Here is a 99,708-nt window from a genome sequence, read left to right on the forward strand (position 1 = left end):
TCGCGAGGGCCGATGCGCCGGATCACCTGTGTTCGACTGCCCATGCTGCCGAGTCTTCCACGTCGCGGGCTGCCCGGCGCGCGCGGCATCCGACACCCCAAATTCGCGACCCTCGAAGAATGTTCAGGAAAGTTCCAGCCGATGCGCAGAGAATCATCACATGAGCGACGGACCACGAATTCTCATCGTCGACGACGAGCCCAACATCCGCGACCTTCTCACAACGAGCCTTCGCTTCGCCGGTTTCGCCGTGCGTGCAGTCAGCAATGGCGCGCAGACCATCTCCGCGGTGCTCGAAGAGGAACCCGATCTCATCATCCTCGACGTCATGCTGCCGGATATGAACGGCTTCGGCGTGACCAAGCGCCTGCGCTCGGCCGGCTACACCGCGCCGATCCTCTTCCTCACCGCCAAAGACGACACCGAAGACAAGATCACCGGCTTGACGGTCGGGGGCGACGACTATGTCACCAAGCCCTTCAGCCTCGACGAGATCGTCGCGCGCATCAAGGCGATCCTGCGCCGCACGATGCACGCCGAGGAAGACGCGGTCATCCGCACGGGCGAGCTCACGATGGACCAGGACACCCACGAGGTGCTCGTCGGCGACGTGCCGGTCGAGCTCTCCCCGACCGAGTTCAAGCTGCTGCGCTACCTCATGCTGAACCCCAACCGGGTGCTGTCGAAGGCGCAGATCCTCGACCACGTGTGGGAGTACGACTTCAACGGCGACGCCGGCATCGTGGAGAGCTACATCTCCTACCTCCGCCGCAAGCTCGATCAGCACTCCGCCGAGCCGCTGATCCAGACCAAGCGCGGATTCGGCTACATGCTGAAGTCCTCCAAGGCCTGACTCAGGAAGGCCCACCTAGACTCGGCCCGCCATGAATCAGATCTCCGAGCGGTGGAACCGCATCTCGCTGCGCACCAAGATCACGGGCGTCACCGTGCTCATGCTCACGCTCGGCCTTCTGGTCTCCGGAATCGGCACCGCGGCCATGCTGCGTTCCTACGTCGAAGCGCAGATGACGACCAAGCTCGAGACGATCGCGTCGGGTGAACTGAAGAAGTACTTCACCGATGAGAAAGACCTCGACAAGCGGGAGTTCATGCCGTCTGACGATGTCTTCATCGCGATCTACGATGCGACGACCGGCGAGAAGCAGAATACCAACTGGATCGATGGTGGGCCCGAGACGCATCCCATCGTCCCCGAGAACCTCACGCAAGATCAGGTCAACGAGCTCAACGGCTCGAACTACCAGGTCTTCCCACTGAAAGACGCCAACGGCTCGCCGAGCTTCAGAGGGGTCGCGGCGCTCATGCTCGCCGACGAGCACGGTGCATACTCTCCCATCATCATCGCCGTCTCCTCGAAGGACACCGAGCAGCTCCTCGCCGTCTACCTGACGATCTTCCTCGGCTTCGGGTTCGGTGTCGTGCTCGTCGGCGCGCTCCTGACTCGCATGCTCGTGACGACGACCTTCATGCCGCTCCGCGAAGTCGAGCGCACCGCTGCCGCGATCGCCGACGGCGACTTCAGCCAGCGCCTCGGCGGGGCGACGCCGAACACCGAGGTCGGGCGGCTGAACCGTTCGCTCAACACGATGCTCAACCGCATCGACCGGGCGTTCCGCGACCGCGCACGCACGATCGACCAAATGCGCCGGTTCGTCGGCGACGCCTCGCACGAGCTCCGCACTCCTCTCGTCTCGGTGCGCGGCTATGCCGAGCTCTACCGTATGGGCGCCCTGCAGAGCGCCGAAGAAGTCGGTCAGGCGATGGAGCGCATCGAGAAGGAGGCCATCCGCATGGGCGGCCTGGTCGAAGACCTGCTCGCCCTCGCCCGTCTCGATGAGGCCAAGCCGCTCGAACTCGCCGAGGTCGACCTCGTACCGCTCGCCCGCGACGCCGCCCTCGACACGATGGCCGCGCACCCCGCTCGCACGATCACGGTGATCGCGCCCGAAGATGTCAGCCGGGCGGATGCCGCGGGCGAACCCGCCCCCGACCTCGAGGTCGAGCTCGAACCCGCCGCCGACCGCGCCAGCACGCTCACCGGCCCGATCTCGTTCGCGGGTGCGACGCTCGCACGGTTGCGCGGCCGTCGTCCTCGCGGCGAGGCTGCGACGACGACCGGTAGCCGACGGGCGGCCGGGAAGGCCGGAGGCGGAGCATCCGTGCCCTCGAAGCGCGCCGGCCGCGCGTCGGCCGCTGCCGCGTCGGCTGCAGCCGCGTCGGCCGCAGCCGCTTCGGCCGCAGCCGCTGGCGCGCTGCCCGCACCGGCGACGGCGGACGCTCCTTCGGCTCAGGGCCGTCAGAAGCCTGTGCGGCGCACGGTCGTGCTCGCGGAGGAGAACAAGATCCGCCAGGTGATCACGAACCTGATGGGCAACGCGATCCGGTTCACCGCCTCCGACAGTCCCATCGAGATCCGCATCTCCGTCGATGAGTCCGCCGAGCGCGCGATGATCGAGGTCGTCGATCACGGTGAGGGCATCCCCCCGCAGATCCGCGAGAAGATCTTCCAGCGCTTCTGGCGCGCCGACACGTCTCGCACGCGCGAGACGGGTGGGTCCGGCCTCGGACTCGCGATCGTGTCCTCGATCGTCGCAGCGCACAACGGCACTGTCGACGTCGTCGAGACGCTGGGCGGCGGAGCGACCTTCCGGGTGTCGCTGCCACTGGCCGGCTCAGCGGCGGCGCAGTCGGTCGACGTCGACTGAGGCGCCCGCGAGTGCTTCAACGCAACCGACTCGTCCTCAACATGCGGCGGTCGACGGATGCCGCGCACCGATGCGTGCCCACGCGATTCCCTCGGTCGGTGCGCGCGTAGCGTGGCGACACACCGAACGAAGGGAACACCATGACCACGTACCAGGTCGACTCCGAGCAGGTCGCCGCCGCAACCCAGACGATGCGCGGCACGATCGGGCGCATCCAGTCCGAAGTGGCGTCGCTTCTCGGTCAGCTCACGGGCTTGCAGTCCTCGTGGTCGGGTCAGGCGTCGTCCGCCTTCCAGGGGGCTGTAGCCGACTGGCGCGCCACGCAGACACAGGTCGAAGAGAGTCTCGCCGGTCTCAACACCGCCCTCGGCACCGCAGCGATGCAGTACTCCGATGCCGAGCAGTCGAATGCCCGACTGTTCCTGCGCTGACGCCTGCTCAGCCCGCTGCGACGCGCTCGACCACGATGGCAACGATCTCCTCGGCCGCTGCCCGCGCCGCTTCGTAGTACGCGGCCGGTTGCGCGTAGTCGATATCGGGCGACGGCGTCGGATACACCATCACCTGCACCCAGTTCCCCACGACCGAGGCGTCGATTCGACACTCGATCTCAGCATCGGCGCACCGTTCGATCACTGCACCGTCGGGCACCCCGGCAACGTCGAGCGCCACCCCGCCCTCGGCGCGCCAAGCCGCAGCGAATCTGTCGAATGCCCAAGATCCGCTCGGGAGGATGCCGATCTGCCCCAGGGATGCGTCGCTGTCTGACAACGCGAGCGAACACCGCGCCGCGCCGATCTCAGTCGTCGCGTACCAGTATTGACCGATGCGCGGACCGTCCCATTGCGGCCCAACGCGCAGGCCGGGCACGTCCGTGACGGCAACGATCACGTCCGTCGGTGCGAGGGCGTCGCAATCCGCCGGCACGATGGCACTCGCGGCGTCGGGCACCCACCGCTCGTGCGGGGTCATCAATGCGACTCGCGCGATCATCGGGTCGATGAGCGCGCGGAACCCGGCAACGAGATCCTCGTTCGTCGTGTCCTCTGCGACCTCGATCCCGTCGACGGTGAGCTCGATCCAGGTCTGGCCGATGACGCCGAAGAGCTCGCAGTAACCGCGATCGAAGTCATCAGCCGCGCCGATGCAACGCGGCCCCTGCACATGCTCGCCGTACGTCGGATCTGCAATCTGATAGCCGTCGACGTAGGCGATCGCCCCATCGAGCCCCTCGGGCAGGATGCTCAGACGCACCGCCTTGCCGGTCGAGCCGGACCCGACGAAAGGGTCGATCGCGAGTCCGTTTTCCCAAAGGCAGGTCAGCGCACCGAGCTGCTCCCGCGCGGCGTCGTCGGGCGTGAGCCGCACCGCAGGGTCGACTTCCGCGAGCGCCGGATCGCTCGATCCGAGGAACGCCCGCAATGCCGCGGGATCCACGATGTCTTTGCATGTCGCGTCGATGCGCGGCGTCGGCCCTTCGGCGACCGCGGGTTCGGGGGTCGCAGTGGGTGTCGTCGTCGGTATGGCAGACGGCGCAGGCAACGGGGCGACGCATCCGGAGAACGCGACCGTCACGAGCGCAGCGGCGAAGATGAGCGGCACGCGATGGCGGAGCATGAGCTCACGCTATCGATGCGGACTCTTCGACGACTCACACTGCGGATAACGATTCAGCACGGTCACGCTGAGCAATCGGGATACGACGAAGGGCGCCTCCCTGAGGAGACGCCCTTCATCGTGCGCAGAGCGCGGAGGACTAGAAGTCCATGCCGCCCGTGGGGTCGCCGGCCGGAGCCGGGTTCTTCTCGGGCTTGTCGGCGACGACGGCCTCCGTGGTGAGGAAGAGGCCGGCGATCGACGCAGCGTTGAGCAGCGCCGAACGGGTGACCTTCACCGGGTCGTTGATGCCGGCAGCCAGCATGTCGACGTACTCGCCGGTCGCGGCGTTCAGACCGTGGCCGATCGGGAGGTTGCGCACGCGGTCGACCACGACGCCCGGCTCGAGGCCGGCGTTGAGGGCGATCTGCTTGAGCGGCGCGTCGATGGCCACGCGCACGATGTTCGCGCCGGTCGCCTCGTCACCCGTCAGTTCGAGCTTCTCGAACGCGGTCTTGCCTGCCTGGATGAGAGCGACGCCACCACCAGCGACGATGCCCTCTTCGACGGCGGCCTTCGCGTTGCGAACTGCGTCTTCGATGCGGTGCTTGCGCTCCTTGAGCTCGACCTCGGTCGCCGCACCCGCCTTGATGACGGCGACGCCGCCGGCGAGCTTGGCGAGGCGCTCCTGCAGCTTCTCGCGGTCGTAGTCGGAGTCGGTGTTGTCGATCTCCTTGCGGATCTGCGAGACACGGCCTGCGATGGCCTCCTCGTCGCCGCCACCCTCGACGATGGTCGTCTCATCTTTGGTGATGATGACCTTGCGGGCGGTGCCGAGCAGGTCGAGGGTGACGTTCTCGAGCTTGAGGCCGACCTCTTCCGAGATGACCTGGCCGCCGGTGAGCGTCGCGATGTCCTGCAGCTGCGCCTTGCGGCGGTCGCCGAAGCCGGGAGCCTTGACGGCGACCGACTTGAAGATGCCGCGGATCTTGTTGACGATCAGCGTGGCCAGGGCCTCGCCGTCGACGTCTTCAGCGATGATCAGGAGCTGCTTGCCGGTCTGGATGACCTTGTCGACGATCGGCAGCAGGTCTTTGATGTTCGAGACCTTGCCGTTGACGATCAGGATGTAGGGGTCTTCGAAGACCGCTTCCTGACGGTCGGGATCGGTGACGAAGTACGCCGACAGGTAGCCCTTGTCGAAGCGCATGCCCTCGGTCAGCTCGAGCTCGGTGCCGAAGGTGTTCGACTCCTCGACGGTGACGACACCCTCTTTGCCGACCTTGTCGATCGCCTCGGCGATGAGAGCACCGATCTGCTCGTCGCCGGCCGAGATCGAAGCCGTTGCGGCGATCTCTTCCTTCGTCTCGACGTCTTTCGCGTTCGCGAGGAGCTCGGTCTCGACGGCCGCGACGGCCTTCTCGATGCCGCGCTTCAGCAAGATGGGGTCGGCGCCTGCTGCGACGTTGCGAAGGCCCTCGCGCACGAGCGCCTGGGCGAGCACGACCGAGGTCGTGGTGCCGTCACCGGCGACGTCGTCGGTCTTCTTGGCGACCTCCTTGACGAGCTCGGCACCGATCTTCTCGTACGGGTCGTCGAGCTCGATCTCCTTGGCGATCGACACGCCGTCGTTCGTGATCGTGGGCGCGCCCCACTTCTTCTCGAGCACGACGTTACGGCCGCGCGGGCCGAGGGTCACCTTCACCGCGTCGGCAAGCGTGTTGAGGCCACGCTCGAGGCCGCGACGGGCCTCCTCGTTGAAAGCAATGATCTTTGCCATGTGTTTCTCTCGTCCTTTCCCGGACGTCTTCAAAGATTCGTTGGGTTAGCACTCAAAACGAGTGAGTGCTAAGACGATTCTGGCACTCGACCGTCGGGAGTGCAAGCGAGCGCGAGGCTGTCCGCTCAGGGCGTGAAGCTCGCCGAACCCTCGTTCGGCACGAGCTCCACCCATGTGTTGCCGGGGGCGAGGCGCAACGGCGAGCCGTCATCGGCGGTGAGGGTGATCGGCGACGCCGCGGCATCCTTCGACCAGGTGCCATGCGCTGTGCGGCCCCCAACCGAGACCCAGGCCTCGCCCGAGCCGATCAGGATCGTCTTCGGAATGTCCTCGTACGTGTCGTCGTCGATTCCGACGCGCAGCGTCACGACGTTCGTCGCCCGCACGCGCTCCCCCGACGCCTCGAGATCGGCCGAACCCTCCTGCGAACGCAACCACACGGATGCCCCGCCATCCCACTCCCATGCCGGGAAGCGCGCATCGGAGAACACGAGGTCGATCCGCGACGTCGGGGCCGCAGCGAGGGCCGGCGCAGCCAACGGATCCGCCGCGCCGTACACGAACTGCATGGGCGGCGGCGTGAGAGACGCGTTTCGTGCAACCGCCTCGCCGGCACGGAGGATCACGTCGTGCGGCCCCGGCCGCTCGTCGGCCCGGGAGAAGAGACCGGTGTCGTCGTAGTCGAAGACGATGTTGAGGAGCGGCGTCGCCATCATCATCTCGACGAACTGCTCCTGCCCGCCCGAATACGAGATGATGCCGCCGAACGGCGTCGCGATGTCGGGATCCATCGGACGAATCGAGCGCACGGGGCCGACCTCGTCGGGGACATCCGAATGCCAGACCGCGAGGTACCTGGTGATGCCGCCCTCGACGAGCTCCTCGAAGACGATGTCGGTTCGATTCAGCGCGACTTGCGGCCGAGCCTCTTCGTGGTTGTCGATCTTCACTGCGAGCGAGGGGTGGGCGAGCCCCGCAGCATCCGCCGCCGTGCCTCGAAGCGGCGCGAACGCCACGGCCACCGCAGACGAATCACCCGCGGGACGCGCCGTCACTCCGCCGGGCTGCGGGCCGGAGCCGGACGCCGATGACTGGCACCCGACGAGCATGACCACCGCCGAGGCGAGCACGGCGAACGCCGCTGCCCGCCGAAGCGGTGCCGGCCGGGCCCGCGCTGCCATGCGCTCAGCGTAGTCGGGCGGGCATCGGAGTCGGCCTGCGGCACGCCACGGACCCACTGCGACATACCGGGCGGATCAGGTGGAACCGGCTCAAGCGAGGCGGACCGCCTCGGCCTGAGGGCCCTTCGAACCCGTGCCGACCTCGAACACGACCTGCTGGCCCTCTTCGAGCACCTTGTAGCCGGACATGTCGATCGCGGAGTAGTGGACGAAGACGTCTTGGCCCCCCTCATCGACGGTGATGAATCCATAGCCCTTTTCAGCGTTGAACCACTTGACGGTTCCGTTCGCCATGCGTTGCTCCCATGTTGCCGTGTGTCGATCAGCACGTGCCTGTCGCCTGTACCGGGCCCCTCGTTCGTGCTGACGGGGCACCGGGACGGCGCCGGGCGTTCACACGGGATAGAGCGACCGAGTCCAGATACTCACGTCGAGACGTGCGGGCACAAGAGGAGGGACCGGGCGAGAGGTCTCGGAATGGCAACGATTGGATCGCCAGTCAGCCCGCCGTGGCCTCCGCGTAGTCGGATCCGAGCACCACGACGAGTTGGTTGCCCGTGGCCACGAACTGGTCCGACATCCGCACATCTGCTTCGGGCAAGAACTGCGCGACGCCTCGAGCAGCACCCTCGAGCTCGGGGGTCGCGTAGTAGACGACGGTCTCGGTCAGCGTGTCGTCGCTCGCGTTCGCGGTGGAACCCACCGGCACACCGTTGGCGACGAGGGCCTCTTGCGCCTGTGCCGCGAGCCCCGACGTGGCCGTGCCGTTCAGCACGAGCACCGGGATGTCGGGAGCGACCACCGGCTCGGCGGTGACGACGGGTTCCGGGCTCGGCGACGCGGCCGCTGGATTGCCGAAGTTCAGCCGATCGTTGAAGAGCATGACGCCGGCGATGCCCACACCCACCAGCACGACGGTCGCGAGCGTCGCCCAGCCGAAGGTGATCCAGCCGGCGCCCCGGCGCGCGGGTGCCCGATGGGCGCCGACGCGGTCGATGCCATGCGGGATCGAGTCGAAACGATCGCGGGGGAACTTCTGCGCCATGGGTCCAGTCAGGTGTCAGGGCCGCGCTCAGTCGAGCGGTCGGCCGATCGAGAGGGAACGCCGCGTTCGCGCCGCCACCCGGGCCGCACGCAACCGCTGCAGTCGCTTGACGAGCATGGGGTCGTGCCGGAGGGCGGCGGGCGAATCGATGAGTTCGCCGAGTATCCGATAGTAGCGGGCGGCGGAGATCGCGAACTCATCGCGGATCGCCTCCGCCTTCGCGCCCGGCTGCTGCCACGCGCGTGACTCGAACGCGAGCACGCGCACAGCGCGCTCGTCGAGTGCCGACTCGGCGGGACGTTGCGGTATGCGCTCGGCGCTCATACGACCTCCCGTCGAGGCGAGCCGGATGCGCCGCCTGCACAAATCCTAGACACTGTCGGCCGTGCACGAGCCGTGTGGCGGCGGCGTGTGTCCGGTCCGCACCCGGTCGATCCCGCGACCGACCCGCCGCTCGGAACATCGACGCTCGCCAGTGCGTTGCACCCGGTGTCGGAACCTGCCGCAAGACCTGCGAGCATGGTGGAGCACCGACGCGAGGACTGAGAGGACCGCTCATGGCGTACAACGTGGACAAGACCGACGAGGAGTGGCGCGCCGAACTCGGCGACGAGCAGTACTCCGTGCTCCGCGAGGCCGCGACCGAGCGTCCGTGGACGGGTGAACTCCTCGACGAGGAGCGTGGCGGCGTGTACGCGTGCGCCGCCTGCGGCGCCGAGCTCTTCCAGAGCGGCACGAAGTTCGACTCCGGCTGCGGCTGGCCGAGCTTCTACGAATCGGTGCGCCCCGAAGCCGTCGAACTCATCGAGGACTCCTCGCTCGGCATGGTGCGCACCGAAGTGCGTTGCGCGAACTGCGGTTCCCACCTCGGGCACGTCTTCCCCGACGGGTTCGGCACGCCCACCGGCGACCGCTACTGCATGAATTCGCTCTCCCTCGACTTCACTGCCGAGGCCTGAGTGGCGGCATCCGTTCGCGAGGCGATGCTCGCGCGGCGGTCGGCGCCCAAGGTGACGGATGCCGCGCCCGACGACGACCAGATCATCACGTTGCTCGAGGCTGCAGGCCGGGTCGCCGATCACGCCGCGCTCCGGCCGTGGCGGGTCGTCGCCCTGCGCGGTTCGGCGCGGGATCGGCTGGGACGCGCGCTCGCGTCGGCCGCTGGCGCCGAGGGTGCCGCAGCCGACAGGCTCGCCGCGAAGCCACTCCGTGCACCGCTCCTGCTGGCGATGGTCGTCGTCACGACTCCGGGGCACCCCAAGGTGCCCGAGTGGGAACAGGAGGCGTCGGCCGCGGGTGTCGGCCATCTGCTCAGCCTGCTGCTCGATGAAGAGGGGTGGGGCGTGATGTGGCGCACCGGCCCGCACACGCGGCATCCGCTCGTCGCGGAGATGCTCGGCCTCGCGACCACCGAGCGCCTGCTCGGGTGGCTGTACGTCGGCGGCGTGCCTGTGCGCGACCGCGGCGAGCCCCGCACCGACCGCATCGGCGCTGCTCGACTGACGTCGCTCGACTGACTTCGACCGACTGGCTCAGGCGTCGTCGAGGATCCCGAGGTCCAGCGCGCGCAGCACCGCCCGGGTGCGGTCGCGCACCCCGAGCTTCAGGAACACGCTCGAGAGGTGATTCTTGACCGTGCCGGAAGCCAAGTGGAGGGCGGACGCGATCTCCGCGTTGGAATAGCCTGCAGCGGCCAACCGCAGGACATCGGTCTCGCGCGTCGTCAGGGACTCGGGCTGCTCGAAGCCTTCCACTCCCGCGGGCCGGGCGGTGACGGCACGGAAGAGCCGGTCGGTCAGTCCCGGCTGGAGGAGTGTGCCGCCCGCCGCGAGTATGCGGATGGCACTCACCAGCTGGTCGAGGGTGACGTCCTTGAGGAGGTATCCCTTGGCTCCGGCTCGCAGAGCACGGAGCACGAGTTCATCGTCGTCGAACGTGGTGAGCACGAGTACCGGGACCGTCGAACCGCGTGCCGCAAGTGCCTCGAGCGTGGCGATGCCGTCTCTGCGCGGCATCCGCAGGTCGAGGAGCAGCACGTCGGGGTCGCTCGTCGCGAGCAGTTCGAGCGCGGCGTCGCCGTCGTCGCCCTCGCCCACCACCTCGATCTCGTCGCTCAGCGCGAGCAGGCTGCGAATGCCCTGGCGAACCAGGGTCTGGTCGTCGACCAACACTACGCGCGTCATGGTGCTGGCACCCGCGCCGTCACGCTGAAACCATGGCCGGGAGCGGACTCGAGCAGCAGCTCGCCGCCGAGCGCCTCGATCCGCTCCGCCATCCCGGTGAGGCCGTTGCCCCGCTCGAGATGGCGCACACCGACACCATTGTCACGTGCACGCACCTCCAGGCCGTCCTCGTCGCAGACGACCGTCACCTCGAGTCTCGTCGCGTGCGCGTGGCGCACCGTGTTGGTCACGATCTCCTGCACGGACCGCACGATGGCGATCGTCCGCGCCTCGTCGATCGGGGTGCGTTCGATCACCGTGAGGTCGACGTCGAGTCCCGGAATCCGTTCCAGCACGGCACGCAGCGTGGGCTCCAGTCGGGCGCGGGCATCGCGAAGCTCGCCGACCGTCGAGCGAACGTCTGCGAGCAGATCCTTCGCGATGCCGCGCGCCCTGGTGACGTGCTCCCGTCCTTCGCCGGTCGTGCGGTGCGAGGCGACCTCGAGTTCGAGGGCGAGGGCGGTCAGCTGGTGGCCGATGACGTCGTGCAGGTCACGGGCGATTCGAAGCCGCTCGGCGTCCCGGCTCGAGGTGGCGAGCAACGCCGTCGCCGCGCGGAGGTCGGCGTGGGCCGCCGCGAGCTCTGCTCGTGCCTCCGCTTCACGCCGGGCGCCGGCGATGACGAGTGCGGCGAACACCTGGAACGACAGATACGCCAACGTGGAGAACACGACCTCCGCCACGACCCAACCGGCGCTCGCGCCGCCGACGGCGATCACGATGCTCTGCACCACGATGAGCGCCGCGACCGTGCGCGGACCGAGCCCGAATGATGCGACGGCGGTGGCGATGACGCAGAGCAGCGCCGACCATCCGACCCCGGGCGCCACGAGCCACACGGTCGACCCGGTGACGAACAGCAGCCCGACGGTGACGGCGAACGGCCATGGCGGGCGGATCCGGAGGAAGCCGGCGTCGTAGATGAACACCGCGACGTACACGAGGTAGGCCGACCACCAGATCACCGCCGCCGCCGGATCCTCGCCGACGCCCGGCCCGACCACGAGCGCGGAGATGCCCACCACGAGGGTGGCGGCGAGCCCCGCCACGGCGCTCAGGAGCTCCTCCGCCTTGATCGCCATACCCGAATGCTACGAGAGACCGACCGGCGCCGGGACCTGCCAATGGTCATGGGTCGAACAGGTGCCGACCGGCACATCCGTGGATGAACCGCTCTCCGTAGCGTCGTCGATGATGAGAGGAGCCCATCATGACCGTGCTCGAGATGCACGAGGTACGCAAGGAATACGACGGGACCCGCGCCCTGGACGGGCTGGACCTGGTGGTCGAGCGTGGCGAGATCGTCGCGGTGCTCGGCCCCAACGGAGCGGGCAAGACGACGGTGTTCGAGGTGCTGCTCGGACTCGTCCGGCCGACGTCGGGAGCGGTCGAGGTGTTCGGTGAGCAGCCCGGGCGGCAGGTCCGCCGTCGAGTCGGCGCGATGCTGCAGTCCGCAGGGTTGCCGGAACAGATGACGGTCCGAGAGCTCGTCCGGCTGATCGGTCGCAGCTATCCCCAGTCCCTCGACGTCGACGACGTGCTGGCGCGCACGACACTGACGAAACGGGCAGGACGGACCGTGACGACGCTGTCAGGTGGCGAGCGCCAACGCCTCCTCCTCGCTTTCGCTCTCGTGGGCGCGCCGGAACTGCTGCTGCTCGACGAGCCCACAGCGGCCATGGATGTCGCATCCCGGCGCGGATTCTGGGATCAAGCACGCGCCAGCGTGCAGCGCGGCGCCACCGTGCTCTTCGCAACACACGACCTCGCCGAGGCATCCGCTGTCGCCGATCGCGTGCTGGTGATCTCACAGGGACGCCTGGTTGCAGATGCCACGGCCGACGAGCTGACCCACTACGGCGACGAGGACCTCGAGGAGGTCTTCCTCGCACTCACCGCGGAGCGATCCTCCGCCCTCCAGGAAGAAGACGACTGATGAGCACCCGCGACACCTCCACACCCCCATCTCGCCCGGCGTCCGCCCGGGCAGCCGAGCCGCGGCGGAACGGCGGCGTCACCGGACTGGTCCTCCTCACCGCCGCCACCGAGCTGCGCACGCGCCTGAGGACGCCGGATTTCGCCATCGGCGTGATCGCCGTTCCAGTGCTGCTGTACGCGATGTTCGGACTGCCCAACGCCTCGACGACCCTGCCGGGCGGCACGAGTGTCGGCCTCGCGATGGCAGTCTCCATCGGCGCGTACGGCGTGGTGTCGCTGGCAATCTTCACGTTCGGTGAAGACGTCGCGAAGGAGCGCGGTCGTGGCTGGTTCCGCACGCTCGGTGCCACGCCGTTCCCCACGTGGGTCTATCTCGCCGGCAAGGTTGCGAATGCACTGGTGCTGGGCACGATGATCTTCATCGGCATTGCGCTTCTCGCGGCCACCGTGGGCGGGGTGGAGCTGCCGGCCGCGTCATGGCTCCAGCTCGCAGGCACCATGCTCGCCGGCGTACTGGCGTTCAGCACCCTGGGGTTCGCGATCGCCTTCCTGGCGCGACCGAGGACGGCGGCCGTGATCGCCAACCTGGTGTTCCTGCCGTTGGCCTTCGCATCGGGCTTCTTCGTGCCGCTCGGCGAGCTCCCGCAGGTGCTGCGCGAGGTGGCCCAATTCCTGCCGACGTTCCACTTCGGCCAGCTCGCCTACGGCGTGGTCATGCCCGGAGCGGACATCGAGTTCTGGTCGGGGGCCGAAGCCCAGCCGGCGTGGCTCCACTTGACATGGGTGATCGGCTCAGCCGTCGTCCTCGGAAGCGCGGCCCTCCTCGCTGCCCGGCGAGAGGCCGTCACCCGGCGCGGTTGATGGGAGCTCCGAGGGCGGGTCTGCGAGCGCCGCCGCATGCTTGCGACGGCCCCACCGGATCGATGCGACCACCACGGCGACGAGCGCGAGCACCGTGCCGCCGATCGTCGCGAGATCGACGGCACGGTCGGCCGTCGGCAGCAGCAGGTCGAGGACGAGGGCGGCCGTGAGCTGCCCCGCAACTCCGCACAGGGCAAGCAGCAGCACACCGATGACTCGCACGAGCGCCGCCTGCCCGGCGATGAAGATGCACCCGAGCGCGCCGCCCGCATAGAGCCACGGCTCGGTCGGCAGCGCCGTCGGCCAGCCCGCGGATGCCGCGTGCACGAGCATCACGACGACGAGGGCCACGGTGCCCACCGCGAAGTTGGACACGGTCGCGGAGAGCGCGCTGCCGGCGACCACCTTGACCCGGCCGTTCACTGCCTGCTGCCAGGCCGAGCCGAGGCCCGCGACGAACGGCAGCACCATCAGGAGCACCGGCACATCGTTCGCGACCTGGGCGGACACCGCCCATCCGATCGCGGCGAGCGCGAGGAGCGCGCCGGCCACCCGGGTCGCGCTGAGCGGCCGGCGACCGCCGGGCCCGAGGCCCACGAAGTCGAACACAATGCCGCCGATGGTCTGCCCGGCGACGATGGCGATCGTGAACAGCGCCACTCCGATGACGCCGGCAGAAAGACCCTGCGTGGTCACGAACCAGGCTCCCGCGAGGCCGCCGAGCACCATCCACCAGGCGAGCCTGCGCTCGCGGAGTGCGCCGACGACGCGCGCGATGCCGGCCCGGCCGGGGCGCCACAGGCTGAGCACGGCGAGCAGGATGACGAGGCCGCTGCCGAAGGAGATCGCGGCCGCCGTGAATGGATCGTCGAGCGCGGCGGCGAGCTGGCCGTTCACTCGCGACTGCAGTGCCGTCAGGCCCCCGAAGACGAGTGCGAGCACGAGCGCGAGCCACATCGGAAGACGGGAGCGCTCGGCGTGGGCATGGGCGTGCGTGCGGCTCGTCTCCGCGGCCGCGTCAACGGCGTTCGTGGCTGAATTCTGCATCAAGTGCCGACTGTGAGACTCGAACTCACAACCCCCGCTTTACAAGAGCGGTGCGCTACCAATTGCGCCAAGCCGGCGAGAGGAAAGACCTCCCCGACATCTTATCGATCGTCCCACCGCTCGAATGCACGAAGGCCCGGCGCGGGGCCGGGCCTTCGTGGCGATCGTCAGGACGCCGGTGCGGGCGTCGGGGTCGGCGTCGAGGTCGACTCGGAGAAGGTCTCACCGGTCGCCTGCAGCACGAACGACTGGAACTCTGCCGGGTCGGTGAGCGAACCGGCGTACTGCTTGCCGTTCACGAGCACCGTCGGGGTACCGGTGATCGACTCGAGGTCGGAGTTCGGCACCGGTTCGGAGAGCGCGCGCGTCGTGGCATCCTGCACCCATGCCTTGAACTGGGTGTCGTCGATGCACTTCTCGATCGTCGAGAGCGAGCTGACGCCGGCCTCTTTCGCGAGGGCCTTGATCTCGTCGTTGTCGAGGCCGGTCGACGTCTCTTCGGGCTGGTTCTCGAAGAGCAACGCGTTGAAGTCGAAGAACGACTCGGGCGAGGCATCCGCGACGCAAGCGGCAGCGTTTGCGGCTCGCAACGAGTACTGGGTGCCGGCCGACTTGTTGGTCAGCAGTGCGATCGGGTGCACCTCGAGCGTCGCGGCCCCCGACTCGACCATCGTTCTGATCGACTCGGAGTTCGTCGACTCGAACTGGCCGCAGAACGGGCACAGGTAGTCGATGTATATGACGATGTTGGCCACGGTGCCGCTGTCGTCGGGCACGGTCGGGGTCGGAGTGCCGTCCGCAGCCAGTGCCGGCGACTCGGTCGCCGTGATGACGCCGTCGACACCCGTGAGCAGAATGCCGTCGCTCGCCATGTTGGCGGGGCCGGGGCCCGCCGGCTTGACGCTCTGGAAGATCAGCGTGCCGATGACCGCCGCGATCGCGACGACCGCGACGATGACGCCGCCCTGAAGGAGCACCTTGTTGCGGCGCTCGCGCTTCTTCTGCTCCTCGCGGAGAACTCGCGCCGTCTCACGTGCCGCTTCGCGCTGCTCGTTACGGGTGGGACGTGGCTGATTCGATCCGCCGTTGCTCATCGATGGTCACTCCGGTCGCTGTGTGGGCGCGCGCGTGTGCATGCGGACGCAAAGACGATAGTAGGGAGGATGGCTGGGAATCACCCAAACGGATGCCGCGAGCGCGCCGAGTTCCGACTGGATGCCCCGGCCGGAACGGGTGCTTCGCGGCCATCCGCGCATGCGATACTGAGTGGGCGTCAGCGTCGACGCAGTCCATCACTACGGATCGTCCGGCACGTACCTGCCGGTGAAGGAGAAACAGAATCATGGCGTCAGTCACGTTCGACAAGGCCACCCGCATCTACCCCGGAGGCAACCGGCCGGCCGTCGATCAGCTCGACCTCGAGGTGGCAGACGGCGAGTTCCTCGTCCTCGTCGGCCCCTCTGGTTGCGGCAAGTCAACCTCGCTCCGCATGCTCGCCGGCCTCGAAGAGGTCAACGAGGGCAACATCTTCATCGGCGACCGCAACGTCACCGACGTGCCGCCGAAAGACCGTGACATCGCGATGGTCTTCCAGAACTACGCGCTCTACCCGCACATGACCGTCGCCGAGAACATGGGCTTCGCGCTCAAGATCGCGGGCATCGGCAAGGAAGAGCGCGCCGCACGCGTGCTCGAGGCAGCCAAGCTCCTCGACCTCGAGCCGTACCTGGCCCGCAAGCCGAAGGCACTTTCGGGCGGCCAGCGTCAGCGCGTCGCCATGGGCCGCGCGATCGTGCGTCAGCCGCAGGTGTTCCTCATGGATGAGCCGCTGTCGAACCTCGACGCGAAGCTCCGTGTGCAGACCCGTACGCAGATCGCCTCGCTCCAGCGCCGTCTCGGCGTCACCACGGTCTACGTCACCCACGACCAGACCGAGGCGCTCACCATGGGCGACCGCATCGCCGTGCTGAAAGACGGCGTCCTGCAGCAGGTCGGTACCCCGCGCGACCTGTACGAGGCCCCGAAGAACGTGTTCGTCGCCGGCTTCATCGGCTCGCCCGCGATGAACCTGTTCCACGCCGACCTCGTCGACGACGGCATCAAGTTCGGCACCGCAACGGTGCCGGTCGACCGCGAAACGCTCGCCCAGTCGAGTGGCAAGGTCGCCACCATCGGCGTACGCCCCGAAGACATCGTCGTGTCGCCCACTCAGGGTGATGGCCTCGCAGTCGAGGTCGACCTCGTCGAAGAGCTCGGCGCCGACGGCTACCTCTACGGCCACTCCACAGTCGAGGGCAAGCGCACCGACATCGTCGCTCGCGTCGACGGCCGGCTGCACCCGTCAGCCGGCGACAAGGTGTACCTCACCGCCACGCCGAACCACGTGCACCTCTTCGACGCAGAGTCCGGCGACCGCCTCGGCGGCAAGGTCGTGCTGGCCTGACCCACGCAATCACCGGCGATGCCGGCCGGGCTTCGGCCCGGCCGGCATCGTTGTTCTCCCGCCTGTTCTGCGCCCACCTCAACCGCGGCTACGCTGAACCACAATGAGCGGCTCACTCTCCATCACCTCGGCCACGGCCGACCCTGCACTGCTCGACCTGCCCTGGGACCTCCCCCTCGAGGCGTGGCCGAACGACACCATCGCGGCGCTGCCCAAGGGAATCTCGCGCCACCTCGTGCGGTTCGCGCACCTCGGCGCGCACGTCGTGGCGATCAAGGAGACGACGGCCGAGATGGCCAAGGGCGAATACGAGATGCTGCGCACGCTGCAGCGCCTCGACATCCCGTGCGTCGAGCCCGTCGCGTTCATCACCAACCGCACCGACGCCGAAGGCGATTCACTCAAGCCGGTGCTCGTCACGCGGCACTTGCGCTTCTCGCTCCCCTATCGAGCGCTCTTCTCGCAGACGCTCCGGCCCGACACCGCGACGCGGCTCGTCGACGCCCTCGCCGTGCTGTTGGTGCGCCTGCACATCGTCGGGTTCTTCTGGGGTGACGTCTCACTCTCGAACACGCTGTTCCGCCGCGACGCTGGTGCATTCGCGGCGTACCTCGTCGACGCCGAGACCGGCAAGCTCTACGAGGGCGGGCTCTCGAACGGCCAACGCGAGAACGACCTCGAGATCGCTCGGGTCAACATCGCGGGCGAACTGCTCGACCTCGAGGCGGGCGGTAAGGTGGCCGACGAACTCGATCCCGTGAACATCTCGAATGGCATCGTGGAGGCCTACCGCAGCCTCTGGATCGAGCTCACCGGATCCGAGTCGTTCTCGAGCGCCGAGCGGTGGCGCATCAATGAGCGCGTGACCCGGCTGAACGAGCTCGGCTTCGACATCGAAGAACTCGCGATCAAGACTGACGAGACGGGCACGACCGTGCGCATCCAGCCGAAGGTCGTCGACGCCGGCCACCACCAGCGGCGCCTGCTGCGACTCACAGGTGTCGACGCCGGCGAGAACCAGGCACGACGACTGCTCAACGACCTCGACTCGTACCGGGCCGCCTACGGCAAGACCGAGCTCGACGAGGAGATGGTCGCGCACGAGTGGCTCATGCGTGTGTTCGAACCGGTCGTGCGGGCGATTCCGCTCGACCTGCGCGGCAAGCTCGAACCGGCCGAGGTGTTCCACCAGTTGCTCGACCACCGCTGGTACCTCGCCCAGCAGGCCGGGCACGACATCCCGCTCGCTGAAGCGGTGACCTCCTACATCAACACCGTGTTGCGGCATCGGCGCGACGAAGCGACCGTGATCGGCCCGCCGACGGGCGCGTTCACCATGCCGATCGAGACGATCCCCTCGACCGACACCGCGGCCTTCGCCGCCCTCGATCCCGACGATGACGGCGACTGGCGAACCAACGTCTGACCCACACGGGAACCCGCTGTCGAGTAGCGAGCGTATGCAGGTCCGCTGGTCGCTACTCGACCGACGGACCCGCTATTCGGCGCGGAGCTTGGAGATCTCGTAGAGGGTGACGGATGCCGCGATTCCGGCGTTCAGCGACTCGGTCGCGTCACTGATCGGGATCGAGACGATCGCGTCGCACGTCTCGGCGACGAGCCGCGAGAGCCCCTTGCCCTCGCTACCCACGACGATCACGATCGGCCGATCGGCCCACGAGAGGCCCGGCAGCGAGACATCCCCGCCGCCGTCGAGACCGAGCACGAAGACCCCGCGCTCCTTCAGCGCCTTGAGCGTCTGCGTGAGATTCGGCGCCATGGCAACGGGCACACGTGCCGCCGCCCCGGCCGAAGTCTTCCACGCCGCAGAGTTCACGCCGACCGAACGACGCTGCGGCACGATGACGCCCTGGCCGCCGAACGCCCCCGTGGAGCGGAGGATCGCGCCGAGGTTGCGAGGGTCGGTGATGCCGTCGAGCGCGACGAACAACGGGGTCTCGTCGCGCGCCAGCACCTCGTCGAGCAGCTCGATCGGATGCGCGTACTCGTAGGCGGGCACCTTCAGGGCGAGCCCCTGGTGCACGCCGCCCTCGCCGGCAAGCCGGTCGAGTTCGGGCTTCATGACCTCGAGAATGGGGATGCCGCGGTTCGTTGCGACCTTCATCGCCTCGCGCACCCGGTCATCCATCTCGATGCGCGCGCCGACATACAGCGTCGTCGCCGGAATGCGGGCCCGAAGCGCCTCGACAACCGAGTTGCGACCGGTCACGATCTCAGACTCGTCACCGGACTTCGACCGGCGAGCGGCACCCGACGCGCCGCGCGGCGCGCCCGAACGCTGCTCCTGCCCGGCGACCCGCTTGCCGCCGGACGAGCGATAACGCTCCTCTGCCGCCTTGCGCTTGCCCGCGGGATGCCAGGCGCGATCCTCTGCCTTGGGCGTGGGCCCTTTGCCCTCGAGCGCCTGACGCCCTTGGCCTCCGGAGCCGACCTGCTTGCTCTTCCCCTTGCGCACGGCTCCGGCGCGCGACTTGCCGCTGCTGCCCTTCATGATCCCAAGCTCCAATGCGTTCCGGTCTGGCTGTCTTCGGTGGTGATGCCCGCGGCCGAGAGTTCGGCGCGGATGCGGTCTGCGGCAGCGTAGTCCTTCGACTCGCGCGCAGCCTGGCGGTCTTCGATGAGACGGGTGACGAGGGCGTCGAGCGCGGATGCCGCGGGGCCGGTGTCGGCCGGCGCCCATTGCCGATCGCGCGGGTCGATGCCGAGTACTTCGACCATGGCCACGACCTCGCCGTGGGCGATGGCGGCATCGCGGAGCTCGTCGGCGTCGAGCGCCTGATTGCCGGCTCGTACGGTGTCGTGCAGTACCGCGAGTGCTTGCGGCACCCCGAAGTCGTCGTCCATCGCCGCGGCGAACGCGTCTGGGATGACGGGGCTGCCGACTGCGGCGTACCGAGTGCCCGCGAGGCGTCGTTCGACCCGCGAGAGGAAGACGCGGATGCGGTCGACGACCGCCTCGGCCTCAGTGAGGGAACCGGGCACGTAGTCGAGTGTCGACCGGTAGTGCGCGGCTCCGAGCAGGTAGCGTACGGCGAGCGGCGAGGCGAGCTCGAACAACTCCGCCGCGTAGACGGAGTTGCCGAGCGATTTGGACATCTTCTGCCCGCCGATGTTCACGAGTCCGTTGTGCACCCAATATCGGGCGTACTCGTCGCCGGCCGCGGTCGACTGTGCAAGTTCGTTCTCGTGATGCGGGAAACGCAGGTCGAGGCCGCCGCCGTGAATGTCGAACTCGGCGCCGAGGTACCGGCTCGCCATGGCCGAGCACTCGATGTGCCAGCCGGGGCGACCATCGCCCCACGGCGAGGCCCAGCTCGCTGAATCGGGTTCGGTGTCCTTGCGACCCTTCCAGAGCGCGAAATCGCGCGGGTCGCGCTTGCCGCGAGGATCCGCGTCGACCGCGGCCTCCATGTTGTCGCGCGCCTGACGCGTGAGCTCGCCGTAGGCGGGCCAGCTCACGGTGTCGAAGTACACGTCGCCCGAGGCATCCGGGGCCGCATACGCATGGCCGCGCTCGATGAGCCGCGCGATGAGCTCCTGCATCTGCGACACGCTCGCGGTCGCCCGCGGTTCGTACGTGGGCGCCAAGATGCCGAGCGAGGTATACGCCGCCGTGAACTCGAGTTCGACGCGGTAGGCAAGCGCCCACCACTGCTCACCGGTCGACGAGTCGACGGCCGCGTTCAAGATCTTGTCGTCGATGTCGGTGACGTTGCGCACGAAGGTGACGTCGTTGCCGCGGTATGCGAACCAGCGACGCTGGATGTCGTAGACCAGTGCACTGCGCAGATGCCCGATGTGCGGGCTCGACTGCACCGTCGGTCCGCAGACGTACATGCCGACGTGACCCTCGCTGAGGGGCACGAAATCACGTAGGGCCTGGGCCTTCGAGTCGTAAAGTTGCACGGTCACTCCGTAAGCCTACCGGCCGGGCGTGTCCGGGACCTGCGCGACTGCGGCTCAGGCGACCGGCAACAGCAGGGCCGTCGCAATCGCCGCGACGCCCTCACCGCGGCCAGTGAATCCCAGCGCATCGCTCGTCGTCGCCGACACGCTCACGGGTGCGTCGAGGATGCCTGACAGAAACGCCTCGGCCTCAGCGCGGCGCGGCGCGAGTTTCGGCCGATTGCCGACGATCTGCACCGTGACGTTGCCCACGCGCCAGCCCGCGGCTTCGACGAGCCGGCGCGTCTCGGCCAGGAACACCTCACCGTGCGCCGCCTCGAATCGTGCGTCGGCCGTGCCGAACACCTGTCCGACGTCGCCGAGTCCCGCAGCGGCGAGGAGGGCATCGCAGATCGCGTGCGCCGCGGCATCGCCGTCGGAGTGGCCCGACAGACCGCGCTCGCCCGGCCATTCGAGGCCGGCGAGCCACAGCGGCACGCCGGCCTCGTCGGCGAACGCGTGCACGTCGGTGCCGGCGCCGATGCGCGGCGCTGCACGGCCGACCGCGGCCGCAGCCCGCCGCTCGTTCACGAGCTGCTCTGCGCGGTGGAGGTCGGCCGGCACGGTGATCTTGAATGCACGCACGTCGCCGGGCACCACTTCGACGGTGAGCCCAGCGGATGCCACGAGCGCCGCGTCATCCGTGAAGTCTCCGTGAACCGTGGCGTAGGCGTGGTCGAGCGATGCTCGCGGGAATCCCTGCGGCGTCTGCACCGCGCGCAGCGTCGACCGGTCGACGGTCTCGAGTACGTGTCCGTCTTCGGAGATCCGTTTTACGGTGTCGACCACGTCGAGTGCGGGCACGATGCCGCGCCGCCTGGCTCGAACGGCGCCGGCGACCTCGTCGAAGAGCAGGGCGGGCGCGAGCGCCCGCGCCGCATCGTGCACGAGCACGGTCTCGACCGAGGGCGGGAGCACCGCGAGGCCGCTTGCGACGGAATGCTGGCGAGTCGATCCGCCCGCCACGACGACGAGCTGAACGGATGCCTCGGCAGCGGCCGGCCCGAACGTCGCTTGGATGACATCGACCCGATCGGCGGGTACGACGAGCACGAGGTGCGGCGGTTCGCGCATGCCGAGCACGGCATCGACAGCGACCGAGAGGATCGTGCCGTCGCCGAGCGGCACGAACGCCTTCGGCTCGGTGTGGCCGAGCCGTGTGCCGCTGCCCGCGGCGACGACGATGACGGCGGTCGCTGAACTCACGATTCGAGCGTAGCCGCGTCTGCCATCGGGTGCGGCCTCGATACGGCGCTGGCACGCCTACTCGACCCAACGATGGGGCGCGTCACCCGCTGGTCGAGTAGCGACGAAGGAGCGTATCGAGACTCGTCGCGAGGTCTCGATACGGCGCTGGCGCGCCTACTCGACCAACGTGGGGTGCGCCGGCGCGCCTACTCGACCAGCGGGGACGCGAAACGGCGGGCGCTCTCGCGCCCGCCGTTCGTGAGGACTCGACTCGCTAGGAGGCGAGCACCTCGTCGAGCACGGTCGAAGCCGCCTCTTCATCGGTCTTCTCGGCGAGCGCGAGCTCGGAGATGAGAATCTGGCGCGCTTTCGCGAGCATGCGCTTCTCACCGGCCGAGAGGCCGCGATCCTGATCGCGGCGCCAGAGGTCGCGTACGACCTCGGAAACCTTGATCACGTCGCCTGAAGCGAGCTTCTCGAGGTTCGCCTTGTAGCGACGCGACCAGTTGGTCGGCTCCTCGGTGAATGGGGCGCGCAGTACCTCGAAGACCTTGTCGAGGCCCTCTTTGCCGATGACGTCGCGAACGCCGACCAGGTCGACGTTCTCAGCGGGCACCTCGATGACGAGGTCGCCCTGCGTGACGTTCAGCTTGAGGTAGAGCTTCTCTTCACCCTTGATGATGCGTTTCTTGACCTCGGTGATCGTTGCGGCACCGTGGTGGGGGTAAACGACGGTTTCGCCAACCTCAAAAAGCATGAATAGATGTCCTTTCGGCAACTAACAGGATATCACATTCAGGATCATGCTAAGGTTCCGCCTCCCTACTGGAGTGGCATCTTCCGTACGATATGCTCGGTTCCGATCCCTTTGCGCCCGGGCCACAGCTCGCGCGCTCGCTTGTACTTGGAGGTTCTGTGAAGGCGCGTCTCGCGGCATCCGCTGCTTTGGCCCTCGGCATCGCGCTCGGCGCGAGCGGATGCTCGATGCTCACGTACCAGGCGACGACCGAGCACTACAACGCGAGCGACGGCGTCTCAGCCGACGTCGGCGATCTCGACCTCCGCAACATCCTCATCGTCTCCGACGACGGGGTCGACGGAAACCTCGTGATGGCTATCGTGAACAACGGCACCGATGACGTCGAACTCGGCGTGCAGTTCGGCGGCGGCGACACCCAGACCATCGAGGTCGAAGCCGGCAGCACGGTCGAGTTCGGCACCGACGACATCGAAGGCATCGACGTCATCGAGCCGCTGCTGCTCGAGGGCATCGACTCCATCCCCGGCAGCCTCCTGCCCATGTTCTTCCAGTACGGCTCCGTCGAGGGCGTGGAGAAGCTCGTGCCCGTGCTCGACGGCCGTTTGCCCGAGTACGCGCACCTCGTACCCTGACTTCACGGAGAAGGGGTGGCGGATGCAAGGCATCCGCCACCCCTTCTCCGTACCGTTCCGCGTGCTCAGGCCTCGAAACGGTAGCCGAGCCCTCGCACGGTCACGAGTTGCACCGGCTCCGACGGCTGCAATTCGATCTTCGAGCGGATGCGCTTGATGTGCACGTCGAGCGTCTTCGTGTCGCCGAAATAGTCGGAGCCCCAGACCCGGTCGATGAGCTGGCCCCGCGTCAGCACGCGACCGGGGTTGCGCATCAGCAGTTCGAGCAGCTCGAATTCCTTCAGCGGCATGGGCACGGGCTCCCCATCGACCTCGACGGTGTGCCGATCCACGTCCATGCGCACCCGGCTGCCCTCGAGCACCGCCTCGTCGAAATCCTCGATCTCGATGCGGCGACGCAGCACCGCCCGGATGCGGGCGAGCAGCTCGCGCGTCGAGTACGGCTTCGTGACGTAGTCGTCGGCGCCGAGTTCGAGGCCGACCACGATGTCGATCTCGGAGTCCTTCGCCGTCAGCATGATGATCGGCACCGTCGAGCGGCTGCGGATCTCGCGGCACACCTCGGTGCCCGGCAGCCCCGGCAGCATGAGATCGAGGAGCACGAGGTCGGCGCCCGATTGGTCGAACGCGGCGACCGCCGAGGGCCCGTCAGCCGCGACCTCGACCTCATAGCCCTCGCGCTCGAGGAGGAAGCTCAGGGGGTCGCTCAGGGCGATCTCGTCTTCGACGAGCAGGATGCGGGTCACGTACGGTCTCCTCGATCGGAGGCTGCGAGCTTCGCAGCCGGTGTTGCTGATGATCCCTTGGACTTCGATGTACGCGTCGGCGCGACATCCGCAGGGCTCTCGAGCTCGCCATCGCCGACCTCCGGCTCGATGGCGATCTCGGCCACGGGCAGCCGGATCATGAACGTCGATCCCCTGCCGGGCTGGGACCACACGCGAACATCGCCGCCGTGGTTCTGCACCGTGTGCTTGACGATGCTGAGGCCGAGACCTGATCCGCCGGTGTTGCGTGAACGCGCCTGATCGACACGGTAGAACCGTTCGAAGACGCGCTCGAGGTCGTCGGCCTCGATGCCGATGCCCTGGTCGGTGACGGCGATCTCGACGACGTCGCCGACGACCTTCGCGCCGACGCCGACGCGGCCGCCCTCGTTCGAATAGGCGATCGCGTTCGCGATGAGGTTGTGCACGGCGACGACGAGCAGGGCGCGATCACCGTAGACCTCCGCCTTCGCGGAGGCACGCACGGCGATCTCGACGCGCTTCGCACCGGCGACGACGCGGTTCTGGTCGACCGCGGCCGCGATGACCTGGTCGATGCGCACGAGTCGGTCGGGGCGAAGCGCGTCGCGTGCCTGGAGCCGAGACAGGGCGATCACCTCACTCGTGATGTGCGCGAGCCTGGCAGCTTCGACCGAGAGCCGGCCTGCGAACCGGCGGACCTGCTCGGGTTCATCGGCTGCCTGGTCGAGCGCCTCCGCCAGGAGGGTCACGGAGGAGATCGGTGTCTTCAATTCGTGACTGATGTTCGCGACGAAATCGCGTCGCACCTCGTCGAGGCGGTGCGCCTCGGTGCGGTCGTCGGCGAGCAGCAGCACGAAACGTGTGCCGAGCCGGGCGACCCTCACGTGCAGGCGCAGCGTCGAATCGCCGAACGGGCCGCGCGCGACGCTCACCTCGTCGTCGATGGCATCGCCGCGGCGGCGAACGGATGACACGAGTTCGAGCAGTTCCGGGTGCACGAGCGCCTGCTGCCGCACGAGCCCCATCGCGAGCGCACCGGGCGAGGCTCGAAGCACGTTGTTCGAGGGATCGAGCACGACACCGGCGGACTCGAGCACGTCGAGCACCTGGTCGACCCCGTCGGGGATCGTCGGCGCGACGACCTTCGCGGCATTCGAGCCGCGGCGCTCGGCTACGTGCAGCACGATCATGAAGGCGGCGCCGAGAAAGATGCCGAAGGCCAGCGCGGTGAGCACCAACCAGGTGGAGTCCATGGCACCAGACTAACCAGCCGATCCGGCTCTCTCCCCTGTTCTCCGCCTGTGCGGCGGTACGTTAGGGAGTGTTCAGTGTCCCGGCACCAGTTGTTCACCTTGCGTCGGGAGGATGTCCCGGGGCCGGATCGTCCCGGGACGTCCGTGTTCCGTCACGGGCCAGAGCAGACAAGGATTCACAGACATGCGTGAGGTGTTCCAGCAGGAACTGCGCGAGGTGCAGGAGCGGCTCGTCGAGCTCGCCGGACTCGTGGCCGAATCGATCGACAAGGCGACGCGTGCATTCAACGAGTCGAACGTGAGCTTGGCCGAAGAGGTGATCGCCGACGACGACCGCATCGACCAGGAGACGGTCGCGCTCGACGAACTCGCGATCACGATCCTGGCCCGCCAGCAGCCGGTCGCACGAGACCTGCGCATCGTCGTGAGCGCATTGCGCATCAGCGCATCGCTCGAGCGAATGGGCGACATGTCGACCCACATCGCCCAGCTCGCGCGCTACCGCTTCCCCGACAAGGTCGTGCCGAAGTCGCTGCGCCCGACGTTCGCCCAGATGGGTCGTCTCGACGTCGAGATCGCCAGAAAGCTCGTCGAGCTGCTCCGCATCGAAGACGTGCACCTCGCCGAGGAGATCCGCAACGACGACGACGAGATCGACGCCCTGCACCTCCAGGTCTTCGACAAGGTGCTCGGCGAGACGTGGAAGGGCCAGGCGGTCGACACGGTCGACGCGACCCTCGCGAGCCGGTACCACGAGCGTTTCGCCGACCATGCGGTCTCGATCGCCAAGAAGGTGCAGTATCTCGCGACGGGCGACTGGGACCCCGAGAAGTCTGCACTCTGACTCATCGCATGCGGCGCTCGAGGCCGGAGGTCGAGTAGCGACGGAGGAGCGTATCGAGACCCCGTCCGGATCTCGATACGCTCGCTGGATCTCGATGCCGCGCTGTCGCGCCTACTCGATCCGGCGCTCGATCCGGCGCTCGATCCGGCGCTCGATGCGGCGCTCGATCCGGCGCTCGATCAATGAGCGGCTACTTCTTGCCCTGCGCGGCGACGGCGGCAGCACCGGCCGCGGCGGCCTCGGGGTCGAGGTACTCCCCCGGGCCGAGCGGCATGAAGTCGTCGCCCAGTCGGTAGACGAGTGGGATGCCGGTCGGGATGTTGAGCTCGGCGATGTCGTCGTCACTGATGCCGTCGAGGTGCTTGACGAGTGCGCGCAGCGAGTTGCCGTGAGCCGTCACGAGCACGGTCTTGCCGGCCTCGAGGTCGGGGACGATGTCGGAGCGCCAGTACGGGAGCATGCGCTCGATGACGTCTTTCAGGCACTCTGTGCGGGGCAGCTCCGCGTCGGCGAGGTTCGCGTAGCGCGGGTCGCCGACCTGCGAGTACTCGGCGTCGTCGGCCAGCACCGGCGGTGGCACGTCGAATGAGCGGCGCCAGAGCTGGAACTGCTCTGGGCCGTACTTCTCGAGCGTCTCGGCCTTGTCCAGACCCTGCAGTGCGCCGTAGTGGCGTTCGTTGAGGCGCCACGAGCGGCGCACGTCGATCCACGCACGGTCGGCGACGTCGAGGGCGATGTTCGCGGTCTGGATGGCGCGTGTCAGCACCGAGGTGTGCTGCACATCGGGGAGCAGGCCGGATTCGGCGAGCAGCTCGCCGGCGCGCACGGCCTCGGCCGTGCCGAGTTCGCTGAGTCGCACGTCGACCCAACCGGTGAACAGGTTCTTCTGGTTCCATTCGCTGTTGCCGTGGCGAAGCAGCACGAGGGTGTGAGACATGCGAACAGCCTACCGACGAGGCATCCGTCGCCTACAACGCCCCAGGGGCGGCGCTCGATCTCCGGGCCGAGCTCGCTGGCGAGGTGGATGCCGCGGGCATCGGCAACACGAACGGGGCCGACATCCGGCTCACCACCGAATGGGGAACCTACAAGGTCGTCAAGGTCGCGCCCGGTGCGGCCCTGTACCACCTCTTCGACACGGGGTCGCGAAGGTGAAGAAGGGCACGGCGACGGTGGCGGCCTTCCACTGGGACGGCACTCAGGGCCACTACACCAGCCAAGTGAGCGCGTTCGCCAAGGCGAACTGCAAGAAGTAGCCTGCCCACGCTCGGCGGCCCGATCTCCGGATGCCGGGCCGCCGATGCAGTCCGGCCCAGGCGCGTCCGGCCCAGGCTCAGCCCGGCACGGGAAGTACGGTTAGCGCTTGTGGACGCCGAGCCGCGGCAGGCGCGGCACCTCGACGGCTGCCCCGGAATCGGCGGGGACGATCTCGACCTGCGCCGCCGCGACGTCGATGCCATGGCTCAGCACGATGAGCGGCAGGTCGGCCGGCACGGCGCGCTTGACGAGCGCGAGCGCGACGGGGCCGAGTTCGTGGTGCATGACCGCCGTCGTGATGCGACCGACGACCTTGCGCTCGGGCTCCGTTTCCTGAGCCTGTCGAAGGGCACCGGCGGCGGGCTCCGGGCGAACCTTCTCGCCGACGACCTCGTCACCCGGCGCGGGCAGCACGGTGTCGCTCCCGTCGAGGTGCAGCAGCACCAGTCGACGCGGCGGCCGCCCGAGGTTCAACACCTTCGCGACCGTCTCCTGGCCCTTGTAGCAGCCCTTGCCGAGGTCGACGGCGCTTCGCAGCCAGTCGAGTTCGTGCGGGATGGATCTCTCGTCGACCTCGGTCGCGAGGCGCGGACGCCACGCGGCGACCCGCAGGGCCTCGGCGGCGAGCGAACCTGCCATGTCGACCCGGCCGGCACGCGCAGCCTCTGCTGCGTCGGCCAGCGCAGCGCGCGGCACGATGCGTTCGATCCAGTGCCATTCGGATGCCGGGTGGCCGGCGTCGCGGGCGTACTGATGGGCCCCTGGGCGGAGGTGCTCCCACGGGTCGACCCAGTCGAGGGCGACACCGTTCGGGGCGAACGCGGGCACCGCCGCATCGAGCGGAGTCGTGGACATCGCGCCGAGCACGGCGACCTCGCCACTCGCGTCGGCGACCTCGACTCGCAGCATGAAACGCATTCGGTCGAGGAAGGCGGCGAGCGGTGCGGCCTCGTCGCCTTCGACGATGAGCCACGTGGTGGCGCCGTCGTCGATGATATGCGCCGCGTGCTCGATGCGCCCCGAGGCGTCGAGGAACAGTGCCTCGGCGCTCTCACCGGGAGTGAGCCGGTCGAGCGCCTGACTCGCCATGGAATGAAGCCAGGAGAGCCGGTCGGGGCCGGTCACGGTCACGACGCCACGACCCGAGAGGTCGACGATCGCCTGCCCGCGTTCGAGGCGGCGCTGCTCGACGATCGGGTTGCCGTAGTGGCCGGCGACGCCCGCATCGACGCCTTCGGCTGCGACGGCGCCCGGCAGGCCGAGGAACGGGGAAACAGTCATCAGTCAACCTTCGCGAGTCGGGCCGACGCGTGGGTGCGCAGCTCGTTTCCGAGGGCGGCGATATCCCACGCCCAGAGCAGATGGCCGTCGACGAGGCCGTAGAGCCTCGTGGCGGCCGCATAGTCTTTCGCGCTGCTGGTGCGCAGCACCGCGTCGGTCGCGAGGTCGATTCGTGGGCCCTTCACCTGGCCGAGGTAGAGCTCGCTGACGCCGTCGGGGTGCACGATCGACACTTCGATGTCGAAGCCGCCGTCGGCGTTGCGCAGAGACTCGACGGCCTCGGCGTCGGCGAAGCGCGGCTCGCCGACCGCCGGCAGCATCGCCGGCCCTGGGTCACCTTCGCCGAGCTCTCGGGCCAAGCGCCAATAGCCGGTCTCGGTGACGAGCGGCGTCGGTTCTCCGCCTTCTTCTGCGGGGAACAGCCAGGAGTACGAGGTGTAGTTCAGGTGCGGGAGGCCGTCATGACTGAAGCTCACCCGCTGCCCGAACTCGTGCGTGACCGGTTCTTCGCCGCCCTTGTAATCGATGACGCCCGAGCCCTCCCAGACCCCGAGGAGCCAGGAGAGCGGCACGAGCTCTGCCGGGAGGTCGACGGGCAGGTCGATCATTGCCACGTCCTCACGGGCACCTAGCGCTGGCCCTTGAAGAGCTTGTAGACGACGACGCCGCTCACCCAGGCGATCGCGAGGCTCGCGAGGCCGAGCAGGCCGATGAAGAGGAGTTCGAGGGCGAGCAGCTCAGACATGTTCCGAGTCTATCCGCTCACGGCACGGCGACGGGCGCCACAGCGAGGGCCGCGATCGCGACGACCACGACGGCGCCGGCGATACTCCAACTCCCCCGCGCAACGAAGCCCTCGGGTCGTCGCGTGGCGAGCTGGGTGACGAGAGCGGCGATGACGGATGTCGCGAGCACCACGCCGAGCGCACCGTACACGCCGAGCCGCGTCGTGTCACCGAGCCAGACCGCGGTTCCCGCGTAGGCGAGCGTCACGACCACGACCGCGCCGACGAGTGCGATCGCCCAGACGATTGCGATGCCGAGCCATCCGCTGCTCGTGTCGGTCTCGTCGTTCATCGTCTCCCCATTCGTTTCGCGGAGCGCCCGTCGGCGTCCCGTAGTATTGACCGCACCTTACTACTGGACGGTGTGCGTGGCTCAGCTGCTGATCTTGTCGCCGGCAGCCAACGATGAAGTTCTCCCGGCTCTGTCACTTCTGACTCATCGAACGCGGATCATTCCCGCTTCGCCTGAGCAGCTGGTCAGAGCGCCTGAATCCGATCTCGTCTTCCTCGACGCGCGTACGAATCTCGCCGCCGCCAAGGCCCTCTCGCAGATCCTCCGCACGACCGGACTCTCCGTGCCGCTCATCCTGATCGTCACCGAGGGCGGGCTCACGGCTGTGACGCCCGATTGGGGAACCGACGACGTCGTGCTCGAACACGCCGGCCCTGCCGAGCTCGACGCGCGCATCCGCCTCGCGATCGGTCGTTCGCAGTCATCGCAGCCGAGCGAGCGCATCCAGACCTCCGGCGTCGTCATCGACGAGGCGAGCTACTCGGCGAAGGTGCACGGTCGCACCCTCGATCTCACCTACAAGGAGTTCGAGCTCCTCCGCTTCCTCGCAGCTCACCCTTCGCGCGTGTTCACCCGCGAGCAGCTGCTCAGCGAGGTCTGGGGTTACGACTACTTCGGCGGCACCCGCACGGTCGATGTGCACGTGCGGCGGCTCCGAGCGAAGCTGGGCGACCTCGACAGTCTCATCGGCACGGTGCGCAACGTCGGGTACCGCTTCAACGTGCACGAGGAAGACGACGAAGGCGCATCCGTCACCGCCCGTTGACGAACACCCCATCTGCCGGTCACAGGCCAGTGGCATGATGAAGGGATGACCGCCGACAGCATCCTCGACGACCGCACGTCGAGTGACTTCGACGACGACTTCGAGCCGTTCGACCTCGAAGGCGCACCCGAACTCGCGCCCGAGCGCTACCTCGACCGCGAACTCAGCTGGCTCGCCTTCAACCAGCGCGTGCTCGAGCTCGGAGAAGACCCGAGGGTGCCCGTGCTCGAACGAGCGAACTTCCTCGCGATCTTCGCCTCGAACCTCGACGAGTTCTTCATGGTTCGGGTCGCCGGCCTGAAGCGCCGTATCGTGACCGGTCTGGCCGTGCCGTCGAATGTCGGGCGATCGCCACTCGACGTGCTCAGCGACATCTCCAAGAAGGCGCATGTGCTGCAGGAGCGGCACGCCGCCGCCTACCAGGAGCTCGTCAAGCCCGCGCTCGCGGAGTCCGGCATCCGAGTCATCACGTGGGCCGAGCTCGGCGATGAAGAGCACGCACACCTCCGCGAGTACTTCTCCAAGCAGATCTTCCCCGTGCTCATGCCGCTGGCGGTCGACCCGGCGCATCCCTTCCCCTACATCTCAGGGCTCTCGTTGAACCTCTCGGTTCGCGTGCGCAACAGTCGCACCGGGCGGCAGGAGTTCGCGCGCGTCAAGGTGCCGCAGATGCTGCCGCGCTTCGTGCGCGTCGATCCGGGCGAATCGATCGAAGACGCCCGCTACGTCACCCTCGAAGACCTCATCGCCAACCATCTCGGCGACCTCTTCCCCGGCATGGAGATCGTCGAGCACCACGTGTTCCGCGTCACCCGCAACGAAGACGTCGAGATCGAAGAAGACGAGACCGAGAATCTCATCAAAGCACTCGAGAAAGAACTGCTGCGCCGCCGATTCGGTCCGCCGATCCGGCTCGAGATCACCGACGACATGGATGACGTGACCCTCGGGCTCCTCGTGCGCGAGCTCGACGTGACGGAGCAGGAGGTGTTCCGCCTTCCCGCGCCGCTCGACCTCGGCGGTCTCTTCGACCTCTCGCGCCTCGACAGGCCCGAGCTGCACTACCCCACCCACGTGCCGACCACCGCGCTGCAACTGCAGCCGAGCGAGTCGAACCTTCGGGCAGACGTCTTCGCCGCCGTGTCCCGACAAGATGTGCTGCTGCACCACCCCTACGAATCGTTCGCCACGAGCGTGCAGGCGTTCCTCGAGCAGGCAGCCGCCGACCCCGACGTGCTCGCCATCAAGCAGACGCTCTACCGCACCTCGGGCGACAGCCCCATCGTCGAAGCACTCATCGACGCTGCCGAGTCCGGCAAGCAGGTGCTCGCCCTCGTCGAGATCAAGGCCCGCTTCGACGAGCAGGCGAACATCTCGTGGGCGCGAAAGCTCGAGAAGGCCGGCGTGCACGTCGTCTACGGCCTCGTCGGCTTGAAGACGCACTGCAAGCTGGCGCTCGTCATCCGCCAGGAGAAGGGCGTGCTTCGCCACTACAGTCACATCGGCACCGGCAACTACAACCCCAAGACGAGCCGTATCTACGAAGATCTCGGCCTTCTCACCGCCGACGACCAGGTCGGCAAAGACCTCACCCGGCTCTTCAACGAGCTCTCTGGCTACGCCATCGAGAAGAAGTTCAAACGGCTGCTCGTCGCGCCCCTGCACCTGCGCAAGGGACTGCTCAAGCTCATCGCCGGCGAGATCAGCAATGCCGAGGCCGGTCGTCCCAGCGGCATCCGCATCAAGATGAACTCGATCGTCGACGAGGCGATCATCGACGCGCTCTACCGCGCGTCGAATGCGGGAGTGTCCGTCGACGTGCTGGTGCGCGGCATCTGCAGTCTTCGGCCAGGCATCCCGGGGCTCAGCGAGAACATCCGCGTGCGTTCTGTGCTCGGCCGCTACCTCGAGCACTCGCGCATCTTCTCATTCCTCAACGACGGCGACCCGCAGGTCTACATCGGCTCAGCCGACATGATGCACCGAAATCTCGACCGCAGAGTCGAAGCACTCGTGCGGCTCACCGATCCCACCCACCTCGCTGAGATCGACTCGCTGTTCGACCTCGCGATGGCCGAGACGACGAGCGCGTGGTGGCTCGACGGCTCGGGCGAATGGACCAGGCAATCGGTGGATGCTGCGGGGCATCCGCTCGATGACATGCAGAATAGGCTCATGCAGCAGATCGGTCAGCGCACTCGTTCGGGCCAGCGCCCTCGCTCGGGACCGAGGCGGTGACGACGGCGGTCTACGCCGCGGGCGCCGTCTGTTGGCGAGTCATCGACGGCAAGATGCACGTGCTGGTCATCCACCGCACCGCCTACGGTGACGTGACGATCCCCAAGGGCAAGGTCGACCCCGGCGAATCGTTGCCGCAGACCGCAGTGCGCGAGGTCGCGGAAGAGACCGGGCTCGAGGTCGCACTCGGGGTCCCGCTCGGGATCTCGCGCTATCCGTTGCCGAGCAAGCGCGAGAAGATCGTGCACTACTGGGCCGCTGAAGTGAGCGAACGGGCCGTGCAACGCTCGACGTTCAAGCCGAACGCCGAGGTCGCCGCGCTCGAATGGGTCACGATCAAGCGGGCTCGGGGATACCTCAGCTACAAGCCCGATGTCGAGATCCTCGACGCCTTCGCGAAGCTGCTCGACCAGGGCGTCACTTCGACGTTCTCACTCGCACTCGTGCGCCACGGCAAGGCTGTCGGCCGGTCGGGCTGGAAGGGGGCCGACGCCGCGAGGCCGCTCACCGAGCGAGGCGTCAAGCAGGCGGCAGGGCTCGTGGCGACGCTCGGCGCGTGGGCGCCGATACGCATCGTGTCGAGCCCGGCCGTGCGGTGCGTGACGACGGTGACGCCGCTCGCCGCCGCGACCGGCATCGAGATCAAGCGCGATGCGGCCATCAGCCAAGACGCGTGGGAGTCCGGCGGCGCCGACGTACGCCGCGTCGTCGGCAAACGGGTGCGGGCCGGCAAGAGCGCGATCATCTGCAGCCACGCCCCGGTGCTTCCCGAGATCATGCGCGAGGTGGCCCTCGCCACCGGCACTCCCCTTGGCACCTACGTCACGGATGCCGCTGGGCTCGAGGCAGGCGCGTTCAGTGTCGTGCACCTCTCGGCCACGAGCCCCGGCTCGGGCATCATCGCGATCGAGACGCACGCACCGCGGGCGTGACGCGCTCTCGTGGGTTGAGGAGGCGCGTCAGCGCCGTCTCGAAACCTCCGAATCGGGTAACTCTCCCGCGGGTTGAGGAGGCGCGCCAGCGCCGTCTCGAAACCCCCGATCGGGTAACTCCCGTGGGTTGAGGAGGCGCGCCAGCGCCGTCTCGAAACCCCCGATCGGGTAACTCCCCGCGGGTTGAGGAGGCGCGCCAGCGCCGTCTCGAAACCCTATCGACGTCGTGCGCGGCTGCTGAGTCCCGGCAACCGGTCGAACTCACCTCGAACAAGCGCTTCGCGTTTGCGGCGGGCCCAGCCCTGCACCTGTTTCTCGCGCGCGTAGGCATCGGAAACTCGGTCGTACTCCTCGGAGTAGACCAGCTCTACCGGGCGACGCGAACCCGTGTACGACTCGATGACTCCAAGCGCATGCTGCTCGAGGCGGTGCTCGAGATTCCGCGTGCTTCCGACGTAGTAGGTTCCGTCTCCGCACCTGAGAATGTCCATGTGTGCCATGAACGCATGATGCCGAACTTCGATGGCGTTCCCGTTCCGCAGCCGGTCAAACGTGAGACATGCGGCCGACTGACAGCAGTTGAGGCCGAGTGGGGTTTCGAGACGGCGCTGGCGCGCCTCCTCAACCCGCGGGGAGTTACCCGATCGGGGGTTTCGAGACGGCGCTGGCGCGCCCCCTCAACCCACGGGAGTTACCCGATCGGGGGTTTCGAGACGGCGCTGGCGCGCCCCCTCAACCCGCGGGAGAGTTACCCGATCGGGGGTTTCGAGACGGCGCTGGCGCGCCTCCTCAACCCGCGGGGGAGTTGTCCGATCGGGGGTTTCGAGACGGCGCTGGCGCGCCTCCTCAACCCGCGGGAGTTGCCCGAGTTGGGGGTTTCGAGACGGCGCTGGCGCGCCTCCTCAACCCGCGGGAGTTACCCGAGACGGCGCTGGCGCGCCTCCTCAACCCACGGGAGCGTTCAACTCGGTACGCAAGCCGCGACATCCGCATCGACAGCGGTCGTTCACCTGCTGTTTACCGTCGTAGCGGAAGCTCGTAAGGCGCGCTCATTAGCGTCGCAGGCGGGTCGGCACCGGCCCACAAACCTGCAATCGAACCCCGGAAGGGAATTCACGTGAACCTCAAGCGTTTCGGCGTGCCCGCTGTCGTCGCCGTCACGGCGGCGATCGCGCTCAGCTCCTGTGCCTCGAACGAAGGCGGCGGAGCGTCGTCTGACTCGGCATCGACGCTCTCGGGCAACCTCGTCGGCGCGGGCGCCTCCTCGCAGGATGCCGCTCAGCAGTCGTGGATCGCCGGCTTCCAGACCGCGAACCCCGACGTCACCATCGACTACGATCCCTCCGGTTCGGGTGCAGGTCGTGAGACCTTCCTCGAGGGTGCCAGCGATTTCGCCGGCTCCGACCGGGCGTTCAACGACGAGGAGATCGCCGCCGGCGGCTTCAAGAAGTGCGCGCCCGACTCGACCATCGTCGAGCTTCCGCTCTACATCTCGCCGATCGCCGTGATCTTCAACGTCGAGGGCGTCGACTCGCTCGACCTCGACGCGGCGACCGTCGCGGGCATCTTCGCCGGCACGATCACCAACTGGAACGACCCGGCGATCGCCGCGACGAACCCCGACGCGACGCTCCCCGACCTCGCCATCACGCCCGTGCACCGCTCGGACGATTCCGGCACGACCGAGAACTTCACCGAGTACCTCGGCGCCGCGGCATCCGACGTCTGGACCTGGGAAGCTGACGGAGTCTGGCCGATCGAAGGCGGCGAAGCCGCTCAGGGCACCTCGGGCCTCGTCGACGCCGTGACCGGCGGCAACGGCACCATCGGCTACGCCGACGCCTCGCGCGCCGGTGACCTCGGCACAGTCTCGATCAAGGTCGGCGACGAGTTCGTGCCGTACTCCCCCGAGGCAGCTGCCGCCATCGTCGACGCTTCGCCGTTCGCCGAGGGCCGCGCCGAAGGCGACCTCGCCATCGAGATCGACCGCACCTCGGAAGAGGCCGGCGTCTACCCGATCGTGCTCGTGAGCTACCTCATCGCGTGCGGCCAGTACGAGGACCCGGCGAACGTCGAGCTCGTCAAGGGCTACCTGTCGTACATCGCGAGCCCCGAGGGCCAGGAAGTCGCCGCGACCGACGCGGGCTCCGCGCCGATCTCGGACACGCTCCGCGAGAAGGTGACGGCTGCGATCGACTCGATCAAGTAGTAGGTTCGTGCCCGACCCCGATCGCTCGCGACGGGGTCGGGCATGATCGTCACCCAGATTCCCTCCCTTGAGATCCGAGGATCGCATCAGATGTCCGTAACGGCCCCGATCAAGGCGAAGCTCCGCGTCGGAGACCTCGTCTTCTCCCGCTCGGCGGTGTTCGCGGGCTCGATGATCCTCGTGACGCTCGCGGCTGTGGCGATCTTCCTGATCGTGCAGAGCCTGCCCGCGATGGCGGCGACCAGCGAAGAAGCTTCCATCCTCACGACGAACTTCTGGGCGTACGTCGGCCCGCTGCTCTTCGGCACCGTCTGGGCGGCAGCGCTGGCGCTCATCGTCGCGTTGCCCGTCTCGATCGGCATCGCGCTCTTCATCTCCCACTACGCGCCGCGACGGCTCGCCTCAGTGCTCGGTTATATCGTCGACCTGCTTGCCGCGGTGCCGTCCGTCGTCTTCGGCCTCTGGGGCATCGGCGTCTTCGCACCGGCCCTCGTCTCGGCATACGCCTGGCTGAATGCGAACCTCGGCTGGATCCCCCTCTTCAGCGGCACGCCGTCCGCCACCGGCCGCACGATCCTCACGGCCGCCCTCGTGCTCGCCGTGATGGTGCTGCCGATCATGACCGCCATCTGCCGCGAGGTCTTCCTGCAGACTCCGGTGCTGCACGAAGAGGCGGCCCTCGCGCTCGGCGCCACCCGCTGGGAGATGATCCGCACCGCGGTGCTGCCCTTCGGACGCCCCGGCATCATCTCAGCATCGGTGCTCGGCCTCGGGCGCGCCCTCGGCGAGACGATGGCCGTCGCGATGGTGCTCTCCGCATCGCCCGTCATCACCTTCCAGTTGATCACCTCGGTCAACCCCAACACGACCGCCGCGAACATCGCACTGAGCTTTCCCGAGGCGTACGGCCTCAACGTCAATGTGCTGATCGCAACGGGTCTCATCCTCTTCATCGTGACTTTCGCGGTCAACGCGTTCGCGCGCTGGATCGTCAGCCGCCGCAAGGAATTCTCGGGAGCGAACTGATGACCATCCAGACCACTCGAGCTCCCGAGTCCGGCACGCCGATCGCCAATTCGCTCACCGCGGGCCGGCTCCCGAAGTCGGCGCCGTGGACGATCCTCGTCGCCGCGATCGCCGTCGCCGCCGCGATCTTCGGTGTCGTCGCCGTGGGAACGGGGGCCGGCTACAACTGGGGCGGCGCACTCTTCATCGGCGCACTGCTCTACATCCCCTCGATCTGGTTGTTCTCGAGCCTCGTCGAGGGTCGGCGCCGTGCGATGGACCGACTGGTCACGGCGCTCGTGACGGGCGCGTTCCTGCTCGCGATGATCCCGCTCGTCTCACTCGCGATCACGGTCGTGAGTCTCGGCGCCGCCCGATTCGATGCCGACTTCTTCTCGATGTCGATGCGCAACGTCACCGGCGAGGGCGGCGGGGCGCTGCACGCGATCATCGGCACGCTGTTCATCACCGGCGCAGCGGCGATCATCTCGATCCCGATCGGGCTCATGACCTCGATCTACCTCGTCGAGTACGGTCGGGGCAAGCTCGCCCGCGGCATCACCTTCCTCGTCGACGTCATGACCGGCATCCCCTCGATCGTGGCCGGGCTCTTCGCCTACTCGCTCTTCGCGATCTTCCTCGGCCCGGGCACGCGCACCGGCATCGCCGGCGCCGTCGCCCTGTCGCTGCTCATGATCCCCGTTGTCGTGCGCTCGAGCGAAGAGATGCTCAAGCTCGTGCCGAACGAGCTCCGCGAGGCGGCCCTCGCCCTCGGCGTGCCGAAGTGGCTGACGGTCGTCAAGGTCGTGCTGCCGACTTCGATCGCCGGCATCACGACGGGCGTCATGCTCTCGATCGCCCGCGTCATCGGCGAGACCGCACCGCTGCTGATCGCCGCGGGATTCACCGCCAGCGTGAACTACAACCTCTTCGACGGCCGCATGCAGTCGCTGCCCGTGTACGTCTACACGCAGTACATGAACCAGGGCAACCCGGCCGAGGCGTTCATCGACCGCGCCTGGGCTGCCGCGCTCACCCTCATCCTCATCGTCATGGCGCTGAACCTCATCGCGAGACTCGTCGCCCGATTCTTCGCGCCGAAGTTCGGCCGCTGAGACCCGCAAGCAAAGGAAACCCGTGTCCAAGCGCATCGAGGTCCGCGACCTCAACGTCTACTACTCGAAGTTCCTCGCCGTCGAAGGCGTGACCCTCTCGATCGAGCCCCGCAGCGTCACGGCGTTCATCGGCCCGTCGGGTTGCGGCAAGTCGACTTTCCTCCGCACCCTGAACCGCATGCACGAGGTCATCCCCGGCGCGCGCGTCGAGGGCGAAGTGCTCATCGACGGCAACAACCTCTACGACCCCGACGTCGACCCGGTGCTCGTGCGTCGCCAGGTGGGCATGGTGTTCCAGCGGCCGAACCCGTTCCCGACGATGTCGATCAAAGAGAACGTGCTCGCGGGCGTGAAGCTGAACAACAAGCGCATCTCGAAGTCCGACGCCGACGAGCTCGTCGAGAAGTCGCTCCGCGGCGCGAACCTCTGGAACGAAGTGAAGGACCGCCTCGACCGCCCCGGCTCTGGCCTGTCGGGTGGCCAGCAGCAGCGTCTCTGCATCGCCCGCGCGATCGCCGTCTCCCCCGAGGTGATCCTCATGGACGAGCCGTGTTCGGCACTCGACCCCATCTCGACCCTCGCGATCGAAGACCTCATCGAGGATCTGAAGCAGCAGTACACGATCGTGATCGTGACGCACAACATGCAACAGGCCTCGCGCGTCAGCGACCGGACCGCGTTCTTCAACATCGCCGGCACCGGTAAGCCGGGAAACCTCATCGAGTACGACGACACCACGACGATCTTCTCGAACCCGTCAGTACAGGCGACCGAAGACTACGTCTCGGGCCGCTTCGGCTGAGCTTCGTCCGAGCACAGGACGCGACGCGACATCCACGCCACTCGCGTCTGTTCTCGGCCGAGTCGGCGTGTCGTCCTGTTTGGGGCACTGCGTTCTTGGCGCGGTGGCCCGCTGCAGTTCAGTCGCGAGGCGAGAGCAGGTAGGCGTTGAACGCCCTGGTCTCGTCGGCATCGTAGGCGACGGATGCCCCGTTGAGTCGGGTCACCCCGACGGTGAGCCGCACACTCGACACGAGCCAGAGCGCGTCGGCCGCAGCGAGCTCGGCGATCGGAATGTCTCGGTACTGCGTCGCCCGACCCGTCGCGGCGAGGTGCTCGAAGAGGCTCTGCTGCGTGGTGCCATGCAGGATCGCGCCCGACGGCGCCGGCGTCGAGTACACCTCACCGTGCCGGAGGATCACGCTCGAGGTCGGGCCCTCCATGACGAACCCGTCCGAGGAGACGAAGATCGTGTCGTCGGCCCCGCGGCGGCGTGCCTCGCGAAGCGCGGCCATGTTCGTCGCGTAGCTCAGGGTCTTCGCCCCGAGCAGCAGCCACGGTGCCTGTTCGGCGGCGTCGTGCGCATACCCGCGATCGAGTGTGACGACGGCGACCCCGCGCTCGCGCAACTCGCTGAAGTCCGCGGCCGGCGCCGCGTGCAGCCAGGCGGTCGGAGCGGGCCCGTGCTCGACGCCGCGGCTCAGTACGAGCTTCAGCGACCATTGACCGACGGCCGGCAGGCTTCCGACCGCGCGATCGATGGCGGCGCGCCACTGCGGCAGGTTCGGCTCAGGCAGTTCGCAGATGAGCGCCGAATTGCGCAGGCGTTCGAGGTGCGGGCCCGCCTCCTGGGCGTGGCCGTCGATCACCGCGATCGTCTCGAAGACGCCGTCGCCGCGCTGCGTCGACAGCTCGCCGACGCGGAGCGCCGGGGCCGCGGCGTCGACTTCCCGGAGCGTGGACGCGAAGTCCGTCGCGCCGGCGTCGGCGGGCACGGGTTCGATGAGCAGCGTGACGGTCGCGGGCATGCTCCGATGCTACGCGGATGCCGCGTGCACGAACGGCTCCGGAGCATCCGCTCGCCGTGGTTTACCGGCAGCGCACGCGGCGCTGTATCTGGCGAAGCGCTGGGACGATGAAGGCCGGCCGCAGAACGCCTCTCGGCGCGAGGCCGCTCGGAGCGGCGAATATTGGAGCCCGGGGTTACTGCGGCCGGCCTCGTCAAGTCTAAACGAGGTCGGGTGCCACTTCATTCCCCAGCCCGTGGCGATCAGTCGAGCGAGTCGGTGCGCCAGAGTCGCGCGCACGAGGTGAGCTCCTCGGCGAGTTGCGTCAAGCGGAGCGCACGCTTCGTGAGTTCGCCGGAGCGGGCGGGGTTCGCAGCGTCGGTTTCATCGGCGTCGTCGGCGAGGCTCGCCATGCCCGCCGCCGTGACTCGCGCGAATGCGGATGCGCGGTCGAGGGCGACGGCGAAGTCGCCCGTGAAGAGTCCGTGCAGGATGCGGTCGGCGAGCTCGCGGACCTCATCTGGGCCGGCGGGGATGGCCGCGCCGGCGACGACCTGGTCGATCGTGTGCGAGACCTCGGTGCCTCGCTGGAATGCGAGGCTCAGTCCGTGCGGATCCTGGCGGATCAGCGTGCGCAGCAGGTAGACGCGCCACAGCGCGCCGGGCAGGCTCTTCGGCGATGCCGGCGCCCAGAGCTCGGCGATCGCATCGATGCCGTGTTCGTCGGTGTACGTCACGAGGCGGGCGACGACCTCAGGATCGGGGTCCGCGCGCACTCTCGCGAGCAACGCCGCCGCGGTGTCATGCGCGACGCGGCTGATCTGTGCAGGGTCTTCGGCGCCGAGGAATCCCTCGAACTTGCCGGATGGGAAACGAGTAGGGCGATGGAAGTCGGAAGGCATTGCCGCACACATTACTCGCACGAGCCGAGCGCCGCCCGGGGTCGAGAAGATCGACGGACTCAGACCGCCCTGCCCGGGTCGACGAAGTTCGTGCGCCATGTGGTGCCCTGGCGTGCGTACGTGACCCTTGCATGACAGTTTCGACATCGGACATCACACTTCGCGATCTCGGACATGACACGGGCCAGCGAATAGCCGTCGTGTGCGAGCTTCATTGCAACCACGGCAGACGTTCTGCAGGCCGTCACGCGAGTCGCGCCGAATGTTGAACTCCGTGAGTGGTTTAGACTGCTTGCAGCCCGTGCATCGCTTGTCGGTCATCGGTCGCGCCCCCGTAGCTCAGAGGCAGAGCAACGGACTTTTAATCCGTGGGTCGAGATATCGTAATTCTCCGGGGGCACTTCTCAACGCATGACTCGACTGAACAGGTCCGTCCCAACGGACGGATCTGTTCGCACGGAGCGTCACGTTTCACCTTCCTCGAAATGGGCCGTCGGGGCGAGGCTCTCGGCCTCGACCGACATTCGCGCGAAGTGCAGAACCACCGACAGCCGTCACGAACTCGCCGCGATCACCGCGCGAGCCCGTGCTCGTACGCCCAGATCACGACGTGCACGCGGTCGGGCAGCCCGAGCTTCGCGAGGATCGAGGCGATGTGGGTCTTCGCGGTGTTGACGGTCATGTAGAGCCGCTCGGCGATCGCATCGTTGGCGGCGCCCGTCAGCAGTTCGTGCAGCACGTCGCGCTCGCGAGCCGTGAGGGGTGCGAGGAGCGATTCGGCGTCTTGGGGCTGCGGCGCTCGAGCGACGAAGTCGACGATGCTCGCCGTCGCGCGTGGGGCGAGCACGGCATCGCCGCGGTGCACGGCGCGGATCGCCGCGGTCAACTCCTCGCTCGAAGCGTCCTTCGTCAGGAAGCCGCTGGCGCCGGCACGCACCGCAGCGAACACATATTCGTCGAGGTCGTACGTGGTCAGCACGAGTACGCGAGTGCGCGGGTGCTCGAGCACGAGCCGGCGAGTGGCCTCGATGCCGTCGAGTCGCGGCATCCGGATGTCCATCAGCACGACATCGAGGCGATGGGCCCGCGCCGCCGACAGGAGTTCGGCCCCGTCGGATGCCTCGACGACGAGCTCGAGGTCGGCCTGTGCTTCGATCATGACCGCGACGGCTGACCGGATGAGCTCTTGATCATCGGCGACCGCAACTCGGATGCGATCGGATGCGACGGCGCCGCCGCCGAGCTGTGAGGTGTCGGAGGCGTCAGCCATCCCGCGGCTCCCGGTCGGTGAGGTACGGCTGGAACGGCAGGATCGCACGGGTCAGCCAGCCGTCGACGTCATCGCGAGGGCCGCTCTCGAGGCGGCCGCCGGCCTGCTCCACGCGGTCGCGCATGCCGCGGACGCCGCGCTCGACTCCCGGCTGACGTCCTTCCGCCGCGGCACCGTCGTCTGAGACGGTCATCACGAGCGCGTCGGCCGTCCAGTCGAGCCGCACCTCGCTGCGAGTAGGAGGACGCGTGTGCTTCAGCGTGTTCGTGAGCGACTCCTGCGCGACCCGGTACGCGGTGAGCGCGGTGCCGGGGCTGACGGCTCCGGGCTCACCCGTCGATGTGAGGTCGACGATTCGTTCGGGGCCGGATGCGCGCAGGGCGAGATCGGCGAGATCGGCGAGGCCGGGACTCGGTACGCGTGGCGCTGGATCGACGATGCGGTCGCCGCCGGGCGCGGGCTCGGCGAGCACCGTGAGGAGTCCCCGCATGTCGTTCATGGCGGTGCGCCCGGTGGCGACGACCTGTTCGATCGCGACGCGCGCTCGCGGGTCGGCGGTGCCGTCGGCGGTGCCTTCGGCACGGCTCTGGAGCACGCGTGCCGCCTCGGCCTGGGCGACCATGACCGCGAGGGAATGCGAGATGACGTCGTGCAGCTCTCGGCCGATGCGGCGACGCTCATCGGCGATCGCCTCGCGCTCGCGCTGCACGACGAGTTCGGCGGCCTGCGCTCGCCCGAGTTCCTGCGCGGCACGCTTGCGGCGTGACTCGCGCCGATACCGCCCGAGCGCCCACGCGGCGCCGATCGACGCGACGAGGAAACCCGCGAGGGCGATCAACGCGCCGGGTTCGGGTTCCACTGCGGAAGCCGTCAGAGAGCCGTGCGCGATCGCCACCACGGTCATCATCGCGGCGCCCGCGATGCCGAAGACGAGCGCGAGGCGGTCTGCCCACCGGTCGTCGCTCGCGGCGGCGGTGAAGACGAGCACCAGATAGACGAGACTGCTGGGCAGCAGCACCGCGACGGTCGGCGCACCCGGCAGGCTCGCGGCGGTGAGCCCCAGCATGGCGACGGATGCCACGACGAGCGTGCCGCGCGGCGACCTGCGACGCAGCGCCACCGTGAGGTGGAGCACGAGGTAGAGCGCGACGACGACGACCGCCCAGGGAACTCCCTGCGGGGTGCGCACCGTACGTGCGAGTTCGACGATCGTGATGGGGAGCAGTGCCGCAGCGCCGGCCGCTGCCCATGCCCAGTCCGCAAGCGTCGGCGCAGGCGATGCGGACGCGCGGGCCGGCTTCGACTCCGGCGCTGAGGGATCTGACGCGGCATCCATTTCGCGACCCACGCTACCGGCGGCCGATGGCGGGCGCCTCACCCGTCCGGGTGAGGCGGCGGTTCGTGGGCGCTGCGACGATCGGCCGGTGACCGCGAGTCCGCGGCGCAACCATCGCACCGTTCCGAGGAGAAGCCCGACATGACCGACACTGCACGAACCGCGTCTGCTGTGACGAGATCCGCTCCGCCACCCGCCGACGCCCGCCGGGTGCGAGCACTGGTCGTGGTCGCCCTCATCGGCTCCACCGGCATCGCCGGTCTCGGACTGGTCTGGCTGTTCGCGCCTGCGCTGAACCCGTTCGCCGCCGCCGACATGCTGAGCCTCGCGAGCGCACTGCTCGGGGCGACGCCCGTCGCCGTGATCGCCGTCGTCGCGGGCGGTGCCGGGGTGCTGCTGACGGTGGCGGCGCTCCGGCGAGGGGCGATGGCGACGCACCCCCGCCTGATCGGCAGCGGAGCTGCGGCGATCGCCGTGACGCTCGGCTTCTCCCTCGGGAGCATGGCGGTCATCGCGTACGCCGGATACCTCTTCGGTCTGGCGTCGGTCGTCGCCGGAGTCGTCACGATCGCCGTGATGCTCGTGCGGGCTCCCCGGCTCGGATTCGCGTTGCTCGCCGGTCTCATCGCGATCGTCGCGGCATCCGTCTGGCTCGCCGGCCTCACACTCGACGGCATCGCCGAGTTCGCAGTGGGCTTCTCCGGTGCCCTCGCGGCCGACCTTCCCGACCTCCTGGTGGTCATCGTGTCGGTGGCTGCGACCGCCGGCTGGACTGTGGTGGCCGTCATCGCCATCCGCGCCGCACCGGCCGGTCGTCGATTCGAGGGCTGGCTCGTACGTCATCGCCGGACGCTCACGATCCTCGCGGCACTCGGCCCGCTGCCCTACGCGATCGCGCGAGTGAGCTGGCTCACCCCGTGGCCGTTGTTCTCGCCGTCCACGGACCTCCCGTCCGCAATGCTCGCCACCGGCCTCATGATCGGATCGGGTGCGGCCGCCGCGAGCATCCTCACACTCGGGCTCATCCTGCCGTGGGGCCGCGTCTTCCCGACGTGGATGCCGCGGGTCGGCGGCCGCCCCGTGCCGGTACTCGCGGCTGCCGTGCCCGGCTTCACTGCAGCAGGCCTGCTCTGCATCGCTGCCGGTCCGATGCTCGTGACCACCGTCGGAAACCCGAGCGGGCCGATGGACGCACTCGTCGTGTCGCTCGTGCTGCCGCTCTGGTACTGGGGCCCGACGCTCGCACTCGCCGTCTGGGCGTACGCGGCCTGGCGGTCACGCGAGCAGGTCGCCGATCGACTGGCCCGGTGAGCACTTGAACGGCGATCCCTTCGAACGCGGTCGGACTCGACGCCACGCATGAGACGAGACGCATTCGTACCGTGCACTGTCGTACCTGGCACTGTCGTACCTGGCACCGCCTCGGCGGGCGCTCGAACTACTCGGCCTGGTTGACGATCGGTGCAGCGGGCGCGTTCGTGCGCACCGACTCGATGCCGCTCTTCGCGGCCGCCTTCGTCGTGCAGGCCTCGGATGCCGCGATCGTCTGACCGTTGCCGGCCTTCAGTCGGAACCTGAATTGCCCGCTCGCATCCTCGTAGAGCTCGAACGTCCCCGCCATGGCGGCTCCTCCCCAGGTGTCCCTTTGCGCCCACGTCTTCGTGTGCACAGTTTCACGGTAGACCTGCAACGGCGCACCGCGCCAGAGGCAGGCGAGAGTTCATACGGGAGAGTTCATGCACGCGACATCCGTTGGCCATCTGCAGGCGAGCGGATGTCGCGCGAGCTGCCTCCTCAGGCCACGAGGTTTCGGAAGCCCGCCATCAGGGCGACCCGCTCGGCCGAGGTGCGGGCGAGCGGGGTGACGGCGAGAGTCGTGATGCCGGCCTCCGCGAAGGCGGCCACCCGCTCTGCGACGTGTGAAGCGGAACCGATGAGCGAGACGGCACGCACGAGCTCGTCGGGCACGGCGGCGATCGCCTCGTCTTTGCGCCCCTCGAGATACAGGTTCTGGATCAGGGCCGCCTCGGCTTCGAAGCCGTAGTTCGAGATCAGCTCGTTGTAGAAGTTCTTGCCCCGGGCGCCCATGCCGCCCACGTAGAGCGCGAGTTGGGGCTTGACGAGCGGCAGCACCTGCTCGGGGTGGTCGGTGATCGCGAGCGCGGGGCTCGCGAAGATGTCGAGCGGCGCGAGCTCGGGCCCACGCTTGGCTGTGCCCGCGGCGAGCGCGTCGCCCCACACCCCGGCGGCACGCTCGGGGTGGAAGAACATCGGCAGCCAACCGTCGGCGATCTCGGCCGTCTGCTCGACCGATTTGAGGCCGAGCGAGGCGATCGTGATCGGGATGCGCTCGCGCACCGGGTGGTTGATGAGCTTCAGCGGTTTGCCGAGGCCGGTGCCCTCGCCTTCGGGCAGCGGGATGCGGTAGCGGCGCCCATCGTGCACGACGGGCTCGCGGCGCCACACCATGCGGCAGATCTCGACGAGTTCGCGGGTGCGGCCGAGCGGCGCGTCGTAGGGCACTCCGTGGAATCCTTCGATGACCTGCGGGCCGGATGCCCCGATGCCGAGCTCGAACCGGCCGTCGGAGACGTAGTCGAGGCCGGCGGCGGTCATCGCCGTGAGCGTGGGCGTGCGGGTGTAGAGCTGCAGGATGCCGGACGCGAGCGTGATGGTCGACGTGCGGGCGGCGAGGAAGCCGAGCTGGCTGACCGCGTCGAACGAGTAGGCCTCCGGCACGGCGATGAGGTCGACGCCCGCTCGTTCGAGCTCGACGACCTCGTCGGCGACCTCACGGAAGCCGCCCGCGTAATTCAGGAACATGCCGACGCGCATCCAAACTCCTCATCGTGTGGTGGGCCCGGCTGTTCGGCCACGGGCACTCAGACCCTAACCGAGGTGCCGCGTCGACGCGGCATCCGTTGTCGCAGGTCGACTACGTGGCGATGACGACGATCGGTTCGGTCGTGGGTTGCGGAGAACCCGCCCTGCGGTGTGCGCGCCTTCAGCACTCTCAGAGACGGATGCCGCAGGCTGGAGATCCCCGCCTGCCGCCGACGAATGGAGCCACAGTGGTCTGGAGCATCCTGCTCGACATCGCGCTCGTGCTCGTCTTCATCGGTGCCGTCGTGAACGGGTCGCGCGCGGGCCTACTGCGCACGGCCGCCGGACTCATCGGGCTCGTCGCCGGCGGAATCGCCGCGTACTTCGTCATGCCCTGGATCGCCGGTGTCGTCGCCTGGCCCGAGTGGCGGGCGCCCGCGGCCATCGCGGTCGCCATCGTGTTGCTCAGCCTCGGTGGGTGGCTCGGCGCGGTCGTAGGCCGTGCCCTCCGGCACGGCGCGCGGGCAGTGAAGCTGGGGGTGCTCGACCGAGTCCTCGGTGCTCTCGGCAACCTGCTCGTCACTGCGTTCGTCGTCGCACTCGTCGCTTCGGGGGTCTCGGCGATGGGGGTCCCCGTGCTCTCCCCCGCGGTGGCCGGATCGCGGATGCTGCAGAGCCTCGACGCCGTCACGCCGGCACCGACCCGCACACTCCTCGCCGAGATCCGAACCGCCGCGCTCGGCGAGGGCATCCCCTGGCTCGTCGACGTGCTCGACGGCCCGACGGAGAGCCCGGCACTGCCCACGTTCGAGGTCGACGATGCCGAGCTCGCCCGCGCCGCGGCATCCGTGGTGCGCGTCACCGGCAGCGCGTTCCAGTGCGGCTCGACCCTGTCGGGCAGCGGCTTCGTGGTCGCACCCGACCGCATCGTGACGAACGCCCACGTCGTTGCCGGCGTCACCGAGCCGATCGTCGAGGCACCGGGCCAACCCGCGCTTCCGGGGCGGGTCGTGGCCTACGACGACACGCACGACCTCGCGCTCATCGCCGTCGACGGACTCGCGACGCCGCCCCTGGCGCTCGCAACGGCAACACCGGGCCAAGAGGTCGCCGTCGCCGGGTACCCGTTCGGCGGGCCATTCGAGTTGCGCCCGGCGAACGTGATGGCGAGCGGGCCGCTTAGGATCTCGGTTGCCGACGGCACTTCGACGCGCAACGTGATGACGCTCGCCGCCGATGTGGACCACGGAAATTCGGGCGGGCCGGTGCTCACCGGGGACGGCGCCGTCGGCGGTGTGGTCTTCGCGAAATCGGAGGCTGTCGACAACGTCGGCTTCGCGATTCCGGCATCGACCCTCGCGCCGCTCGCCGGCGACGCGCCGAATCTCAGCAGGGCTGTGGACTCGGGAGCGTGCGTCGTCGGTTGAGCCCGTGCCTATTCGGCTGGGGGCGAAGAGCGCCCGCGCCGTTCGATGAGGGAAGCGGGCGGCCCGCACGCGACCGTTATCGACCGCTGCCTGCCGAATGGTCGTAACGCTGTGAATTTGGGCTCTAGATGGCGGCGTTCTGTGCTCGCTATTTGGCGGCTTCGTGTCTCGATAGCCGATCTCTCTGCGGATCCACCCGCCGAACTTCTAGCTGGCTTAACCTGCCGCGCGGCGCGCGGTCCAGATTCTGTCCCGCACGGCTCACCTCATCGTCACTATCGTGTGAATGACGAAGGCGAGACGATTCGGATGATCATGTCCAAGCAGAACGTTCCAGTGGTGCGCATCGCGTTGGGTGCACTGTTCGTCGTCGCCCTGCTGATGCAGTTCTGGGTCGTTCCCAGCGTTGCTGCAGAGTCTGCAGCCCGATATCCCGAATATGCGGGCCTGGCGCGTCCATACGTCATCGTCATCGGGGTCACGATCGGACTGTTTGAGCTGGCCCTGCTGGCCGCATGGCAGGTGCTATCGACCGCGGCCACGAACACCCGCACCCAGCGAAAGAAGTGGTGGGCGATCGTCCTACCTGTGGCTCTCGGTTCGTCGGGCGCACTGTTCGCCGGCGTCTTCGTACATGCCGGATCCGTCGCAGGCGTCGGCGGACCACCGATGCTCTTCGGTCTCCTCGTCTCCGTCGCGGTCGTCATCTGCGCGATCGTGTTGAGACGCAAGGCGTTGGAATTCACACTTGACGATGGCAACGATCGGGCGCCGCATCCTGCCAATGCTCGCCACTAGCCTCGGCGCTCTCAGCTCACCCGCAAGCCGGTCCCTTACCGAAACACGCACCGTCCACGGCGAGCGGCTGTGCACGTGGTCCTTTCTTCAGGATGGGATTCCTGGTTCAGCGCGTTGAGTTCGGATTTGAGCTTCGAGAGCGGTATGGACGTTTCGGGCGCCGGCGGACATATATGTGTAAGTCGAACGATTGGACGGGCTACACGGTGAACGAAGATCTGGATGAGCTGCTGCGTCGATCGCAGCCCGAGTTGGCAGAGCGCAGCCCACGCCTAACATCCGCGCTGGATGACCTGGTTGATGCACAGCCGCTGACGGCGCGACGCCGGTGGCGCCCGATGGTATCCGGCGGCTTCATCGTGTTCGCACTCGCGGGTGGGGCCTCTCTCGCCGCGGCCACGCCTGGCGTGCTCGCGTGGTTCGGGTGGACGGACAACACGACGTCGTACTCGCGGGGCGACGAGCTCTGCCATGAAGGATTCCGTGTGGTACCCGCCTCGATCTCAGAGCGGGAATCAGAATTGGATTCGCCGTCGTTGCAGGCTGCACAGGAGTACCTCGCGACGCTCGACATCAGCGCCGTCGACATCACGGCGCAACTCGCCGAACTGACCCGTAACGGCGGAGGACCCAGAAATCCCGAGTCCGCGGCGCGCCACATGGCCATCTCCGAGCTCATGGTGGAGCACGTCGCGAGTCTCGGCCTTCCCACCGAGGATGTGTCCTTGGAATCGGGCGGCCAATGCGACGGGGCCGATCGATGAGCCGCGCGTCAGGCCCGCGCACGGCGGAACTCACCAGCGCCCTTCGCGCGAACGCGCCCGACCTCCTCGCCTACTTCGAACGACGCACTGAGCCTCGCGCAGACGCGGCGGATCTCCTCAGCGAGACCATGATCGTCGCCTGGAAACGCATCGACCGGCTCCCCGCCGACGAAACCGAAGCCCGAAAATGGCTATACGGCATCGCCTCCCGGGTCCTATCCGCTTCCTACCGCGCGAGCCGGCGCCGGCACGCGGCAGTCGAGCGGCTTCGCGACGAACTCGCCCGCGCGAATCTGGTCACGCCGAGCGAGACGGAGTCGCTCGAGGAGTCCGCGCACATACGTGCCGCCATAGCGAGACTGCCTCGCCAGCTCCAGGAACTTGTCCGACTGATCCACTGGGACGGATTCAGTCTCGCCGACGCGAGCACCATGACAGGAACCTCCGCGTCGACCGCCCGTTCACGGTACGCACGCGCCCGTGAACTCCTGCGCGCCGATCTCAGCCCGACACCCATGGATGTGCGAACTACGACGGTCATAACCGAGCTGTAGAAACACCCGACTCACACAAGGAGCAGCACTCGTGAATGTCCAGCCGATCGACCCCGCCGCAATCGATCTGCCCCCTACGAAGCCGATCGATATCTCGGACAACGCGAACGCGGCTTCGAGACTCCCACCGCTCCCAGCAGGCAGGAATTCCGTGAGTCGTACTACGACGAGCCATGGCTTCCTCACGCCGAGGCATATGAGGGCGCCGCTACAGAAGCTGAATTAGCAGATCTGGAACAGGCCTGCCCCCGGCTACCCGAAACGCTGTGGGACTAGGGAAGAACTCGGTATGAAAACCTCGAAGAGGGGCGCCCTATAGCCGATCCGCATGCGGACGTCAGATGGTCGACCGGCATTCGTGATGCACGCCAAGGCGTGCGCAGAAACTGCTCGGCCGTTTGTAGAGCGATGTCGTCTGCGTCGACGAAGGCTTCCGCGTCGTTGCCGGCCGGGAGTCGCAAGTCGCCAGCGATGACAAAGGGTGCGAGGAAAGTCTTCGCTGACGTTCTGGTTGAACCACCGCAGGCGCAGGACCGCGAGACCGAGTCTGAGATCGCGACGACCGAGTAAACGAGCACGAACAAGAAGGCAGGATGGCTGCACTGATGATCTTCTATTGAGCGTCGCCGCGCAACGCGACGGTGCTCGCACGACCAGCCCGACCTTCCGTTGCAGGCACGACCTTGGTCGGATGCACCCGAATCCCCTCGTAGCGGAAGATGCCTCGTCGAGAGAGAGGCCTTTGCCTATTCCGCCGTGAACCCCTCGAAGCGGATGCCCCACGAAACCTGCCACTCGTCGCCGGGATCGAGCCAGCGCAGGCCCCGGCCGGAGTTGAACGCCTCGGCCGGCGCCGTCATCGGCTCGACAGCGATCGCGACGTCTCCGTCTTCGCCGGGGAACTCGCGCGAGGTGTACACCTGCACGTAGTCGAACTCGTCGTCGGCCCAGATCGAGACGCTGCGGCCGTCGGGCGCGGTGAGCGTGTGCAGCACCTGGCCGTCTTCGCTCGCGAGCTCGCCGAAGGCGTCGTCGAGGGAGACATCGCCGACCCTGCGGCCCTCACGGAAGTCCCACTCGGTGCCGTCGACGGGCACCTCGCCCGTGGGCAGCAGTCGGTCATCGACCTCGATGTGACTCGCCGCGTCGAGGCGCAGGGTGAGGTCAGCTGTCGGCACGCCGCCGATCTTCAGGTAGGGGTGGGTGCCGATCGCGACGGGCGCGGGGTCGGCGCCGAGGTTCTCGACGAAGTGCGTGACGCGCAGGCCGTCGGCCACGAGCTCGTAGTGCACGGCAGTGCCGAGCAGGAACGGATAGCCGAGCTGCGGATACACCGTCGCCGCGAGGGTCACGGAGTCGCGCTCACGGGAGATCGGCTTGTACTCGGTGTAGCGCAGCAGGCCGTGGATGGCGTTGGCCCGCGCCGGCTCGGTGATCGCGAGCTGGTGCTCGACGCCTTCGTGGCTCCACCGCCCGTCGCGAATGCGGTTCGGCCACGGCACGAGAACGATGCCGGCGCCCATGGGCGGCGCCTGGTCTTCTGGGAACGACGGCACGAGATCGATGCCGTTGATGCTGAGGGTGCGGAGGCCTGCTGCGACGGCGGTGATCGTCGCACGGATGTCCCCGCTCGACGTCGACGTCTCGAGGGCGAATTGCTCGCCCGTGGGAAGGGTCATGGATCCACTCTAGAGTCTCGTGCGAAGTGCACCGCGAGCCCCGCGTCCTCGAGCTCGGCGACGATCGGCCGCGGCGCCGCGGCATCCGTGACGAGCGCGTCGAAGGCATCGATGAGAGCGACCCTGCCGAGATGGACCTCGCCGAGCTTCGTCGCGTCGGCGACGACGACCGAGCGCGCAGCGGCTCTCATCATGAGCGCCTTCACCGCCGCCTCGGGCAGGTTCGCGTTGGTCACGCCATGCACGGGGTCGACGCCGTTGCAGCCGATGAAGGCCAGATCCACGTGCACCTCATCGAGCATCGAGCCCGCGAGCGGGTGCACGAGCGAGTGCTGCTTCGGCCGCAGCGTGCCGCCGGTGACGACGACCGTGAAGCGCGGGATCTCGGCCTCGAGCTCGAGCGCGATCGAGAGCCCGTTCGTGAAGACGACGACGTCGTCGAGCTCGGCACGCGCGCGCAAGGCGCGGGCGACCTGCAGCGTCGTCGTTCCGACATCGAGGATGATGCTCTGCCCGCTCTTGACGAGTGAAGCCGCGAGCTCGCCGATGAGCCGCTTCGGAACCACGGATGCCTCGAGCGCCTCTTCGAAGCTCGGTTCTCGTTCGGGGCGCTCGGTCGCAAGCGGCGAGGAGACCGGCACGGCCCCGCCGTGCACGCGCCGGATGCCGCCCTGACGTTCGAGCGCGTCGAGGTCGGCGCGCGCGGTGACGGTGGTGACGCCGAATGCGGTGCTGAGCTCGGCGACGCGCACGAAACCGCGCTCGGCGACGAGGGCGAGGGCGAGCTCCCGCCGCCGCAGCACGTCGGGCTGCCCGCTCGCGCGCGCGGTTGCATCGGTCATAAGGGAATCATGCGGCGTACCGGCCTACTTTGCAATACGAAACCGAGTTGTTTGCGAAACGAAAGAAGCGTAGGGTGTGCCGCGTGACCGACTCGAACGACGTCGCCGAAGCGGCATCCGCCCCGCTCGTCGACCCCCGCATCGCTGTGACCACGACCCGGTTGGCCGATGGGCGCGAACTCATCTACTTCGATGACGCCGACTCGACGCTGCCGCCCGGGCGCGGCGTCGACGAGCGGGTGCTCGACCCCCGCCCGGCGAACGCCGAGATGCGACAGGACCCGCTGACCGGCGAGTGGATCTCGATCGCCGCAGCCCGCCAGAACCGCGTCTTCCTGCCGCCCGCCGACCTCGACCCGCTCGCGCCGCAACGACCGGACAACCCCTCGGAGATTCCGAGCAACTACGACGTCGCCGTCTTCGAGAACCGGTCGCCGTCATTCGGGCCGGCGCTCGGCGAAGCGGATGCCTCGAATACCGACGCCCTCGCCGAGCTCCGGCGCGTCGGACTCGAGCGCACGCACCCCTCGATCGGCCGCTGCGAGGTCGTCTGCTTCAGCCCCGAGCACGAGGGATCGTTCGGCACGCAGACGCTCTCCCGCGCGCGCACCGTGATCGAAGCGTGGGCACAGCGCACCGCAGCCCTGTCGTCGCTGCCGGGCGTGCAGCAGGTGTTCCCGTTCGAGAACCGCGGGCGCGAGATCGGCGTGACGCTCGGTCATCCCCACGGCCAGATCTATTCGTACCCCTACGTGACGCCGCGCACCGAGCGACTGCTCGCCTCGATCGACGCCTACGGGCCCACGCTCTTCGCCGACCTGCTCGAACGCGAACGGAGCGGACCGCGAGTCATACTCGCCGGCGAGCACTGGACCGCCTTCGTGCCGTTCGCCGCCCGGTGGCCGATCGAGGTGCACCTCCTCCCCCACCGCCAGGTGCCCGATCTCGCCGAGACGAGCCTCGCCGAACGCGACGAACTCGCGTCGATCTACCTGCGGCTGCTGCGCGGAATCGACCTGCTCTACGACACACCCACGCCGTACATCGCCGCGTGGCACCAAGCGCCGGTGCACGAACGACGTGACGACGTGCGACTCATGCTGCAACTGACGAGTCCGCGGCGAGCCGCTGACCGGCTCAAGTACCTCGCCGGGTCGGAAGCGGCGATGGGAGCATGGATCGGGGACGTCCCCCCGGAAGCCCAGGCAGAGGCGCTGCGCGCCGCAATCGGAAAGGCCGAAGTATGAGCGAGGCGGCACACGGGTTCGCAGAGTGGTTCGGCCGGAGCCCCGCGGGCGTCTGGTCGGCGCCCGGCCGAGTCAACCTCATCGGCGAGCACACCGACTACAACGACGGATTCGTCTTCCCCTTCGCGATCGACCGGCGCACCGCCGTCGCCCTCGGCGACCGCGACGACCGGGTCATCCGCGTCGCCTCGACATTCTCGCCTGAGGCCGTCACCATCCACCTCGACGAGCTGACTCCAGACGCCGTCACCGGCTGGGCCGCATACCCGCTCGGCGTCGCATGGGCACTCGGCGAATTCGGCGCCGACCTCGAACATGTGCGGGGCGTCGACCTCTATGTGGCTTCCGACGTGCCGATCGGCGCGGGCCTGTCGTCATCGGCCGCGATCGAATGCGCCGTCGCGCTCGCGCTCGACGAGCACTGGGGCCTCGGCTTCGACCGGCCCACGCTCGCGAAGGTGGGCCGCCTCGCCGAGAACCGGGCGGTCGGCGCACCGACGGGCATCATGGACCAGTCTGCATCGCTGCTGGGTGAAGCCGACGCCGGAGTCTTCCTCGACTGCCGCAGCCTCGATGCCGACGTCATCCCGCTCGGCTTCGATGCCGACGGCCTGTCGGTGCTCGTGATCGACACGCGAGTCGCGCACGAGCACTCCTCGGGCGGGTACGCCGCCCGCCGGGCGTCGTGCGAGGCCGGGGCTCGGGCGCTCGGGGTCGACTCGCTCAGGGACATCCGACCCGCCGACCTCGAACGGGCTGCCGAGCTGCTCGACGAAGAGACCTTCCGCCGCGTGCGTCACGTCGTCACCGAGAACCAGCGCGTGCTCGACACCGTGCGCACTCTCCGCGAGCACGGGCCCGGCGCGATCGGGCCGTTCCTCGACGCCTCCCACGTCTCGATGCGCGACGACTTCGAGATCTCGGTACCCGAACTCGACCTCGCCGTCGCGACCGCGCAGGCCACCGGAGCGATCGGCGCTCGGATGACCGGTGGCGGTTTCGGCGGCGCGGCGATCGCGCTCATGGTCGACGCCCTCGTGCCGGTCGTGACGCGCGAGGTACTCGCGGCGTTCGCCGAACAGGGCTACCGCGAGCCGTCGGTGTTCACCGTGCACGCCGCGCAGGGTGCACGACGCGACGCCTGACCGCTCGAGGATCGCGCCGGGCACCGGTGCACTGCCTCACGGTCGGTCGTGGTCGCCGGGCAGTCATGTTGCCGGTCGAGCATACTCGCGCATGGTGTGCAGTGCGGCGGTCAGCCCCCGCAGTGGCATCCGCACTCGGCGACGCAGCTGCGGCTTCCCCAGCACAGGTCGGGGCATTCGCACTTCATCTCGATCAGCACCGCAGCTTTCAGCGCCGAGCCTCGCAATCGCACGTTGAGTCGCGTTCGCTCGAACGCCTCGAGCGTGCGTCGCGTCGGCTGGTCGTCGATCGGATGGACAGCCGACGTGGACCGCCGCCGATCACGTTCGGCGCGCTGGTGGTACCACGCCGTACGCCTCACCTCGTCGCGGTGCGCCGTGAGCCACGCGGATCTCGGGCGGTCGGCCACTGTCCTGACATCCAGATGCGCGGGCAGCCGCCGACCTGCGCGATCGCGAATCGTGTCGGCCTCGATCGGTCGAACCTCGGCGCCGTCGCCGTCGATCACGGCGATGCGCATGCCCGCGACGCCCAGAATGCGCTCCAGCAGTTCGAGATCGACACCGGACCGCGACGCCTCGATCCGTGCGATCTGCGACTGATCGCGCCCGACCGCCGCAGCGAGCTCCCGTTGACTCAGGTCGCGGGCGCGTCGAACTCGCATCACCATGCCCGCGACATCCATTCCCGATCGCGTGTCGGGCACTCTCTGTTCGCCTGCAGATTCGCGATGAGATTGGCGATCAGATTGGAGATCACCAACGTTCTGGCGACCTTCAGTCGGTTCTCCGTTCATGCATGCGCCTCCTCGGAAGGAGCATGGCAAACCCCACCGACATCGACACCAGACCAACGTCGCCGGCGCTTGACCCTCCCGGACCCGCAGGCACTCTCCGGCGACCGCCGCACTCCACCATCACCAACGGCCCCGAAGTGCTCGTCGGATCAGACCGGTCGGGTCTCCAACGTTCACGTGTTGATGCGTGTGGCGCATCAAAACGCGGCCAGGCGCAGTACGTTCACGCGCTGATGCACTCCACGCATCAACACTCAGCCACCCCCACCACGTTCACGTGTTGATGCGTGTGACGCATCAACACCTGAACCGGCTGCGCCGGAGACGCCGCGCTCGCGATGCTCGTGCACCGCGGCGAGCGACAGAACCGAACGGAACCCACCGAAACCGGAGCAGACCGGAACACGCCAAGCTCGCACAACCGAAGGGCGCGGCCGTCGGTATCGAGGCGGGACTGGGGAGGAGGTGGCGGCGGCGGCGAGCAAGGACGTTACGCCGCGCCCGTTTCCGCCGCACCCTTCTTCGCCGCACCCGTCTCCGCCGCACCCGTCTTCTCCGCAGACTCGACCGCTGGAGGCTCGACCGCGCTCGGTGTGCCGCCCGTGATGCGTACCAGTTCGTCGAACGACGTCGGGAACACGGTCTTCGCGTGCCCCGCGGCGGCCCAGACGACCGAGAATTCAGCGAGCTGCACATCGACGATCGTGCGCACCGGCGCGGGATGGCCGATCGGGGCGACCCCGCCGATCACCTGACCGGTCGCCTCCTTCACCGTCTCCTTCGCGGCACGACGGATGACGCCGCCCAACTGTCGCCCGAGCCATTCGGTGTCGACTCGGTGCGATCCAGAAGTCAGCACGAGGATCGGCGCGTCGTCGATCGTGAAGACGAGCGAATTCGCGATCTGACCGACGTCGACGCCGAGCGCATCGGCGGCGAGCTGAGCCGTGGTGACGGCATCGTCGAACCAGACGATCTCGGGGGCGAGGCCGTGCCCGGCGAGGGCTTCGGAGACACGGTCGACAGCGGGGTGCGCAGGTGACGGCATGCGGATGATCCTAGCGACGAGGCCGAGCGGCGGCACATCGATGGAGGGGGGCGCGAGACATCCGTTCGCGGGCACATGAAAGCCGGATGAAAGCGCCCCGCGGCAAGCTCGTATGCACAGTGACGGGACTGTCACGACGGATGGGGCACCGATGGGGATCAGGATGCAGTGGGCGGCGGCGATCGTCGCGGGCGCGATGACGTTTGGGGCGTCGCCTGTGCCGGACGAGCACATGTTCGACGACCCATGCGCGACGACTGGGATCACGACCTGCGAGGCGCTCGCGTACGATGCCGGCGAGCGGCTGAACGCGCGGACGACGACGGCGGGGCGGGATGATGACGACGCATTCGATGTCACGGCCGAGATCCGGAACACGAACGCTCGCGAGGGCGTCGCCTACACGGCGGAACTCAACGCCGGCACGAACCAGCTCGTGGTGCACGATCGATCCGACGACGGGCATGAGGCCCGGGCGGAGGTGGTCGTCGCCGGCACGCACCGCAATCGCTTCGCCAGCCCCGCCACCGATCGAGTGCTCGCGATCGAACTGAGTGAGCACCTCGACGGCCGTGCCGTCGCGATCCGCGTCTGCATCGAACATCATGAGTGTTCGCCATGGGCCCTCGGCACGATGTGACGAGCCAGCGCGATTGACAACCGCCCGCGAGTTTGCCCGGACCGCCACCGGCACGTCACCTCTATGCCATAGTGTGCGAGCGTGAACCAACCCGTCCTCGCCCGTCGGCTCGGATTGGGCGACGCCGTCTCGATCGGGCTCGCGGCGATGATCGGTGCCGGCGTCTTCGCCGCGTTCGCGCCCGCCGCAGAGGCCGCGGGCGCGGGCCTCATGATCGGCTTGGCGATCGCGGCGTTCGTCGCCCTCGCCAACGCGGGTTCGATCGCGCAGCTCGCCGCCCGGTACCCGGAGTCGGGCGGTGCGTACCGCTACGGCCGAGAACGGCTCGGCGAGTGGCCCGGATTCCTCGCCGGGTGGAGCTTCGTGATCGGGAAGACCGCGAGCTGCGCAGCGATGGCCATCACCTTCGCCGCTTACCTCGCGCCTCTGGAGTGGCAGCGTCCACTCGCGGTGCTCGCCGTGATCGCGATCGCCGCCCTGAACCTGCGCGGCATCACCCGCACCGCCCGGGCGGCGACCGTCATCGTCATCGCCGTGCTCGCCGTGCTCGTGCTCGTCATCACAGCCGGTGCGGCCGCGTCCTTCAACGGCACGGGTGCGATCACGAGCCAGCCGTTGGTGTTCGACTCCGAGTCGCTCGACCACGGCTCGTTCGGCATCTTGCAATCGGCCGGACTGCTCTTCTTCGCGTTCGCGGGGTACGCGCGCATCGCGACGCTCGGTGAAGAAGTGCGGGAACCCGCGCGCACCATTCCCCGGGCGATCGGCATCGCGCTCGGCATCGCCGTGGTCGTGTACGCCGCCGTCGGGGCGGTGGCTCTCGGCGCTCTCGGGGCCGACGGGCTCGCGGCATCCGTCGTCCCGCTCGTCGACGTCGTCGAGGCCGCGGGCTGGCAGTGGGCGGCCCCGATCGTGCGCATCGGAGCCGCCGTCGCCGCGCTCGGGGCGCTGCTCGCACTCATCGCGGCCGTCGGTCGCACTGCCCTCGCAATGGCGCGCGACGACGAGCTGCCGCGGGCGCTCGCCAGGGTGCATCCGCGTTTCCAGGTGCCGCACATCGCCGAGATCGCCGTCGCGCTCGTCGTCATCGTGCTCGTCGCCACCGTCGACCTCCGCGGGGCGATCGGGTTCTCCTCGTTCGGCGTGCTGCTCTACTACTTCGTCGCGAACACCGCGGCGCTCACGCAGCCGAGACAGGAACGACGGGTACCGCGGACCCTCTCAGTCGCGGGCGCGATCGGATGCCTCGTGCTCGTCGCGACCCTGCCGCTCGTCTCGATCGTGGCGGGCGTCGCCGTGCTCGCCGTCGGCGCTGCGTACCGGCTCATCGTGCGAGGTGCGCGAGGTGCGCGATCGCGCCGGAGCGGGTCGCCCGATCGCCGCGCGTAGGCTGACGGCATGACTGCAGACCCCTCGGCTCGCATCCTGACCATCGCCGGGGTGCCGGCACCCGTGCTCCACGAGACCGCCTTCGTGGCCGCCGGCGCAGTCATCGTCGGCGATGTGCGGCTCGCCGCCGGTTCGAGCGTCTGGTACAACGCGGTGCTCCGCGCCGAGGCCGAACCGATCATCCTCGGCGAAGACGCGAACCTGCAGGACACGGTCGTCTGCCACGTCGATGCGGGCTACCCGCTCACCATCGGACGCGGGGTCTCGGTCGGCCACGGCGCGGTGCTCCACGGCTGCACCGTCGAAGACGACTGTCTCATCGGCATGAGCGCGACCGTGCTCAACGGCGCCGTGATCGGCGCCGGATCCCTCGTCGCTGCCGGCGCCGTCGTACTCGAGGGCACGGTCGTGCCGCCGGGTTCACTCGTCGCCGGGGTACCCGCAAAGGTGCGCCGCGAACTCAGCGAGACGGAACGCGCGGGCATCAAGCGCAACGCCGCGGCGTACCTCCGCCATGTCGAGGCGCACTCCGCTCCCGTGGACTGAACGCTCGGCGCCCCGAAGGGATTCACGCCTCGGCATCTGGTTCACGCCTCGACGGGGCCGGTCCGGAACTCGATGACGCGCCGCCGCACCTTGCGCACACGACGCACCACCCACCGCGCCGGAATCGCGACGAGCATCGACAGGGCACCCACGATCGAACGATCGTGCTCACCGAGCATGCGCTTGCGCTCGAAAGCTCGACGCAGCGCACCGCCGGTCAGGTGCGCCCGATCACGCGCCTCGAGCACTGCCGTCGAACTGACCGTCACGAGACCCGTGGCACGGGCCAGCTGCGTCGACATCGGGCCGTCCTCAACGACGAGGTTCGGCGGCAGCGTGCCGCCGAACTCGCGTCGCACCTCGGGGTCGGCAAGGAGATCGGCGTAGTCGAACGCCTCGGCGTGCGTCTGCGCCTCGCCTCGGCGCGCCCGCACCTGCACCACCACGCGACGCGAGGGGCGTCGCCTGGCGGCATCGGAGAGCCAACCGAGCAACCGCACCCGATCCTCGCGCTCGGCGGGCACCTTCGCCTGCGCCGCGAAGACGAGGTCGGTCCGGGATTCGTCGGCCGCGACATCCGCCAGCGCCTCATCGGGGAGGAACGGGAGCGTCGCCAGGCCGAACTCGACCGCGACGCCGAGACTCTCGGCGTTCGCGCGGAACTCGCGCACCTCACGGCGGCTGTGCAGCACGATGAGATCGACCTGCTCGCGGTAGACGATCGCCTTCGGCCCGGCGGGGATCGTCAGTCCGGGGAGGCCGCGAACGCGCCGTCGACGGGCGCTCCGGCGAGAGTGACACGTGCTATGGGCGCGAAGCTCCGCGCGCAAGACGGCCGCCCAGTGCACGCGTGGTAGAACACCGGGCGACCGGGAGGTCGACTACCGGTGCAGGCGCTGCTCCGCGGCCTTCACGACGTTCGCGAGCAGCATTGCGCGGGTCATCGGCCCGACACCGCCGGGGTTCGGCGAGAGGTGACCGGCGACGCCGGCAACCGCCGGGTCGACGTCGCCCGTGAGCTTGCCCTTGCCGGTGTCCTCGTCTTGCACGCGCGTGATGCCGACGTCGAGCACAGCCGCGCCGGGCTTCACCCAGTCGGCCTTCACGAGATGCGGCACCCCGACCGCCGCCACGACGATGTCGGCGCGGCGCACCTCGGCCGCCAGGTCTTGCGTGCGCGAGTGCGTGAGCGTGACCGTCGCGTCGATCCCCTTGCGGGTGAAGAGCAGTCCGAGCGGGCGCCCGACCGTCAGGCCGCGGCCGATCACCGTCACGTGCTGGCCCCGGATCGGCACGTCGTAGCGCCGCAGCATCTCGACGATGCCGGCGGGCGTGCACGGCAGGGGCGAGTGAAGCTCCCCCTCGATGCCGAGCACAAGCCGGCCGAGGTTCGTGGGGTGCAGCCCGTCGGCGTCTTTGTCGGGGTCGATGAGCTCGAGCATCGCGTTCTCGTCGTGCCCCGCAGGCAGTGGCAGCTGCACGATGTAGCCGGTGACGCCGGATGCCGCGTTGAGGTCGCGAATCGCGGCGCGCACGTCGGCAGTGGTCGCCGAGGCCGGCAGATCGACCCTGATGGAATCGATGCCGACTTCGGCGCAGTCGCGGTGCTTGCCCGCGACGTACGACCGCGATCCCGGGTCGTCGCCCACGAGGAGCGTACCGAGCCCGGGTACGACGCCGTGCGCTTTCAACTGCTGGATGCGGGAGGCGAGTTCGGACTTGACGGCCGTCGCGGTGGCGACGCCGTCGAGGGTGATCGCGGTCATTCGTCTCTCTCTTTCATTCACCTCACCTTTTTCAGGAGATTTCGGGCGACACGCCGGTGTCGGCGGGCCGAACACGGCGTGTCGCGCCCGAAACTCCTGAGAAAAGTGGGGAAGGCGGCGAGCTACTGTGCGAGGCCCGGGTACAGCGGGAACGCCGCTGTGAGGGCTTCGACACGGGAGCGGAGGGTCGCGACATCCGCTTCGCCCTGCAGTGCGAGCGCGATGAGGTCGGCGACCTCCGTGAACTCGGTGTCGCCGAAGCCGCGGGTGGCGAGCGCGGGCGTGCCGATGCGCAGGCCCGAGGTGACCATCGGCGGGCGCGGGTCGAAGGGCACCGCGTTGCGGTTGACCGTGATGAGCGCCGCGTGCAGGAGGTCTTCGGCCTGCTGACCGTCGATCTTCGAGTTGCGGAGGTCGGCGAGCACGAGGTGCACGTCGGTGCCGCCGGTGAGCACGTCGATGCCCGCTGCGCGCGAGTCGTCGGCGGTCAGGCGAGCTGCGAGGATCTGCGCGCCGCGGATCGTGCGCTCCTGGCGGTCCTTGAATTCCTCGGATGCCGCGATCTTGAACGCCGTGGCCTTCGCCGCGATGACGTGCATCAGCGGGCCGCCCTGCTGACCCGGGAACACGTTCGAGTTGAGCTTCTTCGCGAGTTCCATGTCGCGCGCGACGATGAAGCCCGAGCGCGGGCCGCCGATCGTCTTGTGCACCGTCGAGGAGACGACGTCGGCGTACGGTACCGGGCTCGGGTGCAGGCCCGCGGCCACGAGGCCGGCGAAGTGCGCCATGTCGACCCAGAGCTTCGCGCCGACCTCGTCGGCGATCGCGCGGAACGCGGCGAAGTCGAGGTGGCGCGGGTAGGCGGACCATCCGGCGATGATGACCTGCGGCTTGTGCTCGAGGGCCTTGTCGCGCACGACGTTCATGTCGACGAGGAATGTCTCGGGGTCGACGCCGTACGAGACGGCGTTGTAGAGCTTGCCCGAGAAGTTGAGCTTCATGCCGTGCGTGAGGTGGCCGCCGTGCGCGAGCTCGAGGCCGAGGATGGTGTCGCCTGGAGTGGCGATCGCAGAGAGCACGGCCGCGTTGGCGGTCGCACCGGAGTGCGGCTGCACGTTCGCGTACTCGGCGCCGAAGAGCGACTTCGCACGGGCGATCGCGAGCTCTTCTGCGACGTCGACGTACTCGCAGCCGCCGTAGTAGCGGCGACCGGGATACCCCTCGGCGTACTTGTTCGTGAGCACGGAGCCCTGGGACTGCAGCACGGAGACGGGAACGAAGTTCTCGCTCGCGATCATCTCGAGGTAGTTGCGCTGGCGACCGAGCTCGAGCTCGAGAACCTCGGCGATCTCAGGGTCGACTTCGGACAGGGGGGCGTTGAAAACAGACTCGGCCAAGACTGGCTCCTTCATGACAAACGGACCTATTTGGGTGCTGCCTCGCGCGCGCCAGCGCCGAGGTATGCGTACCGGCCCAGGCGTTCGGTCGGTCCGTGCCAGTCGCTCCCCGATGGTATCCATCTCAACGCCAGTCGCGACGTTGGAAGCTTAGCAATGGATGCGCCGCGCCGAGGAATTCAGCGCGACATGATCCACGTCGACACGAGCCACCACGCGATCACGCCGATGACGCCGATGACGCTCGCCCAGCGGATGCCGCCCCGCAGACGCCGTCCGCCCGGGGCGATGACGGGTGCGGCGGGCGTCGCGAACAGCTGCGCCGCCTGCGGCGCGGGAGCAGCGGATGCCTCGGGCGCGGCGGCGACTGCGCGCTCGTCGGCATATCGCTGCGTGCGCGAGAGCACCTTTGTGCCGACGGCGTCGGCGACACGGAGCGCGCGACCCCATGCCGCGGAGTCGAGCGGGTCGATGGGGTTCGGGGAGTAGCAGAGCAGCCAGCCGTCGATGAGCTCGACATCCCACTCGCCGGCCTCGTCGATCAGCACGGCCATGAGATCGGGCGTGAAGATGTAGAGCGCGTCCCGTTCGTACTCATGCGGGGCGTAGAGAGTGAAGTGGCGGTCGAAGTCGCCCTCGAGGCTCAGCACCTGGCTGCGCTCGAACGCCGCAGGCAGACCGCTGCCGAACATCCCGTTGTTGGCGCGGGCGTCGAGCAGCATGTGCGGCACCGGGCGGTCGAGGGCCACGGCGATATACCCCCACCGCGAGGTGCGCTCGTTCTTCTCGCTCCCGGTCGTGTACTCGTACGATCCGAGATCGACGAATCGACCGCGAGCGGACTGCAGCCGGTCGTAGGTCGCCCGGTTGCGACCCCGCCCGAACACGACGCCGGGATAGTTCGGATTCGCGGTGCGAATCGCGTAGCCGAAACCGTTCGCCGCGGCGAAGCCGTCGAGCCGGAACCAGCGATGCCACTTGCTGCCGCGCCGCACCCGTCGCACGATGGCGTTGATGCCGACGGCGAGGGCGACGATCACGAACACCGGCGCGATCAACAGCACGATCGGCAGGTCATCACCCGAGCTCGCGGCGGAGAAGTACAGGCCGCCGAAGACGATGCCGAGAATCGTGAAGACGACGACCACCAGGATCACGGAGAAGACGACGGCGATCGCCGACGTGCCTGCCGTCGCATACGGCGACCCGGGCGCTTTCGCGGTCTGCCGGAACGCCTGCAGCGCAACAGGTTCGATGGGGGCTTCGAGCGCGCTGAAGTCGACCTGGTCGACCGAAACCGGGAGCGCTGGCAGAGTGGTCGTCATTCGTCTCCGTTCCGGGCCCGAGCGTATCGCCGCCCGCCGACGAATCATGCCACTATGTGGGAGTTAGGGCTCTTTACCTCCAGACGAGTGAGGACGCATGCACCGACGCAGCAGCTCCACCCGAATCGACCACGGCGAGCGTGGCGGCCGCCGCATCGGCCACGCCATCGCCGGCCGACCGATGAAATCGGGCCGCGCTCACCTCGTCGTCGCCGGCGTCGTCGGCATCGCACTCGCCCTCGGCGGCTGCACCCTCGACCCGCAGCACGACGGACGCCCCGTGACCGGCGTCATTCCGGCTCCGGCCGAACTCGAACTCACCGGCGGCTCGCCGTTCACACTGACCGAGGAGTCCCGCTTCGTCGCGACCGGCGATGCCGCAGCCGTCGCCGAGACGTTCGCCGCGCAAGCGCGCATCGCCACGGGATTCGACCTGCCGGTCGTCGAGGGCGACGCCGCGGCATCCCTTCGACAGGCTCAGGACGGCGCCGACATCGCACTCGTCATCGACGACGGAGCGGCCTTCAGCGCCGACTCCGACGAGGCGTACTCGCTCGCGAGCGGCGCCGACGGCATCCGCATCTCAGCGCCCAGCCCGGCCGGACTCTTCTGGGGCACGCAGACGCTGCGACAGTTGCTGCCAGCCGAGATCGAGCGAGCGGATGCCTCGCGTGCGCCCTCTGGCGGATGGATCGTGCCCGCGGCATCCGTCACCGATGCCCCTCGCTTCGCCTACCGCAGCTCCGTGCTCGATGTCGTGCGCCACTTCTTCCCCGTCGAAGACGTGCTCGACCACATCGATCGCATCGCGCTGCTGAAGCTCAATGTGCTGCACCTGCATCTCACCGACGACCAGGGCTGGCGCATCCAGATCGATTCATGGCCCGAGCTCACCGGCATCGGCGCGTCGACCTCGGTCGGGGGCGACGGCAGCGGCTTCTACACGAAGGCCGACTACGCACGCATCGTCGACTACGCGGCCGAGCGCTTCGTGACGATCGTGCCCGAGATCGACCTGCCCGGGCACACGAACGCCGCGCTCAGCGCCTACCCGGAGCTCAACTGCGACGGAGTCGCGCCGAAGCCCTACGAGGGCATCGAGGTCGGGTTCTCGTCACTCTGCGCCTCGCCCGAGCGCGCAGAGGCGACCGACCGGTTCCTCGCCGACGTCACCCGCGAGGTCGCCGAGATGACACCCGGGCCATGGCTGCACGTCGGCGGTGACGAACCGCACGCGACGTCGCCCGAGGACTACCTCGATCTCGTCGCGCGGATCACCGCGGCGGGCGCCGCCACCGGCAAGACAGTGATCGCGTACCACGAGATGGGCGTCTCGACCGAGCTGCCGCCGGGCACGGTGGGCCAGTACTGGGACTTCACCGAGCCGCGCGAGAACACCGCAGAACTCACGACCTCGTTCGTGGAGCAGGGCGGCGAGGTCATCCTCATGCCGGCCGACGTCACCTACCTCGACATGATGTACCCCGACGACCCCGAGGGTCCGCTCGGCGGCTCGCTCGGCACCCGGTGGGCCGACGGTCCGACGACGCTCGAAGAGGCGTACGCGTGGGAGCCGACGTCGACGATTCCGGGCCTCGACGAGTCCGATATCCTCGGCATCGCGACGCCGATCTGGACCGAGACGACAGCGACCACCGCCGAGCTCGAGTTCATGGTGTTCCCGCGCATCACGGCGATCGCCGAGATCGCGTGGTCGGCGGCGGCCGCCGGCGGCGGCGCACGCGACGAGGCCGGCTTCCACGCCCGCCTCGCGTGGCTCGGCACGCACCTCGACGCACTCGGCGTCTCGTACCACCAGGTCGGCGGGGTGCCCTGGGTCGAGTAGCGCGCCGGGTGCGAGGAGGCCGCGGGCTGCGGGATGCCGCTTCGGCGCGGGATGTCGCGTCGACCCGGACGCCGCGGCATCCGCTCGCTGTGCAGATCTTGCGCGCTACGCCTCCGGCGGCGGCGCCGTCGAAGCCCGCACGACGAGCTCGGGGCGAAGCGGCTCGGTCGCGACGGGCTCGCGCTTCTCGATCATCTCGATGACGCGCTTCGCCGTGGCGCGGCCGACGTCTTCGAAGGGCTGGCGCACCGTCGTGAGGGCGGGCGCTGCATAGGCCGCGAGCGCGATGTCATCGACACTCACCACCGAGACGTCGTCGGGCACGATGCGCCCAGCCTCGTGCAGGGCGCGGATGACGCCGAAGGCCATCTCGTCGCTCGACACGAACACCGCCGTGACGTCTGGAATCGCCGCGATCGTGCGCCCGGCACGGTAGCCCGACTCGGGTGACCAATCGGCGGGGATCACCGGGGGCGGCGCGACCCCGCGCTCCCGGAGCACCGTCTCCCACTCCTCGCGGCGCGCGTTCGACTCCTGCCAGAACTCGTCGCCGGAGATATGCCAGACCGTGCGATGGCCCAGGTCGAGCAGATGCTCGGTCGCCGCCCTGGCGATCGCGCGTTGATCGACGAGCGCATCTGCGCCGACCCCGTCGGCCTGCCGGTGGCCGACCGTGGGCGTGCGCTCGGTGCGCGAGCCGAGGGCCTCTGCGAGGAAGCCGACCGGCGCGAGAATCACGATGCCCTCCGCCCCCTGGCCCTCGAGGCGATCGAACGCTTCGAGGAAGGATGCCGGTGCAGAATGCTGCGCCACACTCGCGGTCGTCACGGCATAGCCCTCTTCGGCGGCGACCGATTCGACGCCGAGGAGGATCGCGCTCGTCGAGTAGCGGGCCGTGGAGACGAGGATCACGCCGAGCATGCGGGTGCGACCGGAAGCGAGCGACGCCGCCGCCGCATGCAGTCGGTAACCGACGGCGTCGACCGCCGCCATCACCCGATGCGCCGTCTCGGGGCGCACGTTCGGGTGACCCGACATCACTCGCGAGACCGTCTGCGTCGACACGCCGGCGACGCGTGCGACGTCGACCTGACTCGGCGAGCGCTCCTCCGGTGAACGACGTGGCATGGACCCATCGTAGTGAGCGTTCACTCGTGTGCGACGAAGGCGAGTCCGACGAACGTTGGATTGCGCGATAATGTGAACGCAAACATTCTTCTCAATCGGGCGACATCGCCCGCGATTCAAGGGAGGCCGCGCGATGACCGCGACCGACACTCGAACCAGCGTTGATCAAGTGGCTGCGCTCACATACCGCGACAGCGCGTTGCTGCGCAACGGGCTCCCTCACCGGATGCTCGCCGGGGCCGTGCACTACTTCCGGGTGCACCCCGAGCAGTGGGAGGACCGACTCCGTCGCCTCGCCGCGATGGGGGCGAACACGGTCGACACCTACGTCGCCTGGAACTTCCACGAGGAGATCGAAGGCGAGACGCGATTCGACGGATGGCGCGACGTCGAGCGGTTCATCCGCCTCGCCGGCGAGATCGGTCTCGACGTGTACGTGCGGCCGAGTCCGTACATCTGCGCCGAGTGGTCCAACGGCGGCCTGCCCAGTTGGCTGACCGGCCGCACCCGGAGCATTCGCAGCAGCGACCCTGCGTACCGCGCCGCAGTCGAGAGCTGGTACGCCGAGCTCCTCCCCCGACTCGCTCCCCTGCAGGCCGCACACGGCGGCCCGATCGTCGCCGTGCAGATCGAGAACGAATACGGCTCGTTCGGGACCGACCGTGAACACTTGCACCACCAGCGCGATCTGCTCCGCCGGTACGGCATCGTCGAACTCCTCACGACCGCCGACGGCATCACTGCGGGCATGCACGCCTACGGCTCGGTCGAGGGCGCCATGCCGAGCTTCACGTTCGGCACCGGTGTGTCGGCGGCCGTCGACCTCCTCCCCCCGAACACCCCGCTCGTCTGCAGCGAGCTGTGGGGCGGGTGGTTCGACCACTGGGGTGAGCAGCACCACGTGCGCAGCGCCCCCAGCATGATCGGCACCGTCGACGAGCTCCTCGCCGCGGGCGGCTCCGTCAGTCTCTACATGGCGCACGGCGGCACCAACTTCGGTCTATGGAACGGTGCCAACTGGGACGGCGTGATCCAGCCGACCGCCACGAGCTACGACTCCGACGCGCCCATCGCCGAAGACGGCCGTGTGGGCGCCAAGTTCGAGGCACTGCGCGCTTCGTTCGCTCCTTTCCACGATGGACCGCTGCCCGAGCTGCCCGATGCGCCGCGCTTCCAGGCACCTCGCACGGTGTCCCTCGCGCCCGAAGCATCGCTCATCGAGGCAGTCCGTGCGCTCGCCGCGAGCGATCCTCGCCCCCACCCCGCAACCTTCGAGGAGATCGGCGTCGCGGAGGGCCTCATCGCCTACGAGACGACCGTCGTCGTCGAGGAGGGTGAGAACGTCCTCGCCCTCAAGGGTCTCCACGACCGCGCCACCGTCTTCATCGACGGGAACCGTGTCGCCACACTCGACCGCGACGGGGAGACGAGCACCGTGCTCCCGGTCTCCGAGCGGCCGGTCGTCGTCACGCTCATCGTCGAGAACGTCGGTCGAATCAACTACGGTCCGAAGATCGGCGAGCACAAGGGCATCCTGGAGGGCGTCCTCCTCGGCCGTCGCTACGCCCACGGCTGGACCCACCGGGTCATCCCGATGGCGGCACCGGAGCCCGCCGGAGCATCAGGCGCCGACGGATACGCCGTGGCCGGGTTCGACGTCGCCGAACCCGCCGACGCGTGGCTCGCCTTCCCCGGCGGAGTCAAGGGCTTCGTCTGGGTCAACGGATTCCTCATCGGCCGCTATTGGAACGTCGGCCCGCAAACGACCTTGTACGCCCCGGCCCCGCTCTGGCGCGCGGGACGCAACACCGTGCGCGTGCTTGACCTCGAGCAGCTCGGCGGCACCGTCGAGGTGCGCGACCAGGCCGAACTCGGCGCGGTCGAAGAGTTCATCGGCTCCTGACCGAGCCTCAGACGAGGAAGGCCCGCGGCATTCGCCGCGGGCCTTCCTGTTCGAAGCGAGGTGTCGAAGGGATCAGCCCTTGACTGCTCCGGCCGCCAGGCCCGAACGCCAGAAGCGCTGCAGGCTGAAGAACAGGATGATCAGCGGGACCACGCCCAGCAGTGCGCCGAGCATCACCGCGCCCTTGGCCGGCGCGAAGTAGCTCATCATGCCGAACAAGCCGAGTGTGACTGGCTTGAGTTCCGCTGACGAGACCATCATCAGCGGCAACAGGAAGTTGTTCCAGGTCGCCACGAAGATGAACAGGAAGATGGTCACCATCGCCGGAGCCAGCAGTCGCATCACGATCGTGAAGAAGATGCGGATCTCCCCGGCTCCGTCGATCCGTGCCGCCTCGAGCAGTTCCGCCGGCACCGCGTCCTGTGCGTAGACGATGCCGAGGAACACACCGAACGGCGAGACCGCCGACGGGATGATGATCGCCCACGGGGTGTCGACGAGACCGAGCGCATGGAACTCGAGGTAGAGCGGCACCGTGAGCAGTGCGACGGGCAGGAGCAGGCCGGCCATGATGACGCCGACCGCGATCGTCTTGCCCGGGAAGACGAACTTGGCGATCGCGTATCCCGCCATCACGGCGAAGAGTGTGCCGATCACCCCGGCGGTGACCGAGTAGAAGATCGAGTTGCCGACCCATTGCCAGAACATGCCCTGGGTCCAGACCATGAGGCTCTCGTAGTTCGCCGGCAGGTTCCACTCGGCGAACCAGAACCCGAACGACGAGGTGAGATCGCGATTGCTCTTCGTCGACGCGATCATGACCCACAGCACGGGCGCGAGGAAATACAGCGTCGCCACGACGAGCACTGCGACGCCGACGACGCGGGCGAAGGGGCCCGGCAGTTCGGATTTCGGCGGGCGGTCGGGCGCGGCCTTGCGGGCGCGACGCTTCGCGGATTCGATGAGTGTGCCGCTGCTCATGCCGAGGCTCCCTTCCGCCGCTGAAGCAGCGCATAGACGATCGCGAGCACGCCCGCGATGACCGCCATCAGCAGCGAATAGGCCGATGCCGGACCGGTGCCCGACGGCGAGACCGCACCCATCATCGAGTTGTACGTCAACATCATCGGTGTGAAGGCCTTGCCCATCCAGGGGTTCGCGCTCTCCATGATCACCGGCTCGTTGAACAGCTGGATGGTGCCGATGATCGACAGCAGCACCGCGAGCAGTGCCGCACCGCGCACGAGGGGGATCTTGATGCGCGTCGCGATCTGCCAGCCCGAGGCGCCGTCGAGGCGGGCGGCCTCGTAGAGGTCTCTGGGTATCGTCTGCAGCGCCGCGAGGAAGATGAGCATGTTGTAGCCCGTGTACGTCCAGGTGGTCATGTTGGCCATGGACGCCAGGATCGTGCCCGGCGCCATGAAGTTCGTGCCCTCGGGGAGGTACTGCATGAAGGGCGAGACCTCGGGCGTGTAGAGGTAGAGCCAGATCATCGCCGCGATGACACCGGGGATCGCGAACGGCAGGAAGAACGCCAGGCGGAAGAAGCCGGGCCGCCGCACGATGAAGGTGTCGAGCAGGAGCGCCAGCCCGAGCGCGGCCACGATCATCACGGGGATCTGGAAGAGCGCGTACAGCAGCACCCGCCCCATGCCCGCCCAGAACGGGGCACTGCCGATCGCGAGTGCGAAGTTGTCGAAGCCGACGAAGGTGTCGACGAGCTCACCGCCGCCGTACAGCCCGTCACCGGCCGGAAGCTCGGTGAACATCGACGAGCGGATCGACACGACGATGGGCACGAGGAAGACGACGATGAAGAGCAGGGAGAACGGCGCCATGAACATCCAGCCGGTCAACGCCTGATGGCGGGCGCTCCTGCTGCGCTTCGTGGCCCCGCCGTTCGTGCCCCGGGCGCGTTTCGTGCTCCCGGCGTCTTTCCTGCTCCCGGCGTCTGCTCTGCTGCCGGCGCGGGCCTGAGTGGAAACGGTCATTGTGGTCGGTCTCTCCTTTCAACCTCGATTCGGCGGCGGATCCCACGACACGTCATGTGATCCGCCGCCGTGGCGATCAATCGTCGGCTCGCCTCACTTGGAGACGGGCAGTCCGAGGTCTTCGAGCGTGGCGACCGCGGTCGTCTGCGCGGTGGTGAAGATGTCAGCGACCGTGGCGCTGCCGTCGGCGACGCCCGATGCGGTCTCGTTCATCTTGGTCAGCGAAGCGAAGCCCGGTGCGTACACGAAGTCGGGGTTCAGGTTGCCGGACGCCGTCGCGAGCTCGGCGAGCACGTCCTGGCCGCCGAACTGGCGGAGCATCTTCTCGCTCGTGGTCGGCGTGCCGTTGGCAGCGACGACGAGACCCTGTGAAGCGAGGTCGTCGATCTGCGTGTTGAACCAGGCGTTGAACTCCATCGCCTCGGCCGGGTGCTCGCAGCCCTTCGTGACGGCGACGCCGGAGCCCCCATCGGGGCCGGTCAGCGTGCCTGCACCGAAGTCGGGCAGCTGGGCGATGCGCCACTGGCCCTCGGCCGGGGTGCCGTCGAGGGAGTCGAGCATGAAGCCGGCCTCCCATGCCGCGCCGACGTGACCGATCAGGCTGCCGTCGTTGAGTGCCTGGGTGAAGGCCTCGCCCCAACGCTCGGTGGCCAGGGTCTGCTTGTTGTCGACCAGGTTCTGCCAGAACGCGGCGACCGTCTGACTGCCTGCGCCCTCGGCGTCGACGGTCCAGCCGCCATCGCTCGAGCCGAACCAGGAGTCGCCCGCGGCCGCTGCCTGCGCCGACAGCCAGGAGAGCGCCTCGTCAGGAGTGAAGGCGGTGACGTACTTGCCGGCCGATGCCGCCGTGGCGGAGTCTGCGGTCAGTTCGTCGAGCGTGGTCGGCACCGTGAGACCGAGGTTCTCGAACTCCGTCGCGTTGTAGAAGTACACGAGGGGGCCGGTGTCTTGAGGGAAGCCGACGACCGCGTCGCCGACGGTCATCATCGCGTATGCACCGGCCGAGAAGTCGTCCTCGTGCGCCGCGGCCTCGTCTGCCACGTCTTCCAGTAGTCCCTTGACGTACATCTGCGGAACCTCGGAGTACCCGATCTGGGCGAGGCACGCTGCATTGCCGGCCTTGACGTCGGTTTCGAGCTTCAGGATCATGTCCGTCGCCGCACCGTCGAACTTCGTCGCCTTCACCTGGATGTCGGGGTTCTCCTCGTTCCAGCGGTCCACGATCTCGCTGACCGGCGTCATCCCCTCGCCGTCGGGCAGACGGTGCAGGTAGGTGATCTCGACGGGACCGTCGGCGTTGCCCGAGCCGCTGCCGGTGCTGCAGGCCGCGAGCGCGAAGACGGAGATCGCCGCGACCGTCGCAGCAGCGGCGGTGCGTGCGAAGCGGGTCCTGGATGTCATGTGTCGCTCCTCTTTGAGAGAATCGCCGCCCGTTGGTGCACGGGCGGGCCCACCTGCCGGTTCAGTGCGCTCGTGCGCACCTCGTCGACATCGATGGAATGAATGTTTGCGTTCACATTACCCCTCTCACCCATAAACTCAAGTAACGCTCGTGAATCTCTGCTCGGAATGTACAGCGCGAACACTCCGGCACCGCGACGGTGTTGCCTGCGAAGATGGGGTGACCCGCGGGCACCACCCGTCACCGATACCGAAAGAACGGATGAAGCCATGACCGGCATCGTTCCCGCACCCGTCCAGATCGAACTCCACGCGGCGGTCGCGCCGTTCCGTTTCGTCGATGGCGTTCATATTGTCGCACCGGGAGTTGCGAGGAACATCGGAGCCCTGCTGGCCGCCGAACTCCGCGCCGTCACCGGCCGCAAGCTCCCTGTCGTCGACTCCGAGGTCGGCTCGCCAACCGACGGCGTCATCGGCATCTCCCTCGTCCTGCGTGCGAGCGACGAGGCGAGCGACGAGGCGTACACCCTCGAGGCATCCGCTCTGGGGGTCGTCATCACCGCGAGCACGCCGGCCGGGTTGTATCGCGGCACGCGGTCGCTTCGACAACTGCTGAGCGCGCACGACCATGCACCGAGCTCCGCCGCTGAGTGGACCGTGCCGGCGCTCTCGATTCGCGATGCTCCGCGCTTCGCCTATCGCGGCGCCATGCTCGACGTCGTGCGGCACTTCTTCCCCGTCGACGACGTGCTGCGCCTCGTCGACGCGATCGCGATGCTGAAGATCAACCACTTCCACCTGCATCTCACCGACGATCAGGGCTGGCGCATCCAGATCGACTCGTGGCCCGAGCTCACCGGCATCGGCGCGTCGACGGCTGTCGACGGTGCGGCCGGAGGGTTTTACACGAAGGCCGACTACGCCCGCATCGTCGACTACGCCGCCGAGCGGTTCATCACCGTCGTGCCCGAGATCGACCTGCCGGGCCACACCAATGCGGCCCTCAGCGCCTACCCCGAGCTCAATCACGACGGCGTCGCCCGCGCTCCGTACGAGGGGGTGAAGGTCGGGTTCTCGTCGCTGAGCGCCGCGCCCGAGCGCGCGGAGGCGACCGACCGGTTCCTCGCCGACGTCATGCGCGAGGTCGCCGAGATCACGCCCGGCCCCTGGCTCCACATCGGCGGCGACGAGTCGTGGTCGACACCGGCCGCCGAGTACCTCGATCTCGTGCAGCGCATCACGAGCGCCGCAGCTTCGACCGGCAAGACGGTGATCGGATGGCATGAGATCGGCGCGTCGACCGCGCTGCCCGCCGGCACGGTCGCCCAGTACTGGAGCTACCTCGTGCCGCAGGAGAACGCGGGCACGGTCACCTCCGCCGTGGTCGAACAGGGCGGGCGCGTGATCATGTCGCCCGCAGATGCCGCCTACCTCGACATCCAGTACCCCGGGGCGCCGGCGACCCCGAACGGTTACGAACTCGGGCTCGACTGGGCCGACGGCCCCACGTCGCTCGAGGCCGCCTACTCATGGGAACCGACCCGGATCGTCCCCGGCGTCGGAGAGGCCGACATCCTCGGCGTCGAAGGGCCGATGTGGACCGAGACGGCCCTGACGATCGACGATGTCGAGTTCATGGTCTTCCCGCGTCTCGCGGCGATCGCCGAGATCGGCTGGTCGCCCGCGCCGGGGGACGGTGCCCGCGACTATGCCGACTTCGCCGGGCGGGTCGCTGACCTCGCCGCGCTCTGGGATGCCGCGGGCACGGTGTACTGCGCGGTCGACGACGTCGCGAGGCCGCGCACCGCGTGATGGTCGCGCGACCGTTCCCGACATCGGCACCGGTCGCGCGAGCGCGGCGTGGTCGCGTGCAGTGCGGCCGCGTGCAGTGCGGCCGCGCACAGCACGGTCGCCTGCAACACGAGCGGATGCCGCGAGGCCGGATGCCGCAGGGTTCGGCGACCCCGCGGCATCCGCTCGGCGCTACTTGACGCTGCCTGCGGTGAGGCCGCCGACGAGGCGCTTCTCGATGATCATGAAGAGGATCACGACGGGCACGATCGCGACGATCGAGACGCCGAACACGTACTGCCACGAGGTCTCGTACTGGCCGACGAACTTCGTGAGGGCGACCGAGAGTGGCTGATTGCCCGCGGTCGAGAGGATCACGAGCGAGGCCGCGAACTCGTTCCAGCACGCGACGAACGTGAACACGATCGCGGTCACGATGCCGGGCCAGACGAGCGGGAGGCTGATCGTGAAGAGCACGCGCAGCCGTCCGGCACCGTCGATCTGAGCGGCCTCGTCGACCTCCTTGGGCACGCCGGCGAAGAACGAGTGCATGATCCACACGGCGAACGAGAGGTTGAACGCGGCGTTGATGAAGATCATCGCCGCCCACGTGTCGATCATGTCGAACGCGAGGAACTGGCGGAAGAGCCCTGAGGTGAGCACCGCGGGCTGCAGCATCTGCGTGACGATCACGAGGAAGAGGAACACCATGCGGCCCGGGAACTTGAACCGCGCGGTGTAGTACGCCGCGGGCATCGCGACGAGCAGCACGAGCAGCGTCGCGACTCCCGCGATGATGATCGTCGAGATGAGGTTCTGCACGAGCGGCGTCTCGGGGGTCGACCACATGTTGATGTAGTTCTCCCAGTGCCACTCCGTCGGGAAGTAGGTGGGTTCGACCGAGCGGATCTGCGCCTTCGTCTTGACCGAGCCGAAGAACATGATCGTGTACGGCAGCACGAAGATGAGCAGCACGATCAGCCCGGCCAGCATGCGCCAGATCAGTTTGCCGAGCGGCACCTGGTCTTCGGTGTAGCGGCGCTTCCGAGCGGATGCCGCGGGCGGGGCGATCGTCTCGAACGCGGGTGCGGTGACGGCCATGCTCAGACCTCCTTCATGGGCTTGACCACACGCACGTAGATGGCGACGATCACGATGACGATGATGAAGGCGACGACGGAGAGCGCGCTCGCGACGTCGACCTTGTGCTGGTTCTGGATGTACTTGAAGATCATCGTCATGATCGTGTCGGCATCGTAGCCGGGAATCGACCCGGTCATCACCTTCAGGATCGGCAGCGAGTTGAAGACGTTGATGATGTTGATGAGCACCGCGACCGAGAGGGCGCCGCGCAGTTGCGGAAGCACGACGCCCCAATACGTGCGAACCGGCCCTGCACCGTCCATCTTCGCGGCCTCGAGCACGTCGCCCGGCACCGTCTGGAGCCCGGCGAGGATCGTGTACGTCGTGAACGGCAGCGACACGAACACCGCGACGACGATCGACCAGGCGAAGGCCGTCTCGGGGTTGCGGGTCCACCCGTAGCCCTCGGGCGTGTCGACGAGCCCCACGTCGACGAGGAAGGTGTTGATGATGCCGAAGTACGGCTCCAGCCCGTAGTAGACGACCATCGTCGTCATGACGACGGATGCCGCCCACGGGATGATCACCGCCAGGCGCACGATGCGCCTGCCCGGGAACGCCTTGTTCAGCAGCTGGGCGAGGACGAGCGAGATGAGCACGGTGGCCGCGACGACCACCACGACCCAGACGATCGTGCGGCCGAAGATCGGCCAGAAATAGGGGAAGGAGAAGACCTCGACGTAGTTGTCGAAGCCGACCGAGCCCTTGTCGACCCCCGAGATCGAGATGTCGCGGGTCGAGTTGAAGAACATGACGACGGCCGGGAACAGCACGACGCCGAAGATGAGGATGAGGGCAGGGCCGATCCACGGGAGCGAGGCGATGAACTGCCGCCCGCCTCGGCGGGGCTTGACCTGTTCGGCCCGCCCACTGGGCGCAGCCTGCCCGCCGGGGCGGGGGCGGCCGGTGGCCGCCCCCGCTGGGATCGATGACGTATCGGGTGTCGTGCTCATGGTTCGGCGGTCACCGATCCCTCCGGGTATTGCGCAACGGACGTGCTGGTCGAGCGGGGTGGGATCAGCCCGCGTCGGCCTGTGCCTGGATCTCGGTCAGCACATCTTGTGCGGGCTTCGTCTGGAGCTGTCCGAACAGCGCCTTGAATGCGGCATCCGTCGCCGACCACTGCGGGTTGGTGCTCGGGTAGAACTGCGCGTCGGGCAGCACCTCGAGGAACGGCGCGAGCGCCTCCTCGGAGGCGAGCGCCTCGGCACCCGACTTCGTGACGGGAAGGAAGCCCTCGGCCTGCACCCACGGCACGTACACGTCGGACGTGTAGTAGTAGTCGAAGAACTTCGTGATCGCGTCCTGCTTGTCGTCGTCGTTCTGGAAGGCCATGAGCTGGTCCATGACGCCGACCGTCATGGGGCTGCCGTCTTTCGTGGGGATCGGGACGACCGAGTAGTCGAGCTCGGGGTTGTTCTCCTCGATCTGGCCGACGGTCGGCGGGAGGCCGACCTGCATGCCGATCTTGCCCTGGATGAAGATGTCCATGAGCGGCGAACGGTCGGTCGAGCCCGGGTCTGCCTGCGTGGCACCGGCGTCGATCATCTTCTTGATCTGGTCGGCACCGGGCAGGTTCGCCGGGTCGTCGATGGTGATCTCGGTCGCGTCGCCGAACGTGCCGCCGCCGCCCCAGAGCCACACAGCCGCTTCGGCCTGCGCCTCTTCGGATCCGAGGGGCATGCCGTAGCCGGCGATGCCGCCGCCGAGGGCCGAGACCTTGGTCGCCGCGTCGAGCAGCTCATCCCAGTTGGTGGGGGGCGCGGTGACGCCCGCCTGCTCGAGCAGGGCGTTGTTGACGAAGAGCGCGCGTGCCGAGGCGATCAGGGGCAGTGCGTACGCAGTGCCGTCGACTTCGGCGTTCGCGATGAACGAGTCCTGGAAGTCGCTGAAGGTCTCGGGCGAGACGACGTCTTCAGCGGGGTACAACAGCTCGTCGGCGGCGAAACCGGCGAAGGGGCCGCCGTTGTAGATGTCGGGTGCCTCACCGCCCTGGATCTTCGTGGCGATGAGGGTCTCGAGGTTGTCCCACGACGCCACCTCGAGCTTGACGTCGATGTCGGTGTTCTCGGCTTCGAAGCCCTCGATGACGTCTTCCCAGAGGCCCTGGGTGTTGTCGGAGTAACTCGGCACGAGCAGGTCGAGCGTGGTCTTGCCACCGGCTTCCTCGCCCGACCCGCCGCCGAAGCCGCAGGATGCGAGCGTGAGCGATGCCGTGGCCGCGAGCGCGACGGCCGCGCCGAGGCGCAGAGACTTCTTCATTGGATGCTTCCTCACTGTGGTGGATGGTGCACCAGCGCCCGTGGAAAGAGCTTCGCGCGACGGTGCGTGTGTTCGGGAACCGCACTTGACGACTGTGGCTGAGTGCTATTTCCTGAACGTTTCGGCGAGCAAACGATCACGTCCGTTCACTCGACGCACGAAAATCTATGTCGGATGCCTCGGGCCCGTCAAGACGCGCAGCGGATTCGTTATGAGATTTTGTTCAGATCCCTGACAAACTCCGATGTCGCGCGGAGCCGCTTGAATCGAGCGCTCGAGTGATCGTTGGACACATGTTGCAATCATCTGCGATCATTGTGAGTGTCATGCCGCCGCGGGGTTGCCACGGCGGCCGTCGCACACCTGTCTGGAGCCCCACGTGACCGACCAACCGACCACCGCACACACGACCGGCGAAGCTGTTCCCGCCGCCGCTGAACACATGTCCGCCGAACTGGCCTCTCAGCCCGAGACCTGGGCACGCGCCACCGAGCTCCGTGCCGAGCAGTCGCTCCTGCCGGCCCGCGGCGCCCGAATCGCGGTCGTGGGCTGCGGCACGTCCTGGTTCATCGCGCAGTCGTACGCGTGGTTGCGCGAAGCCGGCGGCCACGGCGAGACCGACGCATTCGCGGCATCCGAAGCCTTCGTCGACCGCGGCTACGACGCGGTCGTCGCCCTCACCCGATCGGGCACCACCACCGAGGTGCGCCAGCTCGTCGAGGGGCTCCGCGGCCGCGTGCGCACCATCGGCGTCATCGGCGATGCCACGTCACCCCTCGTCGACCTCGTCGACGAAGCCGTGACCCTCCCCTTCGCCGACGAGCGCTCGGTCGTGCAGACCCGGTTCGCGACGACCGCACTCGCGCTCTTCCGCGCCTCGCTCGGCGAAGACCTCACCGGCGCGATCGCCGATGCCGAGCGCGCGGTCGCCGAAGACCTCGCCCCCGAGCTGACCGACGCCGAGCAGTACACCTTCCTCGGTCGCGGCTGGTCGGTCGGCCTCGCCCACGAGGCGGCGCTCAAGATGCGGGAAGCCTCGCAGTCGTGGACCGAGTCATATCCGTCGATGGAGTACCGCCACGGCCCGATCGCGATCGCAGCTCCGGGCCGAGTGACCTGGCAGTTCGGCGAGGCGCCCGACGGACTCGCCGGCGACGTCGCCGCGGCCGGGGCGCACTTCGAAGCGGGCCGCCTCGACCCGATGGCCGAACTCGTGCGCGCACAGCGCGTCGCACTCGCCCGTGCCCGCGCGAAGGGCCTCGACCCCGACTCGCCCCGCAACCTCACCCGTTCCGTCATCCTCGACGCGTGATGAACGAGCACCCGTCTCACGACGCGTTCCCGCTCGGCCCGGGCGCGGCCGTGCTCGCGTTCGACGTGGGAGGCACCGACACGAAGTCGGCGCTCGTCGATGCCTCGGGCCGGGTGCTCGGACTCCGCCGCACGCCGACGCCGGTCGACCCGGCCGACGCCGACCCCGGCCGGACGATCGTCGCCTCGATCGGCGTGCTCGCCCGTGAGCACTTGGCCGCGGCCCCCGGCATCGTTCCGGTGGCCGCGGGCATCAGCGTGCCCGGTCTCGTCGACGAGGTCACCGGTGTCGGCATGTTCGCGTCGAACCTCGGTTGGCGCGACGCCCCCATCCGTGACCTCGCCGAGCGCGCGCTCGGCTTGCCCGTGGCGTTCGGCCACGACGTGCGCGCGGCGGGCGACGCAGAGCACCGCCTCGGCGCGGCCCGCGGCTACGGCGATGTCGTCGTGCTCGCCATCGGCACCGGCATCGCGAGCGCGCTCGTGCTCGGAGGCCGCCCCTACGCCGGCGGCGGCTATGCGGGCGAGATCGGCCACTCGCTCGCCGATCCGCTCGGCGAGCGGTGCGCCTGCGGGGCGATCGGATGCCTCGAGACGATCGCGTCGGCGGGTGCGATCGCCCGGCGCTACTCCGCGGCATCCGGTACTCGGGTGACCGGCGCTCGAGAAGTGCTCGACGCGGCGACCGCCGGCGACCCGCTCGCCAAGCGCGTCTGGGACGACGCGGTCGAAGCACTCGCCGAGGCACTCGCCCGTCTCGTCGCCATCCTCGCCCCCGAAGCCGTGGTGATCGGCGGCGGTCTCGCACAAGCTGGTCCGGCCCTGTTCGCACCGCTCGGCACGCGGCTCGATGCGCTGCTCAGCTTCCACCGCCGACCGGCGCTCCTCCACGCCGAACTCGGCGACGATGCGGGCCTGCTCGGCACCGCGCTCGCGGCCCGCGACCTCGCCGCCGCACGCCGAGTCGGGGGCACGCCGTGATCGTCACCGTCACACCGAATCCGGCGCTCGATCTCACCTGGCACGTCGAAGGCCTGCGACCGGGCGAGACGCATCGCGTCGACACCGGAGCCGCACGCGCCGGCGGCAAGGGGCTGAACGTCGCACGCGTGCTGCACGCCGAAGGCCACGACGTGCTCGCGCTCACGACCTCAGGCGGCGCGGTCGGCGCCGAGTTCACCGCGGAGCTCGAGGCGAGCGGCATCCACCACCGCCTCGTGCGCGTCGCAGGCGCGACCCGCCGCAGCATCGCCCTCGTCGACGAGGCGAGCGGCGACACGAGCGTGCTGAACGAGCGCGGCGCCGCGCTCTCAGTCGCCGAAGCCGACGCACTCGCGGCGAACGCGCTCGAACTCGGTCGCGACGCCGACGTCGTCGCCATCTGCGGAAGCCTGCCGCCCGGGTTCGGCCCCGACGAGCTCGGCGCACTCGTCAGTGCGCTCACCGCCGAAGGCGTGCCCGTCATCGTCGACACGAGCGGGCCCGGAGTCCTCGCTGCCGCCCGTGCGGGCGCGACGGTGCTGAAACCCAACGCCGAGGAGCTTCGCGACGTCACCGGTCTCGACGACCCGGTGGCGGGGGCGGCCGCCCTGCTCGAACTCGGTGCCCGAATGGTCGTCGCCTCACTGGGTTCTGAAGGCCTGATGGTCGTGACGACGGATACCCCAGGCGGCATCCGAGCCCGATTGCCCCGCTCGCTGCACGGCAACCCGACCGGGGCCGGCGACGCGGCGGTCGCCGCGATCGCCGTCGCCATCGCTGAGACGCCCGACCTCGCCGACGGCACGCCGGCCGCCACGGCCGCCCGCGAGCGCCTCGCCCGCCGGGCCGTCGCCTGGTCGGCCTCGGCAGTGCTCGCGCCGCTCGCCGGTGAGCTGTCACCCGAACACACGGACCTCGAGCGCGAGGTCGTCGTGAGCATCGACCCGAAGGAACACGCATGACCCTCACCCCCACTCGCATCCTGCTCGCCGACGCAGCCGAAGGCGGTCGGGGTATCGGCGCGTTCAACGTGCTGCACCTCGAGACCGCTGAAGCGCTCGCTGCCGCCGCTGAGGCGACCGGGCTGCCCGTGATCCTGCAGATCTCCGAGAACGCCATCCGGTACCACGGTGGCTTCGAACCGATCGCTCGCGCGACGCTCGCCGTCGCCGAAGCCTCGAGCGCCCCCGTCGCGGTGCATCTCGACCATGCCGAAGACGCAGAGCTCGCGCTGCTCGCGATCGACCACGGCTTCGGCTCCGTCATGTACGACGGCGCGAAGCTCGACTTCGCCGACAACGTCGCCACGACCCGCCGGGTCGTCGACCATGCTGCGACCACGGGCGTACTCGTCGAGGCGGAGCTCGGCGAGATCGGCGGCAAAGACGGTGCACACGCACCTGGGGTGCGCACCGACCCCGACGAGGCCTCGCGATTCGTCACCGAGACCGGCGTCGGCGCACTCGCCGTCGCGGTCGGCTCTTCGCACGCGATGACCGAGCGGGTCGCCGCACTCGACCTCGAACTCGTGGGCCGGCTCCGGGCGGCGGTGCCGGTGCCGCTCGTGCTGCACGGATCATCCGGAGTCGCCGACGAGACGATCGTCGCAGGCATCCGTGCGGGGCTCACGAAGATCAACGTGTCCACGCACCTGAACGCGCAGTTCACCGGCGCGATCCGCCGATTCCTCGACGATCATCCCGGCGTCGTAGACTCCCGAAAATACCTCGCCGCCGGCCGCGATGCCGTCGAAATCGAAGCTGCACGTCTCCTCCGCCTCTTCGCAGGGAAGGACCCCAACGGATGAACCATGCCGAGCGTCCGGAGCACCGCAGCGCAGTGCTCGACCTCTTCGCAGGGAAGGACCCCAACGGATGAACCGTGCCGAGCGTCTGAGCGCAGTGCTCGACCTGCTCGCCGAGAGCGGGCAGGTCGACGTCGACCAGATCGTCGATCGTCTCGAGGTGTCGCCCGCGACGGCGCGACGAGACCTCGATGCGCTCGCCCAGCAGCAACTCCTCACCCGCACGCGCGGCGGCGCGGTCGCACACTCGGTGGCCTACGACCTGCCGATCCGCTACAAGAACCAGCAGAACCCCGGCGCGAAGGCGGCGATCGCACTCGCGGCGAGCGCGCTCGTGCCGCGCGGTGCCGTGATCGGCCTCTGCGGCGGCACGACCTCCACCGCGATCGCCGACGCGCTCATGTCGCGCGCCGACATCATGGAACCGGCGCCCGACCCCAGCCTGACCGTCGTCACCAATGCGATCAACATCGCCATGCAGCTCGCGATGCGCCCGCAGATCAAGACCGTCGTCGCCGGCGGCGTCGTGCACGCCCGTTCGTACGAACTCGTCGGCGCCTACACCGACGCGGTGCTCGGCAGCATCACCCTCGACCTCGCATTCATCGGCGTGAACGGCATCGACGCGGATGTCGGCCCGACCTCGCACGACGAGCGCGAGGCCGCCGTCAACGCACTCATGGCCGCGCGTGCAACGCAGGCCGTGCTCGTCGCCGACTCGTCGAAGATCGACAAGCGGGCGTTCGCCGCGATCGGTCCTCGACGGCTCTTCTCGACGATCATCACCGATTCGGGTGCCACCTTCGAGCAGCGCGAACGACTCTCCGATGCGGGCTACGACGTTATCGTTGCTTGAGTGAGCACTGCACCCGTCGTCATCCATTCCGCGCGTCTCGTGAGCGGCGCCGACACCGTCGCCGACGCGTGGGTCGCCTTCGACGGCGACCGGGTGAGCGCGCGCGGCATCGGTGACAGCTGGCGTGACGCGGTTCCACTCGCGTCGGCCCACGTGACGGATGCCGCGGGGCGATTCCTCACCCCCGGATTCATCGACATCCACTGCCACGGGGCCGGTGGCGCGGCCGTCGACGAGGGCGACGAGGCCATCGAGACCGTGCTCGCCGTGCACAACGCCCACGGCACGACCCGCACGGTGCTCTCACTCGTGACGGCGCCCGTCGAGCGGCTCGCAAGCGACCTGACGACGATCGCGCGATTCGCGGAGCGTGATCCCCGCGTGCTGGGCGCGCACCTCGAAGGACCGTTCCTCGACCGGGAGTTCCGGGGTGCGCATGATCCCGGGCTGCTGCGCGCCGCCGACGCCGCATCCGTCGACCTGCTGCTCGACGCGGCGGCGGGCGCACTGCGGCAGATCACGATCGCCCCCGAGCACGATGGTGCGCTCGCCGCCATCGGTCGGTTCGCCGATGCCGGCGTCAAGGTCGCGGTCGGCCACACGGGCGCCGATTTCGCGACGGCCCTCGCCGCCTTCGACGCCGGGGCCACGATCCTCACCCATGCCTTCAACGGCATGCGCGGCATCCACCACCGTGCGCCCGGACCAGTCGTCGCCGCGATGCACGCCGACCACGTCACCCTCGAGGTCATCAACGACGGCGTGCACGTGCACCCCGATGTCGTGAGGCTCGCCTTCGCCGGCGCGCCCGGTCGGGTGGCCCTCGTCACCGACGCGATGGCCGCAACAGGCTCCTCCGACGGCGTCTACGTGCTGGGATCGCTCGAGGTCGTCGTCGCCGACGGCGTCGCACGGCTCCGCGAGGGCGGCTCGATCGCCGGTTCGACCCTCACGCAGGATGACGCACTCCGGCGTGCGGTGCTCGAGTGCGGTATCCAGCTCGACGAGGCGGTCGGCGCGCTCACCGTCACGCCCGCCGCAGCGATCGACCGTGCTCACGACCTCGGCCGGCTCGATCGGGGGTTCGCCGCCGATGCCGTGCTCCTCGATGCCGAGCTTCGCGTCGAAGCCGTCTGGGCTGCGGGCGTACGGCTGCGCTGATCGTCGACGGGGCTCCTCGCCGATCGAGGCGGGGTTCGGAGGCGTGTTCCCCTTCGCCTCCGAAGCCCCCGCCCGTTCGAGCGGCGCATCGTTCCCCCCGATGCTGACCGCTCAGGCGCCGGCAGAGCCGGCGACCGTCTCGGGGTTCGGGTCGCCTGAGACGGTCGTGGGTGAAAGCGAATTCGCCTTCACCCAGAGAGACGGCGGGTCCACGCATCTATGACGCGCATTCCGAAGAAATAATCTGCGCGCGCGCTTCACAGGGAATTCTGCTGAAATGTACTCACCCCGTGACTCGCGTCATGAATTGTACTTCGACGCGTCTCTTCAGTGGGCGACCCGCGACTCCGCGGATCCCATCACCCGAAGGAGGCGAAGTGCCGCCGCTGCGCACCGACCGATCGGCCGACGCCGCGCTCATCGAGCGAACGCGCAAAGGCGACCGTTCGGCATACGCCGAGCTCTGGGAGCGGCACTCCGCATCGGCGCGCACCGTGGCGCGCTCGTACAGTTCACTCGACCCCGACGACCTCGTCGCCGAGTCGTTCACCAAGATCTACAGCACGATCCTCGCCGGGGGCGGGCCGACGGGTGCGTTCCGTCCCTACCTGTTCACGACGATCCGCAACACGGCAGCAGGCTGGGGCCGCGCCCGTCACGAGACCACCCTCGAGACGCTCGAGTCCTTCGAAGACCCGGCGACGAGCGAATCGGCGACGCTCGAGGCGCTCGACCGCGGCGCAACGGCACAGGCCTTCCGCGCATTGCCGACCCGGTGGCAAGAGGTGCTGTGGTACTCCGAGGTCGAGAACATGACCCCGCAGCAGATCGCCCCGCTGCTCGGCATGAGCGCCAACAGCACGGCGGCGTTGGCCTACCGTGCTCGCGAGGGCCTGCGCCAAGCTTGGATCCGGGTGCACCTGCGCAACCCCTCCAACGATCCCGAGTGCCAGTGGAGCATCGATCGCCTCGGCAGCTACACCCGGGGCAAGCTCCGGCCCCGTGAGACGACGCGCCTCGAGGCGCACCTCGACGACTGCGCCCGCTGCACGATCGTCGCCGCCGAGGCACGCGACGTCGGCTCCCGGCTCGCGCTCGTGCTCCTGCCGCTCACTGCTGGCATCGGCGGGGCGACGGCGTACTCGGCCTGGCTCTCGCAGGGCGCGCCCGTGGCCGAAGTGGCGATGGGGGCGGCGGGCATGCCTGCCGTGCTCGTCGGACACGGCGCGGGAGCCGGTGCATCGAGTGCTGGAACGGCCGGCGCGACCGGTGCGGGCGGTGCCGGCGCCGGCGCGACCGGTGCGGGCGCCGGCGCGACCGGTGCGGGCTCAGCGGGTGGCGTAGCCGCCGGAACAGGGATCGGCGCCCTCGGGGGCACCGGTGTCGTCGTCGGCGTGGGCGCGGGCGTGCTCGTTGCCGCCGTCGCGGTCGCCGCCGCGATCGTCGTGCCCGGACTCACGGCTCCCGCCAACCCGCAGGCTGCTCCGCCGGCCGCGGTGTCCGAGGCCGGCGACGCCGACACCTCGACCAGCACGATTCCGGATGCCCCGGTGCCGCTCCTCCCCGCTCCGCTGCCGCAGCCGCCGCTGGTCGAACCCGAGCCCGAGCCCGAGATCGAGCCCGGGGTCGAGGCTCCGGAGCCGAACCCTGCCCCTGAGCCGAGTACGGAGGCACCCGCCCCCGGACCTGCCCCATCGCCCCAACCCGAGCCGGAACCCGAGCCGGAACCGGAACCGGTCGACACGGTCGCCCTGCCGCCGACCATCGGCACCGTTGACACGGCAGGCGGACTCGTCGCCCCCATCATCTCGGGCACGGCCGAGCCCGGCGCCACGATCGAGTTCCAGATCGGCGGCGCGAGTACCGAGCGTGCGAGAGCCTCCGTCGCCGTCGCGAGTACAGTCGTCGCCGATGAGGCCGGCGCGTGGCGCTTCGAGCCAAGCGACCTGTCTGCGGGCACGCACACAGTGACCGCGCGGCAAACGGATGTTGCGCAGAACGTGTCGGAACCGGCCGGGGCCGTCGAGTTCACCCTCGAGTCACCCGAATTGGAGGTCTACACCGCGGGCCACGTGTTCGTGGCATTCGCGTCGGGCCGAAGCAAGACCCCGGTGCTCGTCTCGAGCTCTCGCTGGGGTTCGCACCAGATCACGCTCAACGGCGCCGGTCAATACGCCCTGCTCTCCCTCGGCCGCATCGAAGAGGGCGACACGCTCACCGTGCAGTACGCGGTCGGCGGCCGGGTGGGCCCCGCGAGCTCAGCGGTCATCCACCGGTGGGGCAACGCCGAGATCGCAGCTTCGACGCCGGCGGAACAGACCCCGCTCCCCGGGTAATCTGGGCGGATGACCACCGTCGCACCCCCCGAACACCTGTACCACTGGGTCGTCACGCTCAGCTGCACCGACGGCCCGGGCATCGTGCATGCGGTGAGCGGGGCGATCGTGGCCGCCCGCGGCAACATCACCGAGAGTCAGCAGTTCGCGAGCCACGACACCGGTCGATTCTTCATGCGACTGCAGGTCGAGTCATCCGCCGCCCGTGCCGAGCTCGAGCAGGCGCTCGAGCCCGTGACCGAGCGCTGGAACATGCAGTGGCACCTCGACGAGGTCGCTCGTCCTCTCCGAACCCTCGTGCTCGCCTCGACCGCGGGGCACTGCGTCAACGACCTGCTGTTCCGCCAGCGAGCGGGGCAACTGACCGTTGAGATCCCGCTCGTGCTCTCCAACCACGGCACCCTCCGCGACCTGGTCGACTTCTACGGGGTGCCGTTCGAGTCGCATGCGGTCACGGATGCCGCGTCGAAGTCTGCATTCGAGCAGCGCGTGCTCGCCTCGGTCGACGAGCACGACATCGAGCTCGTCGTGCTCGCACGATACATGCAGATCCTCTCCCCCGAGCTCTGCGCGGCGCTCGAGGGCCGCTGCATCAACATCCATCACTCGTTCCTGCCCGGTTTCAAGGGCGCGAACCCGTATCGTCAGGCGCACGCCCGCGGCGTGAAGCTCATCGGCGCGACGGCGCATTTCGTCACGAGCGACCTCGACGAGGGCCCGATCATCGAGCAGAACGTCGTGCGAGTGGATCATTCCCGCAGCCCGTCCGAGCTCGTCGCGATCGGGCAGGATGAAGAGAGTCGCACGCTCAGTCAGGCGGTCAAGTGGTTCGCCGAGCGCCGGGTGCTCGTCGACGGTGCACGCACGATCATCTTCCGCTGAGGACGCGGGTAGGCTTGATCGTCGTGACCGAAGCATCCCAGCACCACGAACCGCAGCCGAAGATCGGGCCGAACGACATACTGCGGTTCCTCCTCGAACTCTTCGCGTTCGTCTCTCTCGGCATCTGGGGCTTTCTCGCCTTCCCGCTCCCATGGCCCGGAGTGCTCATCGGCATCGGTGCGCCGCTCCTCGCGATCCTGGTTTGGGCGCTCTTCGTCTCACCGAAGGCGGTGCTGCGGGTCGACACGTTCGGCAAGGCGCTCGTGGAGATCGCCGTCTTCTCCGCCGCGGCACTCGGCTGGTGGACCCTCGGCCAACCGGTGGTCGCGGTCATCTTCGCGGTCGTCGCCGCGGTCAGCGGCATCCTGAACGGCCGCAAGGAACTCGCTCGCTGACCTCGCGAGCGCTGTGCGGGCGCACGGCGAGCCTGTGCGCCTCGCGCCTCGCACCGGCTTGACGATCGGACGGCGACGGATGCCTCGGCGTCGGACTCCGCACCGCCGGCAGCGCGGAAGTGACCGATGACCGTGGTGCTCGGCCTCGGGCCGGGTTGCATGGTCCAGCGCATGATCGTCGACGACTTCGATGACGAGGCCTACCTCAGCGCGCTCCCCGAGGCGCTGCCCCATTGACGCAGGCGGATGCCGCGGCATCCGCTCTGCAGCTCACGCAACGCAACCGCCCGCACACGTCAACCGTGCGTGCGAGTCAACCGCCCGCGCGGTTCAGATGCCTTGCCAGGCCGGCTTGTTCGCCCATGCGTGCCGGTAGTAGTCGAGGTTCGCGAGCCCGGAAGCCGCGGCCTCGTCGACGACGACCGTCGTGTGCGGGTGCAACTGGATAGCCGAACCCGGCTGACTGGCCGACACCGCCCCCTCGACGGCCGCCGCGACCGCGTGCGCCTTCGCCTCGCCGAACGCGAGCAGCACGAGATGCCGAGCACGGAGGATCGTTCCGATGCCCTGCGTGATGCAGTGCATCGGCACGTCGTCGGGAGAATCGAAGAAGCGGGCATTGTCGAGACGAGTGGCCGCGGTCAGCGTCTTCACCCGAGCGTGCGACGCGAGCGAGGAGCCGGGCTCGTTGAAGCCGATGTGCCCGGTGCGCCCGATGCCGAGGATCTGCAGGTCGACCCCACCGGCCGCCTTGATCGCCCGCTCGTAGTCGGCGCCCGCGTGCTCGATCGTCGCCGGGTCGCCGTTGGGCACCCGCACGAGCTCGGGAGTCAGCCCGAGCGGTTCGACCACTTCGCGCGTGATCACGGCTCGATAGCTCTCGGGGTGTCCCGCGGGCAGCCCCACGTACTCGTCGAGCGCGAAGCCGCGCACGCCGCGCACGTCGATCGAGTCGGCGGCGATGCGGCGGGCGAGTGCGCGGTAACTCGCGAGCGGCGTGGAACCGGTCGCGAGACCGAGCACGACATCGGGCTTCGAGCGGATGAGCGAGACGATCGTGTCGGCGACGAGGGCGCCGGCGGCGTCCTCGTTCTCTACGATGACGATTTCAGCCATTGGTGTTCTCCTACGAGGGCGGCGCCGACAGCGGCCGCGGGGAATCCGAGTGGGATGACCTGCACGCGAGCCGCGAGGTCGATCGATGCGAGGAAGGCCGACTCGGCCGCCCACTGATTCAGGATACGGCGTGTGCCGGCGACGAGCGGCTCACCGAGCGCGGCGAGCCCCCCACCGATCACCACGGCATCGACGTCGACGGTCAGCGCGAGCAGGCGCACCGCCGCTGCAACCCCGGTCAAGAACTGCTCTTGCACGGCGAGCGCCCGTTCGTCGCCGGCCTCCGCCGCGTCGAAGAGCTCTCGCGCGGGGTGCTCCGACGCGGTCGGCCACGTGCGTGCGATCGCGAGTCCGGAAGCGATCGTCTCGAGGCATCCGCGCTGTCCACACCCGCACACCACGCCGGCGGGGTCGACCGGGACGTGCCCGATCTCGCCGGCGACGCCGTGCCCACCGCGCATCAGGCGCCCGTCGAGGAGCACTCCCGCCGAGAGGCCCGTACCGAGGTTCAGGTACGCCATCGACGTCACCCGGCGCTCCCTGAGCCTGCCGAAGGGGCCGTCGGCTACGCCGAGCAGATGGTGCGCGCCGACCGCGGCCGCCTTCACGTCGTTCTCGATGCGCACCTCGACTCCGAGTCGATCGGCCAGGCGCCGGCCGAGGTCGAGCCCCTCGAGCCCGAGGTTCACAGCGTGCTCCACCCGACCGGTGTCGCTGTCGACCGCGCCGGGGATGCCGACGCCGATCGACGTGAATGCCGAAGCGTCGACACCTGCGAGCTCGGTCATGCGCTCGACCATGCGGATCGCGGTGGCGACGACCGCCTCGGCGCCGAAGCCCGTGGGCATCCGCGCCTGGTCGCTCAACTCTCCGTCGGCACCGATCGCCACCGCGGCCGTCTTGGTGCCGCCGATGTCGATGCCGAGCCTCACGGCGCGGCCACCGCGGCACTGAGCGCGTCGTCGACGAACTCGATGACCGCTTCGCCGACGAGTCGCGAGGCGCCGAACGTCGAGACGTCGGCATACGCCCGATCGTTCGAGGGCCAACCCATGTCGATCGTCACCACGTCGTCGCGCACGGCTCGCAGCGCATCGATCGCGGTTCGGGCGAACGGATGCCGGTGCAGGTTCTTGCCCACCACGAGCACCGTTCCCGCCAGCGCGGACGCGTCTGCGAGGTGCTCCTGCTCCGAGACGGTGATGACCTCGGTGTCGCCGAGCCATGACGGGTGCGCGCTGACGTCCTCTGCGGCGAACGGGCCCCACGGGGCCACGCCCACGGCGATGTTCGCGACCGTGTCGATGCGCACGACGGTGCCGATGCGCGGCGCCTGCGCGAGGCGTGCACGCGCGGCATCCGACACCTCGAACGCGGCGATGACGCGGCCGATCTCTTTCAGGTCGTGCGGCGGCTCGATCGACGCCGACACGGCGGGCCCGTCGGGAACGGGCGCGGCCTCGGCCGCGAGGACGCGGACCCGTGCGGCCGATTCGCGAATGCGTTCGACCGGAAGCCGGCGGGACTCGACCGCGGCCTCGACGGCCTCGACGATCTCGGCGATCTGCGCGGCCGTGTTGTCGGAGCCGATGCAGAGCAGATCGCAACCGGCGGCGAGGGCGCGTACTGCAGCTTCGGGTATGCCGTGAACGCCGCTCGCCCCCTTCATGTCGAGGGCGTCGGTGACGATGACGCCGTCGAACCCCAGCTCCCCGCGGAGCAGGTCGTTCAGAATCTGCGGGGAGAGGGTGGCCGGGTTCTCCGCGTCGAGCTGCGGAATGAGGATGTGCGAGGTCATGATCGTGCGGGAACCGGCTGCGATCGCCGCGCGGAACGGCACGAGCTCGCGCTCGCGGAGCGTCTCGAGCGGCACGTCGACGACAGGCAGGGCGAGGTGCGAGTCCGTCGCGGTGTCGCCATGGCCCGGGAAGTGCTTCGCGCTGGCAGCGACGCCCGTCTGCTGCAGCGCCGTGACCCAGGCCGAGGAGTGCCTCGCCACGAGCTCGGGGTCGGCGCCGAAGCTCCGCACCCCGATCACGGGGTTGTCGGGGTTCGCGTTCACGTCGACGTCGGGCGCGAACGTCACGGTGCACCCGGTCGCCGCGAGCGCTTCGCCCACGGCCCGCGCGACGCGTGCGGTGAGATCGAGGTCGTCGATGCGGCCGAGCACGGCGTTGCCGGGGAACGGCGCGCCTCGGTCGTGGAAGAGCCGCGTGACGTCGCCGCCCTCCTCGTCGATCGCGATCACAGCGAGAGGGTTCGCCTGGCGCAGCGACGCGTTCAGGCTGCGCAGTTGCTCGGGCGATTCGACGTTCGACCCGAACAGGCAGAGCCCGCCGAGCCCGCCGCGGAGCAGCTCGAGTACCCATTCGGGTGCGGTCGGGCCGTCGAAGCCCGGCAGCAGGGTCGTGAGGATGTCCCGGCGGAGGGCAATGCCCGCGCCGGTCGAGTCGATGCCGGTCATCCCTTGACTGCTCCGCTCACGAGACCGCCGACCATTCGACCCTGCACGAACAGGAAGAAGATGACGACGGGCAGGGCGATGAGCGTGGACCCTGCCATGACGGCGCCCCAGTTCGTCGCTTCGGTCGCCGACTGGAAGGAGTTCAGCCAGGGCGGGAGGGTGAGGTTGTAGCCCTTGAGCAGGAGGAGGGCCATCAGGAACTCGTTCCAGCTCTGGATGAACGCGAAGATACCGGTGGCGACGAGACCCGGTGCGAGCAGCGGGAAGGTCACCTTCCAGAACGCCTGCGCCTTCGAACACCCGTCGATCTGGGCCGCCTCTTCGAGCTCGGCCGGCACACCCCTGACGAAGCCACGCAGCGTCCAGATCGTGAACGGCACCACCGCGGCGAGGTGCACGACGAACAGCCCGAGGAGGGTGTTGATGAGGCGCCAGTCGTCGATCATGTTGTAGATCGTGAACATCATCGCCTCGCCCGGCACCATCTGCACGACGAGCACGCTCACGATGAAGACGACGCGGCCTCGGAAGGCGAAGCGGGCGATCGCGATCGAGGCGAGGAACGCGATCAGCGCGCCGACCACCACGACGGCGAGGCCCACGGTGAGGCTCGAGACGAGTGCGTGCGGAAAGTCGGTCTGACCGGGTGCCGCTTCGCGGGTCCATGCCGTCACGTAGTTCTTCAGCGTGAAGTCGAACGGCAGAAAGCTCGGGTTGCGGCTGATGATCTGGTTCGGCGGGGTGAACGACATGTTCACCATCCAGTAGACCGGGAAGACCGAGCAGACGATCACGATGAGCGCGAAGACGTTGAGCCCGAACCGCCCGGCGATCCCCTTGGTTCGGCCAGCGCGTCGGCCGAGTCGGCCGCCATCGCCGATCGTGGAAGCGGTACGCGTGGACGTCGTGACCGAGTCGGGGCTCTCGGCGATCTGGATTCCTGGGCTGACGGTCACAGCTCTGCCTCATCCTTCAGGGAGGAACGGACGTTGAAGTAGGAGATGGCCATGAGCAGGATGACCATGAACACGCCGATCGCAGCGGTCACGCCGAACTCGCCGAGGCCCTGCCGGAACAGATAGGTGGGCAGGATGTTGGTCTCGCTCGCGAGCCCTCCCTGCTGCTGCAGCGCATACACCTGGGTGAAGATTCGAAGGTTCCAGATGGTCTCGAGCACCAGTACGGCGGTCAAGACACCCCGCATGTACGGCATGGTGATGAGCCGGAACCGCTGCCAGGGGCTCGCCCCGTCGAGCGATGAGGCCTCGAGCACCTCTTCGGGCACCTGGCCGAGACCGGCGTAGAAGGTGACCGCGGCGAAGGGGACGCTCTGCCAGACGACGATGATGACGAGCACCATCATGAAGGACCACGGGTCGATGAGCCAGGAGTGGCCGCGGAAGTCCTGCGTGTCCGTGATGGTGTTGAGCGCCCAGTTCACGAGACCGTAATCGGTATCGAAGATCCAACCGAAGACGACGGTGGCCGAGAGCGGAGGCATCGCCCACGCGAGCATCAGGCCGATCGACACCGCGAGGCGCCAGCGCTTCGACAGTTTCGTCATGAGGAGGGCGATGACCATGCCGATCACGACGATGAGTGCCGTGAGTACGACCATGAGCCCGAGGCTGCGGGCGAGCACTGCCGGGAAGTCGGACTCGGTGAAGACCTCGATGTAGTTGTCGAAGCCCACGAAGTTCGGCGAGGTGCCGAGCATCTTGTTCTTGATCTGCAGGTCCGTGAAGGAGTTGACGAACATCACGATGGTCGGGTAGAGGACCATGACGCCGAGCAGGAGGATGCTGGGGGCGAGCAGCAGCCATGGCGCCCAGGGCAGCGGCTTCTTACGGGGACGATCGCCCGCGGAGTTACGCGGTGATTGGGGAGGTCTGGACTTCGGCGTGCGCGGCGCTGCGTCAGGCTCGGTGAGGGTTGCGCTCATGGCTGCTCCTCGGATGTGTCGCGGGGGATCGCGATTTGACTGATGGTACGTCTCGGGCGCGGCGGCGACGGCGACGGCGGGCCCGAGGATGTCGTGGAGCGGGGGGCGGAGCTGTGTGGGACTCCGCCCCCCGCGCAGGGGCTCGACAGGCTAGCTGTTGAGGATGTCCTCGATCTGCGCGTCGAGGTCGGCCGCGATGGTCGCCACGTCCCCGCCCTGGGCGATCTTCACGAGCGCCTCCTGGATGATCTGCGCAGCTTCGACCTCGGCCCACTTCGGAGTGGTCGGGGTCACCTTCGAGTTGGCGAGCGCGACGGCCTGGGCCTTGGCGATCTCCGTGTCGGGCAGCGATGCAGCAGCTGCCGTGAAGCCCGGCGTGAGGCCGCCTTCGGCGAGCAGAATCTGGTAGTCCTCGCCAGCCATGATGTCGAGCGCGGCACGAGCCTGCTCGGGGTTGGCGCTCTTCGTCGCGACGGCGATGTTCGAGCCTCCGGCGAAGATCGGCGCGGTCTCCCCGGCCTCGAGGCCGGGCAGCGGGAACGCACGCAGGTCGGAACCGTAGGTGTCGGCACAACCCGGCGCCTCGGCGTCGGCCGGAGCCGTGATCGACCACTGCACCCACGCGGGAGCGGAGAGCAGCGCGATCTCACCGGCGCAGAACGGCACCTGCGGGTCGGTCTCGTCGCCGTCCTTCGCCGCGTTGGACGCGTTCACGTACACGTCCTGCAGCTGGGTCAGGCCCTCGATGCCGCCTTCGCTCGAGAAGCCGGCCTTCCACTCGTCGCCGTCCTGCTCGGCGATGAAGCCGTCGTGCGCCCAGACGTAGGGAAGGGCGTTGTACCAGTCGCGGCCCGGAGCCCAGATACCCGAACGGGTGTCGGTCTTCAGCGCCTTGCCGGTAGCGACGTACTCGTCGAGTGTCGTCGGAACCGGTGTGGCGCCGAGGATCTGCTCGCTGTAGAACACGATACGACCGCCCGCGTAGTACGGCGCTGCGTAGAGCTCGCCGTCGTACGTGGCGGACTCGACGAGACCGGGCAGGTAGTCATCGGCCGGGAAGTCGGTGAGCGGCAGGAACAGTCCCTGGTCCGCGAAGCTCGCGGTCTGGGTGTTGCCGACCTCGACGACGTCGGGCGAGTCGTTCGACTGCAGTGCCGCCGCGTAGGTGTCACTCACGTCGGCCCAGGTCTTCTCCTCGACCGTGAGGGTCCAACCGTCGTTCTCCGCCTCGAAGGTGTCCTTGAGGTATTCGCGGGCTGTGTCGGGAGTGTCGGTGCCGACGACCCAGACGGTGATCTTGCCACTGTCGGCCGACTCGTTGCCACCACCGGCGCTGCAACCGGCGAGGGTCAGGGCAGCAGCAGCGCCGAGCGCCACAATGCCGAGTTTCCTCATTTGTCGTTTCCTTTCATGGGGATGGGGAGGCAGCGGGGGTTCGCTGTCACCCTTGGTGCGTGGAGTCCCTCACGAGACTCCGAGTTGTCCGGAGAGGACCATGACGGCCGCGCCGCGAAGGACGATGTCCTCCGCCTGCTCGGACATCCGGAGCCTCAGATCACGGTTGAATTCCGCCATCGTCCGCTTCCGGAGTGTTTCGACGGTCGCCTCATGAAAGGCGCCGACGAGCAGTTGGGCGGGGCCGCTGAGCACGACCTCCGACAGGTTGAGCGCACCGACGACCGGTGCGAGCACGATGCCGAGTCGGCGGCCGGCCTCGCGAAGAATATCATCGCGTGCGGATGCCACGGCGACCTCGTCGCCGGAGAGCTCGGCGAGCTGGGCGGTCAGCCGCGGCACGGCGAGCCACGCTTCGAGGCATCCGTCTCTGCCGCATGCGCAGTGCGGGCCGCCGTCGGTGCCGACGACCACGTGGCCGATCTCGCCGGCCGCGAAACCGCCGCCGATGACGGGTCGGCCGCCGATGATGAGGCCGGCGCCGACACCGTGCCCGATCTTGATCAGCAACAGGTCGTCGAGGTGGGACGAGCCGTGTTCGGCGAGGACGCCGACGTTCGCGTCGTTGGCGACGTACACGGGCAGGGCGAACAGGGCGGCGAGTCGATCTTGCAGCGCGACGTCGGTCCAGCCGAGGTTGGGCGCCGACCTGACCACGCCGTGCTGGTCGACGACGCCGGGTGAGCCGACGCCGACGCCGAGCACCGGCGTCGTAGTGCGCTCGGTGAGGCTCGCGACGAGTCGCTCGACGAGGAGTATGGCCGCTTCGCCGGTCGCACCGCCTCGCGCGATCTCGTCGCGGACGACGATCTGGCCGTCGAGGCCGACGACGGCGCCGCGGAACACCTCGTGCTCCGAGAGATCGACGCCGATGATGTGGAACGCATCGCGGTCGATGTCGATGAGGGTCGCCGGCTTGCCCGGTCGTGCGTCTTCGCGTTGGCCCAGCTCGACGACGAGCCCCTCGGCGATGAGGGCGGCGACGAGGTCGGAGATCGTGACCCGGGTGAGCCCGGTCTCGCGCGCGACATCCGCCCGGCTCTGCGCGCCGGCCGAATAGAGGGTCTGCAGCACGAGTGCACGATTGTGGGTGCGGGCGTGCTCGGGCAGGACCTTGCCGGTGGGACGGAGTGCGCGCGAACGGGTGAAGGCGGGAATGCCCGGGTTGGGTGCGATGAGCAGCTCGGGCGCCACCGGGGAGGTGGGGGGCGTCGGCACCGTTGTGACCGGGCCTCGCTGCGCATCCGTTGCAGTCACGTTTGTTAGTAAACCTTACGAACAAACCAACCCGCAAGTGTTTGCAACCACTTCTCCCCGACGTTATCGAGTTGTGACCAGTCCCGCTTTCGCATCGAGCCGCCCGCCGATCGCGCGGAGCGCCGCGAGGATCGTCACGAGATCGACCACTTCCTGCAGCACCGCACCGAGGACAGCCGGGATCACCCCGAACGCGGCGACGAACATGAGCCCGACGCTCACGATGATGCCGATCCAGATGCTCTGCAGTGCGATGCGAACGGTGTCTCGGCCGATCTCGACCGCCTTGGCCGTGAGCGAGATGTCATCGACGAGGATCACCGCAGACGCCGACTCACTCGCCGCCGTCGCGCCCTTCGCCCCCATCGCGATACCGACATCGGCGGCCGCGAGTACTGGCGCATCGTTGACACCGTCGCCGACCATGATCACCGGCCGATCCGCGACCGCCGCGACCTCGTGCACCTTGTCGGCAGGAAGGCAATCCGCCCGCACGCGAGTGATGCCGAGTTCGGCGGCGACGTGATCGGCCGTCGCCTTCGCGTCGCCCGTGAGCATCATGACGCGGTGCACGCCGAGTTCGTCCAGGCGCGCCAGCGTGGCCTTCGCGTTCTCGCGCAGCCGGTCGCTCGCGAGCAGCGCCCCGCCGAAGCGACCGTCGATCGCGACGTAGACCGCGAGTTCTCCCGGCGCGATCTCGGTGCGCTCCGCATCCGGCGCGTGCTCGCGTACGAAGGCGAACTTGCCGACGACGACCTCGCGCCCGCCGACCTTCGCGGTCACGCCGTTCGTCGCGGCTTCGCGCGCCCCCTCGGCTTCTGCCAGGGCCAACCCGCGATCCTTCGCCGCCTGGATCATCGACGTCGCGAGCACGTGCGACGAATACTGCTCCGCCGAAGCCACCGCGCCGAGCAGTTCGTCGTCGCCGAAGCCGTTCGCCGGCCGGATCGCGACGAGTGTCGGCGAACCGTGGGTGAGCGTGCCGGTCTTGTCGAACACGGCCGTCTTCGCCGCTGCGAGCTGCTCGAGCACTCCCCCGCCCTTCACGATCACGCCGTTCCTCGCCGCGCGGCTCATGCCGCCGATGAATGCCACCGGCGCGGCGATGAGCAACGGGCACGGGGTGGCGAGCACGAGCACCTCCGCGAAGCGCACCGGGTCGCCCGACGCCCACCACGCGACCGCGGCGAGCGCGAGCGAGAACACCGTGAACGGCACGGCGTAACGATCGGCGAGCCGCACGACCGGCGCCTTCGATGCGGCCGCGGCCGTGACCAGGGCCATGATCTGCTGGTACTGGCTGTCGGCTGCGGACGCCGCGGCGACCACCTCGACCGCAACCTGGCCGTTCACCGACCCGCTCAGCACGAGGTCGCCGGCGTGCTTCTCGACCGGGACCGACTCCCCGGTGATCGACGATTCGTCCATCGTCGTCTCCGCAGAGCGGAGGTTCGCGTCGACCGGCACGATCTCGCTCGGTCGCACGAGCAGCACGTCGCCGACCTGAACCTGGCCGGCGGGCACGTCGACGATCGCGTCGCCCTCCATGCGGTGCGCATGTTGAGGCGAACGGGTCAGCAAGGCGTCGAGCTCGCGCTTGGCGCGGCGGTTCGCGTAGTCCTCGAGAGCCGCGCCGCCCGTGAGCATGAGCACCACCACGAGGGCGGCGACGTACTCGCCGACGAGCACCGTCGCGACGATCGCGGTGACCGCGAGGATGTCGAGGCCCCAGTGCCCGCGCAGGATGTCGCGCACCATGCCGACGGCCTGCCAGGCCGCCACACCGAGGGCGTACACACTGAAGATCCACTGCACGGCGGCACCTGCGCCGGTGAGGGCGAGCACGACGCCGAGCAGACCGATGCCGATCGTGAGCGTGACGGCCCAGTACTGGCGGGCGAGCTTCAGGATACGTGCCATGCCCCCATCCTCCCGTGCCGCACTCTTTTCAGGAGTTTTTCGGGCGCACGGGTCGGATTGGGGCGATTCCTCCTGAAAAGGGCCCGGATTCGAGGGGGTGGTCCTGAGAAACGTGGTGGAGAGGGGGCGGAAACGCGAACGGGGGTCGGATGCCGCGGCATCCGACCCCCGTCACGAGGCGTTTCGACTACGCGGCGATGCGCGCCTTCAGGTTGTCGGCCAGTGTCGCGAGGAACTCCTCGGTCGTCTGGTAGCCCTGCTCGGGGCCGACGAGGGCCGCGAGGTCTTTCGTCATGGCGCCCGACTCGACGGTCGTGATGACGACGTCTTCGAGGGTCGCGGCGAAGTCGATGAGCTCCTGGTTGCCGTCGAGCTTGCCGCGGTGCGCGAGGCCGCGCGTCCAGGCGAAGATCGAGGCGATCGGGTTCGTCGAGGTGGGATTGCCGGCCTGGTGCTGGCGGTAGTGACGCGTGACGGTGCCGTGCGCCGCTTCGGCCTCGACGACCTTGCCGTCGGGAGTGGCGAGCACCGAGGTCATGAGGCCGAGCGAGCCGAAGCCCTGGGCCACGGTGTCGGACTGCACGTCGCCGTCGTAGTTCTTGCACGCCCAGACGTAGCCGCCCTCCCACTTCATGGCCGAAGCGACCATGTCGTCGATGAGGCGGTGCTCGTAGGTGAGGCCGGCGGCGTCGAACTGCGCCTTGAACTCGGTCTCGAAGATCTCCTGGAAGATGTCCTTGAAGCGGCCGTCGTACGCCTTCAGGATCGTGTTCTTCGTCGAGAGGTACACGGGGTAGTTGCGGTTCAGGCCGTAGTTCAGCGAAGCGCGGGCGAAGTCGCGGATCGACGCGTCGAGGTTGTACTGCACCTGCGCGATGCCGTCGCCCGGGGACTGGTAGACCTCGAACTGCTGCGGCTCGCCACCGTCTTTCGGGGTGAACGAGACCGAGAGGGTGCCCTCTCCCTTGAAGAGGAAGTCGGTGGCGCGGTACTGGTCGCCGAAGGCGTGACGGCCGATGATGATCGGCTTGTTCCAGCCCGGCACGAGGCGCGGGATGTTCGAGATGATGATCGGCTCACGGAAGATGACGCCGCCGAGGATGTTGCGGATCGTGCCGTTCGGCGACTTCCACATCTTCTTCAGGCCGAACTCCTCGACGCGCGCCTCGTCGGGCGTGATCGTCGCGCATTTGACGCCGACGCCGTGCTTCTGGATAGCGTGGGCCGCATCGACCGTGATCTGGTCGTCGGTCTCGTCGCGCTTCTGGATCGAGAGGTCGTAGTACTCGAGGTTCACATCGAGGTACGGGTGGATCAGCGTGTCTTTGATGGCCTGCCAGATGATGCGCGTCATCTCGTCGCCGTCGAGCTCGACGACGGTGCCTGCAACCTTGATCTTCGACAAAGTGGATGTCTCCTTGATTCTGGTGGGGGAAACGGGAAGCTTCGGGGCGGTCGGACACGCCGTCCGCCAGCTTACCGCGTCGCCTGATTATCTCCACATCGAGAGATATTTCGGCTCGACATCGAGGCGAGCGGATGCCGCGGCATCCGCTCGGTCGCGACGACACTGCGCCGCTCGATCGGTCAGATATCGGCCTTGTCGCGAATGGCCGTGAGCAGTTCGTCGATCATGGCGCGCTGGAGCTGCCCGCCGAGTGCGCGGGGTGTCGTCGACACCGGCCGATGGCCTTTGTGTCGTCTCGGCTACCGACGCGGAGCTCGCACGGGTTAGCCTTGGCTGCATGGCTGAGCTGAGACTGGAAGACCTGTCGGCGTCGAACATTGTTGCGGCGAACTCGCTGTCACTCAAGCCCGGCCAGGAACAGTTCATCGCCCCGGTCACCTACTCAGCCGAGTCGTCGGTCATCGATCCCGCCACCGCGTGGCAGCGTGTCGCACTGCTCGAAGACCGGGTCGTCGGGTTCATCCACGGCAACTTCGACCCCGAGAACGAGCACGAGGAGTTCCGCGCGTGCATCTGGCGCATCAACGTCGACGCCGAGGTGCAGGGCAAGGGCGTCGGCCGATTCCTCGCGACGGCGCTCGCCGAAGAGGCGAAGCGCCGCGGCTTCGACCGCATCACGGTGCTGTGGGAGCCGGGCGAAGAGGGGCCTGAAGCGTTCTTCCACCGAATCGGCTTCACCGACATCGGTGAGACCGCGTACGGTGACGTCATCGGTGCGCTCGAGCTCTGACGCGAGCACCGATCAGGCCCAGCGGATGCCGCAGCAGCACATCGACGGGCGCCGCCCTGAGCCTGTCGAAGGGCGCCGCCCTGAGCCTGTCGAAGGGTTCGTCGAGGCCGTACTCGTCGTGGTCGCCGACATCCCTTCGGGGCAAGTGGCGACCTACGGCGACATCGCCGCATTGCTCGGCTCCCGCGGCGCTCGCGCCGTCGGACAGGTGATGGCCAGGCATGGAGCGGATGTCCCGTGGTGGCGGGTCGTGCGCGCCGGCGGCCGGCCGCCGGCAGGCCACGCAGAGCGGGCGCGCGTGCACTACGACGCCGAGGGCACGCCGCTGCGCACGACGGCCGACGACGACGGCTACCGCATCGACCTCACCGCGTGCCGTTGGCGGGCCTGAACATCCTTGCGGGTTGAGGAGGCGCGCCAGCGCCCGCCACTCTGCGGGTTGAGGAGGCGCGCCAGCGCCGTCTCGAAACCCCATGTACGGGCAAGCAGGTTTCGAGACGCTCGCTTCGCTCGCTCCTCAACCCGCGAAGCCTCGAGACGCTCGCTTCGCTCACTCCTCAACCCGCGAAGCC

Annotated in this window: 95 protein-coding genes, 2 tRNA genes and 1 riboswitch (1 of these 98 only partly in view); of the genes, 44 read left to right on the forward strand and 53 right to left on the reverse strand. The window is 68.6% G+C overall.

Features of this window, described 5'->3' with window-relative positions; translation table 11 throughout:
• A protein-coding gene (folP, locus tag AC1C2T_RS17770) for a dihydropteroate synthase (RefSeq protein WP_495386169.1) crosses the window boundary here: on the reverse strand, positions 1-44 show its beginning. Its footprint begins 829 nt before the window's first position; 44 of the gene's 873 nt are visible here — the first part of the coding sequence; its start codon is at positions 42-44; its stop codon lies off the left edge, out of view.
• 116 nt (positions 45-160) lie between these two features.
• Between folP and AC1C2T_RS17775 the strand changes: the two genes are divergently transcribed.
• The 3 genes from AC1C2T_RS17775 to AC1C2T_RS17785 all read left to right on the forward strand — a co-directional run bounded on the left by AC1C2T_RS17775 (position 161) and on the right by AC1C2T_RS17785 (position 3,157).
• Positions 161-853 carry a response regulator transcription factor gene (locus AC1C2T_RS17775; RefSeq protein WP_495362817.1) on the forward strand — a complete coding sequence of 231 codons (693 nt, stop codon included), beginning with the start codon at positions 161-163 and terminating at the stop codon, positions 851-853.
• Positions 854-884: 31 nt separating this feature from the next.
• Positions 885-2,726: a sensor histidine kinase gene (locus tag AC1C2T_RS17780; RefSeq protein ID WP_495386170.1), complete on the forward strand. Its 1,842-nt coding sequence runs from the start codon at positions 885-887 to the stop codon at positions 2,724-2,726.
• A gap of 140 nt (positions 2,727-2,866) precedes the next feature.
• A complete protein-coding gene (locus tag AC1C2T_RS17785) occupies positions 2,867-3,157 on the forward strand; it encodes a WXG100 family type VII secretion target (protein ID WP_495362819.1) in 291 nt (96 codons plus the stop codon).
• A gap of 7 nt (positions 3,158-3,164) precedes the next feature.
• On the opposite strand, the gene AC1C2T_RS17790 is transcribed toward AC1C2T_RS17785, so the two are convergent.
• The 6 genes from AC1C2T_RS17790 to AC1C2T_RS17815 all read right to left on the reverse strand — a co-directional run bounded on the left by AC1C2T_RS17790 (position 3,165) and on the right by AC1C2T_RS17815 (position 8,652).
• On the reverse strand, positions 3,165-4,343 hold the full coding sequence (locus tag AC1C2T_RS17790) for a hypothetical protein (protein ID WP_495386171.1): 1,179 nt from the start codon (positions 4,341-4,343) through the stop codon (positions 3,165-3,167).
• A 139-nt stretch (positions 4,344-4,482) separates the two neighbouring features.
• Positions 4,483-6,102: a chaperonin GroEL gene (gene groL / locus AC1C2T_RS17795; RefSeq protein ID WP_495362821.1), complete on the reverse strand. Its 1,620-nt coding sequence runs from the start codon at positions 6,100-6,102 to the stop codon at positions 4,483-4,485.
• 125 nt (positions 6,103-6,227) lie between these two features.
• Entirely contained in the window at positions 6,228-7,283 is a 1,056-nt protein-coding gene (locus AC1C2T_RS17800; protein WP_495386172.1) for a DUF3048 domain-containing protein, read from the reverse strand.
• 90 nt (positions 7,284-7,373) lie between these two features.
• A complete protein-coding gene (locus tag AC1C2T_RS17805) occupies positions 7,374-7,577 on the reverse strand; it encodes a cold-shock protein (protein WP_495362823.1) in 204 nt (67 codons plus the stop codon).
• A 205-nt stretch (positions 7,578-7,782) separates the two neighbouring features.
• Entirely contained in the window at positions 7,783-8,328 is a 546-nt protein-coding gene (locus tag AC1C2T_RS17810) for a LytR C-terminal domain-containing protein (RefSeq protein ID WP_495362824.1), read from the reverse strand.
• A gap of 27 nt (positions 8,329-8,355) precedes the next feature.
• Complete coding sequence (locus AC1C2T_RS17815) at positions 8,356-8,652, reverse strand: DUF3263 domain-containing protein (RefSeq protein WP_495362825.1); 297 nt, start codon at positions 8,650-8,652, stop codon at positions 8,356-8,358.
• Positions 8,653-8,885: 233 nt separating this feature from the next.
• On the opposite strand from AC1C2T_RS17815, the gene msrB reads away from it, so the two are divergent.
• Together msrB and AC1C2T_RS17825 are read left to right on the forward strand one after the other, a co-directional pair.
• Positions 8,886-9,287: a peptide-methionine (R)-S-oxide reductase MsrB gene (gene msrB, locus AC1C2T_RS17820; protein ID WP_495362826.1), complete on the forward strand. Its 402-nt coding sequence runs from the start codon at positions 8,886-8,888 to the stop codon at positions 9,285-9,287.
• The gene (locus tag AC1C2T_RS17825; RefSeq protein ID WP_495386173.1) at positions 9,288-9,845 is read left to right on the forward strand and encodes a nitroreductase family protein; all 558 of its coding nucleotides are present in this window, start codon (positions 9,288-9,290) and stop codon (positions 9,843-9,845) included.
• A 15-nt stretch (positions 9,846-9,860) separates the two neighbouring features.
• Here the strand turns inward: AC1C2T_RS17825 and AC1C2T_RS17830 are convergent, their stop codons facing one another.
• Together AC1C2T_RS17830 and AC1C2T_RS17835 are read right to left on the reverse strand one after the other, a co-directional pair.
• Positions 9,861-10,511, reverse strand: a complete 651-nt coding sequence (locus AC1C2T_RS17830) for a response regulator (protein ID WP_495386174.1) — start codon at positions 10,509-10,511, stop codon at positions 9,861-9,863.
• Positions 10,508-11,632, reverse strand: a complete 1,125-nt coding sequence (locus tag AC1C2T_RS17835; RefSeq protein ID WP_495386175.1) for a sensor histidine kinase — start codon at positions 11,630-11,632, stop codon at positions 10,508-10,510. The genes AC1C2T_RS17830 and AC1C2T_RS17835 overlap by 4 nt, the downstream gene beginning before the upstream one ends.
• A gap of 128 nt (positions 11,633-11,760) precedes the next feature.
• Here AC1C2T_RS17835 and AC1C2T_RS17840 point away from each other — a divergent pair, with 128 nt between their 5' ends.
• Entirely contained in the window at positions 11,761-12,486 is a 726-nt protein-coding gene (locus AC1C2T_RS17840; protein ID WP_495386176.1) for an ABC transporter ATP-binding protein, read from the forward strand.
• A complete protein-coding gene (locus AC1C2T_RS17845; RefSeq protein WP_495386177.1) occupies positions 12,486-13,349 on the forward strand; it encodes an ABC transporter permease in 864 nt (287 codons plus the stop codon). Before AC1C2T_RS17840 ends, AC1C2T_RS17845 begins: the two co-directional genes overlap by 1 nt.
• Here AC1C2T_RS17845 and AC1C2T_RS17850 read toward each other — a convergent pair.
• The 3 genes from AC1C2T_RS17850 to AC1C2T_RS17860 all read right to left on the reverse strand — a co-directional run bounded on the left by AC1C2T_RS17850 (position 13,281) and on the right by AC1C2T_RS17860 (position 15,490).
• A complete protein-coding gene (locus tag AC1C2T_RS17850; RefSeq protein ID WP_495386178.1) occupies positions 13,281-14,396 on the reverse strand; it encodes a DMT family transporter in 1,116 nt (371 codons plus the stop codon). The genes AC1C2T_RS17845 and AC1C2T_RS17850 overlap by 69 nt on opposite strands.
• Positions 14,397-14,400: 4 nt before the next feature.
• Positions 14,401-14,473: transfer RNA gene (locus AC1C2T_RS17855), tRNA-Thr, on the reverse strand.
• A 90-nt stretch (positions 14,474-14,563) separates the two neighbouring features.
• A complete protein-coding gene (locus AC1C2T_RS17860) occupies positions 14,564-15,490 on the reverse strand; it encodes a DsbA family protein (RefSeq protein WP_495386179.1) in 927 nt (308 codons plus the stop codon).
• A 248-nt stretch (positions 15,491-15,738) separates the two neighbouring features.
• On the opposite strand from AC1C2T_RS17860, the gene AC1C2T_RS17865 reads away from it, so the two are divergent.
• Both AC1C2T_RS17865 and AC1C2T_RS17870 read left to right on the forward strand, forming a co-directional pair.
• A complete protein-coding gene (locus AC1C2T_RS17865) occupies positions 15,739-16,839 on the forward strand; it encodes an ABC transporter ATP-binding protein (protein ID WP_495362831.1) in 1,101 nt (366 codons plus the stop codon).
• Between the two features lie 103 nt (positions 16,840-16,942).
• Positions 16,943-18,265 carry a DUF4032 domain-containing protein gene (locus tag AC1C2T_RS17870; protein ID WP_495362832.1) on the forward strand — a complete coding sequence of 441 codons (1,323 nt, stop codon included), beginning with the start codon at positions 16,943-16,945 and terminating at the stop codon, positions 18,263-18,265.
• 72 nt (positions 18,266-18,337) lie between these two features.
• On the opposite strand, the gene rlmB is transcribed toward AC1C2T_RS17870, so the two are convergent.
• The 4 genes from rlmB to AC1C2T_RS17890 all read right to left on the reverse strand — a co-directional run bounded on the left by rlmB (position 18,338) and on the right by AC1C2T_RS17890 (position 22,750).
• A complete protein-coding gene (gene rlmB / locus AC1C2T_RS17875) occupies positions 18,338-19,351 on the reverse strand; it encodes a 23S rRNA (guanosine(2251)-2'-O)-methyltransferase RlmB (RefSeq protein WP_495386180.1) in 1,014 nt (337 codons plus the stop codon).
• Positions 19,348-20,772, reverse strand: coding sequence for a cysteine--tRNA ligase (gene cysS, locus AC1C2T_RS17880; protein ID WP_495386181.1), 1,425 nt, complete (start codon positions 20,770-20,772; stop codon positions 19,348-19,350). The genes rlmB and cysS overlap by 4 nt, the downstream gene beginning before the upstream one ends.
• 48 nt (positions 20,773-20,820) lie before the next feature.
• A complete protein-coding gene (gene ispD, locus AC1C2T_RS17885) occupies positions 20,821-22,011 on the reverse strand; it encodes a 2-C-methyl-D-erythritol 4-phosphate cytidylyltransferase (protein ID WP_495386182.1) in 1,191 nt (396 codons plus the stop codon).
• A 256-nt stretch (positions 22,012-22,267) separates the two neighbouring features.
• A complete protein-coding gene (locus AC1C2T_RS17890; protein ID WP_022889889.1) occupies positions 22,268-22,750 on the reverse strand; it encodes a CarD family transcriptional regulator in 483 nt (160 codons plus the stop codon).
• 158 nt (positions 22,751-22,908) lie between these two features.
• Between AC1C2T_RS17890 and AC1C2T_RS17895 the strand changes: the two genes are divergently transcribed.
• Positions 22,909-23,385, forward strand: a complete 477-nt coding sequence (locus AC1C2T_RS17895; protein WP_495386183.1) for a hypothetical protein — start codon at positions 22,909-22,911, stop codon at positions 23,383-23,385.
• Positions 23,386-23,450: 65 nt separating this feature from the next.
• Here AC1C2T_RS17895 and AC1C2T_RS17900 read toward each other — a convergent pair whose 3' ends face one another.
• Both AC1C2T_RS17900 and AC1C2T_RS17905 read right to left on the reverse strand, forming a co-directional pair.
• A complete protein-coding gene (locus tag AC1C2T_RS17900) occupies positions 23,451-24,131 on the reverse strand; it encodes a winged helix-turn-helix domain-containing protein (RefSeq protein WP_495386184.1) in 681 nt (226 codons plus the stop codon).
• Positions 24,128-25,387, reverse strand: coding sequence for a sensor histidine kinase (locus AC1C2T_RS17905; RefSeq protein ID WP_495386185.1), 1,260 nt, complete (start codon positions 25,385-25,387; stop codon positions 24,128-24,130). Before AC1C2T_RS17905 ends, AC1C2T_RS17900 begins: the two co-directional genes overlap by 4 nt.
• A 184-nt stretch (positions 25,388-25,571) precedes the next feature.
• On the opposite strand from AC1C2T_RS17905, the gene phoU reads away from it, so the two are divergent.
• A complete protein-coding gene (gene phoU, locus AC1C2T_RS17910) occupies positions 25,572-26,231 on the forward strand; it encodes a phosphate signaling complex protein PhoU (RefSeq protein WP_495362839.1) in 660 nt (219 codons plus the stop codon).
• A gap of 190 nt (positions 26,232-26,421) precedes the next feature.
• Here phoU and AC1C2T_RS17915 read toward each other — a convergent pair whose 3' ends face one another.
• A complete protein-coding gene (locus AC1C2T_RS17915; protein WP_495362840.1) occupies positions 26,422-27,168 on the reverse strand; it encodes a phosphoglyceromutase in 747 nt (248 codons plus the stop codon).
• A gap of 83 nt (positions 27,169-27,251) precedes the next feature.
• Here AC1C2T_RS17915 and AC1C2T_RS17920 point away from each other — a divergent pair, with 83 nt between their 5' ends.
• The gene (locus AC1C2T_RS17920) at positions 27,252-27,386 is read left to right on the forward strand and encodes a hypothetical protein (protein ID WP_495386186.1); all 135 of its coding nucleotides are present in this window, start codon (positions 27,252-27,254) and stop codon (positions 27,384-27,386) included.
• Positions 27,387-27,587: 201 nt separating this feature from the next.
• Here the strand turns inward: AC1C2T_RS17920 and ygfZ are convergent, their stop codons facing one another.
• The 3 genes from ygfZ to AC1C2T_RS17935 form a co-directional block, all read right to left on the reverse strand.
• Positions 27,588-28,769 carry a CAF17-like 4Fe-4S cluster assembly/insertion protein YgfZ gene (gene ygfZ, locus AC1C2T_RS17925; protein ID WP_495362841.1) on the reverse strand — a complete coding sequence of 394 codons (1,182 nt, stop codon included), beginning with the start codon at positions 28,767-28,769 and terminating at the stop codon, positions 27,588-27,590.
• On the reverse strand, positions 28,769-29,377 hold the full coding sequence (locus tag AC1C2T_RS17930) for a heme-binding beta-barrel domain-containing protein (RefSeq protein ID WP_495386187.1): 609 nt from the start codon (positions 29,375-29,377) through the stop codon (positions 28,769-28,771). Before AC1C2T_RS17930 ends, ygfZ begins: the two co-directional genes overlap by 1 nt.
• A 154-nt stretch (positions 29,378-29,531) precedes the next feature.
• Positions 29,532-29,846 carry a hypothetical protein gene (locus AC1C2T_RS17935; RefSeq protein WP_495386188.1) on the reverse strand — a complete coding sequence of 105 codons (315 nt, stop codon included), beginning with the start codon at positions 29,844-29,846 and terminating at the stop codon, positions 29,532-29,534.
• 76 nt (positions 29,847-29,922) lie between these two features.
• Between AC1C2T_RS17935 and AC1C2T_RS17940 the strand changes: the two genes are divergently transcribed.
• From AC1C2T_RS17940 to AC1C2T_RS17950, 3 genes are read left to right on the forward strand one after another with little or no spacing between them, the layout of a single operon-like run.
• Positions 29,923-30,612, forward strand: a complete 690-nt coding sequence (locus AC1C2T_RS17940) for a response regulator transcription factor (RefSeq protein ID WP_495386189.1) — start codon at positions 29,923-29,925, stop codon at positions 30,610-30,612.
• A gap of 45 nt (positions 30,613-30,657) precedes the next feature.
• Positions 30,658-32,850: an RNA degradosome polyphosphate kinase gene (locus AC1C2T_RS17945; RefSeq protein WP_495386190.1), complete on the forward strand. Its 2,193-nt coding sequence runs from the start codon at positions 30,658-30,660 to the stop codon at positions 32,848-32,850.
• On the forward strand, positions 32,847-33,782 hold the full coding sequence (locus AC1C2T_RS17950) for an NUDIX hydrolase (RefSeq protein ID WP_495386191.1): 936 nt from the start codon (positions 32,847-32,849) through the stop codon (positions 33,780-33,782). The genes AC1C2T_RS17945 and AC1C2T_RS17950 overlap by 4 nt, the downstream gene beginning before the upstream one ends.
• Positions 33,783-33,997: 215 nt before the next feature.
• Here the strand turns inward: AC1C2T_RS17950 and AC1C2T_RS17955 are convergent, their stop codons facing one another.
• Complete coding sequence (locus AC1C2T_RS17955) at positions 33,998-34,282, reverse strand: GIY-YIG nuclease family protein (RefSeq protein WP_495386192.1); 285 nt, start codon at positions 34,280-34,282, stop codon at positions 33,998-34,000.
• A gap of 617 nt (positions 34,283-34,899) precedes the next feature.
• On the opposite strand from AC1C2T_RS17955, the gene AC1C2T_RS17960 reads away from it, so the two are divergent.
• The 4 genes from AC1C2T_RS17960 (at position 34,900) to pstB (ending at position 38,913) form a co-directional block, all read left to right on the forward strand.
• A complete protein-coding gene (locus AC1C2T_RS17960) occupies positions 34,900-35,991 on the forward strand; it encodes a phosphate ABC transporter substrate-binding protein PstS (protein ID WP_495386193.1) in 1,092 nt (363 codons plus the stop codon).
• A 90-nt stretch (positions 35,992-36,081) separates the two neighbouring features.
• The gene (gene pstC, locus AC1C2T_RS17965; RefSeq protein WP_495362848.1) at positions 36,082-37,017 is read left to right on the forward strand and encodes a phosphate ABC transporter permease subunit PstC; all 936 of its coding nucleotides are present in this window, start codon (positions 36,082-36,084) and stop codon (positions 37,015-37,017) included.
• On the forward strand, positions 37,017-38,111 hold the full coding sequence (pstA, locus tag AC1C2T_RS17970; RefSeq protein WP_495362849.1) for a phosphate ABC transporter permease PstA: 1,095 nt from the start codon (positions 37,017-37,019) through the stop codon (positions 38,109-38,111). Before pstC ends, pstA begins: the two co-directional genes overlap by 1 nt.
• 22 nt (positions 38,112-38,133) lie before the next feature.
• Positions 38,134-38,913: a phosphate ABC transporter ATP-binding protein PstB gene (gene pstB, locus AC1C2T_RS17975; protein ID WP_495386194.1), complete on the forward strand. Its 780-nt coding sequence runs from the start codon at positions 38,134-38,136 to the stop codon at positions 38,911-38,913.
• A 118-nt stretch (positions 38,914-39,031) separates the two neighbouring features.
• Here pstB and AC1C2T_RS17980 read toward each other — a convergent pair whose 3' ends face one another.
• Entirely contained in the window at positions 39,032-39,919 is an 888-nt protein-coding gene (locus tag AC1C2T_RS17980; RefSeq protein WP_495386195.1) for an aminodeoxychorismate lyase, read from the reverse strand.
• 242 nt (positions 39,920-40,161) lie between these two features.
• Positions 40,162-40,800, reverse strand: coding sequence for a DNA-directed RNA polymerase subunit beta (locus AC1C2T_RS17985; protein ID WP_495362851.1), 639 nt, complete (start codon positions 40,798-40,800; stop codon positions 40,162-40,164).
• A 328-nt stretch (positions 40,801-41,128) separates the two neighbouring features.
• Here AC1C2T_RS17985 and AC1C2T_RS17990 point away from each other — a divergent pair.
• Positions 41,129-41,200 (forward strand) — tRNA-Lys (locus AC1C2T_RS17990).
• Positions 41,201-41,371: 171 nt separating this feature from the next.
• On the opposite strand, the gene AC1C2T_RS17995 is transcribed toward AC1C2T_RS17990, so the two are convergent.
• Positions 41,372-42,070 (reverse strand): response regulator, encoded by a 699-nt coding sequence (locus AC1C2T_RS17995; RefSeq protein WP_495386196.1) that lies wholly within the window; start codon positions 42,068-42,070, stop codon positions 41,372-41,374.
• Positions 42,063-43,406, reverse strand: coding sequence for a sensor histidine kinase (locus tag AC1C2T_RS18000; protein WP_495386197.1), 1,344 nt, complete (start codon positions 43,404-43,406; stop codon positions 42,063-42,065). The genes AC1C2T_RS17995 and AC1C2T_RS18000 overlap by 8 nt, the downstream gene beginning before the upstream one ends.
• A 141-nt stretch (positions 43,407-43,547) precedes the next feature.
• Here AC1C2T_RS18000 and AC1C2T_RS18005 point away from each other — a divergent pair, with 141 nt between their 5' ends.
• Positions 43,548-44,717, forward strand: coding sequence for a hypothetical protein (locus AC1C2T_RS18005; protein ID WP_495386198.1), 1,170 nt, complete (start codon positions 43,548-43,550; stop codon positions 44,715-44,717).
• A 127-nt stretch (positions 44,718-44,844) separates the two neighbouring features.
• Here the strand turns inward: AC1C2T_RS18005 and AC1C2T_RS18010 are convergent, their stop codons facing one another.
• Together AC1C2T_RS18010 and AC1C2T_RS18015 are read right to left on the reverse strand one after the other, a co-directional pair.
• Positions 44,845-45,027, reverse strand: coding sequence for a YegP family protein (locus AC1C2T_RS18010; protein WP_495362855.1), 183 nt, complete (start codon positions 45,025-45,027; stop codon positions 44,845-44,847).
• Between the two features lie 173 nt (positions 45,028-45,200).
• A complete protein-coding gene (locus AC1C2T_RS18015) occupies positions 45,201-46,241 on the reverse strand; it encodes an LLM class F420-dependent oxidoreductase (protein WP_495386199.1) in 1,041 nt (346 codons plus the stop codon).
• A 236-nt stretch (positions 46,242-46,477) separates the two neighbouring features.
• Between AC1C2T_RS18015 and AC1C2T_RS18020 the strand changes: the two genes are divergently transcribed.
• The 4 genes from AC1C2T_RS18020 to AC1C2T_RS18035 all read left to right on the forward strand — a co-directional run bounded on the left by AC1C2T_RS18020 (position 46,478) and on the right by AC1C2T_RS18035 (position 49,772).
• Complete coding sequence (locus AC1C2T_RS18020) at positions 46,478-47,656, forward strand: MarP family serine protease (protein WP_495386200.1); 1,179 nt, start codon at positions 46,478-46,480, stop codon at positions 47,654-47,656.
• Between the two features lie 336 nt (positions 47,657-47,992).
• Positions 47,993-48,454, forward strand: coding sequence for a hypothetical protein (locus AC1C2T_RS18025; protein WP_495386201.1), 462 nt, complete (start codon positions 47,993-47,995; stop codon positions 48,452-48,454).
• Positions 48,455-48,792: 338 nt separating this feature from the next.
• A complete protein-coding gene (locus AC1C2T_RS18030) occupies positions 48,793-49,218 on the forward strand; it encodes a hypothetical protein (RefSeq protein WP_495386202.1) in 426 nt (141 codons plus the stop codon).
• Complete coding sequence (locus AC1C2T_RS18035) at positions 49,215-49,772, forward strand: RNA polymerase sigma factor (protein WP_495362862.1); 558 nt, start codon at positions 49,215-49,217, stop codon at positions 49,770-49,772. The genes AC1C2T_RS18030 and AC1C2T_RS18035 overlap by 4 nt, the downstream gene beginning before the upstream one ends.
• A gap of 746 nt (positions 49,773-50,518) precedes the next feature.
• Here AC1C2T_RS18035 and AC1C2T_RS18040 read toward each other — a convergent pair.
• Together AC1C2T_RS18040 and AC1C2T_RS18045 are read right to left on the reverse strand one after the other, a co-directional pair.
• Positions 50,519-51,451 carry an aldose 1-epimerase family protein gene (locus AC1C2T_RS18040; protein WP_495386203.1) on the reverse strand — a complete coding sequence of 311 codons (933 nt, stop codon included), beginning with the start codon at positions 51,449-51,451 and terminating at the stop codon, positions 50,519-50,521.
• Positions 51,448-52,293, reverse strand: a complete 846-nt coding sequence (locus tag AC1C2T_RS18045; RefSeq protein ID WP_495386204.1) for a DeoR/GlpR family DNA-binding transcription regulator — start codon at positions 52,291-52,293, stop codon at positions 51,448-51,450. The genes AC1C2T_RS18040 and AC1C2T_RS18045 overlap by 4 nt, the downstream gene beginning before the upstream one ends.
• Before the next feature lie 140 nt (positions 52,294-52,433).
• Between AC1C2T_RS18045 and galT the strand changes: the two genes are divergently transcribed.
• Entirely contained in the window at positions 52,434-53,540 is a 1,107-nt protein-coding gene (galT, locus tag AC1C2T_RS18050; RefSeq protein ID WP_495386359.1) for a galactose-1-phosphate uridylyltransferase, read from the forward strand.
• Entirely contained in the window at positions 53,537-54,685 is a 1,149-nt protein-coding gene (gene galK / locus AC1C2T_RS18055; RefSeq protein WP_495386205.1) for a galactokinase, read from the forward strand. Before galT ends, galK begins: the two co-directional genes overlap by 4 nt.
• A gap of 110 nt (positions 54,686-54,795) precedes the next feature.
• On the opposite strand, the gene AC1C2T_RS18060 is transcribed toward galK, so the two are convergent.
• Both AC1C2T_RS18060 and AC1C2T_RS18065 read right to left on the reverse strand, forming a co-directional pair.
• Positions 54,796-55,482, reverse strand: a complete 687-nt coding sequence (locus AC1C2T_RS18060; RefSeq protein ID WP_495386206.1) for a helix-turn-helix domain-containing protein — start codon at positions 55,480-55,482, stop codon at positions 54,796-54,798.
• A 490-nt stretch (positions 55,483-55,972) separates the two neighbouring features.
• Positions 55,973-56,530: a YbaK/EbsC family protein gene (locus AC1C2T_RS18065; protein WP_495386207.1), complete on the reverse strand. Its 558-nt coding sequence runs from the start codon at positions 56,528-56,530 to the stop codon at positions 55,973-55,975.
• A gap of 151 nt (positions 56,531-56,681) precedes the next feature.
• Here AC1C2T_RS18065 and AC1C2T_RS18070 point away from each other — a divergent pair, with 151 nt between their 5' ends.
• From AC1C2T_RS18070 to AC1C2T_RS18080, 3 genes are all read left to right on the forward strand, one after another.
• Positions 56,682-57,170 (forward strand): hypothetical protein, encoded by a 489-nt coding sequence (locus AC1C2T_RS18070; RefSeq protein WP_495386208.1) that lies wholly within the window; start codon positions 56,682-56,684, stop codon positions 57,168-57,170.
• Positions 57,171-57,251: 81 nt separating this feature from the next.
• Positions 57,252-58,559, forward strand: coding sequence for an APC family permease (locus tag AC1C2T_RS18075; protein ID WP_495386209.1), 1,308 nt, complete (start codon positions 57,252-57,254; stop codon positions 58,557-58,559).
• Positions 58,560-58,568: 9 nt separating this feature from the next.
• A complete protein-coding gene (locus tag AC1C2T_RS18080; RefSeq protein ID WP_495386210.1) occupies positions 58,569-59,105 on the forward strand; it encodes a gamma carbonic anhydrase family protein in 537 nt (178 codons plus the stop codon).
• Between the two features lie 41 nt (positions 59,106-59,146).
• Here AC1C2T_RS18080 and AC1C2T_RS18085 read toward each other — a convergent pair whose 3' ends face one another.
• The 4 genes from AC1C2T_RS18085 to AC1C2T_RS18100 form a co-directional block, all read right to left on the reverse strand.
• The gene (locus AC1C2T_RS18085; RefSeq protein WP_495386211.1) at positions 59,147-59,935 is read right to left on the reverse strand and encodes a DUF6716 putative glycosyltransferase; all 789 of its coding nucleotides are present in this window, start codon (positions 59,933-59,935) and stop codon (positions 59,147-59,149) included.
• A 51-nt stretch (positions 59,936-59,986) separates the two neighbouring features.
• Positions 59,987-60,871 (reverse strand): bifunctional methylenetetrahydrofolate dehydrogenase/methenyltetrahydrofolate cyclohydrolase, encoded by an 885-nt coding sequence (locus tag AC1C2T_RS18090; RefSeq protein WP_495362869.1) that lies wholly within the window; start codon positions 60,869-60,871, stop codon positions 59,987-59,989.
• A gap of 122 nt (positions 60,872-60,993) precedes the next feature.
• Positions 60,994-62,268 (reverse strand): serine hydroxymethyltransferase, encoded by a 1,275-nt coding sequence (glyA, locus tag AC1C2T_RS18095; protein ID WP_495386212.1) that lies wholly within the window; start codon positions 62,266-62,268, stop codon positions 60,994-60,996.
• Positions 62,269-62,335: 67 nt separating this feature from the next.
• Positions 62,336-62,416, reverse strand: a riboswitch (ZMP/ZTP riboswitch).
• A 31-nt stretch (positions 62,417-62,447) separates the two neighbouring features.
• Positions 62,448-63,593 (reverse strand): hypothetical protein, encoded by a 1,146-nt coding sequence (locus AC1C2T_RS18100; RefSeq protein ID WP_495386213.1) that lies wholly within the window; start codon positions 63,591-63,593, stop codon positions 62,448-62,450.
• A 97-nt stretch (positions 63,594-63,690) separates the two neighbouring features.
• Here AC1C2T_RS18100 and AC1C2T_RS18105 point away from each other — a divergent pair, with 97 nt between their 5' ends.
• Positions 63,691-65,439, forward strand: a complete 1,749-nt coding sequence (locus AC1C2T_RS18105) for a beta-N-acetylhexosaminidase (RefSeq protein WP_495386214.1) — start codon at positions 63,691-63,693, stop codon at positions 65,437-65,439.
• A gap of 105 nt (positions 65,440-65,544) precedes the next feature.
• Here the strand turns inward: AC1C2T_RS18105 and AC1C2T_RS18110 are convergent, their stop codons facing one another.
• A complete protein-coding gene (locus AC1C2T_RS18110; protein ID WP_495386215.1) occupies positions 65,545-66,567 on the reverse strand; it encodes a LacI family DNA-binding transcriptional regulator in 1,023 nt (340 codons plus the stop codon).
• A 169-nt stretch (positions 66,568-66,736) separates the two neighbouring features.
• Here AC1C2T_RS18110 and AC1C2T_RS18115 point away from each other — a divergent pair, with 169 nt between their 5' ends.
• Positions 66,737-68,470: a glycoside hydrolase family 35 protein gene (locus AC1C2T_RS18115; protein ID WP_495386216.1), complete on the forward strand. Its 1,734-nt coding sequence runs from the start codon at positions 66,737-66,739 to the stop codon at positions 68,468-68,470.
• Between the two features lie 72 nt (positions 68,471-68,542).
• Here the strand turns inward: AC1C2T_RS18115 and AC1C2T_RS18120 are convergent, their stop codons facing one another.
• The 3 genes from AC1C2T_RS18120 to AC1C2T_RS18130 all read right to left on the reverse strand — a co-directional run bounded on the left by AC1C2T_RS18120 (position 68,543) and on the right by AC1C2T_RS18130 (position 71,862).
• A complete protein-coding gene (locus tag AC1C2T_RS18120) occupies positions 68,543-69,451 on the reverse strand; it encodes a carbohydrate ABC transporter permease (RefSeq protein WP_495386217.1) in 909 nt (302 codons plus the stop codon).
• On the reverse strand, positions 69,448-70,461 hold the full coding sequence (locus tag AC1C2T_RS18125) for a carbohydrate ABC transporter permease (RefSeq protein WP_495386218.1): 1,014 nt from the start codon (positions 70,459-70,461) through the stop codon (positions 69,448-69,450). Before AC1C2T_RS18125 ends, AC1C2T_RS18120 begins: the two co-directional genes overlap by 4 nt.
• 93 nt (positions 70,462-70,554) lie before the next feature.
• Complete coding sequence (locus AC1C2T_RS18130; protein ID WP_495386219.1) at positions 70,555-71,862, reverse strand: ABC transporter substrate-binding protein; 1,308 nt, start codon at positions 71,860-71,862, stop codon at positions 70,555-70,557.
• A gap of 270 nt (positions 71,863-72,132) precedes the next feature.
• Here AC1C2T_RS18130 and AC1C2T_RS18135 point away from each other — a divergent pair, with 270 nt between their 5' ends.
• Positions 72,133-73,674, forward strand: a complete 1,542-nt coding sequence (locus tag AC1C2T_RS18135) for a beta-N-acetylhexosaminidase (RefSeq protein WP_495386220.1) — start codon at positions 72,133-72,135, stop codon at positions 73,672-73,674.
• Between the two features lie 171 nt (positions 73,675-73,845).
• Here AC1C2T_RS18135 and AC1C2T_RS18140 read toward each other — a convergent pair whose 3' ends face one another.
• From AC1C2T_RS18140 to AC1C2T_RS18150, 3 genes are all read right to left on the reverse strand, one after another.
• Positions 73,846-74,754 carry a carbohydrate ABC transporter permease gene (locus AC1C2T_RS18140; RefSeq protein ID WP_495386221.1) on the reverse strand — a complete coding sequence of 303 codons (909 nt, stop codon included), beginning with the start codon at positions 74,752-74,754 and terminating at the stop codon, positions 73,846-73,848.
• Positions 74,755-74,756: 2 nt separating this feature from the next.
• Entirely contained in the window at positions 74,757-75,749 is a 993-nt protein-coding gene (locus AC1C2T_RS18145) for a carbohydrate ABC transporter permease (RefSeq protein ID WP_495386222.1), read from the reverse strand.
• A 64-nt stretch (positions 75,750-75,813) separates the two neighbouring features.
• The gene (locus AC1C2T_RS18150; protein WP_495362881.1) at positions 75,814-77,058 is read right to left on the reverse strand and encodes an extracellular solute-binding protein; all 1,245 of its coding nucleotides are present in this window, start codon (positions 77,056-77,058) and stop codon (positions 75,814-75,816) included.
• A gap of 442 nt (positions 77,059-77,500) precedes the next feature.
• On the opposite strand from AC1C2T_RS18150, the gene AC1C2T_RS18155 reads away from it, so the two are divergent.
• The 9 genes from AC1C2T_RS18155 (at position 77,501) to AC1C2T_RS18195 (ending at position 86,784) form a co-directional block, all read left to right on the forward strand.
• The gene (locus AC1C2T_RS18155) at positions 77,501-78,370 is read left to right on the forward strand and encodes an SIS domain-containing protein (protein ID WP_495363109.1); all 870 of its coding nucleotides are present in this window, start codon (positions 77,501-77,503) and stop codon (positions 78,368-78,370) included.
• Positions 78,370-79,350 (forward strand): ROK family protein, encoded by a 981-nt coding sequence (locus AC1C2T_RS18160; RefSeq protein ID WP_495386360.1) that lies wholly within the window; start codon positions 78,370-78,372, stop codon positions 79,348-79,350. Before AC1C2T_RS18155 ends, AC1C2T_RS18160 begins: the two co-directional genes overlap by 1 nt.
• Positions 79,347-80,312, forward strand: a complete 966-nt coding sequence (locus AC1C2T_RS18165; RefSeq protein WP_495386223.1) for a 1-phosphofructokinase family hexose kinase — start codon at positions 79,347-79,349, stop codon at positions 80,310-80,312. The genes AC1C2T_RS18160 and AC1C2T_RS18165 overlap by 4 nt, the downstream gene beginning before the upstream one ends.
• Positions 80,309-81,157 carry a class II fructose-bisphosphate aldolase gene (locus tag AC1C2T_RS18170; protein WP_495386224.1) on the forward strand — a complete coding sequence of 283 codons (849 nt, stop codon included), beginning with the start codon at positions 80,309-80,311 and terminating at the stop codon, positions 81,155-81,157. The genes AC1C2T_RS18165 and AC1C2T_RS18170 overlap by 4 nt, the downstream gene beginning before the upstream one ends.
• 67 nt (positions 81,158-81,224) lie before the next feature.
• A complete protein-coding gene (locus AC1C2T_RS18175) occupies positions 81,225-82,010 on the forward strand; it encodes a DeoR/GlpR family DNA-binding transcription regulator (RefSeq protein WP_495362884.1) in 786 nt (261 codons plus the stop codon).
• Entirely contained in the window at positions 82,011-83,171 is a 1,161-nt protein-coding gene (gene nagA / locus AC1C2T_RS18180; RefSeq protein ID WP_495386225.1) for an N-acetylglucosamine-6-phosphate deacetylase, read from the forward strand.
• A 377-nt stretch (positions 83,172-83,548) separates the two neighbouring features.
• Positions 83,549-85,507 (forward strand): sigma-70 family RNA polymerase sigma factor, encoded by a 1,959-nt coding sequence (locus tag AC1C2T_RS18185; RefSeq protein WP_495386226.1) that lies wholly within the window; start codon positions 83,549-83,551, stop codon positions 85,505-85,507.
• 9 nt (positions 85,508-85,516) lie between these two features.
• Positions 85,517-86,389, forward strand: a complete 873-nt coding sequence (purU, locus tag AC1C2T_RS18190; RefSeq protein ID WP_495362887.1) for a formyltetrahydrofolate deformylase — start codon at positions 85,517-85,519, stop codon at positions 86,387-86,389.
• Positions 86,390-86,412: 23 nt separating this feature from the next.
• Positions 86,413-86,784 carry a YrdB family protein gene (locus AC1C2T_RS18195; protein WP_495386227.1) on the forward strand — a complete coding sequence of 124 codons (372 nt, stop codon included), beginning with the start codon at positions 86,413-86,415 and terminating at the stop codon, positions 86,782-86,784.
• A gap of 330 nt (positions 86,785-87,114) precedes the next feature.
• Here the strand turns inward: AC1C2T_RS18195 and AC1C2T_RS18200 are convergent, their stop codons facing one another.
• From AC1C2T_RS18200 to AC1C2T_RS18240, 9 genes are all read right to left on the reverse strand, one after another.
• Positions 87,115-87,900 carry a glucosamine-6-phosphate deaminase gene (locus tag AC1C2T_RS18200; protein WP_495362889.1) on the reverse strand — a complete coding sequence of 262 codons (786 nt, stop codon included), beginning with the start codon at positions 87,898-87,900 and terminating at the stop codon, positions 87,115-87,117.
• Positions 87,879-88,832 (reverse strand): ROK family protein, encoded by a 954-nt coding sequence (locus AC1C2T_RS18205; protein ID WP_495386228.1) that lies wholly within the window; start codon positions 88,830-88,832, stop codon positions 87,879-87,881. The genes AC1C2T_RS18200 and AC1C2T_RS18205 overlap by 22 nt, the downstream gene beginning before the upstream one ends.
• Complete coding sequence (locus AC1C2T_RS18210; protein ID WP_495386229.1) at positions 88,829-90,364, reverse strand: glycoside hydrolase family 3 protein; 1,536 nt, start codon at positions 90,362-90,364, stop codon at positions 88,829-88,831. The genes AC1C2T_RS18205 and AC1C2T_RS18210 overlap by 4 nt, the downstream gene beginning before the upstream one ends.
• The gene (locus AC1C2T_RS18215) at positions 90,361-91,245 is read right to left on the reverse strand and encodes a carbohydrate ABC transporter permease (RefSeq protein WP_495363111.1); all 885 of its coding nucleotides are present in this window, start codon (positions 91,243-91,245) and stop codon (positions 90,361-90,363) included. Before AC1C2T_RS18215 ends, AC1C2T_RS18210 begins: the two co-directional genes overlap by 4 nt.
• Positions 91,246-91,316: 71 nt before the next feature.
• A complete protein-coding gene (locus AC1C2T_RS18220; RefSeq protein WP_495362892.1) occupies positions 91,317-92,306 on the reverse strand; it encodes a carbohydrate ABC transporter permease in 990 nt (329 codons plus the stop codon).
• Positions 92,307-92,456: 150 nt separating this feature from the next.
• Positions 92,457-93,701, reverse strand: coding sequence for an extracellular solute-binding protein (locus AC1C2T_RS18225; protein WP_495362893.1), 1,245 nt, complete (start codon positions 93,699-93,701; stop codon positions 92,457-92,459).
• Positions 93,702-93,770: 69 nt separating this feature from the next.
• The gene (locus tag AC1C2T_RS18230) at positions 93,771-94,943 is read right to left on the reverse strand and encodes an ROK family transcriptional regulator (protein ID WP_495386361.1); all 1,173 of its coding nucleotides are present in this window, start codon (positions 94,941-94,943) and stop codon (positions 93,771-93,773) included.
• A gap of 138 nt (positions 94,944-95,081) precedes the next feature.
• A complete protein-coding gene (locus AC1C2T_RS18235) occupies positions 95,082-96,938 on the reverse strand; it encodes a heavy metal translocating P-type ATPase (protein ID WP_495386230.1) in 1,857 nt (618 codons plus the stop codon).
• Positions 96,939-97,125: 187 nt separating this feature from the next.
• On the reverse strand, positions 97,126-98,343 hold the full coding sequence (locus AC1C2T_RS18240; protein WP_495362896.1) for an NADP-dependent isocitrate dehydrogenase: 1,218 nt from the start codon (positions 98,341-98,343) through the stop codon (positions 97,126-97,128).
• 340 nt (positions 98,344-98,683) lie between these two features.
• Here AC1C2T_RS18240 and AC1C2T_RS18245 point away from each other — a divergent pair, with 340 nt between their 5' ends.
• A complete protein-coding gene (locus AC1C2T_RS18245; protein WP_495362897.1) occupies positions 98,684-99,136 on the forward strand; it encodes a GNAT family N-acetyltransferase in 453 nt (150 codons plus the stop codon).
• 25 nt (positions 99,137-99,161) lie between these two features.
• Positions 99,162-99,527: an MGMT family protein gene (locus AC1C2T_RS18250; protein ID WP_495386231.1), complete on the forward strand. Its 366-nt coding sequence runs from the start codon at positions 99,162-99,164 to the stop codon at positions 99,525-99,527.
• Positions 99,528-99,708: the final 181 nt, after the last annotated feature.

The sequence above is a fragment of the Agromyces sp. Y558 genome (assembly GCF_059445415.1).

What these genes read in the sequence shown, in the direction of transcription:
- AC1C2T_RS18200 (WP_495362889.1), bottom strand. Translation starts at nt 87,900, where the DNA reads ATGGCTGAAATCGTCATCGTAGAGAACGAGGACGCCGCCGGCGCCCTC.
- AC1C2T_RS17955 (WP_495386192.1), bottom strand. Translation starts at nt 34,282, where the DNA reads ATGGCACACATGGACATTCTCAGGTGCGGAGACGGAACCTACTACGTC.
- AC1C2T_RS18065 (WP_495386207.1), bottom strand. Translation starts at nt 56,530, where the DNA reads ATGCCGTCACCTGCGCACCCCGCTGTCGACCGTGTCTCCGAAGCCCTC.
- pstA (WP_495362849.1), top strand. Translation starts at nt 37,017, where the DNA reads ATGACCATCCAGACCACTCGAGCTCCCGAGTCCGGCACGCCGATCGCC.
- AC1C2T_RS17985 (WP_495362851.1), bottom strand. Translation starts at nt 40,800, where the DNA reads ATGCCTTCCGACTTCCATCGCCCTACTCGTTTCCCATCCGGCAAGTTC.
- galK (WP_495386205.1), top strand. Translation starts at nt 53,537, where the DNA reads ATGAGCGAGGCGGCACACGGGTTCGCAGAGTGGTTCGGCCGGAGCCCC.
- AC1C2T_RS17860 (WP_495386179.1), bottom strand. Translation starts at nt 15,490, where the DNA reads ATGAGCAACGGCGGATCGAATCAGCCACGTCCCACCCGTAACGAGCAG.
- AC1C2T_RS18160 (WP_495386360.1), top strand. Translation starts at nt 78,370, where the DNA reads ATGAACGAGCACCCGTCTCACGACGCGTTCCCGCTCGGCCCGGGCGCG.
- AC1C2T_RS18105 (WP_495386214.1), top strand. Translation starts at nt 63,691, where the DNA reads ATGCACCGACGCAGCAGCTCCACCCGAATCGACCACGGCGAGCGTGGC.
- AC1C2T_RS18220 (WP_495362892.1), bottom strand. Translation starts at nt 92,306, where the DNA reads ATGAGCGCAACCCTCACCGAGCCTGACGCAGCGCCGCGCACGCCGAAG.
- AC1C2T_RS18130 (WP_495386219.1), bottom strand. Translation starts at nt 71,862, where the DNA reads ATGACATCCAGGACCCGCTTCGCACGCACCGCCGCTGCTGCGACGGTC.
- AC1C2T_RS18090 (WP_495362869.1), bottom strand. Translation starts at nt 60,871, where the DNA reads ATGACCGCGATCACCCTCGACGGCGTCGCCACCGCGACGGCCGTCAAG.
- AC1C2T_RS18035 (WP_495362862.1), top strand. Translation starts at nt 49,215, where the DNA reads ATGAGCCGCGCGTCAGGCCCGCGCACGGCGGAACTCACCAGCGCCCTT.
- groL (WP_495362821.1), bottom strand. Translation starts at nt 6,102, where the DNA reads ATGGCAAAGATCATTGCTTTCAACGAGGAGGCCCGTCGCGGCCTCGAG.
- AC1C2T_RS18010 (WP_495362855.1), bottom strand. Translation starts at nt 45,027, where the DNA reads ATGGCGGGGACGTTCGAGCTCTACGAGGATGCGAGCGGGCAATTCAGG.
- AC1C2T_RS17995 (WP_495386196.1), bottom strand. Translation starts at nt 42,070, where the DNA reads ATGGCTGACGCCTCCGACACCTCACAGCTCGGCGGCGGCGCCGTCGCA.
- AC1C2T_RS17870 (WP_495362832.1), top strand. Translation starts at nt 16,943, where the DNA reads ATGAGCGGCTCACTCTCCATCACCTCGGCCACGGCCGACCCTGCACTG.
- AC1C2T_RS18245 (WP_495362897.1), top strand. Translation starts at nt 98,684, where the DNA reads ATGGCTGAGCTGAGACTGGAAGACCTGTCGGCGTCGAACATTGTTGCG.
- AC1C2T_RS18000 (WP_495386197.1), bottom strand. Translation starts at nt 43,406, where the DNA reads ATGGATGCCGCGTCAGATCCCTCAGCGCCGGAGTCGAAGCCGGCCCGC.
- AC1C2T_RS17815 (WP_495362825.1), bottom strand. Translation starts at nt 8,652, where the DNA reads ATGAGCGCCGAGCGCATACCGCAACGTCCCGCCGAGTCGGCACTCGAC.
- AC1C2T_RS17865 (WP_495362831.1), top strand. Translation starts at nt 15,739, where the DNA reads ATGGCGTCAGTCACGTTCGACAAGGCCACCCGCATCTACCCCGGAGGC.
- AC1C2T_RS17780 (WP_495386170.1), top strand. Translation starts at nt 885, where the DNA reads ATGAATCAGATCTCCGAGCGGTGGAACCGCATCTCGCTGCGCACCAAG.
- AC1C2T_RS18070 (WP_495386208.1), top strand. Translation starts at nt 56,682, where the DNA reads ATGGGGATCAGGATGCAGTGGGCGGCGGCGATCGTCGCGGGCGCGATG.
- AC1C2T_RS18015 (WP_495386199.1), bottom strand. Translation starts at nt 46,241, where the DNA reads ATGCGCGTCGGCATGTTCCTGAATTACGCGGGCGGCTTCCGTGAGGTC.
- AC1C2T_RS18140 (WP_495386221.1), bottom strand. Translation starts at nt 74,754, where the DNA reads ATGGCCGTCACCGCACCCGCGTTCGAGACGATCGCCCCGCCCGCGGCA.
- AC1C2T_RS17810 (WP_495362824.1), bottom strand. Translation starts at nt 8,328, where the DNA reads ATGGCGCAGAAGTTCCCCCGCGATCGTTTCGACTCGATCCCGCATGGC.
- AC1C2T_RS17935 (WP_495386188.1), bottom strand. Translation starts at nt 29,846, where the DNA reads ATGAACGACGAGACCGACACGAGCAGCGGATGGCTCGGCATCGCAATC.
- AC1C2T_RS17790 (WP_495386171.1), bottom strand. Translation starts at nt 4,343, where the DNA reads ATGCTCCGCCATCGCGTGCCGCTCATCTTCGCCGCTGCGCTCGTGACG.
- AC1C2T_RS18100 (WP_495386213.1), bottom strand. Translation starts at nt 63,593, where the DNA reads ATGACGACCACTCTGCCAGCGCTCCCGGTTTCGGTCGACCAGGTCGAC.
- AC1C2T_RS17805 (WP_495362823.1), bottom strand. Translation starts at nt 7,577, where the DNA reads ATGGCGAACGGAACCGTCAAGTGGTTCAACGCTGAAAAGGGCTATGGA.
- AC1C2T_RS17840 (WP_495386176.1), top strand. Translation starts at nt 11,761, where the DNA reads ATGACCGTGCTCGAGATGCACGAGGTACGCAAGGAATACGACGGGACC.
- AC1C2T_RS18045 (WP_495386204.1), bottom strand. Translation starts at nt 52,293, where the DNA reads ATGACCGATGCAACCGCGCGCGCGAGCGGGCAGCCCGACGTGCTGCGG.
- AC1C2T_RS18080 (WP_495386210.1), top strand. Translation starts at nt 58,569, where the DNA reads ATGACTGCAGACCCCTCGGCTCGCATCCTGACCATCGCCGGGGTGCCG.
- AC1C2T_RS17835 (WP_495386175.1), bottom strand. Translation starts at nt 11,632, where the DNA reads ATGGCGATCAAGGCGGAGGAGCTCCTGAGCGCCGTGGCGGGGCTCGCC.
- AC1C2T_RS17830 (WP_495386174.1), bottom strand. Translation starts at nt 10,511, where the DNA reads ATGACGCGCGTAGTGTTGGTCGACGACCAGACCCTGGTTCGCCAGGGC.
- phoU (WP_495362839.1), top strand. Translation starts at nt 25,572, where the DNA reads ATGCGTGAGGTGTTCCAGCAGGAACTGCGCGAGGTGCAGGAGCGGCTC.
- AC1C2T_RS18155 (WP_495363109.1), top strand. Translation starts at nt 77,501, where the DNA reads ATGTCCGCCGAACTGGCCTCTCAGCCCGAGACCTGGGCACGCGCCACC.
- AC1C2T_RS18150 (WP_495362881.1), bottom strand. Translation starts at nt 77,058, where the DNA reads ATGAAGAAGTCTCTGCGCCTCGGCGCGGCCGTCGCGCTCGCGGCCACG.
- pstC (WP_495362848.1), top strand. Translation starts at nt 36,082, where the DNA reads ATGTCCGTAACGGCCCCGATCAAGGCGAAGCTCCGCGTCGGAGACCTC.
- ygfZ (WP_495362841.1), bottom strand. Translation starts at nt 28,769, where the DNA reads ATGACTGTTTCCCCGTTCCTCGGCCTGCCGGGCGCCGTCGCAGCCGAA.
- AC1C2T_RS18040 (WP_495386203.1), bottom strand. Translation starts at nt 51,451, where the DNA reads ATGACCCTTCCCACGGGCGAGCAATTCGCCCTCGAGACGTCGACGTCG.
- AC1C2T_RS17945 (WP_495386190.1), top strand. Translation starts at nt 30,658, where the DNA reads ATGACCGCCGACAGCATCCTCGACGACCGCACGTCGAGTGACTTCGAC.
- AC1C2T_RS17845 (WP_495386177.1), top strand. Translation starts at nt 12,486, where the DNA reads ATGAGCACCCGCGACACCTCCACACCCCCATCTCGCCCGGCGTCCGCC.
- AC1C2T_RS18170 (WP_495386224.1), top strand. Translation starts at nt 80,309, where the DNA reads ATGACCCTCACCCCCACTCGCATCCTGCTCGCCGACGCAGCCGAAGGC.
- AC1C2T_RS18235 (WP_495386230.1), bottom strand. Translation starts at nt 96,938, where the DNA reads ATGGCACGTATCCTGAAGCTCGCCCGCCAGTACTGGGCCGTCACGCTC.
- AC1C2T_RS18030 (WP_495386202.1), top strand. Translation starts at nt 48,793, where the DNA reads ATGGTATCCGGCGGCTTCATCGTGTTCGCACTCGCGGGTGGGGCCTCT.
- AC1C2T_RS18120 (WP_495386217.1), bottom strand. Translation starts at nt 69,451, where the DNA reads ATGAGCAGCGGCACACTCATCGAATCCGCGAAGCGTCGCGCCCGCAAG.
- AC1C2T_RS17800 (WP_495386172.1), bottom strand. Translation starts at nt 7,283, where the DNA reads ATGGCAGCGCGGGCCCGGCCGGCACCGCTTCGGCGGGCAGCGGCGTTC.
- AC1C2T_RS17850 (WP_495386178.1), bottom strand. Translation starts at nt 14,396, where the DNA reads ATGCAGAATTCAGCCACGAACGCCGTTGACGCGGCCGCGGAGACGAGC.
- AC1C2T_RS18210 (WP_495386229.1), bottom strand. Translation starts at nt 90,364, where the DNA reads ATGACCGGCATCGACTCGACCGGCGCGGGCATTGCCCTCCGCCGGGAC.
- AC1C2T_RS18250 (WP_495386231.1), top strand. Translation starts at nt 99,162, where the DNA reads ATGCCGCAGCAGCACATCGACGGGCGCCGCCCTGAGCCTGTCGAAGGG.
- AC1C2T_RS18110 (WP_495386215.1), bottom strand. Translation starts at nt 66,567, where the DNA reads ATGCCACGTCGTTCACCGGAGGAGCGCTCGCCGAGTCAGGTCGACGTC.
- AC1C2T_RS17785 (WP_495362819.1), top strand. Translation starts at nt 2,867, where the DNA reads ATGACCACGTACCAGGTCGACTCCGAGCAGGTCGCCGCCGCAACCCAG.
- AC1C2T_RS17890 (WP_022889889.1), bottom strand. Translation starts at nt 22,750, where the DNA reads ATGCTTTTTGAGGTTGGCGAAACCGTCGTTTACCCCCACCACGGTGCC.
- AC1C2T_RS18145 (WP_495386222.1), bottom strand. Translation starts at nt 75,749, where the DNA reads ATGAGCACGACACCCGATACGTCATCGATCCCAGCGGGGGCGGCCACC.
- AC1C2T_RS17775 (WP_495362817.1), top strand. Translation starts at nt 161, where the DNA reads ATGAGCGACGGACCACGAATTCTCATCGTCGACGACGAGCCCAACATC.
- purU (WP_495362887.1), top strand. Translation starts at nt 85,517, where the DNA reads ATGACCACCGTCGCACCCCCCGAACACCTGTACCACTGGGTCGTCACG.
- AC1C2T_RS18060 (WP_495386206.1), bottom strand. Translation starts at nt 55,482, where the DNA reads ATGAACGGAGAACCGACTGAAGGTCGCCAGAACGTTGGTGATCTCCAA.
- AC1C2T_RS17980 (WP_495386195.1), bottom strand. Translation starts at nt 39,919, where the DNA reads ATGCCCGCGACCGTCACGCTGCTCATCGAACCCGTGCCCGCCGACGCC.
- AC1C2T_RS17915 (WP_495362840.1), bottom strand. Translation starts at nt 27,168, where the DNA reads ATGTCTCACACCCTCGTGCTGCTTCGCCACGGCAACAGCGAATGGAAC.
- rlmB (WP_495386180.1), bottom strand. Translation starts at nt 19,351, where the DNA reads ATGAAGGGCAGCAGCGGCAAGTCGCGCGCCGGAGCCGTGCGCAAGGGG.
- AC1C2T_RS18125 (WP_495386218.1), bottom strand. Translation starts at nt 70,461, where the DNA reads ATGACCGTTTCCACTCAGGCCCGCGCCGGCAGCAGAGCAGACGCCGGG.
- msrB (WP_495362826.1), top strand. Translation starts at nt 8,886, where the DNA reads ATGGCGTACAACGTGGACAAGACCGACGAGGAGTGGCGCGCCGAACTC.
- AC1C2T_RS18225 (WP_495362893.1), bottom strand. Translation starts at nt 93,701, where the DNA reads ATGAGGAAACTCGGCATTGTGGCGCTCGGCGCTGCTGCTGCCCTGACC.
- AC1C2T_RS18135 (WP_495386220.1), top strand. Translation starts at nt 72,133, where the DNA reads ATGACCGGCATCGTTCCCGCACCCGTCCAGATCGAACTCCACGCGGCG.
- AC1C2T_RS17930 (WP_495386187.1), bottom strand. Translation starts at nt 29,377, where the DNA reads ATGATCGACCTGCCCGTCGACCTCCCGGCAGAGCTCGTGCCGCTCTCC.
- AC1C2T_RS17905 (WP_495386185.1), bottom strand. Translation starts at nt 25,387, where the DNA reads ATGGACTCCACCTGGTTGGTGCTCACCGCGCTGGCCTTCGGCATCTTT.
- AC1C2T_RS18175 (WP_495362884.1), top strand. Translation starts at nt 81,225, where the DNA reads ATGAACCGTGCCGAGCGTCTGAGCGCAGTGCTCGACCTGCTCGCCGAG.
- AC1C2T_RS18005 (WP_495386198.1), top strand. Translation starts at nt 43,548, where the DNA reads ATGACCGACACTGCACGAACCGCGTCTGCTGTGACGAGATCCGCTCCG.